General features: G+C 64.9%; 99 protein-coding genes and 1 tRNA gene (2 of these 100 cut by a window edge). 63 read left to right on the top strand and 37 right to left on the bottom strand.

Features of this window, described 5'->3' with window-relative positions:
* The 8 genes from VF617_RS04260 to VF617_RS04225 form a co-directional block, all read left to right on the top strand.
* Positions 1 to 1,987: the 3' portion of a TonB-dependent receptor gene (locus tag VF617_RS04260; protein WP_331013612.1), read on the top strand. Its footprint begins 1,817 nt before the window's first position; 1,987 of the gene's 3,804 nt are visible here — the last part of the coding sequence; its start codon lies off the left edge, out of view; it ends in the stop codon at positions 1,985 to 1,987.
* 136 nt (positions 1,988 to 2,123) lie between these two features.
* The gene (locus tag VF617_RS04255; protein ID WP_331013611.1) at positions 2,124 to 2,522 is read left to right on the top strand and encodes a DUF6491 family protein; all 399 of its coding nucleotides are present in this window, start codon (positions 2,124 to 2,126) and stop codon (positions 2,520 to 2,522) included.
* Between the two features lie 41 nt (positions 2,523 to 2,563).
* Entirely contained in the window at positions 2,564 to 3,346 is a 783-nt protein-coding gene (locus VF617_RS04250) for a hypothetical protein (protein ID WP_331013610.1), read from the top strand.
* Positions 3,346 to 4,278 carry an aldo/keto reductase gene (locus VF617_RS04245; protein WP_331013609.1) on the top strand — a complete coding sequence of 311 codons (933 nt, stop codon included), beginning with the start codon at positions 3,346 to 3,348 and terminating at the stop codon, positions 4,276 to 4,278. Before VF617_RS04250 ends, VF617_RS04245 begins: the two co-directional genes overlap by 1 nt.
* 76 nt (positions 4,279 to 4,354) lie before the next feature.
* A complete protein-coding gene (gene dapB / locus VF617_RS04240; protein WP_331013608.1) occupies positions 4,355 to 5,083 on the top strand; it encodes a 4-hydroxy-tetrahydrodipicolinate reductase in 729 nt (242 codons plus the stop codon).
* A complete protein-coding gene (gene nth / locus VF617_RS04235; protein WP_331013607.1) occupies positions 5,080 to 5,745 on the top strand; it encodes an endonuclease III in 666 nt (221 codons plus the stop codon). Before dapB ends, nth begins: the two co-directional genes overlap by 4 nt.
* A gap of 13 nt (positions 5,746 to 5,758) precedes the next feature.
* A complete protein-coding gene (locus VF617_RS04230; RefSeq protein ID WP_331013606.1) occupies positions 5,759 to 6,133 on the top strand; it encodes a hypothetical protein in 375 nt (124 codons plus the stop codon).
* Between the two features lie 57 nt (positions 6,134 to 6,190).
* A tRNA-Arg gene (locus tag VF617_RS04225) sits at positions 6,191 to 6,267 on the top strand.
* A 746-nt stretch (positions 6,268 to 7,013) separates the two neighbouring features.
* Here VF617_RS04225 and VF617_RS04220 read toward each other — a convergent pair.
* The gene (locus VF617_RS04220; RefSeq protein WP_331013605.1) at positions 7,014 to 7,991 is read right to left on the bottom strand and encodes an alpha/beta hydrolase family protein; all 978 of its coding nucleotides are present in this window, start codon (positions 7,989 to 7,991) and stop codon (positions 7,014 to 7,016) included.
* Between the two features lie 894 nt (positions 7,992 to 8,885).
* Between VF617_RS04220 and VF617_RS04215 the strand changes: the two genes are divergently transcribed.
* The 4 genes from VF617_RS04215 to VF617_RS04200 all read left to right on the top strand — a co-directional run bounded on the left by VF617_RS04215 (position 8,886) and on the right by VF617_RS04200 (position 14,899).
* The gene (locus tag VF617_RS04215; RefSeq protein WP_331013604.1) at positions 8,886 to 9,023 is read left to right on the top strand and encodes a hypothetical protein; all 138 of its coding nucleotides are present in this window, start codon (positions 8,886 to 8,888) and stop codon (positions 9,021 to 9,023) included.
* 589 nt (positions 9,024 to 9,612) lie between these two features.
* The gene (locus tag VF617_RS04210; protein WP_331013603.1) at positions 9,613 to 10,905 is read left to right on the top strand and encodes an amidohydrolase family protein; all 1,293 of its coding nucleotides are present in this window, start codon (positions 9,613 to 9,615) and stop codon (positions 10,903 to 10,905) included.
* A 723-nt stretch (positions 10,906 to 11,628) separates the two neighbouring features.
* Positions 11,629 to 13,200: a serine hydrolase gene (locus tag VF617_RS04205; protein ID WP_331013602.1), complete on the top strand. Its 1,572-nt coding sequence runs from the start codon at positions 11,629 to 11,631 to the stop codon at positions 13,198 to 13,200.
* 25 nt (positions 13,201 to 13,225) lie between these two features.
* Positions 13,226 to 14,899: a hypothetical protein gene (locus VF617_RS04200; protein ID WP_331013601.1), complete on the top strand. Its 1,674-nt coding sequence runs from the start codon at positions 13,226 to 13,228 to the stop codon at positions 14,897 to 14,899.
* Positions 14,900 to 14,941: 42 nt separating this feature from the next.
* On the opposite strand, the gene VF617_RS04195 is transcribed toward VF617_RS04200, so the two are convergent.
* Positions 14,942 to 15,973 carry a hypothetical protein gene (locus VF617_RS04195; RefSeq protein ID WP_331013600.1) on the bottom strand — a complete coding sequence of 344 codons (1,032 nt, stop codon included), beginning with the start codon at positions 15,971 to 15,973 and terminating at the stop codon, positions 14,942 to 14,944.
* A gap of 168 nt (positions 15,974 to 16,141) precedes the next feature.
* Here VF617_RS04195 and VF617_RS04190 point away from each other — a divergent pair, with 168 nt between their 5' ends.
* Positions 16,142 to 17,461 (top strand): CitMHS family transporter, encoded by a 1,320-nt coding sequence (locus tag VF617_RS04190; protein ID WP_331013599.1) that lies wholly within the window; start codon positions 16,142 to 16,144, stop codon positions 17,459 to 17,461.
* A gap of 8 nt (positions 17,462 to 17,469) precedes the next feature.
* Here the strand turns inward: VF617_RS04190 and VF617_RS04185 are convergent, their stop codons facing one another.
* Positions 17,470 to 18,561: an ABC transporter substrate-binding protein gene (locus VF617_RS04185; protein WP_331013598.1), complete on the bottom strand. Its 1,092-nt coding sequence runs from the start codon at positions 18,559 to 18,561 to the stop codon at positions 17,470 to 17,472.
* A gap of 83 nt (positions 18,562 to 18,644) precedes the next feature.
* Here VF617_RS04185 and VF617_RS04180 point away from each other — a divergent pair, with 83 nt between their 5' ends.
* From VF617_RS04180 to VF617_RS04155, 6 genes are all read left to right on the top strand, one after another.
* Complete coding sequence (locus VF617_RS04180) at positions 18,645 to 19,319, top strand: response regulator transcription factor (RefSeq protein ID WP_331013597.1); 675 nt, start codon at positions 18,645 to 18,647, stop codon at positions 19,317 to 19,319.
* On the top strand, positions 19,316 to 20,716 hold the full coding sequence (locus VF617_RS04175) for a sensor histidine kinase (protein ID WP_331013596.1): 1,401 nt from the start codon (positions 19,316 to 19,318) through the stop codon (positions 20,714 to 20,716). Before VF617_RS04180 ends, VF617_RS04175 begins: the two co-directional genes overlap by 4 nt.
* A gap of 131 nt (positions 20,717 to 20,847) precedes the next feature.
* Positions 20,848 to 21,636 carry a hypothetical protein gene (locus VF617_RS04170; protein WP_331013595.1) on the top strand — a complete coding sequence of 263 codons (789 nt, stop codon included), beginning with the start codon at positions 20,848 to 20,850 and terminating at the stop codon, positions 21,634 to 21,636.
* Positions 21,614 to 23,029, top strand: a complete 1,416-nt coding sequence (locus VF617_RS04165) for a M20/M25/M40 family metallo-hydrolase (RefSeq protein WP_331013594.1) — start codon at positions 21,614 to 21,616, stop codon at positions 23,027 to 23,029. Before VF617_RS04170 ends, VF617_RS04165 begins: the two co-directional genes overlap by 23 nt.
* Complete coding sequence (locus tag VF617_RS04160; RefSeq protein ID WP_331013593.1) at positions 23,029 to 24,147, top strand: PepSY-associated TM helix domain-containing protein; 1,119 nt, start codon at positions 23,029 to 23,031, stop codon at positions 24,145 to 24,147. The genes VF617_RS04165 and VF617_RS04160 overlap by 1 nt, the downstream gene beginning before the upstream one ends.
* Positions 24,147 to 25,178, top strand: coding sequence for an arginine N-succinyltransferase (locus tag VF617_RS04155; protein WP_331013592.1), 1,032 nt, complete (start codon positions 24,147 to 24,149; stop codon positions 25,176 to 25,178). The genes VF617_RS04160 and VF617_RS04155 overlap by 1 nt, the downstream gene beginning before the upstream one ends.
* 11 nt (positions 25,179 to 25,189) lie before the next feature.
* Here VF617_RS04155 and gcvA read toward each other — a convergent pair whose 3' ends face one another.
* Complete coding sequence (gene gcvA / locus VF617_RS04150) at positions 25,190 to 26,242, bottom strand: transcriptional regulator GcvA (RefSeq protein WP_414713947.1); 1,053 nt, start codon at positions 26,240 to 26,242, stop codon at positions 25,190 to 25,192.
* On the opposite strand from gcvA, the gene VF617_RS04145 reads away from it, so the two are divergent.
* The 4 genes from VF617_RS04145 (at position 26,228) to VF617_RS04130 (ending at position 32,556) form a co-directional block, all read left to right on the top strand.
* Positions 26,228 to 28,615, top strand: a complete 2,388-nt coding sequence (locus VF617_RS04145; RefSeq protein ID WP_331013591.1) for a TonB-dependent receptor — start codon at positions 26,228 to 26,230, stop codon at positions 28,613 to 28,615. The genes gcvA and VF617_RS04145 overlap by 15 nt on opposite strands.
* A 208-nt stretch (positions 28,616 to 28,823) precedes the next feature.
* On the top strand, positions 28,824 to 30,017 hold the full coding sequence (locus VF617_RS04140; protein ID WP_331013590.1) for an aspartate aminotransferase family protein: 1,194 nt from the start codon (positions 28,824 to 28,826) through the stop codon (positions 30,015 to 30,017).
* Positions 30,014 to 31,435: a succinylglutamate-semialdehyde dehydrogenase gene (gene astD / locus VF617_RS04135; RefSeq protein ID WP_331013717.1), complete on the top strand. Its 1,422-nt coding sequence runs from the start codon at positions 30,014 to 30,016 to the stop codon at positions 31,433 to 31,435. The genes VF617_RS04140 and astD overlap by 4 nt, the downstream gene beginning before the upstream one ends.
* Complete coding sequence (locus VF617_RS04130) at positions 31,432 to 32,556, top strand: carbohydrate porin (protein WP_331013589.1); 1,125 nt, start codon at positions 31,432 to 31,434, stop codon at positions 32,554 to 32,556. Before astD ends, VF617_RS04130 begins: the two co-directional genes overlap by 4 nt.
* Here the strand turns inward: VF617_RS04130 and VF617_RS04125 are convergent.
* The 5 genes from VF617_RS04125 to VF617_RS04105 are packed head-to-tail and all read right to left on the bottom strand — an operon-like array spanning position 32,553 to position 37,014.
* Positions 32,553 to 33,887, bottom strand: a complete 1,335-nt coding sequence (locus tag VF617_RS04125; RefSeq protein ID WP_331013588.1) for a putative porin — start codon at positions 33,885 to 33,887, stop codon at positions 32,553 to 32,555. The two genes, VF617_RS04130 and VF617_RS04125, sit on opposite strands and share 4 nt — an antisense overlap.
* Before the next feature lie 55 nt (positions 33,888 to 33,942).
* Positions 33,943 to 34,218, bottom strand: coding sequence for a hypothetical protein (locus tag VF617_RS04120; protein ID WP_331013587.1), 276 nt, complete (start codon positions 34,216 to 34,218; stop codon positions 33,943 to 33,945).
* Positions 34,218 to 34,613 carry a cupin domain-containing protein gene (locus VF617_RS04115; RefSeq protein ID WP_331013586.1) on the bottom strand — a complete coding sequence of 132 codons (396 nt, stop codon included), beginning with the start codon at positions 34,611 to 34,613 and terminating at the stop codon, positions 34,218 to 34,220. The genes VF617_RS04120 and VF617_RS04115 overlap by 1 nt, the downstream gene beginning before the upstream one ends.
* Positions 34,610 to 35,977: an aldehyde dehydrogenase family protein gene (locus VF617_RS04110; RefSeq protein WP_331013585.1), complete on the bottom strand. Its 1,368-nt coding sequence runs from the start codon at positions 35,975 to 35,977 to the stop codon at positions 34,610 to 34,612. Before VF617_RS04110 ends, VF617_RS04115 begins: the two co-directional genes overlap by 4 nt.
* Positions 35,974 to 37,014 carry an isocitrate/isopropylmalate dehydrogenase family protein gene (locus tag VF617_RS04105; protein ID WP_331013584.1) on the bottom strand — a complete coding sequence of 347 codons (1,041 nt, stop codon included), beginning with the start codon at positions 37,012 to 37,014 and terminating at the stop codon, positions 35,974 to 35,976. Before VF617_RS04105 ends, VF617_RS04110 begins: the two co-directional genes overlap by 4 nt.
* 107 nt (positions 37,015 to 37,121) lie before the next feature.
* On the opposite strand from VF617_RS04105, the gene VF617_RS04100 reads away from it, so the two are divergent.
* From VF617_RS04100 to VF617_RS04070, 8 genes are all read left to right on the top strand, one after another.
* A complete protein-coding gene (locus tag VF617_RS04100; protein ID WP_331013583.1) occupies positions 37,122 to 37,982 on the top strand; it encodes a GntR family transcriptional regulator in 861 nt (286 codons plus the stop codon).
* Between the two features lie 46 nt (positions 37,983 to 38,028).
* The gene (gene acnA, locus VF617_RS04095; RefSeq protein ID WP_331013582.1) at positions 38,029 to 40,581 is read left to right on the top strand and encodes an aconitate hydratase AcnA; all 2,553 of its coding nucleotides are present in this window, start codon (positions 38,029 to 38,031) and stop codon (positions 40,579 to 40,581) included.
* 324 nt (positions 40,582 to 40,905) lie between these two features.
* A complete protein-coding gene (locus VF617_RS04090) occupies positions 40,906 to 41,691 on the top strand; it encodes a class I SAM-dependent methyltransferase (RefSeq protein ID WP_331013581.1) in 786 nt (261 codons plus the stop codon).
* Between the two features lie 883 nt (positions 41,692 to 42,574).
* Positions 42,575 to 42,802 carry a DUF3072 domain-containing protein gene (locus VF617_RS04085; RefSeq protein WP_331013580.1) on the top strand — a complete coding sequence of 76 codons (228 nt, stop codon included), beginning with the start codon at positions 42,575 to 42,577 and terminating at the stop codon, positions 42,800 to 42,802.
* Between the two features lie 6 nt (positions 42,803 to 42,808).
* Entirely contained in the window at positions 42,809 to 43,204 is a 396-nt protein-coding gene (locus VF617_RS16495; RefSeq protein WP_414713946.1) for a GFA family protein, read from the top strand.
* A 296-nt stretch (positions 43,205 to 43,500) separates the two neighbouring features.
* On the top strand, positions 43,501 to 44,769 hold the full coding sequence (locus tag VF617_RS04080; protein WP_331013579.1) for a surface lipoprotein assembly modifier: 1,269 nt from the start codon (positions 43,501 to 43,503) through the stop codon (positions 44,767 to 44,769).
* A gap of 14 nt (positions 44,770 to 44,783) precedes the next feature.
* Positions 44,784 to 47,417 carry a hypothetical protein gene (locus VF617_RS04075; protein ID WP_331013578.1) on the top strand — a complete coding sequence of 878 codons (2,634 nt, stop codon included), beginning with the start codon at positions 44,784 to 44,786 and terminating at the stop codon, positions 47,415 to 47,417.
* A gap of 112 nt (positions 47,418 to 47,529) precedes the next feature.
* The gene (locus tag VF617_RS04070) at positions 47,530 to 48,402 is read left to right on the top strand and encodes an SH3 domain-containing protein (RefSeq protein ID WP_331013577.1); all 873 of its coding nucleotides are present in this window, start codon (positions 47,530 to 47,532) and stop codon (positions 48,400 to 48,402) included.
* Positions 48,403 to 48,461: 59 nt separating this feature from the next.
* Here VF617_RS04070 and VF617_RS04065 read toward each other — a convergent pair whose 3' ends face one another.
* Positions 48,462 to 51,365 carry a CHAT domain-containing tetratricopeptide repeat protein gene (locus VF617_RS04065; protein ID WP_331013576.1) on the bottom strand — a complete coding sequence of 968 codons (2,904 nt, stop codon included), beginning with the start codon at positions 51,363 to 51,365 and terminating at the stop codon, positions 48,462 to 48,464.
* A gap of 119 nt (positions 51,366 to 51,484) precedes the next feature.
* On the opposite strand from VF617_RS04065, the gene VF617_RS04060 reads away from it, so the two are divergent.
* From VF617_RS04060 to VF617_RS04035, 6 genes are all read left to right on the top strand, one after another.
* Complete coding sequence (locus tag VF617_RS04060; RefSeq protein WP_331013575.1) at positions 51,485 to 52,168, top strand: response regulator transcription factor; 684 nt, start codon at positions 51,485 to 51,487, stop codon at positions 52,166 to 52,168.
* A gap of 113 nt (positions 52,169 to 52,281) precedes the next feature.
* A complete protein-coding gene (locus VF617_RS04055; RefSeq protein WP_331013574.1) occupies positions 52,282 to 53,520 on the top strand; it encodes a HAMP domain-containing sensor histidine kinase in 1,239 nt (412 codons plus the stop codon).
* On the top strand, positions 53,517 to 54,068 hold the full coding sequence (locus tag VF617_RS04050) for a hypothetical protein (protein WP_331013573.1): 552 nt from the start codon (positions 53,517 to 53,519) through the stop codon (positions 54,066 to 54,068). Before VF617_RS04055 ends, VF617_RS04050 begins: the two co-directional genes overlap by 4 nt.
* Before the next feature lie 453 nt (positions 54,069 to 54,521).
* Positions 54,522 to 55,106, top strand: coding sequence for an RNA polymerase sigma factor (locus VF617_RS04045; RefSeq protein ID WP_331013572.1), 585 nt, complete (start codon positions 54,522 to 54,524; stop codon positions 55,104 to 55,106).
* Positions 55,088 to 55,366, top strand: a complete 279-nt coding sequence (locus VF617_RS04040; RefSeq protein WP_331013571.1) for a hypothetical protein — start codon at positions 55,088 to 55,090, stop codon at positions 55,364 to 55,366. The genes VF617_RS04045 and VF617_RS04040 overlap by 19 nt, the downstream gene beginning before the upstream one ends.
* 435 nt (positions 55,367 to 55,801) lie before the next feature.
* Positions 55,802 to 55,990: a hypothetical protein gene (locus VF617_RS04035; RefSeq protein WP_331013570.1), complete on the top strand. Its 189-nt coding sequence runs from the start codon at positions 55,802 to 55,804 to the stop codon at positions 55,988 to 55,990.
* A gap of 58 nt (positions 55,991 to 56,048) precedes the next feature.
* Here VF617_RS04035 and VF617_RS04030 read toward each other — a convergent pair whose 3' ends face one another.
* The gene (locus VF617_RS04030) at positions 56,049 to 57,347 is read right to left on the bottom strand and encodes a serine hydrolase domain-containing protein (RefSeq protein WP_331013569.1); all 1,299 of its coding nucleotides are present in this window, start codon (positions 57,345 to 57,347) and stop codon (positions 56,049 to 56,051) included.
* Between the two features lie 146 nt (positions 57,348 to 57,493).
* Between VF617_RS04030 and VF617_RS04025 the strand changes: the two genes are divergently transcribed.
* From VF617_RS04025 to pdeM, 3 genes are all read left to right on the top strand, one after another.
* Positions 57,494 to 58,897: a M20/M25/M40 family metallo-hydrolase gene (locus tag VF617_RS04025; RefSeq protein WP_331013568.1), complete on the top strand. Its 1,404-nt coding sequence runs from the start codon at positions 57,494 to 57,496 to the stop codon at positions 58,895 to 58,897.
* A gap of 63 nt (positions 58,898 to 58,960) precedes the next feature.
* Complete coding sequence (locus VF617_RS04020; protein ID WP_331013567.1) at positions 58,961 to 59,392, top strand: hypothetical protein; 432 nt, start codon at positions 58,961 to 58,963, stop codon at positions 59,390 to 59,392.
* Between the two features lie 31 nt (positions 59,393 to 59,423).
* Entirely contained in the window at positions 59,424 to 60,086 is a 663-nt protein-coding gene (gene pdeM, locus VF617_RS04015; RefSeq protein ID WP_331013566.1) for a ligase-associated DNA damage response endonuclease PdeM, read from the top strand.
* A 7-nt stretch (positions 60,087 to 60,093) separates the two neighbouring features.
* Here the strand turns inward: pdeM and VF617_RS04010 are convergent, their stop codons facing one another.
* The 6 genes from VF617_RS04010 to VF617_RS03985 all read right to left on the bottom strand — a co-directional run bounded on the left by VF617_RS04010 (position 60,094) and on the right by VF617_RS03985 (position 65,649).
* Positions 60,094 to 60,780 (bottom strand): head GIN domain-containing protein, encoded by a 687-nt coding sequence (locus tag VF617_RS04010; RefSeq protein ID WP_331013565.1) that lies wholly within the window; start codon positions 60,778 to 60,780, stop codon positions 60,094 to 60,096.
* A 40-nt stretch (positions 60,781 to 60,820) separates the two neighbouring features.
* A complete protein-coding gene (locus VF617_RS04005; RefSeq protein WP_331013564.1) occupies positions 60,821 to 61,543 on the bottom strand; it encodes a head GIN domain-containing protein in 723 nt (240 codons plus the stop codon).
* Positions 61,544 to 61,651: 108 nt separating this feature from the next.
* Positions 61,652 to 62,185, bottom strand: coding sequence for a CarD family transcriptional regulator (locus VF617_RS04000; protein ID WP_331013563.1), 534 nt, complete (start codon positions 62,183 to 62,185; stop codon positions 61,652 to 61,654).
* Between the two features lie 267 nt (positions 62,186 to 62,452).
* On the bottom strand, positions 62,453 to 62,791 hold the full coding sequence (fdxA, locus tag VF617_RS03995) for a ferredoxin FdxA (protein ID WP_331013562.1): 339 nt from the start codon (positions 62,789 to 62,791) through the stop codon (positions 62,453 to 62,455).
* Positions 62,792 to 62,852: 61 nt separating this feature from the next.
* The gene (locus VF617_RS03990) at positions 62,853 to 63,170 is read right to left on the bottom strand and encodes an RNA-binding S4 domain-containing protein (protein WP_331013561.1); all 318 of its coding nucleotides are present in this window, start codon (positions 63,168 to 63,170) and stop codon (positions 62,853 to 62,855) included.
* Positions 63,163 to 65,649 carry a helicase-related protein gene (locus VF617_RS03985; protein WP_331013560.1) on the bottom strand — a complete coding sequence of 829 codons (2,487 nt, stop codon included), beginning with the start codon at positions 65,647 to 65,649 and terminating at the stop codon, positions 63,163 to 63,165. The genes VF617_RS03990 and VF617_RS03985 overlap by 8 nt, the downstream gene beginning before the upstream one ends.
* Before the next feature lie 258 nt (positions 65,650 to 65,907).
* Here VF617_RS03985 and VF617_RS03980 point away from each other — a divergent pair, with 258 nt between their 5' ends.
* Positions 65,908 to 67,380, top strand: a complete 1,473-nt coding sequence (locus VF617_RS03980; RefSeq protein WP_331013716.1) for a M23 family metallopeptidase — start codon at positions 65,908 to 65,910, stop codon at positions 67,378 to 67,380.
* A gap of 145 nt (positions 67,381 to 67,525) precedes the next feature.
* Here VF617_RS03980 and VF617_RS03975 read toward each other — a convergent pair whose 3' ends face one another.
* Positions 67,526 to 68,275, bottom strand: coding sequence for a Crp/Fnr family transcriptional regulator (locus VF617_RS03975; protein WP_331013559.1), 750 nt, complete (start codon positions 68,273 to 68,275; stop codon positions 67,526 to 67,528).
* A 241-nt stretch (positions 68,276 to 68,516) separates the two neighbouring features.
* Here VF617_RS03975 and VF617_RS03970 point away from each other — a divergent pair, with 241 nt between their 5' ends.
* Positions 68,517 to 68,780 (top strand): DUF6894 family protein, encoded by a 264-nt coding sequence (locus VF617_RS03970; RefSeq protein WP_331013558.1) that lies wholly within the window; start codon positions 68,517 to 68,519, stop codon positions 68,778 to 68,780.
* 217 nt (positions 68,781 to 68,997) lie between these two features.
* Here VF617_RS03970 and VF617_RS03965 read toward each other — a convergent pair whose 3' ends face one another.
* The 5 genes from VF617_RS03965 to VF617_RS03945 form a co-directional block, all read right to left on the bottom strand.
* The gene (locus VF617_RS03965) at positions 68,998 to 70,665 is read right to left on the bottom strand and encodes an ATP-binding protein (protein ID WP_414713945.1); all 1,668 of its coding nucleotides are present in this window, start codon (positions 70,663 to 70,665) and stop codon (positions 68,998 to 69,000) included.
* 78 nt (positions 70,666 to 70,743) lie between these two features.
* Positions 70,744 to 71,466 carry a TIGR02186 family protein gene (locus VF617_RS03960; protein ID WP_331013714.1) on the bottom strand — a complete coding sequence of 241 codons (723 nt, stop codon included), beginning with the start codon at positions 71,464 to 71,466 and terminating at the stop codon, positions 70,744 to 70,746.
* Between the two features lie 35 nt (positions 71,467 to 71,501).
* Positions 71,502 to 72,416 (bottom strand): sulfite exporter TauE/SafE family protein, encoded by a 915-nt coding sequence (locus tag VF617_RS03955; RefSeq protein WP_331013557.1) that lies wholly within the window; start codon positions 72,414 to 72,416, stop codon positions 71,502 to 71,504.
* Positions 72,417 to 72,464: 48 nt separating this feature from the next.
* Positions 72,465 to 73,454, bottom strand: a complete 990-nt coding sequence (locus VF617_RS03950) for a hypothetical protein (RefSeq protein ID WP_331013713.1) — start codon at positions 73,452 to 73,454, stop codon at positions 72,465 to 72,467.
* Positions 73,455 to 73,456: 2 nt separating this feature from the next.
* Positions 73,457 to 74,848 (bottom strand): glycosyl transferase family protein, encoded by a 1,392-nt coding sequence (locus VF617_RS03945; RefSeq protein ID WP_331013556.1) that lies wholly within the window; start codon positions 74,846 to 74,848, stop codon positions 73,457 to 73,459.
* A gap of 154 nt (positions 74,849 to 75,002) precedes the next feature.
* On the opposite strand from VF617_RS03945, the gene VF617_RS03940 reads away from it, so the two are divergent.
* Both VF617_RS03940 and pbpC read left to right on the top strand, forming a co-directional pair.
* The gene (locus tag VF617_RS03940; RefSeq protein ID WP_331013555.1) at positions 75,003 to 80,756 is read left to right on the top strand and encodes an alpha-2-macroglobulin family protein; all 5,754 of its coding nucleotides are present in this window, start codon (positions 75,003 to 75,005) and stop codon (positions 80,754 to 80,756) included.
* A gap of 152 nt (positions 80,757 to 80,908) precedes the next feature.
* Complete coding sequence (pbpC, locus tag VF617_RS03935; protein ID WP_331013712.1) at positions 80,909 to 83,002, top strand: penicillin-binding protein 1C; 2,094 nt, start codon at positions 80,909 to 80,911, stop codon at positions 83,000 to 83,002.
* Between the two features lie 154 nt (positions 83,003 to 83,156).
* Here the strand turns inward: pbpC and VF617_RS03930 are convergent, their stop codons facing one another.
* Entirely contained in the window at positions 83,157 to 83,627 is a 471-nt protein-coding gene (locus VF617_RS03930) for an outer membrane protein assembly factor BamE (RefSeq protein WP_331013554.1), read from the bottom strand.
* Between the two features lie 120 nt (positions 83,628 to 83,747).
* Here VF617_RS03930 and VF617_RS03925 point away from each other — a divergent pair, with 120 nt between their 5' ends.
* Positions 83,748 to 84,260: a ubiquinol-cytochrome C chaperone family protein gene (locus VF617_RS03925; RefSeq protein ID WP_331013553.1), complete on the top strand. Its 513-nt coding sequence runs from the start codon at positions 83,748 to 83,750 to the stop codon at positions 84,258 to 84,260.
* On the top strand, positions 84,257 to 84,787 hold the full coding sequence (locus tag VF617_RS03920) for a DUF177 domain-containing protein (protein WP_331013552.1): 531 nt from the start codon (positions 84,257 to 84,259) through the stop codon (positions 84,785 to 84,787). Before VF617_RS03925 ends, VF617_RS03920 begins: the two co-directional genes overlap by 4 nt.
* A 166-nt stretch (positions 84,788 to 84,953) precedes the next feature.
* Here VF617_RS03920 and VF617_RS03915 read toward each other — a convergent pair whose 3' ends face one another.
* Positions 84,954 to 85,598 (bottom strand): TetR/AcrR family transcriptional regulator, encoded by a 645-nt coding sequence (locus tag VF617_RS03915; protein WP_331013551.1) that lies wholly within the window; start codon positions 85,596 to 85,598, stop codon positions 84,954 to 84,956.
* Between the two features lie 136 nt (positions 85,599 to 85,734).
* Between VF617_RS03915 and VF617_RS03910 the strand changes: the two genes are divergently transcribed.
* Entirely contained in the window at positions 85,735 to 88,086 is a 2,352-nt protein-coding gene (locus tag VF617_RS03910) for a TonB-dependent receptor (RefSeq protein WP_331013550.1), read from the top strand.
* 66 nt (positions 88,087 to 88,152) lie between these two features.
* A complete protein-coding gene (locus tag VF617_RS03905; RefSeq protein WP_414713944.1) occupies positions 88,153 to 89,418 on the top strand; it encodes a spinster family MFS transporter in 1,266 nt (421 codons plus the stop codon).
* A 133-nt stretch (positions 89,419 to 89,551) separates the two neighbouring features.
* On the opposite strand, the gene VF617_RS03900 is transcribed toward VF617_RS03905, so the two are convergent.
* The 9 genes from VF617_RS03900 to rpmI form a co-directional block, all read right to left on the bottom strand.
* The gene (locus VF617_RS03900) at positions 89,552 to 91,123 is read right to left on the bottom strand and encodes a peptide chain release factor 3 (RefSeq protein ID WP_331013549.1); all 1,572 of its coding nucleotides are present in this window, start codon (positions 91,121 to 91,123) and stop codon (positions 89,552 to 89,554) included.
* Positions 91,124 to 91,165: 42 nt separating this feature from the next.
* Positions 91,166 to 92,014, bottom strand: coding sequence for an MBL fold metallo-hydrolase (locus tag VF617_RS03895; protein ID WP_331013548.1), 849 nt, complete (start codon positions 92,012 to 92,014; stop codon positions 91,166 to 91,168).
* Between the two features lie 63 nt (positions 92,015 to 92,077).
* Complete coding sequence (locus VF617_RS03890; protein ID WP_331013547.1) at positions 92,078 to 92,824, bottom strand: SDR family NAD(P)-dependent oxidoreductase; 747 nt, start codon at positions 92,822 to 92,824, stop codon at positions 92,078 to 92,080.
* Between the two features lie 12 nt (positions 92,825 to 92,836).
* Positions 92,837 to 93,004, bottom strand: coding sequence for a hypothetical protein (locus VF617_RS03885; protein WP_331013710.1), 168 nt, complete (start codon positions 93,002 to 93,004; stop codon positions 92,837 to 92,839).
* A 131-nt stretch (positions 93,005 to 93,135) separates the two neighbouring features.
* Complete coding sequence (gene pheT, locus VF617_RS03880) at positions 93,136 to 95,607, bottom strand: phenylalanine--tRNA ligase subunit beta (protein WP_331013546.1); 2,472 nt, start codon at positions 95,605 to 95,607, stop codon at positions 93,136 to 93,138.
* Positions 95,604 to 96,683, bottom strand: a complete 1,080-nt coding sequence (gene pheS / locus VF617_RS03875; protein WP_331013545.1) for a phenylalanine--tRNA ligase subunit alpha — start codon at positions 96,681 to 96,683, stop codon at positions 95,604 to 95,606. Before pheS ends, pheT begins: the two co-directional genes overlap by 4 nt.
* Entirely contained in the window at positions 96,680 to 97,495 is an 816-nt protein-coding gene (locus tag VF617_RS03870) for an NYN domain-containing protein (RefSeq protein WP_331013544.1), read from the bottom strand. Before VF617_RS03870 ends, pheS begins: the two co-directional genes overlap by 4 nt.
* A gap of 112 nt (positions 97,496 to 97,607) precedes the next feature.
* The gene (gene rplT / locus VF617_RS03865) at positions 97,608 to 97,997 is read right to left on the bottom strand and encodes a 50S ribosomal protein L20 (RefSeq protein WP_331013543.1); all 390 of its coding nucleotides are present in this window, start codon (positions 97,995 to 97,997) and stop codon (positions 97,608 to 97,610) included.
* A 15-nt stretch (positions 97,998 to 98,012) separates the two neighbouring features.
* A complete protein-coding gene (gene rpmI, locus VF617_RS03860; RefSeq protein ID WP_100282718.1) occupies positions 98,013 to 98,216 on the bottom strand; it encodes a 50S ribosomal protein L35 in 204 nt (67 codons plus the stop codon).
* Positions 98,217 to 98,378: 162 nt separating this feature from the next.
* Between rpmI and VF617_RS03855 the strand changes: the two genes are divergently transcribed.
* Positions 98,379 to 100,475, top strand: a complete 2,097-nt coding sequence (locus VF617_RS03855; RefSeq protein WP_331013542.1) for an AsmA family protein — start codon at positions 98,379 to 98,381, stop codon at positions 100,473 to 100,475.
* Positions 100,476 to 100,503: 28 nt separating this feature from the next.
* On the opposite strand, the gene VF617_RS03850 is transcribed toward VF617_RS03855, so the two are convergent.
* A complete protein-coding gene (locus tag VF617_RS03850) occupies positions 100,504 to 102,960 on the bottom strand; it encodes a DUF2339 domain-containing protein (RefSeq protein WP_331013541.1) in 2,457 nt (818 codons plus the stop codon).
* Positions 102,961 to 103,039: 79 nt separating this feature from the next.
* On the opposite strand from VF617_RS03850, the gene VF617_RS03845 reads away from it, so the two are divergent.
* The gene (locus tag VF617_RS03845) at positions 103,040 to 103,717 is read left to right on the top strand and encodes a glutathione S-transferase family protein (protein WP_331013540.1); all 678 of its coding nucleotides are present in this window, start codon (positions 103,040 to 103,042) and stop codon (positions 103,715 to 103,717) included.
* A gap of 11 nt (positions 103,718 to 103,728) precedes the next feature.
* Positions 103,729 to 104,613 carry a diaminopimelate epimerase gene (dapF, locus tag VF617_RS03840; RefSeq protein WP_331013539.1) on the top strand — a complete coding sequence of 295 codons (885 nt, stop codon included), beginning with the start codon at positions 103,729 to 103,731 and terminating at the stop codon, positions 104,611 to 104,613.
* On the opposite strand, the gene VF617_RS03835 is transcribed toward dapF, so the two are convergent.
* Positions 104,606 to 105,559: a glycoside hydrolase family 43 protein gene (locus VF617_RS03835; protein ID WP_331013538.1), complete on the bottom strand. Its 954-nt coding sequence runs from the start codon at positions 105,557 to 105,559 to the stop codon at positions 104,606 to 104,608. The two genes, dapF and VF617_RS03835, sit on opposite strands and share 8 nt — an antisense overlap.
* A gap of 84 nt (positions 105,560 to 105,643) precedes the next feature.
* Between VF617_RS03835 and VF617_RS03830 the strand changes: the two genes are divergently transcribed.
* Positions 105,644 to 106,984 (top strand): glycoside hydrolase family 27 protein, encoded by a 1,341-nt coding sequence (locus tag VF617_RS03830; protein WP_331013537.1) that lies wholly within the window; start codon positions 105,644 to 105,646, stop codon positions 106,982 to 106,984.
* A gap of 103 nt (positions 106,985 to 107,087) precedes the next feature.
* On the opposite strand, the gene VF617_RS16475 is transcribed toward VF617_RS03830, so the two are convergent.
* A complete protein-coding gene (locus tag VF617_RS16475; protein ID WP_349256343.1) occupies positions 107,088 to 107,990 on the bottom strand; it encodes a DNA (cytosine-5-)-methyltransferase in 903 nt (300 codons plus the stop codon).
* Between the two features lie 189 nt (positions 107,991 to 108,179).
* On the opposite strand from VF617_RS16475, the gene VF617_RS03820 reads away from it, so the two are divergent.
* From VF617_RS03820 to VF617_RS03770, 11 genes are all read left to right on the top strand, one after another.
* Positions 108,180 to 109,181 (top strand): hypothetical protein, encoded by a 1,002-nt coding sequence (locus VF617_RS03820; protein WP_331013535.1) that lies wholly within the window; start codon positions 108,180 to 108,182, stop codon positions 109,179 to 109,181.
* Positions 109,182 to 109,189: 8 nt separating this feature from the next.
* On the top strand, positions 109,190 to 109,600 hold the full coding sequence (locus tag VF617_RS03815; RefSeq protein WP_331013534.1) for a DNA mismatch endonuclease Vsr: 411 nt from the start codon (positions 109,190 to 109,192) through the stop codon (positions 109,598 to 109,600).
* A gap of 88 nt (positions 109,601 to 109,688) precedes the next feature.
* Positions 109,689 to 109,829 carry a hypothetical protein gene (locus VF617_RS03810; protein WP_331013533.1) on the top strand — a complete coding sequence of 47 codons (141 nt, stop codon included), beginning with the start codon at positions 109,689 to 109,691 and terminating at the stop codon, positions 109,827 to 109,829.
* Between the two features lie 461 nt (positions 109,830 to 110,290).
* Entirely contained in the window at positions 110,291 to 110,428 is a 138-nt protein-coding gene (locus VF617_RS03805; RefSeq protein ID WP_331013532.1) for a hypothetical protein, read from the top strand.
* Between the two features lie 44 nt (positions 110,429 to 110,472).
* Positions 110,473 to 110,907, top strand: coding sequence for a hypothetical protein (locus VF617_RS03800; RefSeq protein WP_331013531.1), 435 nt, complete (start codon positions 110,473 to 110,475; stop codon positions 110,905 to 110,907).
* Complete coding sequence (locus VF617_RS03795) at positions 110,904 to 112,241, top strand: DNA-packaging protein (protein ID WP_414713943.1); 1,338 nt, start codon at positions 110,904 to 110,906, stop codon at positions 112,239 to 112,241. The genes VF617_RS03800 and VF617_RS03795 overlap by 4 nt, the downstream gene beginning before the upstream one ends.
* A 54-nt stretch (positions 112,242 to 112,295) precedes the next feature.
* Entirely contained in the window at positions 112,296 to 112,796 is a 501-nt protein-coding gene (locus VF617_RS03790; RefSeq protein WP_331013530.1) for a hypothetical protein, read from the top strand.
* A gap of 56 nt (positions 112,797 to 112,852) precedes the next feature.
* Positions 112,853 to 113,254 carry a BLUF domain-containing protein gene (locus tag VF617_RS03785; protein ID WP_331013529.1) on the top strand — a complete coding sequence of 134 codons (402 nt, stop codon included), beginning with the start codon at positions 112,853 to 112,855 and terminating at the stop codon, positions 113,252 to 113,254.
* 28 nt (positions 113,255 to 113,282) lie between these two features.
* Positions 113,283 to 113,954: a spermidine synthase gene (locus VF617_RS03780; protein ID WP_331013528.1), complete on the top strand. Its 672-nt coding sequence runs from the start codon at positions 113,283 to 113,285 to the stop codon at positions 113,952 to 113,954.
* A gap of 152 nt (positions 113,955 to 114,106) precedes the next feature.
* Positions 114,107 to 115,222, top strand: a complete 1,116-nt coding sequence (locus tag VF617_RS03775) for a phage portal protein (protein ID WP_331013527.1) — start codon at positions 114,107 to 114,109, stop codon at positions 115,220 to 115,222.
* 20 nt (positions 115,223 to 115,242) lie between these two features.
* On the top strand, positions 115,243 to 115,343 hold the beginning of the coding sequence (locus VF617_RS03770; protein ID WP_331013526.1) for a DUF6127 family protein. 208 nt of this gene lie beyond the right edge of the window; only the first 101 of its 309 coding nucleotides appear in the window; the start codon lies at positions 115,243 to 115,245; the stop codon falls past the right edge of the window.

Raw genomic sequence — 115,343 nt, 5'->3', positions numbered from 1 at the left:
CGGGCTGTACAGTGTTGAGCTGCCTTCCACGTACAATGACAAGGATCCGAACAACTTCGTCCAGCTTGCCAACCAGTTACCGCAGGCCGCCATAGCAGCGACGATCAACAACCCGGCGTCGCCGGCTTTTACGACCGCGCAATTGCCGCGGGTCACGCCGAATTTCAGCGTTTCCTATTCGCCGTCAATTGCCGAGACTTCCGAAAAGATCGCCCGGTTCGATGTGCGCCATAACCTGGAGGGGTTGGTCCCGTTCCTGACCCGATTCTCGGCGGGCGCCATGTATCGCCAGAACAAGATCGATCGTTGGGGTGGTGGTGGATACACCGCCAGGAGCGCCGTCGGCACCTTCCCCAACGGCACCGCCACCGTACCTTACCAAGCGCCGGTCGTCGTGCCGACGGCTAACGTCCGTGGCTCGCTGCGCGCGTGCGAGCCGACGGCGACATCGACGGTCTCGTGCAATTACGGCTTCGTTCCGGCGACCAACCTGTCCAACATCCGCTCGGGCGTCGACACGCTGACCCCGCAGCAATTACGGGACCTTATCACCTCCACGATCGACCCCAGCGATTCGGAATATTTCGGAGATCTCCCGAACCGCGGAAATCTGCCCACCGCATGGGACAGCATCCGTACCGATCTGTTGTTCGCGCAGCTCGGCGCATCGAAGTTTATGAACTTCGATTGCGTCAAGACCTGCACCGGCAGCGATGGCAAGACGTACGATCAACCGGTCTTCCGGGCCCAGGAGACGATCAAGAACACCTACTTCATGATCGATTTCGAACAGCAGCTGCCGCTCGGCCTGCGGTTCAACGGCAATGCCGGCGTTCGCGGCGTCTTCACCGACGTAAAGGGTTCGGGCCTGCTCACGCTCATTCAGATCCAGAAGAACGCTGCGTTCGATCCGGCAAATCCCAACGCCGCAGGCGGCATCAATACGGTTACTTTCGTCCAGAACGCGACATTGGATGCCAAGAGCACCGACTGGCTGCCCAGCTTCAACGGCAATCTGTGGGGGTTCAACGATTCGGTCGTGCTTCGCGTCTACGGCGGCAAGACCGTCGCGCGTCCGGCTGTGAGCAATCTGGTGCCAGCAGGCACTTGTACGATCGACCAGCGCCAGCTCGATACGCCAGGGGAAGATTTGTTCGGCTGCACCGGGCGCGTCGGCAACCCGGCCCTTAAGCCTTTCACCGCCTGGAGCTATAACGCCGCGCTCGAATGGTATCCCAACGCGGACACCCTGTTCTCGGTTGCTTATGGCAAGCTGGATGTACAGATCGGCAGCCCGATCCAGGTTACCACGAACCTTGCGTTGCTGGGCGGGACTGACCCGGCAACCGGAGCATCGCTAGCTGGCGTCACCTTCGCAGTGCCAACCTTCGATAACGGCCCCGGCTACAAGCGCGATATCATTGAGTTCAGCGCCAAGACGGCATTCACCTTCCTGCCCTGGTTCTTCAAGCATATGGGCTTCGACGCCAATTATGCGATCCTGTCCTCGGCGGTCACCTCGGGCATTCGGGATCCGGAAACCGGCACTCTCATGCCGCCGGCCAACGAGTCCAAGTACACGACCAACGCCTCACTGTGGTATGACGACGGCAAGCTGAATATGCGCGTCGCCTATCAGAAGCGCACGGAGCAGTTCTCCTGCATCACGCCGTGCTCGGGCGGCAACAACACCGATTTCAACTATCCGGGCGAGGGTTATTTCAATGTCGGCCTGGGCACCAACCAGGGATATAACCCCGGTGTTCCGCGCTACGTGGACGGGACCACGTTTATTGACGCCAAAATCTCGTACAACGTGACCAAGAACTTCCAGGTCTATGTCGAAGGCCGGAACGTCCAGCGTGAATCGTCGACTCTCTCATTCGGCGGATTTGTGCCCTACGCCGATGGTACGCCGAAGCTCATCCGCCTGTCCTATGCGGGTCGGCGCATCATGACGGGCCTTCGGGTCCAGTTCGGCAACTGATAGGGCGCGGGCCGTACCTGCAGTACGGCCCGCTGCCAGTTAACAAGGGGGAAGCCGGGGGAGCGGTGGCGCGGAGCACAGGCTCCGGGCCATGCTCGCCCGGCTTTCGTTGTTGTGACCCCATCGGGAGAGAACCGTGTTGCGCAAAACCTGTTTCCTGCTCTCCGCCTTTCTCGTCACCGCGTCCGCCGCCCCGCCGGCGGAACTGCCCGCCGCGCAGCAGCGCAGGGCATGTTTCTGGCCCTCCGCGGTCACCGGCTTCAGCCCCGCGGGCCGGGACCGTGCGCTCATCCACATTAGCGTTCGCGAAACCTGGGAGCTGGCCCTGGCATCGGGCTGCCCCGACGTGAACTGGGCGCAGGGTATCGGAATCCGCCCGCGCGCGGGCGAGCGCGTCTGCACCGGGCGGCCCGCCGAGCTGCTGGTGCCCAATGCGAGCGGGCGCGGATTTCAGCGGTGCCTGGTCCGCAGCGTCCGCAAGCTCGGCCCGGCTGAAGCCGCTGCGGCGCGGGGCCTTGCCCCGAAGCGCCCATAGGCATGTGCCGCGCCTTCGGGTAAGTCCGTAGCGTGGAAATAGTGGCCGGAGAGATGCGGAGCGGCCTGGTACGGGCCTCGCTTGCCGATGGACCTGGAAAGGTGCGCCGGTTGCTCGATACGTCCGCGCTCCGCGCAGTGGAGATTGCCCGCCCCCCGCTCGGCGCGCTTCCCTATCGCGATTTCGTCCGGGCGGTGCTGGCCAGGCAGGGCTTCAAGCTCGATTTCAACCGGCTGGAGCCGGATGCGGCGCTCGCCCTGGTTTCGGACCAGATCTTCGGACCCGGAGCGTATGTGCATGAACGGGCGGCGCTCGCCGAGGACATAGAAGCGCTCGCCGCATTGGCCGAAGGGCTGGTGGGCGCGCGGCCCTCCATTACGATCCGCACCTATTTCGCGCCGGGCGACCTGGTGTGGCATGTCGATCGCGTCAACGAAGCCGCGGCGTTCCGACTGCTCTGGCCGCTCGGCAGGCCGGCGGGAATGCAGGTGACGCCGGGGGACAATGTCGATGCCGCGGTCTTCCGCGCCTATATGCGCCGCGAGCATCCTTTGCTCTGCCAGCTCGACACGCGCGTCTTGCGGACGGGCGCGGCGGTGGAATCGCTATGGGCGCATCGTCCCGTCCAGCTCGCCGCGATGGTATCTGGGGACTTCCCGTTCCTGCGCGATCCGGCCCGCGTTTTCCAAATCGCCTCCGGCGCCGTGAGCATCCACCGCGTCCAGACGCCGTTACAAACGGGCACCTACCACCGTTCCTCCTGGGAAAACCGCCAGTCGCCCGGACTGCAGATCGTAGTCACCGCGGCGGCGGACGCGTCATGATGGAGCTGCGCCGTCTCGGCCGAACGGGCATCGAGGTATCGAAGCTTACGCTCGGCGCCGCAGCGCTGAAGGCAGCCGATGCGGACGAGGCTGCATCCATCGTCGCCCTCGCGCTGGATCGCGGGATCAATGCTATCGAAGTGGAAGCGGGGGACGAGGATCTGGCGATCCTGCTGGGCGGAATATTGCGAGAGCAGGGCGCGACCCACCGGGTGCAAGTCATTGCCCGCCTGACCTCGCTGGTTCGCTTCGATTTGCCCTCGCCGCATGTGCTCGCCGATCAGGCCTATCCCGGCTCGCACATCCGCGCCGAGACCGAGGCGCTGCTAGGGCGGCTGGGGGTCGAGCGGCTTGCGCTTCAGCAGCTCCACGCCTGGTGCCCCGAATGGCTGCACGAGGGGGACTGGCGCGAAACGCTGATAGCGTTGCGCGACGAAGGCAAGATCGCCGGGTTCGGCGTGTCGCTGTTCGACCATGATGTGGACGCGGGCCTGGAAGCCGCCGGCAGCGGCGCGATCGACTCGGTGCAGGTGATGTACCATTTGTTCGATCAGGGTGCGGCCCGGGCGCTCATGCCCCTGTGTCAGGAGCATGGAGTCGCGGTGATCGCGCGGTCACCCTTTTATTACGGGATTCTCGCGGGCCGGACCGAGCCGTTCGCGCCGGGCGACTGGCGCAGCGACTATTTCTTCGCCGATCATTTTCGCGAAACCAGCGAGCGCGTGCAACGGCTGGCGCGCGACGCCGGTGCGGCGGGGGGCGGCATCGCAGACGTGGCCCTGCGCTTCTGTTCGGCGCACCCCCCAGTGTCCACCGTGGCGGTAGGCGTGCGCACCCGCGCCCAGCTCGAGGCCAACATCGCGGCGGTGATCCAGGGCCCGATCGACCCGGAGAAGCGCGCCGCAATGGCCGGGCATGCGTGGCTGTGCTGAGGACGCGGTAAAAATCGCGGATTTCATCCGCTGCCGGTCTCTACCCTTCGCTGCCGGCCTGTGCCAAAGACCCGCCATGACCAGCATCGGCATTTATGGCAGCCTGGGCCGGATGGGCCAGGCGATCGCGGAGGCGGCGCCCGGGCTGGGCGCACGCATCGCCGGCGGGGCGGACGCGCAGGACGATCCCGCTGCCCTCGCCACGCGAGCGGACGTTCTGGTCGATTTCTCCACCCCGAAAGCGCTTGAGGCGCATCTGGCCGCGGCGTGCGCGGCACGCACGCCGATCGTGATCGGCACTACTGGGCTCAGCCGTCGGCACCATGATGCGATCGATGCGGCAGCGGCGGAAATCGCAGTGCTCCAGACGGGCAACACTTCGCTCGGCGTGGGGCTGCTCGCCGGCCTGGTGCGCGATGCGGCTGCGAGGCTGGGCAGCGACTGGGATGTCGAAATCGTCGAAATGCATCACCGGGACAAGGTCGATGCGCCGTCGGGAACCGCGCAGATGCTGGGCGAGGCGGCGGCGCAGGGCATGGGCACGACGCTTGCCGAGGCGGGCGTTTCCGGCCGTGCGGGGCTGACCGGCGCGCGCGCCTCGGGGACGATCGGCATGGCCAGCTTGCGCGGCGGCTCGGTGATCGGCGATCACAGCGTGATCTTCGCCAGCGCGGGCGAGCGGATCGAACTGGTCCACCGCGCGGACGATCGCGCGATCTTCGCGCGCGGGGCCGTGCAGGCGGCGCTCTGGCTCGCCGCCCAGAAACCCGGCCGCTACACGATGGATGCGGTGCTCCCGATTTGAAGCGCGGGGATATCATCCAGTTTTTCGCGCGGCTGGCGGAAGATAATCCGCATCCCGAAACCGAGCTCGAATATGTCAACACCTATACGCTGCTGGTCGCGGTCGTGCTCTCCGCGCAATCGACCGATGCGGGGGTGAACAAGGCGACTCGCGCATTGTTCGCCGCAGTCGATGCGCCTGCCGCAATGGTCGCGCTGGGGGAGGCTCGGCTGAAGGAGCACATCAAGACCATCGGGCTGTTTAATACCAAGGCCAAGAACGTCATCGCGCTTTCCGAAGCACTGATTCGCGATCATGATGGCGAAGTGCCCGAGGACCGCGCGGCGCTGGAAAAGCTGCCCGGGGTCGGGCGCAAGACCGCCAATGTCGTGCTCAACACCGCTTTTGGGCATGAGACCTTCGCAGTCGATACGCATATCTTCCGCGTTTCGAACCGTACGCGCCTCGCTCCCGGCAAGACGGTGCTGGCGGTTGAGGCCAAGCTCGAAAAAGCGGTGCCCCAGCCCTTCCGCCTGCACGCGCATCACTGGCTAATCCTGCATGGAAGGTATATCTGCAAGGCGCGGACTCCCGAATGCTGGCGATGCGCGGTTCGCGATCTATGCCCGTTCGAGCCAAAGACCCCCGCGCCGCGCCACCGCCAGGCCGCCGCCGCCGATTGAGAAGGAAACAGCCATGCGCCTGATCCTCGCCGCTTCCGCCTTCGTCCTTGCCGCCGCGCCAGGTCTTGCCGGCCCGGAGGGCCGGGAAACCCCGATTGCAACGCCTTCTGGCGAGCCGGTGAGCTGCGTTACGATCGGGTCGATCAAGGAAACCCGCGTGCGCGATGGCGCGACGATCGATTTCATAATGCGAAGCGGCAAGGTCTTCCGCAATGCGCTCGACGGCGGCTCGTGCCCTCAGCTCGCGTCCCAGCGGCGCTTCCTCTACAAGGCGAGCGGCAGCCAGCTTTGCTGGGTCGATCGGATCAGCGTGCTGGTCGATCCGGGGCTTAGCCGCGGCGCGAGCTGCGGGCTCGGGCAATTCCAGCCGATCACCCTGTCGCGATAACGCGCGGCACCAAAGCGCTGGCGCCCTCCGCCCGGCTTTGCTAGTCGGCCCGTGTCCGCACCCGTAGCTCAGCTGGATAGAGCGCTGCCCTCCGAAGGCAGAGGCCACAGGTTCGAATCCTGTCGGGTGCGCCAGCCATTTAAAGTTTGCGAGACAAGACGGAGAGCCTGCGCCTGCAAGCCTCAGGACGTTGTCAGCGACTATCGCCACCTCTCTCACCGGGCGATTGGCCCAGACGCCGGCGGGGAGGCACGGTGCCGCTCGGTTATGACGTCATAGAGCGCAAGCTGATCGTGAATGAAGCGGAGGCCGCCTCGGTCCTCCATATATGAAATGACTATCTCGCTGCTAGTTTTTGAGGGCTTAGGCGCGATGCGCCTCGACTGGAACATGTTGAGTAGCCAGACCTCGATGATGTCCACATCTCGGCAATCAGATGTTGACGCCCATAGTTGCCGACCGCCTACGGCCCATTTTCACTTGTGCCGACTATGAACGAACGCGGCGGATCAGAGCCTTTTTCGAGAAGCACAGTGAGCAGATATCTCGACGACGTTCGAAGCCGTCGACGCCCGCCAATTCCCGTGTCTTGTGATGGGGGTCTTTCCCAATCCTAGAGGAATTGAAGCGCCGAACGGATGTCGGATCTAGCCATGCCCGTTTGCTAACAACCTTTCGCCACTCGCGAAATTGCTTTGACAGAGCCCTCGCTGTCGAGCGTGTTAGAGCAGCAGTCCCTCGGCGCGCGGCGCGCCAGCCATGACCATTGCGCCGACGGGTACGAGCAAATATTGCGAGCCTTCACGGAACGTCCTTCCGCCTTAATTATTACCTTGGCTGTCACTCTCACCCCCCGGGCTGTCCGGAAGCTCTCGGAGTCTCAGTTGGCAAGAAATTTGCCGAGGAAGGCGAGGGCCGCCTCCTGCGCCTCGCGCCCCGGATCGCTGTCCACCTGCGCAAACAAATGCCCGCCGGGTGCCATGTCGTAGATTTTAGACTCGAAGGTCTTGCCGCGAGACCGCAATACGTCGATCAGCCGCCCAGCGTGGAGATCCACCGGGACGCTGCGGTCGCCCGTAGTGGCCTGGACCAAGATCGGGGCCTCGATCTTGTCGACGTGATTGATGGGCGACACATCGATATAGGCGGCGATGTTCTGGGCTGGTGTCTTACCATCGAAGCGCGGCTGCTTGGCCAGATCGTCGCCGCGGAAACCTGGCTTGTACGCTGTGTAGGCGACCATGTCGGCGATGCCGACGTTGCTGACCGCGGCCTTGAATAGTTTCGGGAAGCGCTCGATCGCGAGAACAGTGATCATCCCACCCTTGCTGCGGCCGTAGATGCCGATCCTGGAAGCATCGACTTCGGGGTGGCGACGGACGAGATATTCGGCTGCGGCAGCGATGTCGTCGACTTCCTTGCCCCCGAAATCGATCGCGTCGTAGTGCGCCTTCCCGTAGCCGCGGCTCCCGCGATATTCAGGGAAGATAACGACATAGCCCTTGAGCGCAGCGGCCGCGAGCAGGCCGAACATATTCTGGTCCAGATTACCGTGATAACCGCCATGGGCGACAACGAGCCCCGGGCGCTTCCCCGGGGGCGGCGTACGCGCGGCGAAGACATAGGCGGGCGTCGCGTCGCCGTCGTGGTTCGGATACAGGACCTGTCGCATTGCCACCCGATCGCCATAGACCTGGTTGAACAGCACCGCATAAAGCAACTGCTGGGTTGCATATTGCTCGTGCTGCAGCGCCTCGAGCCGAACGGAAACATCCGCCGTTTCGGTATCGATAGACGCGTCGAGCTTGACACTGGACTGCTGGGCGAGCGCTGAGGAGGACGCCAGCATCGCGACCATTACGGCAAGGTAGCGCGCGATCATATCGTTCCCCAGGAGGTTATCCGGAACCTCAGGCTAGAGTCCGGCGGCTGTCAGCATCCTGTCGCGCCTCGCCGGCCCACGGCTTCAGATATTTGTCAGGTTAGCCATCCCGAGGCGCTCAACCGTCCCGCTGCTGGCCTCGGACTCGTCGATAAAAGCCCACCATCTTGAGGAAGCGGCGGCTCACATCCGTCGGATCGTTTGGGAGGTACCGACGGTAATTGAGGCCATGCACCACACGGTGAAGCGCACTCTAAAAAAATGCGTGCGAGTAAGCGCTCTAACTCAAGTTTGAGCGGGGATAGTTCCCACCGGTTCACGCGCTTGCGCAGGGATGCACCGGTTCTATCTCCACCTCCCTGAATGCGGCGCACCCACAGAGGACTAGGAAGGCAAGGTCCTTCCTTCCTTTGAAGTCGCCTTCATTCTGGTCGGTCTCGAGATAATAGACCTTGGTCCTGGCCGCGCCAGGTCGCGCTCGGCGTGATCCGCGATCGCAGGTCCCGTCCTTGCGAGTAGCACCTGCCCGTCAGCGACACGGACTTGCATACGGAGTTATGAGGCATACGGAGTTATGAGAACGTCTCGCCGCGCGCAGTGCTTCGACATCCGCATGCTCGATGGGCTGCCCGTGGAGGTCTCGACCTCCATCCACGCCACCGCGGCGGGCGGTATGCCAGCCTGATGGTGGTGCCTAAGACAATTCCCGTCGCGCAGGACGCGGAGGAAACATGGCGCTCGCGGCGCCCAGCGCGGCGAATCTCCAACCATGCCGAACGGACGACAACCCCACCCATCGCTGCTCGTGAACATGACAGCTAGATGAAAGATTGGTCCACTAACATTGCCGGAAATCGGGAGTACGGCACCATGAAGCTATCCTCGGTGACTATCAACGTGGGCGCGGTCAGCTCGGTTTTCCGCAAGAACGAGGGACGGAGCCTCATCGGATTTTGCCGCATGGCCGATATCCGGCAGGATTGGGCTACCCAATGCCCGGCATGCTGATGGCATGCTCGGCTATGTGAGCGGCAGAGGACAGGCCACGGCGCCGCGGTCCTACAAGTCAGAAACGCGTGCGGAGAAATGAGGCGGGAAGCAAGAGCCGTCTGTTCGGTGGCCGCGTCTCGACCGACGCCAGCGAGGGTACATCAAGCGGAAGGACATCAACCTGAGTACCTGCGGAAACAACATCATAGTCAACGGGGGTAGCGCGACCAGCACGGGATCCGACCCGCAGCTCGCGGTGGGGCCATTCGAGGGGCTCATTGTCGGCGGAAACCTTGGCTACACCCAGCAGCATATGATGGCGACCTGGAGGTCAGCGAAGCACGCTCCTGACCAAGGGATCGGATCTGCAGCGCATCCGGTATGAAGTCGGATATGCTCGATATGTCACTGTTCATGTACAGAATCACCAACGACACGCCGGTCGCCGGCTCATTGCCGCGTATTGGACGGCGGATTTATACCAATCGGCCATCCCTCCCCGGACGATCGGGATCAGCGGCACGAAACGGTTGTAGAGGCGCAGGGGGCGTTCCGAGGGGGCGTTCCATTCTTTAACGCCGGCGCGCGCCGGGGAAGGAAGACGGTCATGTTCAAGCATCTTCGGCTTGCGGCTCTGCTCTGCATCGCACTGCTCCCCGGCGCCAATGCCGCTGCGCAGGTCGCGCCGCCACGCACGATCGCGCTACGGATCGGCACTGCTCTCGACGGGCGCGGAAACGTGATCCGCGATCGCGTCATCCTGGTGGTCGACGGCAAGATCAAGGCCGTCACCCGAAAGGTTCCCGCGGGCGTGCCGACCTACGACCTTCGTCGGTATACCGTGCTGCCCGGGTTGATCGATACGCACGAGCACATCTTCTACCACTTTCGTGACGGGCGCTTCGTGGACGGCCGGCTTTCAGGACTCGACGAGACGCCGGAAGAGGCGATCCTATATGCGGCCGAGAACGGGGCCGATATCCTGGCAGCCGGCTTCACCACGATCCAGAGCCCCGGCCGCGCCAAGGACGTGTGGCTGCGGCAAGCCTATGCGCGCAACGTCCTGCCGGGACCGCGGGTCCTTACCTCTGGCGAATGGCTTCGCTTCGATGATCCGGTCGGCAGTGCGCCGCCGCCCGACCGACTGCGCGCGATCGTGCGAGAACGTAAGGCGCAAGGGGCCGACTTCATAAAGATCTTCGCCTCGTCGAGCGCCCGCGACGGCAGCAAGCCATTGCTAACGCAGCCGCAGATGGACGCGCTGTGCGACGAGGCGCGCAAGCAGGGGCTGCGGACTCTGGTTCACGCCTATACGGTGTCGGTCAGGATGGCCGTTCAGGCTGGATGCACGACGATCGAGCACGGCACCGGCGGCATGACTCCGGAAGTGATCGGCATGATGGTGAAGGCGGGCACTTACTTCGATCCGAACGTCGGCTTGGTCGTGCGAAACTATGTCGAGAACCGCCAGAAATACATTGGCATCGGAAACTATACGGCCGCCTCGATGGACGCCATGGCCCGCCGTCTGGCGGAAAACGCTCCACCGCGCGAATTCATGCTCGCGCTGAAGCAGCCGGGGCTGAAGATCGTGTTCGGCACCGACGCGGTCGCCGGAGCCCATGGGCGCAATGCCGAGGAGTTCGTGTACCGCATCCAGCGCGGCGGCATGGATCCGATGCGCGCGATCGTCTCGGCCACCTCCCTCTCCGCCGAATCGCTTGGGCTAGGCGACGTGACCGGGACGCTGGCGCAGGGCTATGAAGCGGACATCATCGCACTTGCCGGCGATCCCCTGAAGGATCCCACCGCGGTGCGACGCCCCGTGTTCGTGATGAAGCACGGCCGCGTGTTCAAGTTCGATCCGGTGGAAGCGGCGGCGCTGGCCGAGAAACGATAGTGGCAGTCGAAGCGATCGCTACCTTGCCCAAGGCTAGCCGACGAGGGCGACGAGTCCGACTGTCGCGATGCGTTGCCTTTCGGTGAGTTCGCTGACGCTCTTTGCTCACTTGGCCTACTTGCTTGCAGAGCTTCGCGAAGCATAGCCGCTGGTATCATGTTCGCGTAAAGGATCGAAAGACGTCAGCGATCGGAGCACGACCCAAACTGCTATCCATCTGCCAGGCATGAATAGCTTGGCGCCGGGCTGAGAATCCCATGTCCGATAGCGGGCTACACCGTGAGCCATGTGCAGCACGCGGGCAAACGCTCGCGGGAGAATCGCTCCAGCCGGCTATCCAAGGGGCAGGCCTGACGAGATGCGCGGGGAGTGAGATGCGTTACCAATGGGATTCTCGGGGCTACTATTAGATTTCCGGAGTTTCAGACGCTTCATCAAGCAATCGGCAAAGGCGCCTGAGCGGACGGCTCGCCAGCAGTGCGTCGGGGTTGATTCAAGTGCGACTTGGGGGGGGAGAAAGGCGTGTGACGTGGCAAAGGGCTGAATCCGGATAACCTGTTATATCGAAATCACCGACAGCTACGGCGTTTGTCTGGCGGCACGGCCGTTCTCCGAAGCCTCGCTGTGCGGACCTGAGTTTAAGCGGTTGCCATTCTGCGCGACAGCATAATGAAAGCTCGCGATACCAGAACTGCAGGCGAGCATTTCTCGAGGGAGGCGCCGATGGGACCCAACGAACTCGAAGCGCAGCTTTCCCGGCGCCGATTCGGCACGCTGGCAATGGGTGGCACGGTCTACTTCTTGACAGGTGCGTGCACGGTACGTGGCGCCCCTCCCCTTGCTGCGCGGGTCGCGCCGGTAGACATCGACCGAAGCTACCGCGACGGCCTGAAGCGCAGCGCGCCAGGCGATCAGGCAGTTTCGTCCAATGCGATTCTCGCCTTTCTCGACGATGTCGCCGCCGCCGGCCTCGAACTCCACAGCTTCATGCTGATGCGCAACGACCATGTCGTCGCTGAGGGATGGTGGTGGCCGTACGCAGCCGACCGTATCCATATCACCCATTCGCTCACCAAGAGCGTGACTGCAGTAGGCGCTGGCCTCGCGATCGACGAGGGCCGCTTCGGGCTCGACGACAAGGTCGTTTCCTTCTTCCCCGAATTCGTGCCCGCCGATGCGAGCGTTAAGCTGCGGGCGATGACCGTGCGCGATCTGCTAGTAATGGAGACGGGACACTCCCAAGAGACTTCGGGATCGGTATGGCGTCCGATCAAGACGAGCTGGGTCGCCGAGTTTTTCAAGATTCCGGTTATCCACCAGCCGGGTACCTTCTTCAAATATACCAGCGCGGCCAGTTATATGCTCTCGGCCATCATCACGAAGACGACCGGACAGTCGATGGCGGAATATCTGCGCCCGCGCTTCATGGAGCCGCTTGGCATCGACAAATGGCAGTGGGACACCAGTCCCGGTGGGATCAGCCCAGGTGGCAACGGGCTGAGCTGGAACACTTCGGCGTCGCTAAAGCTCGGCGCTGTCCACGCGTCTGGCGGTTTATGGAAAGGCAAACGCGTGCTTTCCGAGAAGTGGGTGCGCGCGGCGACTAGCAAACAGAGTGAAGGCGATGCCGACGGCGCCTATGGCTATCAATGGTGGATGGGCCCGGACAACGCCTATTTCGGGCTGGGCTTGTTCAGCCAGTTCACGATAGTTTTCCCCGAACACAATGCGGTGCTTGCGCTCTTCTCGGCAATCGACGGTAGCAATAAGATCAAGCCATACATATGGAAGCATTTTCCAGCAGCGTTCTCGGGCATGGCGAATAATGAGGCCACCTTGCGTCAACGCACCGCTGGGCTTCGGCTGCTGCCTCCGCTGATCCGCTCCAGTTCGCCGCGAGCGGAGACGGTCACGGGCAAGCGCTTCACGGTCGCTTCGAACGATCAGCAGGTCGACTGGGTTTCGTTCGACTTTGCTGGCGACCGCGTCACTTACCGAATGCATGACCAGGGCGGCGAGCATGTGATTACTGCGGGCCTCGCCGAGTATCTCGAGCAGGACACGACTATGACCGGCTCTCGGCTGCACCACGAATACCGGCCGGAGAGCCAGCGTGTGGTCGCCGGCGCGCGTTGGCTTGACCCCGACACGTTTGAGATGACCTGGCAATTCGTCGAGACGGCCTTCCGCGACACTCTGGTGTGCCGCTTCAGGGACGGCGGCGTCGAGATTGACCGCAGCGTCAATCTCAATTCGGCCGAGACCAAGCTCCCGACGCTGAGCGGCGCGGCCTGAAACAGAACCGGAGAGGGACGCGGGAATGAGGGCACGGTATTTTCTTTCGCTTGCGCTGACGGTCGCGCCGTTTCAGGCCGCGCAGGCGCAGGATGGCGCGGCGGCGCGCCCGGCCGATCCTCCGGCCGAGTGCACCGCGTACGTAGGCTATGACCGCGACCGCGAGATGCGCGGCTACATCCTCGCGACTTCGGCGGGGCCCCGCACCTGCATCCCCTTTTCGAGCGTCGCAGCGCTGCCTCCAGCGGGGTATAAGGGGGACTTCTATGTTGATGAGTTCAGCGACGCGAAGCTGCGCGCGAACTGGCAAGCGTGCAAGAAGGACGAGGAATGCCGTGAGCGCGTCCAGAAGCAGATCGACGCGCGGCGTCCTCCGAACAAGGAATATCACCTCAAGGATCCGCACCACCGCTACCTTCTCGGCAAGCCTGACCATGACCGGCAGGAGGAGGCCGCAGCAACAGCCCGCCACATCGATCTCCGCTTGATTCGCCGTCCGGCATTCTTCTCTGCTGCGCCCTGGAACGAGCCCTTCGCGGCTCTGGACCCGCGTACCTTCACAGTAGAGTTTACTGCTCCCCGCGACCCGTATGAGCGGCTCCGCAAAGGCATGACGGGGTCGGTCAAGATCCGCGGCTGGTATGTTCGCGGTGAGGGGGTTGATGACGGCAAAGGCGGTCGGACGCGGTCACTGGTGATCATGACTCCGGGCGGCGGCGGGCGCATCGCGGCAATTACCCATCCCGAAGACAAACTTTATCGGATCAAGGAAGACGGCGAGACCAAGATCAACAGCTTTCCTAGCGAGCGCAGCGGGGCAACAGGCCAGCAGCTGTGGCGGGCGATCGCGCGCCGGTTCCACGATGCCGGCTTCGATGTGCTGCTTTATGATCGACGCGGCGTAGGAATTTCGAGCGGTTACAGCGATACTAATACCCTCCAGCAGGGGCGCGATCTGCTCGCGATGGTGGCTAGCCTCCGCAGCGGAGAAGGCCTGCGTGCCCTCAGCCCGTCGGGCGAGACGAGCAATGGCAAAGCAGCTGCGGCGGCGGTGCGTGGCGCCGAGTCCGATGCGGGGCTGCCCGTGGTCCTCTTCGGTAACTCGCGCGGCACGATGTCGACCGGCTGGGCCATGACAATCAACTTCGACAAGGATTGCACCTACGATCTACCGGAGATCGAATGCCGACCCGCGGTCAACGACCGCACGATCAAGGGTGCGATCGTAGTCGCCGATTTCACCAGTGGGCCCGGTTTCGTGATGGATCAGCCGAGCAAGGAGGACGAGGAACGCGGACTGGGCCGCGACCGACCCCTTTTCATCGCCGGCAATGCCGTTGAGAACAACCTGGTCTTCTTTCCCAGCTCGGCGATCCTCGCGGGCATGCACAAATGGCCGGCGGCGTTCTTTGGACGGGGACTGTGGGACTATGCCGCTTCGCTCCAGGGCACGATGGAAAGCTATCGCCGCTTGAAAGGACTGAAGGAGTTGGTCGTCGTTCGTGGACCGCACCCCTTTGAGGTCTGGCCCGCAATCGAGCAGCAGCGCGTCCAGGACCGCTTCATCGGCTTCGCCACCGCGGTGATCCGGGGCGAGAAGACGGTCAGCGGCGGCCGCCCCTGGACCAACATGAAGGAACTCGTCGCGACCAGCTCCGACGTGTGGGAAGCATCGACCAAGCCGACGCTCGTCCCCTGACGATGGCGCCGGCACGGGTGCATCCGTTCGGGCGCCGGCGAATCAGGGGCGGTAGCTCAACACCGTGAAGCTGTTGGCGTGGAACAGGGGGGCGGGCACCGTACCGTCTGCCCCGGGCGCTCCGAAGGTAGCATCCGCGGTCACCGTGAACAGTCGCCCGCTTTCCTCATCGATCGCCATCACGCGCGCCTGCGGGCGCGTCTGGACGTTGCCGAGCAGCCGATAGCGGTCAGGCCCGAGCTGCTCGATCACGGTCAGCGAAGCGTCACCGCCGTTGCTCGTCACGATGCGGTGGCGCTTCTCATCAATGGCCATGCCGTCAATGCCCTTGCCGATCGGAATCCGCGCCACCTCGGTTCCTGTCGCGGCGTCGAGCGCCAGGAAGACGGGCTTATCGCCGCGGCAGCCGATCAGCACACGGTTGGTGGAAGCCTGATACTCGACGGCCACGACTTGTTCGCATCCGACCTTCCAGCGCGCCTGCTCACCGAGAGTCCTCGAATCGAGCTTGAGCAGCAGCTTGTCGTAGCGCGCCGGTGCGAAGAGGCTGCCTTTGCCGTCGGGGGACGGGTCATCCATCTTTGGGAAGGGGAAGGTCCGGCTCTCGATCCGCTTGCCCGTCGCGGCGTCGAGCACGAACCATGACGATTGCGCCGTACGCGCGCCGACCACCGCATAGATGCGCTTTGTACTGGGGTCATAGACCACGCCGTTGAGCCCCCCATCTTCAGCGAGGTGTATGCGTTCTATTACTTCGAGCGACTTGAGGCGGAAGCTGAGCAGCGTGCCATCGGTCATGGCAACATAGCCGCGGTCATATTGGGGAAGGAGAAGCGGTCCGTTAGCGCCCGTCGAATCGGCCACTTGACCCACCATTTTGCGTGTCGCGACATCGTACACGGAAAGCCCGTCCTTGCGCCGCGCGATGAACAGCCGCGTCCCGCCGGGCTCCAGCCGGATATAGTCCCAATCGGTGTCGGTGCTGGGCACCGTGACTGCGCTTTCCAAAGTGTAAAGCGGCTCCTTGTCGGCGGCGAGCAGCGCCACGCCCGCAAGCATCAGGAATTTAAGCATCCGTCTCTCCTTCGTTGTCGGAGCAGGACTAGGAAGCGCTGCCTGTCATCCGCCTGTCGGCCGTAGAGACGACGAAATCGCCTCCGCGACAGCCGGATGACAGCCGCCGCTCATAGCAATCGAAAAGTATCGGGCCCGGTGCGACGCGACACGGGCTAAGAGGTGGGGATGATGCTGACGATTCTCGCATTCGCCATGGTGGCGACGTTCATGGCGCTGATCATGACCAAGCGCGTGACGGCGCTGATCGCACTCATCCTTGTCCCCACGCTGTTCGCGCTGGTCGGCGGATTCGGCGCGGGTTTGGGCGACATGATGCTGCAAGGGGTGCGCGATCTGGCCCCGACCGGTGTGATGCTGTTGTTCGCGATTCTCTATTTCGGACTGATGATCGACGTTGGGCTGTTCGATCCGCTGATCAAGGTGATCGTCCGGGCAGTGCATGGTGACCCGATGCGCATCGCGATGGGCACTGTGGCGCTGACGCTGATCGTCTCGCTCGATGGCGACGGGACGACGACCTATATGATCACTGTCTCGGCGCTGCTGCCACTCTACCGCCACATGAAGATGGACGTGCGGATAATGGCGTGCCTGATCATGATGTCGAGCGCAGTGATGAACGTGGTCCCTTGGGGGGGGCCGACGGTGCGCGCGGCGACTGCGCTCGGCGTCGATGCGCGCCTGCTCTTCGTCTCGCTGATCCCCGCGATGATCGCCACCGCCGCCTGGGTGCTCGTCGTCGCTTGGCTGTTCGGGCGCCGCGAGCGCAAACGGCTTGCCATGCTGCCGCCTGAGGCAGTCGACGAGGATGCGAGCGGGGAGGAAGTGATCCGCGAGCAGTTCGACGGCGACGAGTTCCGCCGCCCCAAACTGTTCTGGTTCAACCTGCTACTCACGCTTGGGTTGCTCGGGCTGCTGATCGGCGGCTCGGTGCCGCTGGTCATTCTGTTCATGGTTGCCTTCGCGATCGCGGCGGCGGTCAACTATCCCCACCTGGCGATGCAGAAGGAGCGGATCGCGGCGCATGCCGGCAACGCGCTCGCCACGGTCAGCCTGGTCTTTGCCGCAGGCATCTTCACCGGCATCCTATCGGGCACCAAGATGGTCGATGCGATGGCGGTGTCGGTCCTTGCCGCGATCCCACCCGAACTCGGCCCCTATATGGCCCCGATCACGGCGCTGGTCAGTATCCCCTTCACGGTGCTGATTTCGAACGACGCCTTCTATTTCGGCATGCTTCCGATTCTGGCCAAGACCGGCGCGGAATATGGCCTGACTCCGATCGAGATCGCGCGCGCCTCGCTTGTCGGGCAGCAGATCCACCTGCTGAGCCCGCTAGTGGCCTCGACCTATCTGCTCGTCGGCTTGTCGGGTATCGAGCTCGGCGATCATCAGCGCTTCACTTTCCGCTGGGCCTTAGGCTCGTGCTTCGTGTTCCTCCTGGTGTGCCTGCTCATTGGCATCTTCCCCTTTCGGGTGGGATGAGCGACTCCCTATTTGACCCGCGCGCCCAGCGCCGCATTCCACTGGTGGACGAACCGCCGGCGCTTGAGCTGATCGACATTGGCGATCAGTGCCGGGCTGATCCGAATCGCGCGCGCGACCGAAGCCGGCGCGCGCGCGCCGGGGCGCGTGGGCACGTCACCGCGTACCGGCGTCATGAATCGCCGCGAAAGTTCGGCCTGGCCCAGACGCGAGAGCAGAAAGTCCAGGAACAGCTTGGCCGCGTTGGGATGCCGCGCCTCCTTCGGAATCAGCGCGATCCGGGTCATCACCAAAGTGTAGTCGCTTGGCATCACTACGCCGATCGACGGATTGTGCGATTGGCGCTCGAGCGCATACGCTCCGAGCATGTTGTACGAGATGAGCAACCGCCCAGCCGCAAGCGGCCCCAGCATCTCTTCCGAAGTGGCATAGAGTGCGACGTTCGCCTGACCCATCGCGGCTATCAGCGGCAACGTATCGCGGCTGACCTGCATGTCCTGGCTTATGAAGAGATAGCCGGCGCTGGAACGCGCCGGATCGTAGGTACCGACGCGGCCGCGGTAGAAACTGCGCTTGGCTCGCAACAGGCGGGTCAAGTCGGCATGGGTGCGCGGCACGTCTGCGGCGGGCACCAATTTTCGATTATATGCGATAACGATCGGCTCTGCGGTTGTGCCCCAAGCCTGATTCTTCCAAATTGCCCAAGGTGGCAGATTGGGCTTCTCCGGAGAGGCATAGGCTTGGGCGTAGCCGTCGTTGACCAGCTTGGTCTGCAGGTCCATCGCGGCGCTCCACAGCAGGTCGGCGGTCGGCTGTTTGTCGCGCACCTGGGTGACGAAGGTGTCGAACATCCGCTGCGAAGAGAGCTCGCGATAATCGACGCGGATTCGCGGATAGCGCCGTGCGAAGGCGGCAAGCAGCCCCGCGGCCTCCCCTTTGTCGGTGCTGGAATAGATTATGAGCGTCGCCTCGCGCTCCGCCGCGCCGATGAGTTGCCGATAGGAGCTCGGATACCCCGCCGGCGGATCGGGGGAGGGCGGCGCAACACCGATCACAGCGGGAGACACGAACGCCAACAACAAGGCCTTCGCCTTCAACACGCTTGCATCCTCTCTTGGCTTCTTGTTTGGTCCGGGATGGAAGCGCCGTCAACCTGTTACCCCGCTGTCACGGACGGATCGCCATGGCTCGCATACTTTTGATCGAAGACGATGCCGCGCTTTCGCGTGGCCTGGTCGCGGCGCTGATGGCGGAGGGCTATTCAGTCGATCCGGCGTTCGATGGCCAGTCAGGTCTGGAGATGGCTCTCGACGAGCCATATGCCGTGATCACGCTCGACATCGGGCTGCCGGATATGTCGGGGTTCGACGTGCTCAAGGGGCTTCGCGCGAAAGGCTGCCATGCGCCCGTGCTGATTCTCACTGCGCGCGACGCAATCGACGACCGCGTGCGCGGGCTCGACCTTGGAGCGGACGACTACCTTCTGAAGCCATTCGAGCCCAAGGAACTCGGCGCGCGTCTGCGTGCGTTGCTGCGCAGGCCTCAGGTCGATCCTTCGCCCGTGATCCGGGTCGGTAAGCTCGAGTTCGACCGATCGCATCACAGCGCCTCGATCGCGGGGCGCTCTCTCGACCTCCGCCGCCGCGAATGGGTGGTGCTCGAAAGACTGATCTCGCGAGTGGGTCAGGTCGTATCTAAGGAGCGGCTCGCCTCCGAAGTCTTCGGCTATGACGAGGCGGTCGCTCCCAATGCGCTCGAGGTATATATCGCACGGCTCCGCAAGAAGCTTGAACCCGACGGGCCGACGATACGGACGCTGCGTGGTCTTGGCTATCTGATGGAAGAGGACGGCGATTGAGGCTCGGCCAGGCGACCTCGCTTACGCGACGGATGCTGCTGGCGATCGGCTTGCCCATGGCAGTCCTGGCGCTGGCGCTCGGCATAGGCGGGCTGCTGACTATCAACCGCGTCGTCGAAGGCGTCAACGACAGGCTACTCGGCGCCTCGTCTCGAGCGATCGCTGAGACGATCGCCCTTGAGGAGGGCGAAGTGACGCTGGATCTTCCCGCCTCGGCGCTTGGGATGCTCGAGAATGACGAGCGAGATAACGTCTATTACAGCGTCTGGGCGAGCAGTGGGCTGCTGACCGGCTATCCCGACCTCCCCCGCGTCGGTGAGCCGCCATTGGTCGATGGCGGAACCAGCTTCGGCTATGCTGACTACCGGGGCTTCCGGATCCGCATCTCCGCGGTCGCGCGCAAGGTGCCGCGAGTCGAAGGACTGGTCATCGTCCAAGTCGCCGAGACGCTCGAGGGGCGCCACGCCTTGCGTGACCGTATGCTGTTCGCGCTAGCGCTTCTCGAAGTTGCGCTACTGGCGGTGATGCTTATCCTCCTGCCGATCGCGGTGCGATGGGGACTGGTACCGCTCAATCGGGTCCTCGGGGAGATTGAGACGCGGCAACAGGCGGACTTCACGCCGCTCCCGCTCGAATACGTACCGAACGAACTGCGGGGCTTGATCGGCGCATTCAACGGGCTGCTCGGTAGGCTCGACAACGCGGTGCAGGGGATCAGGCGGTTCACCGCGGATGCGTCCCACCAGATGCGCACCCCGCTCTCGATCCTGCGCACGCATGTCGATGTGCTGCGTTCGGCGAAGCAGCCTGCGGGTCCTGCACGCCAATCGGTTGCGGATATCGACGCGGCCACGCGGCGTTTGCAGCGTCTAGTCACGCAGCTGCTCGCGCTTGCGCGCGCTGAAGGGTCACGCGAAGCCTCGCTGGCACGCCGGAAGCCAGTGGACATCGTGGAGGTCGCGCGGGGCATCGCGCTTGAGCACGCGCCGCAGGCGGTGAAAGCTGGAATCGACCTTCAGTTCGAGGCATCGGGTAAGGTGCGTGTACTGAGCCAGCCCGACCTCGCCCGCGAGCTCATCGGTAATCTCGTCGACAATGCAATTCGCTACAATCGCAAGGGCGGAAGCGTCGTCGTCATGGTTGAGGATCGTGGAGAGCATGGCGTCGTGCTGATCGAGGACAACGGCCCCGGCATCGCCTCGTGCGACCGGGCGCTGGCATTCCAGCGCTTCGGGCGACTCGACCCGGACCAGGGCCGGGTGGGCAGCGGCCTCGGGCTCGCGATCGTCCAAACGCTCGCTGAAAGTCTTGGTGCGGAGATAGATCTCCGCGACCGCGCTGACCTGCCGGGGCTGTGCGCGGAGGTGCGCTTTCCCATGGCGAAGCAGGCCTCTTGAAGCTCGGATCCACATGACAGCGCGGTGACAGGAAACCCCGCATAGGCTCCCCGCATAAACACCGCTCAGAAAGCGGGAAGCGGCAAGCGCGGCCCAGGCCCGCAGGGGCCGAAAGCCACCGAGGAGAAAATATGCGCACGGAGCGCCTGTTCAAAGTGTTCCAACTGCTGCTCGCGGCCTGCGCTCTATTCGCGCTGGCGCAAATTGGCCCGGCGCGCGCGCAAGCGGAACTCGCCGACGGCCCGACGAGCCTGATTGTAACCTATCGGACGACGCCCGAGAAGCGCGCCGCCTTCCGCGGCTATATGGCGGGCCCGTTCGCCAAAAAGCTGGCCGAGATGCGCGCCGGGGGATCGCTGGCGGCCTATCAGGTCTATTATAGCTGGTATCGCCAGCCCGACGTCTGGGACGCGATGGCGGTGTTGCACTTCTCCAGCTACGCGGCCGTGCGCGAATGGCTTGCAGTCGAGCGGACGCAGCCGGGTGGCCTAGACGCCGCGGGGCTCGCGCTAGCCGCGCCGGAGCGCACCTATTCCGCGGACCTCGCCTGGGAGAAGAGCGCCGACGCACTCGATACGGGCGAAGTCTATTACGTCATTCCCTATTCATACCGCGAGGCCGCCGAGTATCGCGATTATGTGAAGGGCTATGTCTTGCCGCAGTTCGACGGCTGGATCCGCGAAGGCGCGCTATCGGGCTACCAGCTCTACATGAACCGCTATTCGGTCGGAGAGGCGGTGTGGGATGCACTCTTCATCCAGCGATACCGCGACTTCGATGCATTCGGCCGCCGCCAGGCGGTGCTCGACAAGGTGCGCGTGGGTCTGCGGGGAAGCCAAGAGTGGCAGGCTTGGCACAAACGCAAGGGCGACATCCGCAGCGAAACGGAGAACAGCATTGCCGAATTGCTCGCTCAATAAGCGCCTTTTCGGTACGCTGCTGGCGGCGGCGGTGCTGCCGATGGGCGCGGCCGCGCAAGATGCGGGCCAGGCACGCTTCCGCTCGCTCTACCAGGAGCTGATCGAGACCGACACGTCGCTGTCCAAGGGAAGTTGTACGCTCGCGGCGGAGAGGATGAAGGCGCGGCTCGTCGCTGCGGGCTATCCGGGCAGCCAATTCCGCGTGGTCGTACCCTCCGAGTTTCCCAAGCAGGGAAATCTCGTTGGCGAGATTGGCGGAAGTGACGCCAATGCGACCGCGATCCTGCTCGTCGCTCATATCGACGTAGTCGAAGCCAAGCGGGAAGATTGGCAGCGCGACCCGTTCAAGCTGGTCGAGGAAAATGGCTATTTCTTCGCCCGCGGCGCGATCGACGACAAGGCGATGGCGGCGATCTTCGTCGACTCGCTGATCCGCTACCGCGAGGAGAAATATCGCCCGCGGCGCACGATCAAGCTGGCGCTGACCTGTGGCGAAGAGACCGATGCCGTGTTTGATGGCGTCCGCTATTTGCTCGCCACCGAGCCTGGGACGCTCAGGGCCGGCCTTGCGATCAACGAGGGCGGCAAAGGCCGGCTCGACGACCAGGGGAAGCCACGCACCTTCGGCGTGCAGGCAGGCGAGAAAATCTATCAGGACTTCACGCTGGTCACGAGCGGCCCGGGCGGGCACAGCGCGCGGCCGCACGGCAACAATCCGATCACGCGGCTTGCCGAGGGGCTCGCGCGGATCGGCCACCACCGCTTCCCCGCCATGCCGGGCGAGGTGACGCGCAGCTTCTTCGCGCGTTCGGCCCCGCTCTACCCGGGTGAAAAGGGCGAGGCGATGCACGTAGTGGGGCGGGGCGACGACGGCACCGCGCTCGAACTGCTCAGCAACGCCGATCCGGTGTGGAACGCGATGATCCGCACGACCTGCATTAACACGCAGGTGGCCGGCGGCCATGCTCCCAACGCAGTGCCTCAGCGCGCCCAGGCGACCGTCAATTGCCGTCTTCTGCCGGGCACCAACGTCGAGGCAGTGCAGAAGGCGCTGGTCGAGGTCGTGGCCGATCCGGCGATCGAAGTCGTCCTTGCCGATGCGCCGGGTCCGGTCTCGCCGCCACCGCCGATCGGCCCCGAGATCATGAAGCCCATCGAGAAGCTGGTCGCCGAGATGTGGCCCGGCGTGCCGGTAATTCCGCAGCTCAGCACCGGCGCTACCGATGGGCGCTTCCTGATGGCGGCGGGTATTCCCACCTATGGGGTCTCGGGAATCTTCGTCGATCCCGACGGCAACGGCACCCACGGACTCGACGAGCGGGTGCGGGTCAAGTCGCTCTATGACGCGCGCATTTTTCTCCACCGTCTCGTCAAGGCCTACGCGAGCAAGTGATGAGCCAGCTCAAACCCAAACTCCTCAAGTTGCATCGCTGGTTCGGCCTGGCGCTCGGCGTGCTGTTGCTCGTCCAAGGGCTGACGGGCGCGTCGCTCGTGTTCCGCGACGAGATCGAACGCTTGATCCATCCGGCGATGGTCGTGGCGCCGCTCCCCCAACGCGTTCCGGTACAAGCGATGCTCGACGCGGTCGAATCCGCAAATCCGAATTTCTCGGTAAGCCGCGCCGAATTCCCGGAATGGAACGACGGCGCCGTGCTGTTCAAGATGATAGCGGCGGACGGGACCCGGCGGCTGGCCGCGGTCGATCCCTATCGCGGCACGATCGTGCGCGAGGGCACCATGTTCGCCTGGCCGGGGGAATGGCTGTTCCACGTCCATGACAGCCTGCTCGCCGGACCGGTCGGCGAGACGCTGGTCGGGGTCGAGGGGCTGGGGCTCCTGTTCATGGCGATCACGGGGCCGATCATCTGGTGGCCGGGCCGCAAGCGGATCAAGCAGGGGCTCAAGGTGACGCTCGACAAGGGTGCCGACCGGCGCTGGCGTACGCTCCACCGGGCGGGCGGTGCGATGGCCGCGATGCTGCTTGTCGTTTCGGCGCTGACCGGCGTGCTGATGGTGTGGAAGGCTGAATTCCGCCAGGTGCTGCGCATTGCCGGGCCAGTGACCGACAAGCCCACGCCGAAAGTGCAGGTGATTCCCGGCGCGACAATGGTGCCGCTCGACGCATTGATCGCGCAGGCGCAGGCGGAATTAGGCGCGGCCCCGCTTCGCCAACTGCGCTTTTCGAGCGGCGGGCGCGTGGCCGCGGTCTATCTCGACAGCGACTTCACGGTCCGTGCCGACGGGTTCAAGCAAGCCTATTACAATCGCTACAATGGTGCCGGCCTCGGTCACTATGTCGCGGGCAGGCTTCCTGTGGGAACCGAGATCGTCGATTGGCTGATCACGATCCACACAGGCGCGTTTGGCGGCTTGCCGAGCCGCCTGTTGTTCCTGCTTGGCGGGCTTTCCCTCGCGGCGCTCTCCGCGAGCGGGCTGTGGCTCTGGTACTCGCGCACGTCGCGCCGCCGCAAGCCGCGTGCGATGGCCCGGCCGACGGTGGAGGGCGCCTGATGCGCGTCGTCCGCCCCATCGAAACGCGCGATATTCCCGCTCTGCTCGACCTTGCCGAGAACCTCGGCCCGGGCATGACGACGCTGCCTGCGGACGGCGCCGCGCTCGCGGGAAAGGTTGAGCGCTCGGTAGCGAGCTTCAGCGGAGCAATCGCGCGCGCCGATGCAAATTACATGCTGGTGCTCGAGGACGAGGACGGCGCGCTGCTCGGCACCTCGGCACTCTATTCGCACGTAGGATCTCCCTACGGCTTCTTCTCTTACAAACGCATCCGGCTCGTCCAGCGAAGCCAGGCAGTCGGTGCAAGCTGCGATGTCGAGATGCTGACGCTCGCTAACGACTATACCGGCACTACCGAAGTCGGCACGCTTGCCGTGCGACCGGACGCGAAGGGCACCGGTGCAGGGCGGTTGCTCGCCCGTGCGCGCTACATGCTGGTCGCGGTGCGGCCCGACCTGTTCGCGCCGCTGCTCATCGGCGAGATGCGCGGCTGGCAGGATGAAAACGGGCGCAACCCTTTCTGGGATGCGGTCGGCGCACGCTTCTTCAATATGGACTTCGCGACCGCGGACAAGCTGAGCGCCATGCGCGGCGCTGACTTTATCGCCGAGATGCTACCCAAGCATCCGATCTATATCGACTTGCTCCCCGACAGCGCGCGGGACGTGATCGGCAAGCCGCACCCGGCCAGCGCGCCCGCCATGCGGATGCTGTGCGCCGAAGGGTTTCGATACGAAGGCTATGTCGACGTGTTCGACGTGGGACCTCAGGTTCATTGCGAACGCGACCAGATCGCAACCGTCCGCCGTTCGCGCGAAGGCATGCCTGTGCCGCTCTCGCCCAATGCCGCGCCGGGCGCCGGCGAGCATTTGGTCTGCACCGGAGATCTGTCGCGCTTCCGCGTTACGCTCGCCCCCGCCCGGTCGAGCGGCGGCGACATTGCGATTGGCGACGAGGTTGCCCGTGCGCTCGGTGCGGAGCGCGGTGAGGCGTTGCGTTCGTCGCCGGCTAGGCTGGAGCTTGCGGCATGACCGCGCGCGGCTCAGCGCTGCTCTGCCGCCTCGGCGAGAAGCCACTGGCGCAACCGCGCGAAACGCGGGCGCGTGAGCTGCTCGGCCGGATATACGAGGTAATAGGCTGCTTCACCTACGACCGTCTGATCGAATGGGCAGACGAGCGCGCCGGACTCGAGTTCGGGCTCGATCATGAAGCTGGGCAACAGCGCAACTCCCGCCCCGGAAACGGCGGCCTGGGCAAGCATCAAAAAGTGCTCGAAGGTCGGACCCGCGATGATCGTGCCGGTGGTCACTCCCATGTGATAAAGCCAGTCGCGCCATGCCTCGCGACGTTCGGCCTGGGCCAGCAGGGGGAAGCGCGTCAGATCCTCCGGAACCCTGACCGGATGCTCTTCCATAAGGCGGGGGGCGAGGACAGGAATTGCCCGCTCTCGGAACAGCAGGTCGTGCTCGGCGCCTGGCCATGTCGGCAAGCCGAAGTGAATAGCGGCGTCGAAGCCTTCCTCAGCAAAATCGAACTCATGGCTCCGTGCGGCGAACTCGATGACGAGCTCGGGTATGTCGCGCGTCAATTGGCCAAGACGAGGCGCAAGCCAGCGCATTCCGAAGGTCGGAAGTGTCGCGATGCGCAACGCGGTTTCGGCCGGCTCCGACAAAGCGCGCGCGGTCGCCACGCGAATGGCGGACAAGGCAGGTCCGATCGCGTCCGCATAGGCGCGCCCATCCTCGCTCAGCTGCACCCGACGACCGTTGCGATCGAAAAGACGCGTCTGGAGCCAATCCTCGAGCGCCGCGACCTGCCGGCTGACGGCACCTTGAGTGAGCCCGATCTCCGCAGCCGCCTTGGAGAAGCTACCATGTCGCGCCGCCGCACTGAAGCTGTGCAGCGCGGCCATCGGCGGCAGCAAGCGACGGGCGTGCTCGTTCATGAGCAATGCGCATATAGGCATGAGGATTATTCGCAAGTCGGTTCGCCGCATCCGTGCGATGTCAGAAAGTTTTGCGCGAAGGGGCGCAACACACCCCCAGCGCCGCAAGGTTTGGGATAAAGGGAGGGAAATCAGATGAAGATCATGCATAAGTCGATCCTGCTGGCTGGGGCAGCGTTCATCGCTACGACATCTTCGGCGGCCTGGGCGCAGCAAGCGCCTCCAACGCCTGTCGAAGCGGAGGCTCAGGATGATTCGGAACTCGCGGAGATCGTCGTCACGGGCGACCGGAAGGGTACGGAAGTCGTACAGGTCGGCAGTTTTCGAGGCGCGACCCAACTCGACACACCCCTGACCATCAGCGTCATCCCGCGCGACCTCATCGACACGCAACAGGCGTCGCAGATGTCCGACGTCCTTCGCAATTCACCCGGCGTGACGCTCTCGCAGACATCGCCGACAGTGTATTCCAACGTCGCCATACGCGGAATTCTTACGGAAAACCGTACCAACTACCGCATGGATGGCTTCCTGCCGGTGGTCAATCTGATCGACATGGCGATCGAAGACAAGGAGCGCGTCGAGGCGCTCAAAGGCGCTTCGGCCATCTACTTCGGATTCTCCCCACCTTCGGGTATCATCAATATGGTGATGAAGCGTCCGACGCAGGACTGGATGCTTTCGGCTAGGGCATTCGGCAACAGCCATGGCCGCGTTGGCGGCCACATCGACGTCGGCAACACACACGGGATTTTCGGATACCGAATCAACGCAGTCTATGATGAGCCGGATTCGGGCATCAATTTCACGCACGGAAAGCGGACCGTTCTTGCGGGCGCCTTCGACATCAAGCCCACCGATAACCTGACGATTCAGATCAACGCGGAGCACCTGTTCAAGAAGTTGAACGAGCCCGGCGTCTGGCGGCTTTTGCTGCCTACAACGGCAGCACCCGGGACCCGGGCCAACCTGCTGCCTACCCAAAGGAACCCGAACCCGGTGATTCCACTTCCGCCGCTGCTTGATCCGAATACCAATTTTGGCCCGGATTGGGCCGAGAACAGGGCTGACGAAACGAATGCGATGGTGAAAGCGATCTACAAGATCGGTGCCAATTTCGAAATTACGGCCGCTGCCGGTTTCTCCAACCTTCGCCGGGACCGGCATTTCAACACGCTGGACTGGACCCAGTTCAACACGAATCCGCTGCGGGGAGGCGTGGGCGAGAACATCCTCACCCAGCTGAGCACCCAGATCGCGTCGCGCGTTCAGAACAAGAATTATCGGCTCGAAGCGGCTGGTGCGTTCGATACCGGACCATTGCGGCACGAACTGCTCGTCGGCGTTGCCTATCTTGACCGGAAAAATATCGGGTCGAACCCGACGTCGATCAACATCACCTGCATCTACAACAACACCACCGGTGCCCTCGTGGGCACGATCCTTCCGAGCGTTGGAACCTCATTCCTGGGTCAGACAGCACCCACTGGAACGACGGCGTCGTCGTGCACGCAGAATCCGCTCAACCCGCATTCAATTCCAGAGCCGCAAATCGACATGGTGCCCAATGACTTCGCTCTGGCGACGTTCAAGGATCTCGGCATCTACGCATTCGATCGGATCAAGATCGGTGACTGGCTGCAAGTCCTCGGCGGCATACGCTACACCAACTACCGACAAACCACCGATTCAAGGGTGCTCAATACAGTCACCGGCGTAATCACGAATGCGGCTCAAGTTAAATACACGGCCAAGCCTTTCACGTTCTCCGGTGGCGTGATTATCAAGCCGATCCGCGCGATCAGCATCTACGGTACCTATCTCGAAGGGATCGAGCCGGCTCCGACTCCGGGAAACCAAGCGGTCAATCTGAACGACTCGTTCCCGCCCGCAGAATCAACGCAATTTGAACTCGGCTTCAAGTGGCAAATTCAGCGTGGCCTGTTGTTCCAATCTGCCGCCTTCACGATCGATCGCCCATTCTACCTGTTGAACGCGCAGAATATATTCGGCCGCGACGGGAGTTCCCGCTATCGGGGCATCGAACTCAGCCTGAACGGCTCAATCACGCCGGAACTCTCGATCTATTCCAGCGCGCTATTCCTCGACGCGAAGCAAACGTCGGGAGCGGCGACGGTCGTAAGCACCATCCTATCACCAGATGGCTCATTCTTCATTACGCCATCGACCATTGGCAACCGGATCGAGAATACTGCAAAACTCACAGCAAACATGACGTTGAACTATGAGTTCAGGGGCGCGCTGGACGGATTGAGCGTAAGTGGTGGTGCCTTCCATACCGGGAACCAGCCGATAAATCCGCTCAACAGCAACTTCATCAAGGCCGTGACTACATTTGATGCAGGTGCTGGATATGTCTTTAACAGAGATACTGTTCCGATCACCCTCAGGGTGAACATCGAGAATATCGGCAATAAGAAGTATTTTATTTCGACTGGCTCGAACGTGGTCGCTCAGGCACCGCCTTCGACCATCAAGTTTTCTGTGGGCGTCGATTTCTAATCGCTTAGGTCTCGGGTACGGCCGGGGAGGTATGCTGGACAGCATCAGCCCTGGCCGAACTCCGGTCTGACGGGGGCAGCGCTTGCCCCGGTTTGTGATAAATTGGAATGTAGGGCCACCAATAACTCCTAAATTTCGCAAATATCGCGCTTTGAGCTGATCAAATGGAATGTAGGGGTGTCCTTCGACAGGTAAATTGGAGGATAGGATGAACAGCTCACTAATGAGTGTTTATGCGCGCGCGCCGCTCGCCTTCGAACGGGGTGACGGCGTGTGGCTTCACCCCTCTGACGGTGGGCCACCGTATCTCGACTGTGTCGCCGGGGTAGCGTCGAACGCACTCGGCCATTGCCACCCGGTGCTGGTAGAGGCGCTGGCGGCGCAGGCACGGAAACTGTGGCACGTCTCGAACATGTTCGAGGTGCCGGAGCAGAACGCGCTAGCCGCGCGGCTCACCGGCGCATGCTTCGCAGACACGGTTTTCTTCACCAATTCCGGCACGGAAGCTGTCGAGTGCGCGATCAAGGTCGCGAGGCGTTATCATGCTGCCAAGGGCGCGCCTGAACGCCAAACTGTCATCGGATTTTCCGGGGCCTTCCATGGGCGTACCTATGGTGCGCTCAACGCCGCGGGCAATGCTGCGCATCTCGAAGGCTTTGGCGAGCGCATGCCGGGCTTCGTTCAGCTTGCGATCGACAATTGGCAGGAGGCTGCAAAAGCGATCGCCGATCCCCGCACTGCAGCTGTGATGATTGAGCCGGTCCAAGGCGAAGGCGGCGCGCGCGTAATGCTCGAACCGTTCCTTCGCAAGCTTCGCCAGGCATGCAGTTTGCGAGGCGTGCTGCTCATCCACGACGAAGTACAAAGCGGCATGGGGCGCACCGGCAAGCTGTTTGCCCATCAATGGCATGAAGATGTCGCACCAGACATCATGGCCGTCGCCAAGGCGTTGGGCTCGGGTTTCCCTGTCGGCGCATGCCTCGCTACCCATGCGGCCGCGAGCGGGATGGCGTCGGGTAGTCATGGGTCCACCTTTGGCGGGAATCCGCTCGGCATGGCCGTAGCCATCGCGGCGTTCGACGAGATCGCCAATCCGGAAACAATGGCGCACGTCTCCGCGGTAGCTGCCGAGCTTCGCGAGGGGCTCAAGGAACTCGCCCAGGCCTATCCGGAGGTCATCGCTGAAATCCGGGGCAAGGGTCTGCTGATCGGCGTGCGGATGGTCCCCGAGAACCGCGCGTTCATCGCCGCGGCCCGTGCGCAGAGGCTGTTGGTCGCGGCCGGGGGGGACAATTGCATCCGGCTGCTCCCGCCGCTCACGCTCACCTTCGCCGAAGCCGATGCAGTGCTCGAGCGGATGGAGCGGGCTTGCCGCGCCATGCCGACGGCGGCAGCGGCATGAGCGACACCGTTCTCCAGTCGCGCGATCCCTCGAGCGGCGAACTTGTCTGGGAAGGGGAGGCCGCAACTCCGCACCAGTGCGCCGAGGCGGTGGCGGCAGCGCGCGCTGCGCTTCCTGGATGGTCGAGTCGCGGCGCCGAAGAACGGACCGCGATCCTGCGCGGCTATGCCGCACTGCTCGGCGAGCGGCGCGAGGCGTTGGCGAGCGCGATCGCGCGGGAGACGGGCAAGCCATTATGGGAGTCGCGCACCGAAGTCACCGCAATGATCGGCAAGGTGGAGCTGTCGGTGGCAGCCATGGCAGAGCGCAGCGGATCGCGGGTTCGCGCTACGCCCTATGGCGAGGAGGCGCTGCGCCACCATCCGCACGGTGTGGTCGCGGTGCTCGGGCCGTACAACTTTCCCGGGCATCTCCCCAACGGCCATATCGTCCCGGCGCTGCTCGCCGGGAATACGGTCGTTTTCAAGCCATCGGAGGAGGCGCCGCTGGTCGGCAGCCTGATGGCTGCGGCGCTTACCGATGCAGGCGTGCCCAAAGGCGTATTCGCGCTGCTCCAGGGCGGGCGCGCGACGGGGGCGGCGCTGGTTGCCCAGGATATCGACGGCCTGCTCTTCACCGGGTCGGCAGCGGCCGGGATGCATTTCCGCCGCCTTTTCGCCGAGCGGCCCGCAGTGATGCTCGCGCTCGAGCTCGGCGGCAACAATCCGCTGATCGCGTGGGATGGCGAGCCCACCGCGATCTCCTCGATCGTCGCGCCGTCGGCCTTTATCACCACTGGCCAGCGCTGCTCGTGCGCGCGGCGGCTGATCGTGCCTAAAGGCCCGCGCGGCGATGCGATTGTCGAGGCCGTAGCGGAGGCTGCGGGCCGGCTCGTGATAGGTGCCTGGGACGCGGACCCGCAGCCCTTCATGGGTCCGCTGATCTCCGCAGCCGCCGCCGAACGCGCGGCAACTCAGGTGGCACGGATCGAGGCGCTTGGCGCATGGACGATCCGCGCGTTTCAAGGTGTGGAGGGACGTTCGGCGGCATTCGTCCGCCCCGCGATCCTGGACGTCACGGAGATCGAAGCGCCCGATGAGGAGATTTTCGCGCCGGTGCTTCAGGTGCGCCGGGTAGTCGATTTCGATGCGGCGATTGCGGCGGCCAATGCGACCCGCTTCGGTCTGTCCGCCGGGCTCGTCAGCGAAGACGACGCACTATGGAAAACGTTCCGCACCCGTATCCGCGCTGGGGTGGTCAACCGCAACCGGCCGACCACCGGCGCATCCTCGGCGATGCCGTTCGGCGGCGTCGGCGAGTCGGGCAATCACCGCCCCAGCGCCTTCTACGCCACCGACTATTGCGCCTATCCCGTCGCGACACTTGAGGCGCCGCGCGTGCTCGATCAGTCGGGCGACTTCTCGGGCCTGCGCGGTTGAAGCGGTGGCACCTGCTCGCGGCCTGCGCCGTGCTATTGCCGTTGCCGGCCGCTGCGCAAGAAGCAGTCGAGGCGGTCGAGATCGGCGCGACCTACATCACCGATGTGCTAAGCGTGGTAGATGGCGGGGCCCGGCGCGGCACGATGCTGCTCGGTCGCGCCGATGTGACGATCGAAGTGAAGGGCGAAGCGGTCGGGCTGCCCGGCGTGGAATTCTTCGTCGACGTTCTCGCGGTGCAGAAGTCCGGCTTTTCGGACCGTTTTGTTGGCGACGGACAGGTGGTCAGCAACGTCGAGGCCGACAGCGCCGTCCGCCCCATCGAAGCATGGCTGGCGGTGCCGTTCGGCGGCGGCGTCACTGCCAAGGCCGGACTGATCGACCTCAACACCGAGTTCGATGTCCAATCGGTCGGCGCGATGTTCCTCAATAGCTCGCACGGCATCGGCCCGGATTTCTCGCAGAGCGGCGTCAACGGACCTTCGATCTTCCCGGCTGCGGCGAGTGCGGCGATGCTGCGATTGGAGCGGGATGGGTGGAAAGCGCGGCTGGGCGCATTCGACGGCATAGCCGGAAGCCGCGCCAACCCACGCCGGGCGGCGCTCCGCGTCCCCGGCACCACCGGCGCGCTGATCGTCGGCGAGGTTGATCGCACGCTGGGTCGCGCCAAGTTGCAACTCGGCGCGTGGCGTTACACCGCCCGGTTCGACTCTGTCGACGCGACGCGGTCGGGCAAGCGCCCGAGCCACGGCGCTTATGCGCTGGCCGAAGCCACGCTCCTCGCGCGAGGCGAAAGCAAGCTCGACTTCTGGTTCCGCGTCGGGGCGGCGAGTGCGGACGCCAACCCGATCGGCCTTTATCTGGGCGGCGGCGTGGCCTGGGGGCATGACCGTGCGCGGCTGGGGCTGGCCATTGCGCATGCGCGGCTCGGAGAGCCCGCGCTGCGCGGCACGTCCTCCGACCGCGCCGAGACGGCGATCGAACTCACCTATTCGCACAGATTGGCGCCGGGCGTCATCGTCCAGCCGGACCTTCAATATGTGATCAATCCCGGTTGGGAACCCACGCGCCGCGACGCGCTGGTCGCGGGTGTGCGTTTCCGCTTCGCATGGCCTCGCGACTAAAAGCTGTACACCAGATTGAGCCGCAGCCGGTTCGCCCACGCGCCCGCCGCGATCGGCCCCACGTAGAGTGGGTTCTTGAGCCGGTAGTGGTAATAGGTCGCAGTGAGCAGGATGTGCGGCGCTGGGACATAATCAAGCGCGCCGGTGTGCTGGACATAGTTGGTGGCGAGGTCGGTATTGTCGTGTGAGAAGGCCGCGAACACCGCATCGACGCCCATCTCCGCATAGCCATATTGCACGCGCCAGTCGCCTGGCTGCGATGCGCGGCCTATAAAGATGTCCGCGCCGAAGCCGTGATCGTCGGCAACCGCGGCGCCGTAATTATGGACATAGTCGCCGACGATTCGCACCGGCAGGTCGGCGCCCAATCCCGCGTAAGTGATGCTGCCGACGACATCGAGAAGATTAAAGTCGGAACGGTAGCGGCCCGAGGGCGTCAGCAGGTTCGAGCGGAAGTCGCCGGCATCGGCACCGGCGAGCGCGGGCAACGTATAGTCGTAATAGCTCGCGGCGAACTCGGCCAGCCACTGCGGCGCCAGCTTGCCGGAGAAAACCAGCTGTCCGCCGGTCATCGTGCTGTCCCGCGCAGCCGGAGCCTCGTCGATCAGGAAGTGCAGCGCCCGCGCGCTCGCCTTGAAGCTGGAGCCTAGCGGCTGAGTGACGATCGCGGCGAGGCCTTGAGGGTTTACGTCGCCATCCCACACGAGATCGGTGCGCACGAATGGATTGTCGAACTTGCCTCCATAGAGGTCGAGCGCGCCGAGATGTACGCGGGCGTAGAGCTGGTCGAGCCCGACGACCAGATCGTCGTCGAACTGGGTGAGAGTGATGTCGGCGCTGTTGGGGTCATCGGGGTCACCGGTGACGAGCCGCGCGCCCACGCTGAAGGTCTGGTCGAAGCTATAGATTGCCTTGAGTCGGCCGCGCACTACCCCACGGCCCCGATCACGGCGATTGTCGCCGAAATTCTGCTCGTAGCGGACGCGCACGTCGCCCGAGAATTGAAGCGGGTTCGTCTTTGGCGCCGTTGCCGCCATCTGCACCGGGGCGGAGGCTGATGTCTTCGCCGGCGGCTGCGTAGCGGCGGCGAGCGGCGCGCCGGGGACAGGAGGGGAGATCTGGTCAAGTCGGGCGCGCAACTCGGCGATCTGGGCTGCGGTGTCGGCGCGGACGGTCGCGATCCGCGCCTCGCTGTCGCTCTCGATCATGGCGATCCGGGCACGGATCTCCTCAACGGTCGGCGCCTGCTGCGCCTGCGCCTCGCCCGCTACAGCGAGCATGGCCAGCGCGAGGCCGATGCCCAGGGCATTGCGAGCTACCCGACACGCCATTTCATCTCTCCCCAGGGTTTCCGGAATGATAGGCCGCTAAACTGTCAAATCACTGTCACGCCATGCTCGACCTCGGCGCGTCCGCGAAGCAGTCGGCGACGAGGCGCCGCCATTCGGCAAAGTCCGGGGTCCGGCGAAACGCCTCGTGCGCCGCGACGCTGTCCCATTCGACAAGCAGCCAGTAGCGTTCCGGGAACTTCCTGCGAGCGTAGCAGCTCCATCGCGCTGCATCCGGCTGCGCGCCGGAACAGCGGGCGCGCGGCGGCCGCGCCGGCTTCGAACGCGCTGGCGGTGCCGGGCGGAGGTCAATGCGGGCGATTTCGCGCACCATCAATGCTCCTCGTCGATCCGCGTGGTGACGCCTGTTACTACGATCGTCCGGGTGGCGTCGATCGACGCATAGGTCCAGAAGATCACAAGCGGTTCACTGCCATCGAGATTGGTGAAACAGTGCGCCGCTTCGGGTGGGATCCAGCTCGTGATCCCCGGCCCGACCGGATGATCCGCGCCATCGATATGCGCCAAGCCCCTGCCTGACAATACGACCACGCTCTCCTCGCAATTATGCGTGTGGAGCGGCACCGCGGCGCCCGGCGGGATGCGCGTCACGCCGTTGAGCATGAATTGCGATCCACGACCCGCAGTCACCAGCGGAGTCGTCACTATGCCGTTGCCTCGCAGGATCGACGGCAGGGCATCGGGAACGAGGATCTGGCCCGCGCTCATGCGGCCTCTGCGACGTGGATCGCCTTCATGTTGGTGAACTCCTTCATGCCATGCTCACCCAATTCGCGGCCATAGCCCGATCGCTTGATTCCGCCGAAGGGCACGCGGGGATCCGAGGCGACGACGGCATTGACGAACACCGCGCCGGCATCGATGCGGCGCGCCAACGCGAGACCGCGTCCAGGGTCGGCAGTCCAAATCGACGCGCCAAGTCCGAAGGCGGTGCGGTTGGCGAGTTCAATCGCCTCCTCGGCGTCCGCGGCGCGGATGATCGCGGCCGCCGGACCGAAGGTCTCCTCGTCGAACGCCGCCATGCCCGGAGTGACACGATCGAGCAGCGTTGGCGGATAGAAGAAGCCCGGGCCCTCGGGCAGCACGCCGCCCGCCACCAGCCGGGCGCCCGCGGCGACGCTACTCTCGACCTGGCCGTGCAGCGCGGCGCGCAGATTTGCGCGGGCGAGCGGCCCGAGCGTGGTCGCAGGATCAAGCGGGTCGCCTGATCGGAGTGCGGCGGCGCGCACGGCGAACCGCTCGACGAACCCATCGGCGATACTCGACTCGACGATGAAGCGTTTGGCGTTGACGCAGCTCTGACCGGCATTGGTGAAGCGCGCGGTCACGGCCATCGCCGCAGCGCGGTCCAGATCGGCGTCGGCAAGCACGACGAAGGGATCCGATCCGCCGAGCTCCAACACCTGCTTCTTGAGGGCGGCGCCAGCCTCCGCCGCGACGATCGCACCGACTTGAGTCGATCCGGTGAGCGTGACTGCGGCGACGCGCGGATCGCGGATCAATCCCGCCACGTCGCCAGGCTCGACGAAGAGATTCGTGAACAGGCCCGGCGGAAAGCCCCCCGCAGCGATAAGCCCTTCGAGAGCCAATGCCGATTGCGGCACGTTGGCAGCGTGCTTGAGGATCGCGCCGTTGCCTGCGGCAAGAGCAGGTGCGGCGAAGCGGATCACCTGCCACAGCGGGTAATTCCAGGGCATGATCGCGAGCACCACACCGAGTGGCTCGTAAGCGAGCATTGTCCCCGCGACGGCCTCGATCGGCGCATCGGCAAGCATTCCCGGGGCGGCATCGGCATAATAGTCGCAATTGCGCGCGCATTTCTCGACCTCGGCGAGCGCCTCCACGATCGGCTTGCCCATCTCGGCCGTGACGAGCGCAGCGAGCGCCAGCTTCTCCGTGCGGAGAAGTTCGGCCAAGCGGCGAAGCAGAGCACTGCGCTCGGTTACGGGCCGCCAGCGCCAATCGGCCTGGGCGCGCGCCGCCCCGACCAGGCGCGCCTCGACTTCGTCCGGCATGTGCGCATCGAAGCTCGCAAGCTGCTCGCCCGTCGCCGGATTGAGGCTCGTGATCACTGGAGCGCCTCCACCACCGCATCGGCGAACGCTTTGGTGCCCAGCGTGCCGCCCAGATCGCGCGTGCGCTTCGCCGGGTTGTCGAGCGTCGCCTCTACTGCCGCCTCGATCCGCCGCGCGTGGCCGGAGAGCGCCGTGTCGCCGCGCCGCCCGAGCCAGTCGAGCAGCATTGCCGCCGACAAAATGAGCGAGGTCGGATTTGCGACGCCCTGACCGGCGATGTCTGGTGCGGATCCATGCTGCGCCTGGGCGACGCAGATCGTCTCGCCCGCGTTGATCGACCCGGCTAACCCCAGGCCTCCGCTCAATTCCGACGCTTCGTCGGAGAGGATGTCCCCAAACATGTTGGTCGTGACGATCACGTCGAACCGCTCCGGATCGCGGATCATCAGCGCTGCGGCAGCGTCCACGATCACTTCGTCCAGCGTCACGTCGGGATATGCCTCCGCCACCTTGCGCACCTCGCGCAGGAAAAGCCCGTCGGTCAGTTTGAGCACATTCGCCTTGTGCACCGCCGTCACTTTACGTCGGCGCTCACGCGCGATCTCGAAGGCGGCGCGGGCGATCCGGCGCACCGCGGGGCCCGTGATCTTGCGGATCGAGAAGGCGCTGTCCGGATCGGGCATGAACTCGCCCGGGCCGATGTGCATGCTGCGGTCGGCGTAGAAACCTTCGGTGTTCTCGCGGACGATTACCAGGTCCATCGGCTTGCGCAGCACGCTGAGATGGGAGCGCGAGCGACAGGGACGAACATTGGCGTACAGTTCGAATCGTGTACGCAACTGCGCAGAGGGGTTGGGCTGGCCTTTGGGGTATTCGTAGTGGGACACGGGGCCGAGGATAACGCCATCGGCCGCAGGGACCGCGCCGAGCACCCCGTCGGGAAGCGTGCTGCCCTGCTCGGCAAGGCTCTTCAGGCCGATGTCCATCAGATCGAAGCCGATCGTATTACCCGCCGCCGCGCGGAGAACGTCAAGCGTCGCCTCGGTGATCTCCGGGCCGATGCCGTCGCCGGGAAGGACGAGAATGCGCGTCATGCTTCGAATTCCTAACTGCGTGCGCCACGCATGCTACAGCCACGCTGTCACTGTGCTGACATGCCGGCCTATTTGCATTTTGTTCGAACATGGATAGCACTTCCCGAATGATCGAGCGCCTCACAGACCGTATCGCGCGCGAGATCGTGGGGCACATCCGCGCGCAACGGCTTGGCGAGGGCGATCGTCTCCGCGCGCAGGAACTGGCCGACCGGTTCCGTGTCTCACGCGCTCCGGTCACCGCCGCGCTGCGGGCGCTCGAAGCAGAGGGCGTCGTGTGTGCGGTGCCCAATCGCGGCTTTTTCGTTGGAGCGGGTGCGAGCGAAGCGCGGATCGAGCCGATCGACGAGGATCCGCTCTACGGCGCGATTGTCGAGGCGCGCCTAGCCGGGAGCCTCGCCGAGCGTGCAAGCGAGAACGAGATGATGCGCCGCTTTGGCGTTGCCCGCGGCCGGCTCCAGCGCACGCTCGCCCAGATTGCCAAGGAGGGATGGGTAGAGCGGCTGCCGGGCCATGGCTGGCAATTCCGCGCGGCCCTCGCCACCGCTGTGTCCTATGCCCAGGCTTATGCCTTCCGCGCAACGATCGAGACGGAGGCGCTGCGGCAGCCTGGATACCAGGTCGTACCCGTCGAAATGGAGCGGCTGCGGGGCGAACAGACGATGTTGCTCCGGGGGGCCATGTTCACCCTGCCCAGGGCGCGGTTGTTCGAGATCAATGCCGCCTATCACGAAACGCTGGTGGGCTGGTCGAACAACGGGTTCTTCCTGGATGCTCTGCGCCGCGTTAATCGCCTGCGCCGCCTGATCGAGTTCCGCGCGACGGGCGACCGCAGCCGGCTCGAGCAGCAATGCCGCGAGCATCTCGCTCTGCTCGACCTGGTGGAGCGGGGGGACATGGCACTCGCTGCCGATTTCCTGCGCGGCCATATCGGCCATGCCCTTGCACTGAAAGTCACCGAAACATAATTGCATTTTGCATTGACAAAATGCGTAACCGAGTGAAGCAGGCGGCATGGCCATATGCTCGACCTTCATGAAGTTCGGCGGCAAACAACTCCGCATCGCCGACCTGCCGGCACGTCTTGGAACCCGGCTCGCGGCCATGCCGATGATCCACCGGCTGATCGTCGAGAACGTCCTGCGCACCGGCGATTCGGCCGCCCACGCCGCCCTCGATGCCTGGCTCGACGGGGACGATACCGGGGTCGAGTTGCTCTTCCACCCCGGCCGCATCATGATGCACGACACGACCTGTGTGCCGGCGCTGGTCGATCTAGCCGCCGCGCGCGACGCGTTGGCGGAGGCGGGGGGCGACCCCCGCCAGCTCGATCCGGTACTGCAAGTCGATGTCTCTATCGACCACTCGATCGCTGTCGATCATTTCGCCGCACCCGACGCTGCGCAACGCAACATGGCGATCGAGCGTACGCGCAACGCCGAGCGGCTGCGACTGATGAAATGGGCGACGGGCGCCTTCGAGAACCTGACCGTGCACCCGCCCGGTACCGGAATCATGCACACTCTCAACCTGGAGCGACTGGCACAAATCGTCACCACGGAGACCCGGGATGGCCAGATCTGGGCCGTTCCCGACACGCTGATCGGCACGGACAGTCACACGCCGATGGTCAATGGCATCGGCGTGCTCGGCTGGGGCGTCGGCGGACTTGAGGCGGAGGCGGCAATGCTCGGCGAGCCATTAGTGCTGCGCGTGCCCGATATAGTGGGCGTGCGGCTGCACGGAGCGCTGGGAACCGACATCCTCGCCACGGATCTAGCGCTCGCCGTCACCCAGCGCCTGCGCGCGCACGGTGTAACCGGGCGCTACGTCGAATTTTTCGGGCCTGGCGTCGCGACGCTGAGCGCCGGCACCCGCGCCGTCGTCGCGAACATGGCACCCGAATATGGGGCTAACACGGGCTATTTCCCGATCGATCGCCACACGCTCGACTATCTCGCCGCGACCGGCCGCGCACCCGACCAGGTCGCGCTTGTGGAGGCCTATGCGAACCGGCAAGGATTATGGTTCGAGCCAGCGACAGAACCCGTCTATGCCGATGTCATCGGGATCGATCTGAGCCGAATAGAACCCGGCCTCGCGGGGCCCGCTCGGCCGCACGACCTCCACTCGATACGCGCGACGAGCGGCCTGGTCCCTGGCGCCGCTCCGGTGGCCATCGCTGCGATCACAAGTTGCACCAACACCAGCGATCCCCGGCTGCTCGTGGCGGCGGGGCTCCTCGCGCGCAATGCCGTTCGAGCCGGGCTATCGACGCCGGCCTGGGTGAAGACCAGCCTCGCGCCCGGCTCACCCGCCGCCGAAGCGCTGCTCCGGCGCGCGGGGCTGATGGATCCGCTCGAGGCGCTGGGTTTTGGCGTGGTGGGCATCGGCTGCACGACGTGCATCGGCAACTCGGGCCCGTTGCTGCTCGTGATGGCGCAAGCGGTTCGTGACGGAATCGAGCCTGTCGCGGTGCTCTCGGGCAACCGGAATTTCCCCGGCCGCGTCCATCCCGACATTGGGTCGAGCTTCCTCGTTTCACCGCCAATGGTGGTAGCCTTTGCGCTTGCCGGCGACACCTGGCGCGATATTGCCAACGATCCGATCGGCACCGCGCCCGACGGTACTCATGTCATGCTGGCCGCGATTTGGCCCGATTCGGCAGAGATCGAAGCGGTCCTCGCCGGCGCGCGCGATCCTGCCGATGTCCAGGCCAGCTATGCGGCGGCGGAGGCGAACCCCGAATGGCGCGCGCTCGATGCGCCGAAGGGGCTACGCTTTCCATGGAACCCCGCTTCGACCTATCTGCGTCCGCCGCCCTTCGTCTGGCCGGCCACCACCGGACCGCTGCGGCCCGGCGCACAGGCGAGGCCGCTGCTCGTCCTGGGTGATGACATCACGACCGACCATATCTCCCCCGCCGGTGCCATTCCGCGCGACTCGGAGACCGGCCGCTACCTAATCGAGCGCGGCGAGGCCGCACACGACCTCAACGTCTATGCCGCGCGTCGCGGCAATTGGGAGGCGATGGTCCGCGGACTGTTCACCAATCCCTCGGTTGTGAACCACCTCGACCCCGCGCTCACCCCCGGCTGGACAATTCATGCCCCCGACGGCGCGCGGATGCCGCTGTGGGAAGCCGCGCAGGCCTATGCCGCTACGCAGACCCCGCTCGTGATCGTCGCCGGCGACCGCTACGGCGCCGGATCTTCGCGCGACTGGGCGGCGAAGGGCGTCTGGCTGCTGGGCGTCCGTGCGGTGCTCGCATCCAGCTTCGAGCGAATTCACCGCAGCAATCTGATCAACATGGCGGTGCTGCCGCTAGTGATCGAACGTGGCGAGGCGCTGGCGCTCCGTGGCATCTCGGCCGAGGCGAGTTTCGAAATCGACGGGACCGACCTGTCGCCCGGGTGTGAGGTGCGGGTAATATTGCGTGCTCGCGGCGAAGTGCGGCATGTCGCCGCGCGGCTTGCGGTCGATACCAGCGCCGAATGCCATGTGCTATGCGAGGGCGGCCTGCTTCCGCGCCTGCTCCGTCGTCTCTCTCCCAAGGAAGCCGCATGAACGGCTGGTTCGTGGCCCTGCTCGTTCTGACTGCATCTGCGAGAAGGCCTCAAGGGCAGTGAGCATCACGATGATGCCCCCCTTCATGTCCGCCACAGCGAGCCCGCGCACGAAGGTTGGAGCTGCCCGAATTCATCCGCGACCAGGCGAGCGTCCGCTCCAGCATCGCCGGCCGGGCGGAATCGATCCAGGCGAGGGCCTCGGCTTCGTCGCGAGTCAGGGAAATCGTTTGCATGACGCCACTTGGCTGGCGGTCGCTGTCACAGGCTGTCGTGACAGGGGGGCGACAGGTCGCAGGCGCACAAGCACGGAAGGAGGATAGGGGTGAGCTTGTCATTGGATCGTCGGGTGGGAAGCGCGGCCTTCGGCGAAGACGTCGCGGGTTATGCCGCCGGGCGGCTCGACTATCCGGAGGCCCTTTTCGAAGTTCTTGGCCAACGCGCAGGGCTGGCTGCTGGCACAAGGGTTCTGGAGATCGGCCCCGGAACGGGGCAGGCGAGCCGCAGGTTGCTCGATGCGTCCATTGGGCGACTGGTGGCCGTAGAGCCTGATCCCGCGCTGGCGGAGCATCTTCGCGGCTGGAACGAGCCGAGACTTGAAGTGCGGTGCGCCGGCTTCGGACCGGAGATCGCGGGAGACGCTAGCTTCGATCTCGTCGTGGCGGCGACGTCGTTCCACTGGCTCGAAAGCGATCCCGCGCTGGTTCAGGTCATGCGTCTGCTCAAACCAGGCGGCAGCTTCGCCATGTGGTGGAATGTCTTCCACGAGCCGGGCGAGGATCCCCTGTTCGACGCGCTGTTTGAAGGACTGCCGCGGCCCCCCTCGCTTCTGAACGGATGGCATTATTCCCTCGATGCGGGGGCGCGCTGCAGAGATCTCGCCGGGGCGGGGTTCGTTGATGTCGAGCATGTCCTGCTCAGCCGGCGCATTGAAATGACGCCGGCGTCGCTTCGCGCGCTCTATTCGACCTTCTCGGCGATCCGCCAGCTCGCCCCCGCGGTCCGCGCCGAGCGCCTCGACCGAATCGAGCAGGCGGCATCGCGGCGGCTCGGCGAGCGCTTTGTCCGAACTTTCAGGACGCCTCTCTATCTTGGCCGCGCGCGCGGCTGAGACCCGTCAAGCGATTGCGGTCAGAACGTGGCGAGCGTCCACGTTGCGAACGCACAGCACCACCTAGACCTTTCGGCCTCGATAGCGTCGGTCTGACCTGTAGGGGCAGCCCCAGCTGCGCCTTCGACCATCCAGTGCTCTCGGCACTGCGGCGCATCGCCGCGCCGAGCGCGAACCATGCCCTGGCGCCAGGACGGCCCGGCCCCGTCGCCAAAGCGCTCGCCCGCGCGGCTCGCTGGTCGGCCTAGTAACCGGTGAGATGTCCTTCCGCTTGCCCGGGCCACCTATTTCGACGCCAATGTCACGGTGCAGTTGCTTACCAGCATCCAGGGCTTCCTGCCGGTCGACAACATCGCCGACAAGGACCCGGCGCAGATGGCGTATGGCCCCAGCACCGGATCCGCCTCGCTCAGCGTGAATCCACTGCTCTATGACGTGATTGGCCGCACGCTCGCGTCGGTTTCCGCTTCAAGCTGTAATGGCGTAAGCTTCCGCATTCCACCCAAACCGAGGGCTGGATGCTGCGGCCTAACTCCAAGAAGGCCAACGGCGGAAAGGCCATTAGTCCCCCGCGTTGGCCCCCTGCCGTTGCCGTCTAGGAATGTATGCCAAATTGACCGAGCGTTGAGCGCAAGGCGTTCAAGTTAGAGGATCGGCACGGTCGCGCCATAGCGCACCGCGGCGTCGATGCCGTAAGGAGCATCGGTCGGCTGCTAAACACCATTAGCAGACGTTCAGCCGGCGCTTACGCAAGGACGGCTTTCGTGATTGGCCGGGAGCCGTAACGACTGCAAATGGGTGCCATGCCGACAGTCCAGCTCGCTGCTGGAACCTCGTGCTCACCTCCTCGTTTCAGAACGAACCACGAACATAGGAGGCTGATGTGACTGAGCCGGTCGATAACCCGAAGCTTGATGAGCACCCCGGATCGAACACCGAAAAGGACCCCGAGAACTGGGTGTCGGGGGATGACCCAATGACGGGCGCGCAGGCGTCGTACCTTACGACTCTAAGCGAACAGGCTGGCGAGGAGCCGCCCGCCGAAACCCTGTCGAAGGCGGAGGCGTCCCAGCGCATCGACGCCCTCAAATCCCATCTCGGACTCGCCTGAGCTTTGATGGTCGAGCGAAGCGGCGGATGCCTATGCGGTCGCGTAAATGTCAAGGCGGTGGGCGAGCCTTACCGAGTGGGCGTCTGCCATTGTCTCGACTGCCGAAAACACCCCGGCGCGCTATTCTTCGCCGCTGCAATCTTTCCCGACACCGCCGTCAAAATCCTGGGTACCACTCGCCACTACAAAGGGCGCCATTTCTGTCCCGGCTGCGGTTCATCCGTTTTCTCCCGACATGAGGATGAGATCGAAGTTCATCTAGGAACGTTTGACGCGCCCGACCAGCTAGCACCGACCTATGAGAATTGGACGGTTCGGCGCGAGGCCTGGCTGCCTCCGTTTGATCTCACTCACTCATATCATCATGACCGCGAGAGCACTGGCCGCCACGACGCAGAATAACCGCATCAGCAAAACGCGGCCGATTGCGGGATAGGCAACGCTCATGACGAATGGCTGCATTTCGCGCGCAGGGGACCTTAATCCTGTCACCGGCCGCGCAGCCGGTAGCGCGCGAGTGTAGACTGTGGGCTGTGGTTACAAATCCGAGTAACAGAGTTTGTAATCTAGCTCTCCCCCCTTGTCATTTGAAACGATCCGCCAGTGCGCGCCACTAGCGGGGCTAATCGAATAAGGGGAATATCATGCCGCAAAGGGCGGGACGCACGTTCAGTGGAGCGCTTTTAATCGGCATGTCCATGTCGGTTTCCATTCCCGCCGCCGCTCAAGCGCCTGCGGCTGGCGCGCCTGCTGGGCAATCCCAAGGCGACGCGGAGCAAACATATCAATCGCTGAAGCCGCAGGAGCCGGCGCGCGCCGGCGAGCCCGCGTTCGACTACGCGCTGGGGGTAGCGGCGGCCGATACGGGCCGTTTCGGCGAGGCGCTTATCACGCTCCAGCGGGTTTTGGCGATCGAGCCGAAGAATGCACTCGCCCGCGCCGAACTCGCTCGCGCCTATGCATTGATGGGCGACGTCGACACCGCACGCGCCGAATTCGACACTGTCGTCGGCGATCCCAGCGTTCCAGATCCGGTCCGCCAGCGCTTCACTCGGTTGATTCGCGGCTTCGACCGGCAGATCGCAGGCGGCACCGACGAACTGAGCGGCTTCGTCGATGTCGAAGGCGGCTGGGACAGCAACATCAATGCCGCGACCGACGAGACGTCGATCATTCTCCCAGTGTTCGCCTTCCTAGGTCCTGCGGCCCTCAATGGCGCTGCCGTCGAACGCGGCGAGCCTTTCGCGCAGATTCAAGGCGGTGTCTCGGCATCCACTGCACTCGGTCGGCAGACACGGCTGTTCGGATCGGTGCTGGGAAGCTGGCGTGACAATCTCGAATCGAGTTTCGTCGATCAGGGGTCGCTCGTTGGCTCGGCCGGGGTGGCGCATACGCTCGGCAATCGAGACGTCGTGTCGATTGCCGCGCAGGCCCAGGAATTCCTGCTCGACGGCAACGGCTACCGCACCAGCCTTGGCGCCATCGCGCGCTACACGATGCGGATGACGGGCAACTCCGCGCTTTCCTTCAGCGGCGAGTATTTTCGCCAGAATTACGACAGTAACCCGCTTGCCGATGCTAATCGCTACGGGGTCAGCATCGCCTATTCGGGTCGCGAGATATATGCCGGGATCGGCGCTGGTCGCGAGCAGACCGTGCGCGCTCCCTTCGACCATCTGGGCAACACATTCATCAGCGCGCAGGCCGGCGGCGAGTTCGCGGTGACGGACAAGCTTTCGGTTATCGGTGGCGTCGGGATCGAATATCGCGACCATGACGGCGCCGATCCCTTCTTCCTCGCCGAGCGCAAGGACACTCGGATCGATGCGAGCCTGGGCATCCGCGTCCTGCTCACTGAGCATGTGAGTCTGCGCCCGCGCGTCACCTACAGCCGCAACGAGAGCAATCTCGCGCTTTACGATTATAACCGCTGGACCGCTTCGGCGGGCCTCCGGTTCGAATTCTGACGGGAGCCCGACCCATGAAAACGCTTTCCAAGATCGCAATGCTTGCGGCGACCAGCGCGATTGCGCTCCAGCCTGTGCCGGTGCTGGCAGACGACATCCTGATTTTCTCCACGGCGGGCGGTCCCAAGAGCGGCCCGATCCCCGCGGGCGAACAACAGATCGGCGCCGGGCTGGTCCAGCTGCGGCTGAATGACGGCTCGACTGTGAGCATCATGGGGCCGGCCAGGTTCGAGATGGTGGGCGGCCAGCTCGCAGTGCGCAGCGGATCCTTCACCGTACTCTCGGCGCCCGGCAGCAGCACCTCGATCATGGCGGGCAATGGCGTACTGCTCCAATTCTTCCAGAACAGCACAGGCAATTTCCAGGTTGATGCCGGCGGCGGCGTCCGCGGCTTCGCTGGCGCAGGCCAGGTAAGCGTCTCGAGCGGCGGTAGCGCCCCGCGCGCCTTCTCCTCGGGCATGGCCCTCAGTGCCAACGGTGGCGGGACCAGCCAAATTGTCAGCGCGGGCGCCCAGCCCAGCCCCAGCCTGACCCAGTTGGTCAGCCAGCAGACTCAATCGGCCGGCCAGTATCTGAGCAATCCCGGCCTCACCAATCCCGCGATGCAGGGATTCGCCGGCCTTCCCCTGGGGCAGAACCCCTCGCCCGCGGCGCTCCAGAATGCGGGCAATCCCACCCAGGCGCTCAATCTGCTCGGAACGATTCCCAGCCTCAGCTCGGTCGCGGGCGTGCTCGCCAAGCTCGTGAGCTATAACGGGACCGGGCCGTTGCCGCTCACCGACGCCGAGATCCAGGCACTGATCCGCTCGCTCCAGACCTATGGCTTCCCACCCGGCGTGGACGCGACCCTCGGCGCGCAGATTACCCAATGGCTGCGTACCGCGGGCTATGCGGTCGGCACCATCCCGGTGAACCAGGCGCCGACTCCGACGCCCACCCCGACACCAACTCCGACTCCGACGCCGACGCCGACGCCGACGCCGACGCCAACGCCTACTCCGACTCCGACTCCGACGCCGACGCCGACACCCACTCCGACTCCGACACCAACTCCCACACCGACCCCGACACCCACCCCAACACCAACACCGACGCCGACTCCAACCCCGACGCCGACATCTTATGTCCCCAACGGCGTTCGTCCGCCGGCGAGCAACAAGAAGCAGACCGTCGCTTACGCGATCCTCACCGAGACGAGCGCCTCACGGGGCGACGCGTCACCGGTCTACGATGCCGATGGCAAGTTCGTCGGCTGGGACACCAATTACGGTGACGGCACCAGCTTCCGTCACGGGTTCGGCGGACGAACCGAAGTGGATGCGGGCGGCGACAAGGGTGTGATCGGCTGGTCGCGGCTAGTCGGCGGGACCAAGGTGCTCGGCTTTGCCCGCGGTCCGGAAAGTGGAGACCATTTCGTTTGGGGAGTGCCCGCGACCAGCCTGCCGACCGGCGGGACCGCACTATTCCAGCTGATCGGATCGACCAAGCCGACGATACGTGACGACAGCATCGCCGCAGGAACCTTCACCGGGCAGCTATCGATCTCCTTCTCGAGCTCGCGCATGGGCATCGATGCGCTGGTTTCGATCGGCGGCGCCAACATCCCGATCGTCTCGGAGGGTGGGCTCATCACGCCATCGCTGAGCGTCAACAGCGGTACGATCAACCTCACCAATGGCGGTCCCGCGTGCACCATCGGCGGGTGCCGTTTCATCTATAACGGTTTTCTCGCCGGCACGGGCGCCACGCACTACGGTATCGCCTACACGATCCGCGACAATGCCTCGACGACCACGAAGTTCATCGATGGCGTCGCGGTGTTCGGCAATCCGGGACCCGTACCGAGCACCGGCGGCAATTTCTCCACCGCTTATCGTGGCGTGACCGTAGCGAGCGGGTTCGCTCAGCCGACCACGACCTATCCGGGCCTGTCCGATATCGGACTGCTTCGCGAAGTAGGAAGTGAGCCGGTTACGGATGGCTTTGGGATCAGGCCGAACAACGCCCTCACCAGCGCGGGAGCCTTCACACCCGCTTTGACCGAAGTCCGCGTAAATATGGGTGTGGGCCAATCGAACCGGGGGATCGGAACCGCCAAGAACCTCGACACGGGCGGCCTGGGCAATTCGATCGGCTGGACGCGCTGGACCGAGGGGACGCTCACCCAGCTGGGAACACCCGGCCGTACCCTGACCGGGTCGAGCTCGATCCACATGGTTTATGGCGGCAACCCCAGCGGGACCTTGCCCACCGGCAAGGCGAGCTACGCGCTGGCGGGCGGCACACGCCCGACCCGCGCCGATGGGCTGGGCACCCCGGGCACCGTCAAGGGCGAGCTGACGGTGGATTTCGCCACCAGGAAGGTCGGCTGGGACATGCTGATCGCCATCGCAGACGATAAGTTCAACTTCGTAAGCGCGGGCGGCCTCGCCAATCCGTCGATTGACCTAACTCTATCTTCGGGAAGCACGATCTTTGGTGGCCAGGGCACGGTCCACTCCGAACTGGGCCGCTGTGGTGGATGCACCGGACGTGCGGACGGCTTCGTTTCGGGACCCGGCGGAGGCTTTGTAGGCATGGCCTATAATATCGGGACTTTCGATTATGGCGGGGTTCACGGCGTCGCGGTCTTTGACAAACTTCCCTAACCGACTCCATCACAAAATTAACAGCGCTTGTAACTGGAGCCGTGTCCCGCGCGGCTCCAGTTTGCGTGCCAGCAGACAAGAGCCTGCTTCATCGAAACGAGGGGAAATCGCGATGAACAAGCATGATCTTTTGAAGGCCGCGTCGGCCTTCGTTCTCACGAGCTTCATCGGGGCACCCGCCGCCGCGAAGGACAAGGACGCCCCGCTCGCCAAATGCGAAAGCTCGGCGGGCACGATCGCTATCACCGACGGCGACCAGCAGGGCTGGAACCAATTCAAGCTCGGCAGCCCCCGCAGCATGCTGGGTACGCTGATCGAGCAGTCGGGCTGCTTCACGCTCCACAATCCGGCGAGCGGCCAGCCCGCGGACTTCCTGATGAGCGCGATCGCGGGCTCGAAGGAAGAAGTCGATCAGTCGATGAACATGGCGAAAGGCGCGCTGACCGAGGGACTCGTCCGCTCGGGTGCAGCCGGTCAACTGTTGACCAAGGTGCCGATGGGCGGCGCTTTGCTGCGCGCTTTCGGCGGCTTCGGCGGCAAGAAAAAGACCATCCTTGCGGGCCTTCGCATCATGAGCCCTTCGACCGGCCAGACCTTGATTTCGGGTAGCGGCGAAACGCGCAAATCGTTCGTCAAGATCATGGATGCTTCCGACTGGTCGGGCGCCACCGGCAATATGGGTGGCTATGCGTCTTCCTCCGATGGCAAGATGCTCACCGGAGCCTTTATCGAAGCATATAACGGACTCGTCGAGCAACGAGGTGTCCTCGCTGCCGCCAAGCCCGCGCCCGCCGCATCCGCCGGTTATACCGTTGCGGTGGATACAAAGCTCTGGGCCTCACCCGCGGCGGCCGGCAATCCGCTGCGCGCGCTGCGAGCAGCCACCACACTCACCCCCACCGGTGCGCCGCGTCAGGGCCTCTTCGTCGAAGTCACCGACGGCTACGGCACCAAGGGGTGGGTATCGGTAGAAGACCTGCGCTGATTCGACCCTGCGCAGGGATTTGAAGGGGCGTCGTCCGCGCGAGCGAGCGACGCCCTTTCCTATCGGCCTACGAAAACGAAAGGCGCCCAGTTGATCGGATGCTCCGCATCGCTGAACGGCCTTTTGTCGATCATGCGCAGAATTGCCTGGCGGAGCGCCTGTGCGGGATCGATGCCGCGTCCATAGCCCCGGACCGTCTCCACGGACAGATAGGCGGCGGCATCGTCGCGGACCGCCCAGTGCGACGCGAGCAGGTTTCGTCCCCCTGCATAGAGGAAGGCGCGCGCAAGCCCGGCGAGACCGCTATCGTCGGGGCTTCCGCCCGCGGCGGTGTTGCAGGCCGACAGGATGATCCAGTCGGCTGTGGTTCGCAGCCGCATGATCTCGCTCACCGTGAGCAGCCCGTCATCGCTGCCCTCGGGCGTCATGACGAGTGCGGGCTCATCGAGCCCGTCGAGATCGCCGGCGGTCAGACCGTGCGTGGCAAAGGCGAGTACGTCTGCGCGGCCGAGATCAGCCGAGCGGATTGCGCTTTCGGTCGCGCCGCTTCCCGTAAGGATGAATTGCTCGGGCGCCGCAAGCGCCCGCCCGAATGCACGCAGCTCGGGCTCGGTCGCGGGCAAAGCGGGCAGCTCGCGGACCTTCTTCGCCATGTTGGCCGAGCGGAATGCATTTGCGGAACCCGGCGCGGAAAGCTGCGGCGCCCCGACGGCGAAGAAGCTGCGCACTTTCTGCCCGCCGCCTGAGGACCGGGCCGCCGCAATGCTAGCGATCGACGGGAGGGTGACCAGCGCATGATCACGGATCAGCCAGCGTGCGCTCCGCATCGACGGCTTGGCCTGAGGTGGCGCGAGCGTGGCGAAGGGCAACGCCGCAAGGCTGGCATTCGCGGCCACAAGCAAGCGCGGCTTGCGCGAGATCGCCGTCCGGATGGACTGGGGAAGCAGCATTGCGTGCAGCTGCGACGAAGCGTCGAAATCGAAGCTGGTGCCGGCAGCTTGAGCCTCGGGCGTGAGTCCGGCCCGGAGTCTGTGCACCAGCATCCCGATTTCCTGCGCGCCAGCAGGCGAGGCTGCCATCGCAACACCTTCGCGAGTGACCGCGAACAATCCGGTGATCGAATCGCCCACCGACGTCACGAGCAACGCTTCGTCGGTGCCGAGCGCCGCCTGGACTGCCTCAAGCGTGAGCGGTGCGGAGTCCTCGGTTGCGATCAGTTGCGGCGCGCGCGCCTTCAGCGCTGCGGTACGCTGTTCGAGCCGCGCCGACGCCATCCTGCGTTCGGCGGCGACCGCTTCGATGGTCGCAGTGTCGGCTCCCCTTCCGGCCATCCGAAGCTGGCGATCGAGCAGGATTTCTAATTCCATCGCCGCATCTTGGCGATCGCGGATCAATGCGGCGATTTGCGGATCGCCGGCCGCCGATCGCGCCGCAGCCTCCTGCACTGCGCGTCCCGCTGAGCTTTCGAGCATCCGCTGCGCCAGCATGAAGGCGGCGCGCTGGTCGCCGGCGTTGAGCGCCGCGTCGAGCGCCCAGCCATAGCCGGAGCGGATCTCGATCTCGCGTCCCGAGCGCCGCGTGCCGACGGCGCTCAGCTGCCGCAGCCGCGCGTCAAGCAGTTTTGTGGCGGCGAGCGCGCGCGTCAGCCCGCCTGTCTTATCGCCACTGCGCGCTTCGATCGCACCCAGCCGGGCTTCGCCCACGATGGTGGCGATGTCCTCGGGCGGGAAGGTGGATCGGCGCAGAGTCTGGGCTTCGGTCTGGGCCGCCCTTGCGGCTTCGACGTCGCCGAGCTTGAGCGCGAGTACGGCCATACGGTCGCCTCCGCCGATCCGGTCGCGGTGGAATGGGGGGAGCTTGCGCGCGCGGATCGCGGCGACGTCGCGTAGTATCGTCATCGCCTGATTTCGCTGCCCCGCCGCGGCAAGCGCGCCGGCATGCGTCTCGCGCGCACTGAGCGTGCGATCCGCCTCCGGGCCCAGGTCCTTCGTCAATATCTCGGTCGCCGACTGGGCCATCCCTATCGCTTCGTCGGTTTTGCGTTGCGCCGTCAGCGTCTGGGCCAGGGTCGCCATGTAATTCACGACTTGCTGGCTTTGCCCGAAGCGCGCCACGGCGATGTCCACCGCGGATCGCGCAACGGCCTCAGCTTCACCAGGCCGGCCAAGCGCAATAAGGATTCGAGCGAGGGTGTTGAGATTGGCGGCCAGGAAGGGGTGCCCTTTGGGCATGAATCCTTCCAGAGTTGTCTGCGTCGCTCGGGCTTCCTCGATGGCTTCTTCCAGCCGACCGGTCTGGAGCAGATAAGTCGGCAAATTCGCGAAGCGCACCGCGGAGTTGACCGGGATCTTTTCGTGCCGGCGATCCTCCGCATTCGCCTTGCGAACCAGCTCGATCGCCTTGTCGTAATTGCCGAATTCGAATTCGGCGTTAGCATAGTTCGAATAGGCCGCCGCGACATTGCTGTTGGGCTGGCCACCGCTGGAGGCGATCCGCCATTCAAGCACCTGCGCCGCCAGCTTGCGGGCACGATCGTGCTCGCTGAGTGTCATCATGATCACGACCTGGGCGTTGGCCAGTTCCATCCGACGGTCGCGATATTTGGCGCCGCCTGCCTCCAGAAGCGGGGCCAGCCGATCAGCACGCGCCAGCGCACCTTTGATGTCCCCCTGCAGATAATCGGCGGTGACCAATTCGCCTTCGAGCCAGGCCAGTTCGGGGTGCCCAAGGGGATAGAGCGTCGCGCCATAGGCCAGAACGGCCTCCCACGCTTTGCGATACGCTGCCGGATCAGCGCCTTCATCGAGGTCGTCCGCAGCCTTGCGCATCTGCTCAAGGCGGGCTTCGTCCGCGGCCGAAGGCGCTTTTACGGCCTTTTGCTGCGCGGTTGCCGATGGAGCGGCCAGGCCAATCAACAGGCCGCACGCAGCCACCGCACCTAAAAAAACGCCGCGATTCTGCATGCCCCGCCCCCCGCTTTCATGATTCTAGCCGATAGCCGCCAAATCGCAAGGATGCGCAGCAACGCACCTAACAAGCTTTTTCACTCCGCGTCTGGACAGCTCTGTTGTAGCTTTGCACGATGACAGGCCTGAATATCCTCTACGTCGAAGACGACGCGAGACTCGCGGAGGATGTCGCACAGTTGATGGCGGCGGAGGGCCACCGCCTGTCCTGGACTGCCAGTGGGGAGGACGGCCTCAAGCGCGCGGGCGCGCAGGCGTTCGACGTGGTGATCCTCGATCGCATGCTGCCGGACCTGTCCGGGATCGATATTGTCCAGCGCTTGCGAGCTGCCGGCATTGCTTCCCCGGTGCTCATGCTTTCCGCGCTTGGCCGCCCGGAGAACAGGACCGCCGGGCTCGACGCGGGCGTTGACGACTATATGGCCAAGCCGTTCGAGCCGTCCGAGCTTGTGGCGCGCATCCGCGCCCTGCACCGCCGTGCGGCGGGCCAGGCGCATAGCGCGGTGATCCTCTTCGGCGATCTGGAATGCCACGTGAAGGCTCGCACCGCCCACCGGCAGGGACGCCACATTCCGCTGAGCCCCAAGGAGTTCGCGCTGTTTCGCTATTTCATGGACAATGCTGGCGAAGTCGTGACTCGCGAAATGCTGTTGCGACACGTCTGGAACCTCTCTTTTGACCCGCAGACCAACGTGATCGACGTCAATGTCGGACGGCTGCGGCGCAAGCTCGAGGACGGCTTCAACGCGCCGGTGCTCGAGACGATCTGGGGAACGGGTTATCGGCTGGTGGCGGCTTGAGCGTTAAGGAGACAAAGCCCCGTCGAATATCCGTCGTCGCCCGAACTGCGTTTGCGGTGGGAGCGTTCGCCGTACTGGCTATCTCTCTGCTCTACGCCATCACTGTTAGGGTAGTGCGCAGCGAATCCGACGCGGCCCTTCAGCGAAGCGTCGATGTCGATATCGCCGCGTTCGCGGACATCTATGCCACGGGAGGACGGTCGGAGCTCGCGGCCCGCGTGCAGGACCGGCTCGCGATGCGGGCAGACGGCACCGATCAGGCCCATTATCTGGTTTCCGACGCTACGGGCGCCAAGCTCGCGGGCGACATCGGACATTGGCCGCTGCTATCGGCGGAAAACAGCCAGGCAGCGTTCGTCACGTTGGCGGACGGCACACAGGTTTTTGCGCGCGCCACGCAGTTGGATACGGGCCTTCGAATAGTCGCTGCGCGTGAGTATGCAGTGCGCAGCGAGTTGCTCCGCCGCATCGGCGCGGCGTTTCTTATCACCGGCATTGCGGTCGTTCTGGCGGCGCTTGGTTCGGCCTGGTTGGTGGCCTCCCGACTACGCGTGCGGATAGCCAGCATGAACTCCGCACTGGACAACTTCGAGCAGGGAGATCTTCAGGGCCGCGTGCCCGGTGACGACCAGGCCGACGAGCTGGGCGAACTTGCGCTACATGCAAACCAGCTGCTCGATCGCCTGGCCGCGGTCCTTCAAGCGCAACGGGAGATCACCGACCAGGTCGCCCATGAGATCCGCACGCCATTGGTGCATCTCGACACGCGTTTACTGCATCTCATCGAGGGAGCAGTCGATCCCGCACTCGTCTCCGCCTTGGGCTCCGCGCGCAATGAGGCGCGCGGCATCGGCGAGTTGCTGGATTCGCTGCTCGACATCGCATCCAGCGAGGGGAGGCGTGGAGACAGGAGCGGTTTTGCCGCAGTGGACCTGTCGGAAGTCGGAGAGAGTCTCGCCGATCTTTACGCGGATAGCGCAACCGATCTCGGTCTCGATTTCAGCACTGCGATCAGCCCCGGCATCAGCTTCACCGGAGACAGGATGCAGCTCGCCCGAGCGATCTCGAACCTTTTGGACAATGCCTTCAAATATGCGGGACCGGGTGCGCAAGTCCGCTTGGCGATCGAGCCAGGACCGCGGATCATCGTGCGCGACAATGGGGAGGGCATCCCGGAAGGGATGCGCGCGCGCATCTTCGAGCGGTTTCAGCGCGGGCATGGGAGCAAAGGCGGGCACGGACTCGGCCTTGCCCTCGTCCGCGCGATAGCTCGCCAGCATGGTCTGGAGGTGCATTGCAGGGATGCAAATCCCGGTGCCGAGTTCGTCATTGAGCCAGAGGTCGCGATATGAAACATCTGTTGTTGATCCCTCTTTTCACGCTGCCTGCCGCACAGGCGCAGCAAGACCCTGTCGATGCGGTGGCCCACGCCTTGGCGCGGGGCTTTGCGGGCGAGCAATCAGGGGACGCAAAGGCGATGCTGGCGGCGGCTGGCGTCTTGCAATCCCGCGGTGCGAAGCCCGCTGCGGGAGAAGCCGACATAAGTGTGCAGTGGCAAACCCAGGCCCGCAGGCGCGGCGCGAAATTTCGCCCCGCCGCTCCTTACCGGGGCCGGGCGATGGGTCCGGCATATCGCCGAGGAGTTCTGGCGGCGGGCGAGTCGCTCAGCACCGAGCAAGTATTCCTGGCCGGTCAAAAAGCGTCGGTAACGCTGGTGCCGCAACCGTCGCGTCATCTCACAATCAGGATTCTCACGCCCGACCGGAAGAACCTGTGCGAACTCACGGCCACGGCGCCACGCGCGGCGTGCAACTGGTTGCCGATGTTTACGACCCGCGTCAGGATCCAGGTCACCAACGGAAGCAAGCAGCCAGCCCATTATTTTCTCGTCAGCAACTAAGCCAGAGGGCGTCGAGACATATTCGGCTTGGTAGGGCGTTTGCATAGGTAAGCCTGTAGATTGGGTCGTTCGGAACGAACTTATTCCACGCTAACCTGCGGGGAGATCGCTGGGCATGGCAGCCTGCAGCGTCGGCTAGATCCTGAAAAGGCGCCAGTTAAAGCGAGCGAAGGGCAGCTTTGGGGATCAGCACGTCGATCCCGGAAAGACCGACATTGGGCGCATATGAGCCAGGCAGCTTACGTTGAACCTGCCTGGCGGATCGCGGGCCTTGCCCCGCCTTTCGGCTTTTGGGAATCGCGGCACATCGATTGGCAGCACGACGATCGCGCATACATTGGAAAGCAGCCACTCGCCCTTTCTGTCGCAACAGGATGCCTTGTCGAAGATTCTCGTCGACATCTCCGTGCAGTCCCTCGCGAACCAGCGCGGGAGCGCAATAGGTATCGATAAATGAGCACGGACGGACTCGAGGATCGTCTGACGGCGCTCAGGCCACGTCTTCATCGCTACTGCGCCCGCATGACCGGATCGACGGTCGATGGCGAAGATGTATTGCAGGATACCCTTGTAAAGGCGCTTAGCGCACGGGCCGAAGGCGCCAAAGTGGACAATCTTGAGGGCTGGGTGTTTCGCATCGCCCACAATACGAGCCTCGACCTACTTCGCCGCGGGTCGCGGAATACGGTCGTTCCGCTCACCGAGGGCTTCGAGGGAGCGCTCATGCCGGAGACGGATATCGTCGCAGTAAGCTTTCAGACGTTTCTGCGGCTGCCCGAACTTCAGCGCTGCGCGGTGATCCTCAAGGATGTGCTAGGCCATTCGGTCGATGAGATCGCGAGTATCGCCGAGTGTACGCCCGCAGCCGCTAAATCGGCGCTTCAACGCGGCCGCGTGGCGCTGCGCCAACTCGCGCAATTGCCTGCGGACACACGGCTTCCGCTAATGTCCCATGCGGCTAGGCGGAAGATGGCAGCCTTTGTCTGTTCCGCACGGGCGACTTCGAGGCGATCCGCGCGATGCTCGCCGACGATGTGAAGCTTGAACTGGTGAACCGGCTCAAATGGGAGGGCCGCGAGAAGATCATCCCCTATTTCACGCGCTATGCCGAAGAGACCAAATGGCGCTTCGCTTTAGGTGGGGTCGAGGGTCGTCCGGCCATGCTGGTTTTCGAAAGCGGCACGATGGAAAAGCCAGCGTATTTCGTGCTCGTCGAATGGTGTGCTGGCCAAATCTCAGCGATCCGCGATTTCCTGTTTGCCCCTATGCTCTCGAAGCGGTCGAGTGGGTGCAATTGAGATAGCCCAGCCCAAACTTTTCGCTTCCCTAGAGCAGACAGGTGTCTAGCTCGCCACCGGCAGCATTCGGAGTGACACTTTCGTCGCATGAACGAACGGCGGCTATCGGGCCACGCGAGGCTCGGGCGAAATGGCCGTAGTTGGGCGCATAGCGGACACCTCTTCCAAGCCCGGAATACTGTGCTACCCAACGGTGTACCACACCGGCTTTAGAAACCTTTCAATTCCACGTTAGACGACTTGGATGCGCTGCTCACTTTCCTGTCGGGTGCGCTACGGTCAGCATTGATCCTTCACGAGCCTCATTGCGCTCGCCGCTGAGACGAAGCGCCCAGAAACGTCGATGAACCGAGAAGCGCGCCTAACCTGCGCCAGTACTGCCCTCCGTGTTCCCTGACATAAACTTGTAAAATCAACTCGTTAGGGACGATAGACATGAGCACGCACTTCGATAGCTATTACTATCATCGCGCAGAGGCGGAGCTGGACCAGGCGCAACGCTCGGAGCATCCGGCGGCGGTGCGAGCGCATTACACGCTTGCGGGATATTATCTCGATCGCTTCTACGGCACCCAAGACGAAGGCATCAGCGCGAGTCTCGTGCCTGATAGGGGCGAGTGCTGACTTGCTTGATCCAGCCGAGGGCAATCGCGGGCATTGCGGGCCCGTCGGCAGGACCCTCTCAGTTTAGCGCCTGGTAGATCAGGGCCCGGAGCTTCCCGTGATCGTCGATGTCCCCGCCGGGGAGGAGCTGGGTCATATAGACGACGGTGAGCTTCTCCCGAGGATCGACCCAATAGACGCTGTGATAGGCGCCGCCCCAGCCGAACTCGCCCTCCGAGCCCGGCTCGCCGGCCTTGCCCACATCGGTGCGAACACTGAAGCCGAGCCCGAAGCCCATTCCAGCATTATAGGCGATGTCGCCGAGATGGTTGCTCACCATCAGCTCCACCGTCTTTCGCCCCAGATACCGTCGGCCGCCCAGTTCGCCGCCCCGGCGCAGCATCTCGAGGAAGCGGCTATAGTCCGAAGCGGTGGACAGCAGGCCGGCGCCGCCGGAAAAGGCCGTGCGCGGGCCGTCCAGATAATGGCCCTGTCCGAAAAACCCTCCGCCCTGCCAGCCTGCCGCGTCGGCCGCGCGGCGGATGCCGCCGGCTTCCGCGGAATAAACAACGGCAAGGCGATTCGCCTTCTCGCGCGGGGCATAGAAAAAGGTGTCTTTCATGCCCAGCGGGCGGAACAGCCGCTCGTCGAGAAAGGCCGCCAGTGTCTGTCCGCTGAGCTTCTCCACAAGCACGCCCAGAATGTCGGTATTGTAGCCGTAGACGTATTTTTCTCCTGGCTGCGCCGCCATGGGTAACGACGCCATGCGGGCGACGAAGGTGGATACGGGTTCGCTGCGGTCGGCGAAGTACCAGCCGAACAGGCCAGCCTCCCGCCACGCTTTTTCCGCCGGGCCCGCGCCGTATGAAATGCCCGCGCTATGGGTAAGCAGGTCGCGGATCGTGATCGCTCGCTTGGCGGGGACTATATCGTAACCGCCGTCCGGCTTGGCCACGGCGACATTGGTCTTGAGCCACTCGGGCAAATGCTTGCCGACAGGGTCGTTGAGCAGCAGCTTGCCTTCTTCCAGCAGCATCATCACCGCGACGCTTGTCAGCGCCTTGGTTTGGGAGGCTATGCGGAAGATCGTGTCTTCCCGCATGGGATCGCGTGCTTCCTTGTCGCGCCACCCGAACGCCATGGAATATACGTCCCGCCCGTCCTGCTGGATCTGCACTACCGCGCCCGCGATCCGCCCTTGATCGACATAGCGTTGCATCGCCTGGCTTAGCCGAGCCAGGCGTTCGGCGGAGATCCCAGTCATGGACCGCGAAGGCGGGTTCCCGGCTGAGGCTTGCGCATGCGCGGCCCCGGCGAAGCTTGCGAGCGTGGACGTGGCGAAGAGCCCCGCCGCAATCAGACGGACAATAGGCTTCATCTGCATTCTCCCGCTGCCAACGCCTCTGACTAGCACGCCAGCTGCGATTGAAGGAGGGGCGTTTTGAGCGGTGCTTTGGAACAGCTCCAGGCGAAGAGGCAGGCACGCCACTTGCCGTGCTCTGTGCGCGGGCCTAGCTCGCTGGGATGACCGATACCCAGACCCCGCTCGATTATGCGGACGCCCATATCGACGACAGCATCGAGCGCCTGTTCGCGCTGATGCGCATTCCATCGATTTCGACTGACCCGACCTATGCCGATGCGTGCGCACGCGCCGCTGAGGTTCTGGCCTACGAATTGACCACGCTCGGTTTCGACGCGCGCGTCGCGCAGACGCCGGGGCATCCGATGGTGGTGGCGCATCACGACGGGCCAGAAGGCAAGCGCGGGCCTCATGCGCTGTTCTACGGGCATTACGACGTCCAGCCGGTCGATCCTCTGGAGCTGTGGAAGCGCGATCCGTTCGATCCGGCGATCGAGACGCGGGAGGACGGCGCGCGGCAGATCGTTGGCCGCGGGGCTTCGGACGACAAGGGGCAATTGCGCACCTTCGTCGAGGCATGCCGCGCCTGGAAGGAAACAGCGGGGCGGCTGCCATGCAAGGTGACGATCTTGTTCGAAGGCGAAGAGGAATCGGGCTCAACCAGCCTTGAGCCCTTCCTCCACGAACATGCCGCGGAACTGAAGGCTGATTTCGCGCTGATCTGCGACACGCTGATGTGGGACACCGAGACTCCCGGACTGACCATCGGCCTCCGCGGCATGGCGGGCGGGCAAGTGACTGTGCGCGGCCCCAAGCGCGACTTGCATTCGGGGCTCTATGGCGGACCGGCGCGCAACCCGATCCAGTTGCTGAGCGGGATACTCGCCGAGCTCAAGGACACCGATGGGCGCGTCACGCTTGCGGGCTTCTATGACGGTGTTCCCGAGATCAGCGAGACCGTGCGCGCGAGCTGGGACGCCCTGGGGTTCGACGACGGTGAATTTCTGGCGGAAATTGGCCTCAGCGTGCCGGCGGGCGAGGCGGGGTATGATGTGCTCGAACAGGTCTGGGCGCGCCCGACCGCCGAAATCAACGGCATATGGGGCGGCTATACCGGCGAAGGCTTCAAGACCGTGATACCGGCCGAAGCTCATGCCAAGATCAGCTTCCGGCTGGTTGGAACGCAGGATCCTGGCCAGGTCTGGGCGGCATTCGAGGAACATGTTCGCTCGCGGCTTCCGGCAGACTGCTCCGCCGAGTTCGAGAGCCGCGGGCCGGGCAGCCCCGCAGTCAGCGTCGCGAGCGACAGCGCACCGCTCACGGCAACGCGCAAGGCGCTCGATGCGGAATGGGGCAAGTCCGCGCTGATCGGTTGCGGGGGCGGCATCCCCGTGGTCACTTCGATCGCGCAGATATTGGAGATGGACACGGTGATGGTCGGCTTCGCGCTGGCGGACGACAATATCCATTCGCCCAACGAGAAATACGATCTCAAAAGCTTCCACAAGGGTATCCGCTCCTGGGTGCGGATACTCGCCGAGGTCGGGGCAATGGCCAAGGCCTGAAGGCTGGAGCGCGCGCGCCCGATGCGCTATGTCCCGCGCATGGGGCGGGGGCTTTCATGTTTGATGTTGGGCGCGCTGCTGCTGGCGGCGGCGGCATGCGAACCCGCGCCCCCTGCGCCAGTCGCCAATCAGATCGCCGCCATCGATGGCGCCGATCCCGCGCCGCCCGCGCCTGCCGTGACCTCGGCAGCAATTGCCGGCGCGCCGATGGCGCAGTGGCTGGTCGGCGCATGGTCCTATGACACGAGCTGCGCGACCGATTTCATCCTGCGCTACAATGCCGACGGCACCCTGCAGAATGGCGAGGATTCGGGACGCTGGGTGCTCGACGGCGATATTGTCTCGGAGACGATCTCCGAGCGGTTCGAAATGGGCAGCGACGCGCCGGTGAAGCTCGACCCGCCCGAGAAGCGGACCTATTCGCTGGAGCGGATCGACGCGGGCAAGGGCAGCCTGACCTTCAAAGGCAAGAAAATCCCGATCCAGCGCTGTTGACGCGCGCGCCATCGCGCACGATAGCGGGCGCATGGTTCCCCTTTCGTTCGCCGGGCATGATTTCAGGGCTTTAGCCGAAGGCGCGCTCTATTGGCCTGCGCGGCGCGCGCTGCTCGTCGCCGATCTGCATTTCGAGAAAGCGAGCTGGTTCGCGTTGCGCGGGCAGATGCTGCCGCCTTATGATTCGATCGCGACGCTGAGCGAAGTCACTGCGCTGGTCGATCGCACCGATGCCCGGGAGCTCTGGTGTCTGGGGGACAGTTTTCACGATTCGGCGGGTTGCGAGCGGCTGCCCGAGCGTGCGCGCGCGATGCTGACCGGGCTGACGGCCCGGCTCGACTGGCATTGGATCACCGGCAATCACGATAGCCTGCTGGTCGATCATTGCGGCGGCCGAATCGAGGAAGAGGCAGTGGTGGATGGTCTGGTTCTGCGCCACGAAGCGGATCCGCGCGATGCGCGGCCGGAGCTGTCGGGGCATTTCCATCCCAAGCTGCGACTGCGGCTACGGGGGCGGCAGGTCGCCCGGAGGTGCTTCGTTGCGACCGAGACCAAGCTGATATTGCCGGCATTCGGATCGCTGACCGGTGGGCTGGACGCGCATCACCCCGAAATCGTTCGCGCAGTCGGCCATAATGCCCAGGCGCTAGTCGCGCTGGAAGATCGGCTTCTGCGCTTCCCGATAGCGGCCTGAGCGGCTCTCAGCGGTCTCCGCACGCGACGGGACCGGCTCCGGAGACGCGGCATTTGGGATTGCCGAGCACGGCAACCGCGCCGACGCCAAGCGCGCTGACCTGCGCTGTGTAACGTACACGCATCGTCAAATTGCCTGAGCTCTCCGCGATCAGCACCGCGTCGCCCGCGGTCAGTCCCTCGGCGGCGACCGAGCCCGCGCCATAGGAACGCACCCGCGCGCGGGCCGTGGCGCCCGCCAGCGTGACCTCGCCGGTGCCGGTGAGGGTGACATTGAGATCGTCGGCGCGGATCGCCGACACCTGGATCGCGCCCGCGCCGTTGAGCCCCAGATCGACGCGCCCGCCGCGCATCTCCGCGACCTTGACGCTCGCGCCGCCATTCACCGTCAGCGTGCGAAGCAAGGGTACATAGACCGTGATCGTCACGGCTTCGGGCGCCTCGATCGCGCGCAATTTCCAGGCCACGGTCCCCATGTTGACCACCAGGGTCGATCCATCGACGCGGATCGCAATATGGTCGAGCGCCTTGGCATCGCCGGACGCAACGGCGCGGGGCGAGCCGGGGAGCACTTCGACGCGGAACGGCCCATCCACTCGCAGCCGATCGAATCCAGTGACCATGAAGCGCTTCTCGCTCGCGGGTGCGGCTGCGGAGACCAGTGTCAGAAGGGGCGCGAGGGTCAGCCAGTGCATGGCGCACACTCGCACCCGATTCTGCGGGAAGGCAAGCGGCTTACGAGCAGCGCGCCTCGCCCGAGCCGACCGAACTCACCGAGCATTTCGCGCCCCCGATCAGCTCGACATCGCCCGAGCCCACGATCGATACCGAAGCGCTGCCCTTGACCAGGCCATGCATGTTGCCCGACCCCGCCACCGAGATTTCCGCGCTGTTGGCGGTCAAGCCGCCCGCATTGATGTCGCCCGAACCTGCGATCGAGGCCGCGAGCTTTTCGGTGGTTCCCGTTGCATTGAGATCCCCCGAGCCCGCTACCGACAGCGTCGAGGTCCCCCCGCGAAGCTCGCCGATGATGAGATTGCCCGAGCCCGAGACCGCTGCGGACACATCGCCTTCGGCGCGCTCCACGGTGAGCTCGCCCGATCCGCCCAGGCTTGCCGAGGAGAGCTTGGGCATCACGACGTGGACCTTTGCGCCGCGATCGTGGCCGAACCACTGCCCCTTATGATCCTTGCGGCCGATGCGAAGCGTGCCGTTGATGACCTGGATTTCGAGCTGGTCGAGCGTCTTGGGATCGCCCTCTGCAGTGACGGAGAATGCGCTGCCCATCTTCACATCGACATCGTCCGAGCCGCGCAGCTCGACCCCGGTGAAGCCGGCGGCGGCATAGGTTCGCGTCACGCCCGGCCCGCTGGCGGGGATGCTGGCGCCCTCCTTCTCCCATTTGGACTGGCAGGCGCCGGCGGCCAGGGGCAGCAGGGCGATCATCAACAGGCGCATTTCATCCTCCCATTATGTGTGTTGCATGTACAATACACTATTTTGCAGGGAAAGAAAAGGGCGGCGAGTTTCCCCGCCGCCCCTGTTTCTCGGCCGAGGTCCGCCCGGTCAGGCTGGAACCTTGTCCTTGTTCCAGACGGCCGCGGCGATCTTGAGGATTTCGACGATCTTCACCAGCGCTGCCGGCTCGTCGATCTGCTCCATCGCGGCGAGTTCACGCGCGAGGCGCGAGGCGGCCGCCTCGAAGATCTGCCGCTCGGAATAGCTCTGCTCGGGCTGGTCCTCGGCGCGGAACAGGTCGCGGACCACTTCGGCGATCGAAACGAGGTCGCCCGAATTGATCTTGGCCTCATATTCCTGCGCGCGGCGCGACCACATGGTGCGCTTGACGCGGGGCTTGCCCTTCAGCGTCTCGAGCGCCTCGCGGAGCGTCTTGTCGCTCGATAATTTGCGCATGCCGACGCTTTCCGCCTTGTTGGTCGGAACGCGCAGCGTCATCTTTTCCTTTTCGAAGCGGAGCACGTACAGCTCGAGCTGCATCCCCGCGATTTCCTGTTTCTGAAGTTCGATCACACGGCCAACGCCGTGCTTGGGGTAAACGACATAATCGCCGACATCGAAGGACAGCGCCTTGGCAGCCATGTGCGTGCAACCTTTCCGTGAATGAACCGCCCCGACGATTGCGGCGTCAACCCGAGCGAGAGTGGCCGGGCTGGCGTTCGAGGCAAAAAGTGCTTCTCCAGGCAAAGGCATATTCGCCTTCGTCCTGATCCATTTAACACAGCCGCAATAAAATTACCACACCCGCGTCACTGCGCAGCTGCGGAAAATTACGGTTTTCCGCAGCTTTTTTGAAGTACCCGGCCAGCGGGAGTGGATTTTTCGAATTTCGGGTCTGCGCGACTCACGTCAGCTACCGGTGCCGGGATCCGCGGAGAAATACTTCTCGAACTTCCCCTCTTCGCCCTTATGCTCGTCGGCATCGGCGGGGGCGTCGCCCTTCTGAGTGACGTTGGGCCATTCTTCCGAATAGGTCTTGTTGAGTTCGAGCCATTTTTCGAGGCCGTTCTCGGTGTCGGGCAGGATCGCTTCGGCGGGGCATTCGGGCTCGCAGACGCCGCAATCGATGCACTCGCTCGGATTGATGACGAGCATGTTCTCGCCTTCATAGAAGCAATCGACCGGGCAGACCTCGACGCAGTCCATATACTTGCACTTGATGCAGGCGTCGGTGACGACATAGGTCATGGCAAGCTGGCCCCTTGGAACGTGCGGTCGGCCCTCCTGCTATGCCCCAAGATTCGCCTCGTCAATCGGGGGTCGCTTCCTGCGAGACGTTCGCAGCCGGCGGGCCCGGCGCAGTCGTCAAATCCTGGTAGCAGGTCCTGGCCTCGACGGGCGGCCCGCGGCGGCGGGGCAGCGCCTCGATGCGGATCACGCGGACCTGGCCGTAGAGCGGAAAGGCGAGCACCGATCCCACGCGCACCGGCGAAGACGAGCGCTCGATCCGGCGGCCGTCGAGGCGCAGCGTGCCCTTTTCGGCGATCGCCTGTGCGGCGCTGCGGGTCTTGGCGAGCCGGACGTGCCACAGGAAGCGGTCCACGCGCATCGTTTCGCCCTCAGCCATGGCGAAGCACCCCCAGGGCAGCGAATGCATTGTCGGCGGGTGGCGGCTTGGGCGCGGGCGCAGGGGTCAGGCCCTGCCAGATCCACCGCTGCGGCTGGCCTGACCCGGAGTCCCTTGGCGCACGCGCGGTGCGGAAGCCCAACTGCGCCATCAGCCGCGCGAGCGTCTCGGGCTTGAGACCCATCGAAGTGGCAAGTGCGGGATCGGGGGCAAAGGGCTTGCGGCCCTGGCGCGCTTCGTGCGCGGCGCGGGCGATGCGCTCGACCAGGTCCATGCGCACCGCCTGGGCGCCCAGCGGCCGGAAGCCGTAAGCGAGATCGGCGCCCGGCGCACTGCGCGGGAGGACGGTGGCCCCTTCGCCAGGGGCGTCCGCCAATCCCATGAGCTCGCGCCGCCAGCGCGCCGCTAGGGGTTTGAGCAGGGCGGGTGCGAACAAGTCGAGCGTGCCGATCGTGACGCCGAGCTTGCGGAGCGCCTTGCGTGCGTCAGGATCGAGCGCATCGACAAGCCGGGCGGCGGCGCGGCGGGGGAGCAGGCCGCCGGCGTCGAGCAATGCGCCGGCCAGCGCGCGGAGGGGAGCGCCCGCATTTGCATCGTGCGTCACGGCGTCGAGCCTGGCCAAGACGGCGAGGTGCTTCTCGATCCGAGTGGCGAACCAGGTGTCGAGGCGCGTTTTCACTGCGATCCGCGAGGGTGGATCCAATACGCCCAACGCCCGATCGAGGACGAGCTTTGGCCGGGCGAGGTTAGGGCCCGCGCTCACTTCCGCTACGGGCACGCCTGCCCAGATCACCCGCCCCGTAACGAAGGAAAGCGCCGCGTCTTCGGCCTCGGCCAGCGCGCTTCCGCGCTTGCGCAACTCGCCCGCCAGCCTTTTCTCCGCCGCCGCGAGCAGCATCCGCTTGTCCGCCGCGCGCGCGTCCGGATCGACCTTGAAGCGAAAGCCTTCCAGCGAACCCAGCACATGCTCCTCGACACTTACCTCGCCCTCGGGGCCGATGGTCACCGGAAGGTTGGAGGCATCCGCGCCGATCTGGCGGAGCAGAACCGTGGTGCGCTTGTCGACGAAGCGCTGGGTCAGGCTGGCGTGGAGCGCGTCGGAGAGCTTCTCCTCGATCACGCGGGTGCGCTCGGCCCAGTGGAAGGGGTCTTCGAGCCAATCGGCGCGGTGCGCGATATAGGCCCAGCTGCGCGCCGCCGCGATCCGCCCGGCCAGCGTCTCGACATCGCCGCCCACATTGTCGAGCCGCTGGATCTCGTCGGCGAACCACTGGTGCGGGACATGGCCCTGTCTCTCCGACAAATGCCCGAACAGCCGCCCGACGAAGCGCGCATGCGGATCGACTCCGAGCTTGCGGAAATCGGGTACGCCGCAAGCCGCCCACAGCCGCGCGACCTGGCCTGGCGAACGCACCCGATCGCGCACCCATTGCTCGTCCGCCAGCCGCTTCAGCACCGCGAGATCGACTGCCTGGGGGGCGGCGCGCAGGACTTCGTGCTCGGGCCTGGCCTCCAGGCTGGCGATCAGATCGTCCACGCTCGCGAAATCGGGCTCGCCCTCGCGCCAATAGAGCTTTTCGAGCGGGCGCACCCGGTGCGCTTCGATGTTGAGGATCTCGTCCGCGGTGAATGCCCCAGGGCCCTCCTCGTGGAGCGCTCCGAAGGTCCCGTCGCGCTGGTGCCGCCCCGCGCGCCCGGCGATCTGCGCCATCTCCGCCACGGTCAGACGGCGCTGGCGGCGTCCGTCGAACTTGGTGAGCCCGGCGAATGCGACATGCGCCACATCCATGTTGAGCCCCATGCCGATCGCGTCGGTGGCGACGAGATAATCGACTTCGCCTGCCTGAAACATCGCGACCTGGGCGTTGCGGGTGCGGGGGCTGAGCGCGCCCATCACCACCGCCGCCCCGCCGCGCAGCCGCCGCAGCGCCTCGGCCACCGCATAGACTTCCTCGGCGCTGAACGCGACGATCGCGCTCCGCCGGGGCAGCCGGGACAGCTTCTTCGCGCCGGCATAGCTCAGCGTCGAAAAGCGCGGCCGGCCGATGATCTCGGCTTCGGGAACAAGCGCGCGCAGCATTGGCTTGAGCGAGTCCGATCCCAGGATCATCGTCTCGGCAAAGCCCCGCGCGCGCAGCAGCCGATCGGTGAAGACATGTCCACGCTCCGGGTCGGCGCCGAGCTGCGCTTCGTCGAGCCCGACGAACGCGAATTCGCGGTCGAGCGGCATCGACTCTGCGGTGCACAGAAACCACTTGGCATTGGGCGGCAGGATCTTCTCCTCGCCCGTGATCAGCGCGACTCGCTCCGCACCCTTGATCGCGACGACGCGGTCATAAACCTCGCGCGCCAGCAGCCGCAGCGGAAAGCCGATCATGCCGCTCGCATGGCCACACATCCGCTCCACGGCGAGATGCGTCTTCCCGGTATTGGTAGGGCCGAGCACGGCAGTGATTGGGGAACGTGCGAACTGGCTCATCGCCACGATAGATCGTCGCGAACCGCGCGAATCGCAACCTCCCCGTGGCCTCTCTCCCGCGTTAACCACATTGGATTTGTTGCCGAAGTTCGTGAAAGCATCCCTTCATCTCCGGTGGCGCACAACTCGTCGCACTTGGGACACTCGGACGGGCTGCTTAATTTGACTTTAAGGCCTCGCCTCCACAGTGATCGTACCCGGAGCCGGGGGATACGGCATCATTTTGCGGTCCGTTTTGGGGGGCTTTGCGCCTTGTTCGTGCTTGGTGACGACAGCAGCGGGATGACAGGCGGCGCCGGTGCGCGCGCGCAGAGCCCCGCGCCCCAGGTGTTCAACGCCAAGTTCCGCCGCCGCTTTTCCGATTTCGACGTGATGCCCGATCTTGGATCGCGCATCGGCACGCTCACCTGGTTTCGCGGCGCCGCCACCTGCATCGGCCTGTGCACGCTCACTTTGCTGCTCGCACCCGGCCTCGAAAATCCCATTTACGGCACCGTCCCCGCCAAGCTCACCGGAGCCGAATGGGACGCGGCCCGCGCGCAATCGATCCGCCCGCTGGGCATGGGCGCGACCACGGGCTACCGCGTCGCCGCGTCGAAGCTCGTCGCGCCGTTGACCGACACGCCCGAACGTCCCGTAATCAATCTCGATGCCAAGCTGGCTTCGGGCGACGCATTGCTGGGGGTGCTCCAGCGCTCGGGCGTCGGCAAGGGCGACGCCAGCGCGGTCGGCGCGCTGATCACCAAGGCCGTGGCGTTGGGCGAAATCCAACCCGGCACGATGCTCGACATGACCTTGGGCCGCCGCATCGACAAGTCGCAGCCGCGCCCGCTGGAAAAGCTCGCGTTGCGCGCGCGGTTCGATCTCAAGCTCGAAGTCGCGCGATCGGGCGGCGGCCTCAGCCTCAAGCAGATCCCGATTGCGATCGATCGCACCCCGCTGCGCATCCAGGGGATGATCGGCGGCAGCCTCTATCGCTCGGCGCGCGCCGCCGGTGCGCCCGCCAAGGCTGTGGAAGCCTATATCAAGACGCTCGCCAGCCGCGTGCCGGTCTCGCGGCTCGGCTCGGGCTGCAAGTTCGACATCATCATCGGCCAGGCCCGCGCCGAGACCGGCGAGGTCCAGCTCGGCAACCTCATGTTTGCGGGCGTCAGCGGTTGCTCGAACACCGTCCAGATGCTGCCCTGGGAAACCGGCGGCAAGACCGAATGGTTCGATAGCGCCGGCAAGGGCAGCACGACCGGCACGATGGGCATGCCCGCCAATGGCCGCTTCTCCTCGGGATTCGGCATGCGCCGCCACCCGATTCTCGGTTATGCCCGGATGCACAAGGGAATCGATATCGCCGCGGCATGGGGCGCGCCGGTATTCGCGGCGGCTGACGGCGTGGTCCAGGTTGCCGGGCGCAGTTCGGGCTATGGCAATCTCATCCGGATCAGCCATGGCGGCGGCAATGGCAGCGGCTACGGCCATCTCAGCCGCATTTACGTGCGCTCCGGCCAGCAAGTCCGCAAGGGCCAGCAGATCGGCGCGGTAGGCAACACCGGCATGTCGACCGGGCCGCATCTGCACTACGAATGGTATCGGGGCGGCGTGGCGGTCAATCCGCGCTCGATTTCCTTCAGCACGACCAAGCAGCTGACCGGCGGCGCGCTCGGCGAATTCCGCGCGAAGCTCGGGGCGATGCTCGCGGTTCCAGTGGGGCATGGCGCGAGCAGGGACGAGGACTAAGTTTTCTCAAATAGCTGACTAAGGCCGTTCTTTGCGAAGCAGGGTCCGGGGCGAGCCGGTCTCGCCTGGCGATCCTGTCTGCGGACCTGACGGCGAACGGCGTGAAAGCGGTCGCTAACCGATAGTCACAACCCCTGCGATAGCGTCAGGCCTTTTCGCCCGATCGCTGCGGCTCAAGGTGCAGGTAGCGCTGGTTGAAGTCCCCGGCGCTCCGCAGCGCCGACCAATTCGGAAAGCCTACACTGCGCTTGGTTCGCGAGATCAGGCCTTCCCTTTCCAACGTCTTCAGTGTGCGGTTCACGTGTACCGGGGTCAGCCCCACTGCGTCGCCGAGTTGCTCCTGTGTCATCGGCAGCTCATAGCCATATTCTTCTGCCAGCCCCTCCGCATCGAGGCGCACACCAAGCTCGCAGAGCAAATGAGCGACTCGTGTTCTTGCGTCGCGACGGCCCACGTTCAAAACCCACTCCCGAAACACCGAGGCCTCGACAAGGATTTTGACTAATATCGCATGAGCGATGGAGGTGTTTGAGCGCGTCAGCTGCTGGACATCGGTTCGTGGAATATAGGCTACATCACCACGCGTGAGCATTTGAACGTTGTGATCCGACACGTCGAGGAACAGATTTTGAAAATCGAGCGCATCGCCGGGAATATGCAGGGAAACGATTTGGCGGGTGCCGTCCCCCGTCAGCTTATGCCGATAGGCGAAACCGGACATCAAGACAGCGCAGTTTACGACCGGCTCCGCTTCGCGAACCAGATATGTCCCTGCTTCAAGCGTCCGGACAAAGGTCGGAAGCGCTAGTATCGCCGCGCAATCCTCGCCGCTCAACTCCGATCGCAATTGGAGATTCCGCACCAGTAGCGCGAGGGGTTCTTCTTTTATACGCATTTTATAATCCCGCTAGAGAGGGGCGGGAGCGCGAATAATCTCTCAGCCGTCAAAACCCAATATAGTCATTCGACGATTGTTTTCCCTAACACGCGACGATTATTTTGTCTTAATAAATGTTCTGTTGACCAATTTGACTTGGATTAATCTTAGAGAGGTGATATGCTGTCTGCATCGTCGCATATCCAGGATGCGACGGCTGAGAGACGCACGTGCTCCCCCCTTATGCAGGAGCACCATTATGGCGCAGTATTTTCTGCACCTCCGCGATCACGTGGACGAAGTTCTCGATCCAGATGGCTTGGACTTCGAAGACATGGATGCTTTGAGAAGTGCCGTCGTGGCATGTGCTCGCGACGTGATATGCGGCGACTTGCGGAATGGACTTATCGATCTTCGCTATCGTATCGACGCGGAGAATGCGCAGGGTCAGATTGTGTATTCGCTGCCGTTTAGCGCCGCTTTCAGCATCATCCCTGAACACCCTCCCGCAAATGATTTGTGATGCACGGCCGCAACTGGGTCGGTAGGGCGCCCCGCGAGGCGCTGCTGTCCTACATCCGCTGAATCTGCCACGTTCGAGTCATGCTTGCGGCATTGCCTTTCGACACCATCATTGTCTGCGCAACAATGCTCCTCGTCTGGGAAACGACGTTCACGATTCGCGGGAAAAGTGCGAAGCTAAGCCGCCATTCCCCTACATTAAGCGAGCGCCGAAGCCTTTACTTCCCCTGTGCGCGCCAGCGCCGAATCGTACGCTCGAGGATCTGGTCATCGCCGCCGGATTCGCGCCACAGTTCTGAGAAGAGCGGGTCCTCGGATGCCGGGCGCTTCGATTCCTCGAGATTGTCGAAGAGCAGGCGGATCGGCGTCGATACGCCCTCTCCCACCGCGATGCATTCGCGGTTGCGCAGCGCCGGGATCGAATCGAGGAATCCGCGCGCGCCTTCGGGCATGGCGGCGCGCACGAATGCCTGGTCGCGCTCGTTGTTCAATCGCATCGACAGGATCGTGCCGCATTGCGAGAGCACGCCTTCGGCAAGGTCGGAGGGGCGCTGCGTGATCAGTCCCAGCGAAACGCCGTATTTGCGGCCTTCCTTGGCGATCCGGCTGAGGATGCGGCCAACCGACGATCCGTCGGCGTTGCGGTCGTTGGGCACATAGCGATGTGCTTCCTCGCAAACGAGGAGCACGGGGCGCTTGGCCTCGCCGCGCGACCAGATCGCGAAATCGAAAACCATGCGGGAAAGGACCGCCACGACCACCGATGTGATTTCGGACGGCACACCCGAAACGTCGATGATCGAGATCGGCTTGCCCTCGCCGGGCATGCGGAAGATCCGCGCGATGAACTGCTGCATCGTGTCCGCGACCAGCATGCCGGAAAACATGAAGGCATAGCGTGGATCGGCCTTGATCTCGTCGATCTTGGAACGAAGCCGCAGATAGGGGGCAGTGTCCGTCGCCTTGTCCATCTTGCCCATTTCGATCTGGATGATCTGGGTCAGGTCGGAAAGGAGGTAGGGGATCGGCGCATCCACGGTGAGCTTGCCGATCTCGGCGGCAAGCCGGTTCTTCGATTTGGCCATGAGCAGGCATTTGGCGAAGATATCGGCATCCACCTGGCGGTCCGATCCCTGGGTGGTGAGGAACACTTCGCAATGTTCCTCGAAATTCATCAGCCAATAGGGCATCGCCAGGTTCGACACGTCGTACAGCGCGCCGGTGTTCTTGAACGCGCTGGCATATTCGCCGTGGGGATCGATCATCACGATATGGCCCTGCGGCGCGATCTCGCAGATCCGGTGCAGGATCAGCGCGGCGGCGGTCGATTTGCCGGTGCCGGTCGAGCCCAGCAGCGCGAAATGCTTGCCGAGCATCGCATCGATATAGAGCGCCGCGCGGATGTCCTTGGTCGGATAGACATGGCCGATCTCGATATGCGCGCGATCGTCGGCCGCGTAGATTTGCTTGAGGTCCGCGGTCGATACCGGAAACACCAGGCAGCCCGGCGTCGGGTAGCGCGTCACGCCGCGGCGGAATTTGTAGAGCTTGCCGGTCAGCCGCTCCTCGTCGCCTTCGCCGAGAAAATCGATCTGGGCCGCGATATGGTCGCCATCCAGCTTGAGCGCGCGGACATTGGCGATCAGCCATGTGCTGCCGACGCGCATCTTGACCTGGGCGCCGACCTGGCCGGAATTCGCGATCGCCACATCCGTGTCGCCGGCAAGCGCCGCGACCGATTGGGCGTCAAGCATCACCTGGCTGGAAGAACCCGCGATTTCGACCACCACGCCGATCGGCTGCAGCTGCGCGCGCGCCGGCATTGCAGCATCCGATGAGAGAGGCGCCGCGCTGTCGAAACCGCGCGCGCCATACTGGCCGTCCATCGGATGCTCCCCGTTGTGGGGAGCCTTTGTGCCGACCGGAGGTAAAGATACGGTGTGCTTCCAACGGGGCGGCCCCCTTCAAAAGCGCCGCCAGATCGCACCGGCGCTCCAGCCGAACAGGATGGACAGCGCCACCGCCGCCAGGCCGTAAAGCCAGGAATGCCGCTCGGCGCTGGTGGCTACGAACCGCTCGAAGCCCGATTTGCGGATATCGATCGGGCGTACCGCCGCCGCCAGCACGCGGCCGTCGCGGATCAGGAAGGTCTCCGCCGTGAAGCGGCCGACGGGCACGCGAGCCGGGATATTGAGCCGGGCCCGGTAAAGCACGCCGTCGGTGATTTCCACGGCATTGGGGGCTTCGTAATAGAGCCCGGTGCGGGTCTTGAGATCGACCAGCCCCTTGTCGAAACGGGCCTGCACTTGCGGTATCGCGCCGGAAGCGGGCGACAATTGCAGACTGTCGACACCGAGTTCGTAGATCGCGCGGGTGCGCTCGTCCACGAGCTGAGCGATCGGGCGCGAGGAAGCGACTGCGAAGAAGCTGGGGGCCGAGCGATAGCGCATCCGCTCCGCATTGACCCAGATGCCCGCCACTTTCTCCTTCTCGCGAACCAATACCGATTGCGTCGGCCCCTTGACGACCACGACTATATCGGCGGGTTTCTCCCCATCGGCGGGCACGCGGCCACCGGGATAAAGGATGGCGCCGAACAGCAGAAGGTCCGCGCCGGTGAACGAATAGGCGATCTCGATATCGCGCTGCGACACGTCGGGAACGAGCACCGGCTTGGCCTGCCCCATGAGGAGCGGGGCAAACAGGATCGGGGCAAGGCGCTTCACGAGAGCTCGACCGTGTATATCTCGTCGGGCCGCCAGGCGAGGCCGAGCAACATGCGCAGCGCGACCGCGAGGACGATCACCGCGAGCAGCAGTCGCAGATATTCGGGCTTCGCCTTTTGCGCGAGCCTGGCGCCGATCTGCGCGCCAACGACCGAGCCGAGCAGCAGCAGCGCCGCGAGCACGATATCGACTGCCTTGGTGGTGGTGGCGTGGACCATCGTCGCCGCCGCAGTGACGAACAGGATCTGGAACAGTGAGGTCCCCACCACGACCTGCGCCCCCATGCCCAGCAGATAGAGCATCGCCGGCACCAGGATGAAGCCCCCGCCGATGCCGAGCAGCACGGTCAGGATCCCCGTGACGAAGCCGAGGAGCAGCGGAGCGAGTGGCGAGATATAGAGGCCCGAACGATAGAAGCGCCACCTGAGCGGGAGCATCGCCACCAGCGGGTGGTGCCGCCGCCGCCGCGGCTTGGCCGGCGCGCGTCCGCGGGTCACGCGAATCGCCCCCACCGATTCATGAAACATCAGCCCGCCGATCGAGCCGAGCATCAGCACATAAAGGATCGCGATCACTGTATCGATCAGGCCGCTTGCGCGGAGCAGGGTAAACAGCGCGGCGCCCGCTAGACTTCCGATCACGCCCCCCGCCACGAGCACCCACCCCATATGCACATCGACACCGTCGCGCCGGAAATGCGCGAATACTCCAGATACGCTGGCCCCAGTCACCTGGCTCGCCGCGGATGCGGCGGCTACCGTGGGCGGAATGCCGTAGAAGATCAGCAAGGGCGTGGTTAGAAACCCGCCGCCCACGCCGAACATCCCGGAAAGCAGGCCCACGCCGAGCCCGAGCCCGACGATGACAAGGGCGTTGACCGAGAGATTGGCGATGGGAAGGTAGAGATCCATTGTCCCCAGGCGATACCGCGTTTGGGCTTAGGTGCAAAAGGTGAGGGCCTAGAAATCGCCGCCAAGGGTTAGCGCCGCGCCTGATCCGGGGCGGGCGCGGCCGGCGATGCGCTGACGCCAGTCCAGCGAAAGGCGGAGGAGGCCAAGGGCGAGGGTGGTGGAAGGTCCGATGTCGAGCCGCTGCGCGCCGCGCTGCGCGGCGGCCCAGGCGCCCAGGCCGATCGACAGGCGCGCACGGCGTTCGATAATCGGATGCGTAAACCGCGCCGCGCCATCCGCATAAGGCTCGATCCGATGGCGGGTGATCGCCCCCGCTTGGCCGTAGCTTTCGAGCCGGAATCCTCTCAGCTCGGTATCGAGGCCGCCGACTACGCCCAGGCCCGTGCCGCCCGGCGTTCCGTCGAGCCCTACGCGCTGTTCGGCCAGGATACGCAAAGGCGCTCTGGTCGGCTGCCATTCTACTCCGATGGCCGCCTCACGTCCCTTCCCCGCGAGGGGCGAGGTGACTCGGACGAAGGCGGCTATCCGGTGGCGCGGTGACAGCTGATAAGCGAGCCGCACCCCCGCCTGCCCGCCCCCGATCTGCCCGCCGGGTGCAGTGCTGGTTCCGCGTCCGCCGCGCGCGACGAACCATCCGCCGGCCGACCATCGGTCGGGCCTTGATGCGATCGGGTCGGGGGCGGCCGCGGGCGGCAGGACGCCAGGCTCTGGCGGCGGCAAAAATCGCGGCGGGCTCGCGAGGTGAAAGGTCAGAGGTACGGCCGGAGCACGCAATGTCTCGAGTGCCGAGGCCATCCGTGCCGCCGCTGGCACGAATGGGCGCTTGCGTCCTGCGGCGCCAACCGGCGGGGCGGCTATACCTGGTCGGGAAGATATCATTGCCGGCCCAGCGGGGGCGGCATTCGCGGTGGCAGGTGGAAGCCCTAGCGCCTTGATCGCCTCGGGCAAGGAGCCGGTCTCTGGCCACAGCAGCACGACTCGCGCGCCGACCCAGCCGATGCCCACCAGAGCGAGAAACCGCAGCGGCCGGCCGCGCATACTCAAGCCGTCACCCGTTCGACATCATCGGGAAACTGGTGAGCGGTCTTGTCCCAGCGGGGTGCCGCGCCGGCCAGGATCTTCAAATATAACAACAGTGCACGGCGCGCGGCGAACAACGCGATCAGATTGCCGACCAGCACCCGAGGCAGCGACCACAAAGCTTCGCGCACCCCATAACCCCGCCACACGAACAGCGCACGCATCGACAAGCGCCAGACCAGCAACGCGGCATTCGTCAAGAGCAGTTCCACGATCAGTGGCGGGAGGCCGGGCGGCCTGCTTCCCACGAAAAGATGGGACCCAAGCGATGTGCCCCACATCGCGAACGCTGCATAAGCTATGGCGAGCACCGGGATCGCCAGCGTGGCGCGCCGGTCACGCATTCGCATCCAGTGATCCCCGATTGCCTCGATGCGGCCCCAGCCGGTGCGGTCCCATCCGATGAGCGCGATCCCCGTAAGCCAGCGCGCCTTTTGCCGTATTGCCGCGTTCAGCGTGTCGGGGAAATAGGCGCGCACCGCGACCGGACGTCCGCCGGGGCGCTCGGGCACGCGGACCAGCGCGGTTTCGCCGCCGAGTGCGGCGACAGTGAGCCCGAGCTCATAATCTTCGGTGAGCGAGGTCGCGTCGAACGGGCCATCCCCGCGCATATCAGCGATCCGTCCGAGCATGTCTCGCCGCACCGCGCAGCCGACGCCGGCGAGCGGCATTCCGGCGCCCAATGCCTGGCGAACGACCAGCGATTTTCCGTGAGCCTCGGCGAATTCGTCGCAATAATGCCCGGCGACCAGGCGGGAGCGCGGATGCGGCAGGGGCATCACTGGAAGCTGGATGGCAGAGTAGCGCTGCAGCCACTGTGCGTAGATTCGCAGTTCAAGCGGATGGACCACATCCTCCGCGTCGTGCAGCGCTACCGCGACTACCGCACTCGCTTGCGCCGCTTCATCTAGCAGCATGGCGTGCCATAAATTGTTCAGGCAATCGGCCTTGGTCGTCGGTCCCGGCGCCCCGCCGATCACCAGACGCACGCGGCAATCGGCGGCCGCTACATCGCGCACCGCAGCGATCGTGGCGGGATCGTTGGGATAGGCACCGACATAGAGGACATAATCGGTGTGATCGAAGCGGGCGAGCGCCGTGCGCAACATATCGCCGATCACGGCGGATTCATCCCAGGCGGGGATGAACACAGCGATCCGACCCGGCGGCGGAGCGGCCAGAGGGCAGGGCGCGGCGCTGGAAGGGTGCACCCACGCGCAGAGTCTCCGGCCGAAATAGATCAGATCGACAAGCAGATCGTCGATCCCGCCGACAAGGAACCAGATCGCCGCGAACAAGGTCGCTTCGTGCGCAGCCGCGTCGATCCCGGCGATCAGAGTCGCTCCGTCCACCCCATTCCCCCGATTCGGAGTGGACCGCATTCGTAACGAATTGGCAACGCCCAAAAAAGGATGCGTCGGCACGGGTGCCCAATAAGGTTAATTCCCCGCTGGACTCGTTTCGCTCGCGCACTAGGGTGTCAGCGCTGCCAAAGGGGAGGTTGCCATGAAGCTCGTTGCTCGGCTCGGGATATTGGCGCTGGTCGCGGCACCGCTGGGAGCGATCGCAGCATTTGGCGACAACAGCCCGCAAGTCGAGATGGCGACGCCCGGTATCGGCGACGGCGCGATCGAGCGCTTCACCGCGCGGTTCAACACTGCGATGGTTCCCTTGGGCGATCCGCGCGCGACCTCTCCCTTCACCGTCGAGTGTCCGGTCGGCGGCGAGGGACGCTGGGTCGATCAGCAGACCTTCGTTCATGAATTTGCCAGCCCGCTCCCGGGCGGAGTGACGTGCAAGTTCAAGCTGCGCGACAAGCTCAAGAGCCTGGGCGGCTATGGAGTGACGGGGCAGCACGAGTTCACCGTCGACAGCGGTGGGCCGATCGCGCGCGAAGTGCTCCCCAGCCGCTATGGCAGCGAGATCGAGGAGGATCAGGTCTTTCTCATAGCCGCGAACCTGGCGCCCGATCGCGCTTCGGTGGCTGCAAATGCCTATTGCTCGGTCGACGGAGTCGGCGAGAAGATCCCGGTCGATGTGATGCCGGACGACATCGCGCCCAAGCTGCTCGCTGATCTCGGCACCGACCGCTGGGAAGTGCAAAGCTTCCTGACCAATTCCGGACTGCCCGGAGCGCTTCCCGCCAAAGCCGAGGACCGCGCTGCGGCGCTGGCGAGCGTAGTGGCGGTCAAGTGCCGCCGTCCGCTGCCGCCCGGCCGCGACATGGCGCTGGTATGGGGCAAGGACGTCAAGAGCGCTTCTGGGCGCATTGCCGGAGCCGACCAGCGCTTTGATTTCACAGTGCGCAAGCCGTTCGCGGCGCGCTTTGAATGCTCGCGCGTCAATCCGCAGGCTGGGTGCAACCCGGTCAAGGACGCGTGGGTGCGTTTCTCGGCGGCGATTCCGCGGGCGCAGGCCGAAGCAGTGCGGATCACCTTGCCGGACGGGAAACAACTGACGCCGATGTTCGCGGACGACGACAAGAACAAGGCACATGTCGCCGATCTCAAGTTCAAGGCGCCGCTCCCCGCCGCACTTACGGCGAAGCTCAGCCTGCCCGCCGATGTCGCCGACGAGAGCGGGCGGAAGCTTTCCAATGCGGAGCGCTTTCCGCTCGACGTTAAATTTGATGCCCCCCCGCCGCTGGTGAAGTTCGCGGCGGACTTCGGCATCCTGGAGGCAAAGGAAGGCGGCGTGCTGCCGGTGACCGTGCGCAATGTCGAGGCCGAGCTGGGCGGCAACCGCATGGATGTGGGTGGACAGAGCCTGAAGGTCGCGGGCGGCGACGGCGAGATCGCCAAATGGCTCCGCGCGCTCGGCGACGCCGCGGAGACCAAATCGGACGAGATCAAGAAGGGCGGCGAGACCACCTATGTCAACCAGACCGGGGCGAAGCCGCTGCTGACGCCGGCCACCGGCAAGCCGTTCAAGGTTGGCCTGCCAGGCAAGGGCAAGGAATTCGAAGTCGTCGGGATTCCGTTGGAGAAGCCCGGATTCTATATCGTCGAACTCGCCTCGCCGCAGCTCGGCGCGGCTTTGCTAGGCCGCAATGCGCCGCGTTATGTGGCGGCGGGCGCGCTGGTCACCAATATGAGCGTCCATTTCAAATGGGGCCGCGAGCAATCGCTCGTATGGGTCACGGCGCTCGATACGGGCATGGGAGTCAGCGCCGACATCCAGGTCACGGACAGCTGCACCGGGCAACTTCTCGCCAAGGGCAAGAGCGACGCTTCGGGGCGCCTCAGCGTGCCCGCAGGCCTGCCCAAGCCCGAAACCTCTGCGAGCTGCGAGAATGGCAACAGCGCGCCGCTGATGATCTCCGCGCGCAGCGGCGACGATTTCAGCTTCACGCTCACCGAATGGGGCCAGGGCATCCGGCCCTATGATTTCGACCTCAGCTATGGCTGGAACGATCCCGAGGACGTGTTCCACACCGTGTTCGACCGGGCACTCGTCCGCCAGGGCGAGACGATCCACATGAAGCATATCGTGCGCAAGCCGATCGCTTCGGGCTTCGGGACCTCTCCGGCCTTCACGGGAACCCTACGCCTGTCGCATCGCGGATCGGACACCAAATACGACCTGCCCTTGTCGATCGACGCGAACGGCGTCGGAGAAACCGAGTGGACCGCACCCGGGGGCGCCAAGATGGGCGACTATGACATCCAGGTGCTGCTCAAGAAGGACGGCGAGGACAAGACCGTCTGGACGCAGCAATCGTTCAAGATCGACGAATACAAGCTGCCGACGATGCGCGCGACGGTGAACGGGCCCAAGGAGGCCGCGGTACGGCCCACATCGCTCCCGCTCGACCTGTTCGTCGGCTATCTCTCCGGCGGGGGCGCGGCGAACCTGCCGGTCGAGATGCGGATCGGCTATTACGATACCAACGGCGTGCCCGACGGCTATGAAGGCTATACCTTTGGCGGACGCCCGATGGCCGAGGGGGTCAAGCCGATGGACGGCGAAGGCGAGGACGAGACCGTCCAGCTCCCGCCAACCCAGACGCTGCCCGTGACATTGGGCGCGGATGGCGCGGCGCGCACTAGTATCGAAGTGCCCCAGACGCTGGACCAGCTTACGTCGATGGCAATCGAGATGGATTACCAGGACGCCAACGGCCAGATCCTGACCGCATCGCGGCGCATCCCGATCTACACTTCGGGCGTGCAACTGGGCGTCAAGACCGATGGCTGGCTGATGAAGCAGGACGATCTGCGCCTGCGCTTCGTGGCGCTCGATACTCAGGGCAAGCCGCTTGCCAACCAGTCGGTCTCCGTCGAGCTCTACAGCCGCCAGATCCTCACCGCTCGGCGGCGGCTGATCGGCGGCTTTTATGCATATGACAATCAGATGAAGACGACGCGGCTTGGCGCGACTTGCTCGGCGACGACCGATGCCCAGGGGCTGGCGACTTGCCAGCTGAATCCGGGAGTTTCGGGCGAAGTATACGCAGTCGCGACGACCAAGGACGGCGCCGGCAATGTCGCGCGCGCGACGCAATCGGTGTGGCTGGTCGGCGACGAGGATTGGTGGTTCGGCGGCGACAATGGCGACCGCATGGACGTCATCCCCGAGAAGCAGCAATATAAGGCGGGCGAGACCGCCAAATTCCAGGTCCGCATGCCCTTCCGCGACGCGACCGCGCTGGTAACGGTCGAGCGCGAAGGGGTGCTTTCGAGCTTCGTCGTCGGGCTTACGGGCAAGGATCCGGTAATCGAAGTGCCGATGCCCGCGTCCTATGCGCCCGACATATATGTATCGGTGATGGCGGTGCGTGGCCGCGTGTCGGGCTGGAGCAATTGGGGCTCGGGGATGGCGCGCGACTGGGGCGTGCCTTTCTTCTCGAAGGATGGCGGCGCGCCGACCGCGACGGTCGATCTCGCCAAGCCCGCCTACCGGCTCGGCATCGCCAAGGTGAAGGTGGGCTGGGAAGGCCATAAGCTCGACGTGACGGTGAAGGCCGACAAGCCGAGCTATGGCGCGCGCGCCACTGCGGCGGTGGACGTGACGGTGAAGACATCGGACGGGAAGCCTGCCGCAACTGCCGATGTCGCCTTTGCCGCGGTCGACGAAGCCTTGCTCCAGCTCGCGCCCAATGAAAGCTGGGATGTGCTCACTGCGATGATGGGCGATCGCCCGATCTCGGTGCTCACTTCCACGGCGCAGACGCAGGTCGTCGGCAAGCGGCATTACGGCAAGAAGGCCGTGGAGGCCGGCGGCGGTGGCGGTGGCGACTTGTCCGGCCTCAACCGCGAGAATTTCCAGCCGGTACTCTTGTGGAAAGGCAAGGTCGCGCTCGATGCCGATGGGCATGCCCGTGTCGATGTGCCGCTCAACGATGCGCTGACTGCGTTCAAGCTCGTCGCGATCGCAACCGACGGGACGAATCTGTTCGGCACGGGATCGGCAAGCGTGCGGACCGCGCAGGACCTGTCGATCTATGCCGGCGTGCCGCAGCTCGTGCGCACCGGCGACCAGTTCGGCGCGATCTTCACGCTGCGCAACGGATCCGACAAGCCGATGAAAGTGACGGCCAATGTTGAGCTGAGCCCACGCGTGGCGACGGGCAAGGCATTGACGGTCGAGATTCCCGCCGGCGGCGCTGCGCCGATCGTGTGGAACCTGACTGCGCCGCCCGCGGAAGGGAGGCTGACCTGGACGGTCTCGGCGCGCACCGAAGACGGCAAGGCGACCGACAAGGTGACGACCGTGCAGGACGTCGTCCCCGCCGTTCCGGTCGAGACCTGGGCCGCCAGCCTCGCGCGCGTCGGCGCGGGAACGAGCTTCTCGATCGCGCCGCCCGCGGGCGCCCTGCCCGGCTTCGGGATGGTCGAAGTGAGCCTTGCCGACACGCTCGCGCCCCCGCTTCAGGGCGTGCGGGATTACATGTCCGGCTATCCCTATGGCTGCCTCGAGCAGCGCACGTCGCGCGCGATCGCGCTGGGCGATACGGGGATGTGGAACCTGATATCGGGCGAGCTGCCGGCTTATCTGGATGACGATGGGTTGCTGCGTTACTTCCCGGGCGACTGGCCGGGATCGGAGGCGCTGACGGCCTATATGCTTTCGATCACTTCAGAAGCCGGGCTCCCGCTTCCCGAAGCGCCGCGCGCCAAGATGGTGGAGGCGCTCAAGCGCGTCCTGGACGGCAAGCTGCGCCATGAGGATTATGGCGATGTGAGGCTCCAGCGCCTGGCGGCGTTCACTGCGCTTGCCCGTGCAGGGGCGGCGACCGCCAACATGGTGGGCCAGGTGGGGATGGGCGTGGCCGAAATGCCAACCTCGAGCCTGGCCGATTATGCCGCCGCGCTCGGCAAGGTTCCGGGGCTCGCCAATGGCCAGCAGCTCCGGCTGGATGCCGAAAAGACGCTGCGCACGCGCCTCAGCTATGAAGGCACTCGCATCGACATCGCCGACAAGGGCAAGATGCCCTGGTGGCTGATGGCATCGGACGACGAAGCGGCGATCAAGGCGCTGCTCGCCACGCTCGGCCGCCCCGGCTGGAACGACGATACCGCAAAGATGATGGTCGGGCTGGCGATGCGCCAGCAGCGCGGCCATTGGGATACGACGCCCGCCAATGCCTGGGGCTCGGTGGCGGCGCGCAGGTTCATGGCGGCCTATCCGGCGGAAGCGATCGCCGGGATCACTACGGCGAGCCTGGGCGGATCGAGCGTGAGCCGTAGCTGGCCGCTCGCCGAGCCGCAGCGGCTGTTCAGCCTGCCGCTGCCCGCACAGACCACTCCACTGATCCTGGCCCAGAGCGGCGGCGCGGGGCCCTGGGCCTTTGTGCGCGTGAAGGCGGCCGTGCCGCTCACCCAACCTTTGATGGCGGGATATAAGGCGACGAAGAAGGTCGAGGCCGTCAAGCAGGCGACGCCGAATGCCTGGACGCGCGGCGACGTGGTCAAGGTGACGATCAGCGTGGAGGCATCAGCCGAGCGCAACTGGGTGGTGGTCAACGATCCGGTGCCGGCAGGCGCTACGATCGTCGGCAATCTGGGCGGGCAGTCCGAAATGCTCGCGGCACAGGCCGCAACCGGCGATGGCGTGTCGCCGAGCTATACCGAGCGCGGGCGCGATTCGTGGCGGGCTTATTATGGCTGGGTGCCGCGCGGCACCTTCACCGTATCCTATGTGATGCGGCTCGACGCCGCAGGGCGCTTCGGCCTGCCGGCGACGCGAATCGAGGCGATGTACTCGCCCGAGATCCGCGCGCAAATCCCCAACCAGCCGATGGTGGTCGCGCAAAGGTGAACTGGACGGAATTGGGCGAACGGTTCCCGCGCATATCGCGGGCCGTCCGCTGGATCGACGACACCCCCGAACGGCTGCACGGCTGGGTATCGCGGCTGCGCGCAAGCTATCGCGAGAATGGCTGGCGCGGTGTCTTCACTCCGCGCCGGATCGTGATCGCCGGCGGATCCACGCTGCTGGCCCTCTTCGTCACGCTATGGTGGGTGACGCTGCCGCCGGCGCTTCCCGATTATGCCGCGGTGCGCGGAGCGTGGAAGCCTTCCGAAGCGTGGCTTTATGATCGGCACGGCAGGCTGATCGATTCGGCGCGCGTCGATTATCAGGCGCGGCGGCTGGGCTGGACCAGGCTGGAAGAAGTCTCGCCTGTCGCGCGCGAAGTGATCCTCGCGGCGGAGGACCGGCGCTTTCGGTCGCACGGGGGTATCGACTGGCGGGCGACTGCCGGCTCACTGCGCGCGCGCATGGCGGGCCAGCGCGCTCGGGGCGCCTCGACCTTGTCGATGCAGGTGGCCGCCTATCTCGCGCCCGAGCTCTCCGCGCCGGGCAATCGCGGGCTGATCGACAAGCTTCGCCAGATGCGCGCCGGCTCTGCGCTCGACGGGCGCTGGAGCAAGGATCAGATCCTAGAGGCGTATCTGAACCTGGCGGGGTTTCGCGGTGAAGCGCAGGGGATCGCGGCCGCGGCTCTCGGCCTGTTCGGCAAGACTCCGGCGGCGCTGAGCCGGGACGATGCGCTGCTGCTGGCAGCCCTGCTCCCCGATCCGCGCGCCGGGGCGACGAAGGTAGCGGCACGGGCCTGTGCGCTCAGCCGCGACATGGAGTGCAGCCGCTTCGCCGGGGCGGCTGCCTCAATGCTGGGTCCTGCGCGCAGCCTTGCGCTTGATCCGGGTCTCGCGCCGCACCTCTCCGCCGCCCTGCTCACCCAGCCGGGGGCGCGGATCAGAACTACGCTGGACCTCAACATTCAGCGCGCCGCGATCGCCGCATTGAAGCGGCAGCTCCAGGGGCTAGGCGGCACACGCGCGCGGGACGGGGCGGTGGTGGTGGTGGATAATGCCAGCGGCGATGTGCTTGCCTATGTCGGCGGGATCGGCGGGGAATCGACTGCTCCCGCAGTGGATGGCGCTGCGGCGTATCGCCAGGCCGGATCGACGCTCAAGCCGTTCCTCTACGCGCTGGGAATCGAGAAAGGCTATCTCACGGCCGCCTCCATCCTGGACGACTCGCCGGTCCAGCTCGACACGGCCTCGGGGCTCTACGTGCCCCAGAATTACGACAAGGCCTTCAAGGGGCCGGTCTCGGCGCGGATCGCCCTTGCCGGATCGCTGAACGTGCCCGCGGTGCGCACGCTGCTGCTGACCGGAGTCGATCCGTTTCGCGACAGGCTGTGGGACACCGGCTATCGCGGTCTGGTCGAGGACGGGCAATATTACGGCTATTCGCTCGCTTTGGGATCGGCCGAAGTGACCTTGATCGAGCAGGTCGCCGCCTATCGCAGCCTGGCGACCGGCGGGCGCTGGAGCCCCTTGGGGATGGTCTCGACCGGCAAGCGCGAGACTCCGCGCCGCATCGCCACGCCGCAAGCTGCGTGGATCGTAGCCGACATGCTCGCCGATCCCAATGCGCGCGCGGGAACTTTCGGGATCGATTCGGCGCTGCGGCTGCCGTTCTGGGCGGCCGCCAAGACGGGCACTTCCAAGGCGATGCGCGATAATTGGTGCATCGGCTTTTCGGACCGCTTCACGGTGGGGGTGTGGGTCGGCAATCTCGAAGGCGATCCGATGCGCGCCGTTTCGGGCACCAGTGGCGCGGCGCCGGTCTGGCGCGACTTGATGATGGCGTTGCATCAGGACGCGCCGGGCAAGGCTCCTCCGCGCCCTGCCGGAATCGAGCAGCGCGACATTTCCTTCGATCAGGGCATCGAGCAGCCGCGCCGCGAATATTTTATCGCCGGAACGGGGCTCACTCGAGTGGCCATGGCGCCGGCTGCATCGCGTCGGCCCCGTATCGTCAATCCGGTCGCGGGCAGCGTCTATGCGCTTGATCCGGATATCCCGCGCGACAATCAGCGGCTCGCGGTATCGGTGACGGGGGAGGTCCTCGGACATCGGCTGATGCTTGACAATGAGGAGTTGGGATCCGCCGATTCGCGCCCCCTGATCCTGGCGCCGCGGGGCCAGCATCGGCTTCGCCTGATCGACCTGGGGGGGCGGATCGTGGATCAGGTGCGCTTCACGATTCGCTGACGGACCGAAACGAGCGGCGGGGCGTTATCTCGCGCGGTTCCTTTTACCCCTTCAGGAACCGTGCTCACGGGCACCGGCCGCGTCGGGCGTATCACGGCGCGGCCGAACGGGGTGTGGGGCTTCCCTGAGCTGAACCGCCAGCAATCAATAGCGCTTATTGCCCGCTGCCGCCGCCAGGCGCGGCGCCGGGCGCCCCGACGGTGCCGATATTGCCGAACAGATCCTCGAAGAAGCCGCGCTTGCGGCCGAGCGTCGGAGTCTTCTTGCCATAGGGATCGATCGAGGCGATCAGTTCGGTGCCGGTGCGATCGACCGAGGCGACATTGCCCTTCGCGTCGAAGCGCACGCGCAGCGTCTGCTGCTCGCGGGCGCGGGGGCTGGTAAAGCCGAAATTGCTGCTGTCGCGCGAGATATAATACCACTCGCCTTCGTTGAACTGGCTGGTCAGGGTCGGGCGCCCCAGCGTCTGGAGGACCGATTCGCGATTATCGACGCCCGGCTGAATCGCATCGACCAGTTCCTTATCGACGACATAGCCCTGATGCGTGCGCACCGGGGTGCAGGCGGAAGTGCCGAGAGCGGCTGCCAGCAAGGCGGCGGCAAGCGCACGGGCGGGAATCGGCATAACTTCTCCAAGGACGAGGCAGGCGGACGCGCATTGCATCGCGCGGCCGTAGCCTCAATATGCTTCAAAATGCGGCCAAACAAGGTCGCAGCCCCTTTTGCGACGGACAGTGAAGGCATCATGCGACTTTTCCAGCGCCTCTTCGGCACGCCCGAACGCTGCACCGCGCCCCAATTGTACGAGGCGGTCGTGGCGCGCGGCCGAGAGCCGCACTGGTATGAAGCAGGCGCAGTGCCCGACACGATCGACGGGCGCTTCGACATGATCGCGGCGGTGCTGGCGATGGTGATGCTGCGGCTGGAGGGAGACCCCGAGGGCGTTCCGCAAAGCACGAAGCTTGCCGAATGCTTCATCGAAGACATGGACGGCCAGCTTCGCGAAATCGGGATCGGAGACATCGTCGTCGGCAAGCATCTGGGGCGGATGATGGGGATGCTGGGCGGGCGGCTGGGCGCCTATCGCGACGGGCTTGCGGCGGGATCGATCCGCGACGCGCTGGTGCGCAACGTCTATCGCGGCGCGGCGCCCGATGAGGCGGCGTTGGGGCATGTCGAGCGCGCGCTACTGGAATTGCGCGAGCGCTGGGACAATGCACCGACCGGCGTTTTCCTGGCCGGGGAGCTGCCCGCATGATCCCGCCCGAATTCTCGCGCCAGCATCGGCTGGACCAGATCGGGGCCGGAGAGAATCGCGTCTCGGTGAGAGCTGAGCCGCAGGAATGCGCCGCGTTGGCAAAACGCTTCGGCTTGGTGGCGATCGAATCGCTAAGCGCCGATTATGCTATTCGCCGCGATGCGACCGGGGTGGTCGCGCACGGCCATTTATCGGCGCGAGTGATGCAGAGTTGCTCGGTGACCGAGGACCGCCTCCCGGCGACCGTTGAGGAGGATTTCGCCCTCCGCTTCCTGCCCGAACCCGATTCCGAAGAGCTAGAAGAGGCCGAGCTTAGCGAAGACGAGTGCGACACCGTATTTTTCAGCGGCAGCGCGATCGATCTGGGCGAGGCCGCGGCCGAGACGCTGTTGCTGTCGCTCGATCCTTTCCCGCGAAGCCCGCGCGCGGCGGCGGTGCTCAAGGCCGCAGGGGTGGTCGGCGAGGACGAAGTGGCGCCGCTGGGCGCACTCGCGGGGCTCAAGGATTTGCTCGGCAAGAAGAGCTGAGGCGCGGAAGGTTGCCAAAGGGTACGCCAAGGAACGGCTTCGCACGGCGCGAATGTTCCCAATGTTCGCACTGGCCATGGGCATTACGGACCGGCGATTTCAAAGAGCGGTCGGTACTGCCGACCGGCCTAGCCAAGCAGGCGAAATCCTACATTGCAAGCCCTAGCTATTGCCCGGTCCCGATCCCGCGCGCGAGCATCGAGGCGATGGCGTCGGCGATCACTTCGGGGTCTTCATTGTCTTCCCAGACGCTGTAGCGCAGGCCCAGGAACACGTTCATCCCCATCAGCGCCCAGGCGTGCACTTCCGAAATGTCGCCCCGGATCTCACCGCGCGCCGCTGCGGCCTGAAGGCGCGCATGGATGCGCTCGGCGGTGGTGGCGTAATGCATGCGGAAGCTTTCGGGATCGACGAATTCGGCTTCGTCGATGATCCGGTAAATCTCCTTGTGCGCCCGGGCGAACTTGATGAAGTGGAGCAGGCCCGCGCGCTCGGCTTCGATCTGCCCCTGGGCGGCGCGGATCGCGGGACCGACATGCTCCTTGACCTGCTCGGACATGTCGCGGACGAGCGCGCGGAACACCGCGTCCTTCGAATCGAAATAGGTGTAGAAGCTGCCGAGCGCGACGCCGGCGCGGCGCGTGATCCCGCTGATCGAGCCCTCGTGGAAGCCCTTTTCCCCGAACTCCTCGGCCGCCGCGTCGAGAATAGCGCGGAGCGTACGCCGTCCGCGCGCCGTCCGCGGTTCCTTGCCGGCGCTGGCGGCATCCGCCCCGAAGGGCGTGTCAGCCGAAGGGGATGTGGCCGTCATGCCACGCCCGCTTGCCATTCGTACTCCTCCCCCAACATTCCCAAGTTGAAACCCGGTTCATGTTTCAGTATAGCGTCGGGCAACCGCATACAACCCGTCTTGAAGAACGGGTTCGCCACTTGGGGAGGAATACAAAATGTCACGCATCAATCCGTCTGTTCGCGCCGCGCTGTTCGCTGGCGCCGCTTTCGCCGCGCTCACTGCCGCGCCCGCTTTCGCACAGGACACCAATAGCGCCACCGCTGTCCAGACCACCGAATCCGAAGATACCTCGGTCGCCGAGGACGGCAGCATCATCGTCACGGCGCGCCGCCGCGAGGAAAGCCTGCTCGATGTGCCCATCGCCGTCACCGCGATCAGCGGTGCGCAACTCGAAGCTTCGGGCGCGATCGACATCACCGATGTCGCCCAGTCAACGCCCAACGTGACGATGGAAGTGTCACGCGGCACCAATTCGACTCTGTCGGCCTTCATTCGCGGCGTGGGCCAGCAGGACCCGGTCGCCGGCTTCGAAGCCGGCGTGGGCATCTATCTGGACGACGTGTATCTCAATCGCCCCCAGGCGGCGGTGCTCGATATCTATGACGTCGAGCGCATCGAAATCCTGCGCGGGCCGCAGGGCACGCTCTATGGCCGCAATACGATCGGCGGCGCAGTCAAATACGTGACGCGCCGGATCGGCGGCGACCCCGCGATGAAGGTGCGGGGCGCATATGGCAGCTACAATCAGGCCGACCTGGTGATCAGCGCCTCGGCCCCGCTAGGCGACAGCGGCTTCAAGGTGGGCGGCGCATTCGCGCGCCTTTCGCGCGGCGGCTTCGGCAAGAACCTGACGACGGGTCTGGACAATTACAACAAGGACATCTGGGCCGGCCGCGCCACGGTCGAGTTCGAGCCGAGCAATGAAGCCTATTTCCGCGTCTCGGGCGATTATACCAAGGACAAGAGCAACACGCGCGGCGGGCATCGGCTGATCCCGGGAATCGCCAGCGGCACTCCCGTGCTGGCCAATGTATTCGACTCGCGCGGCAATCTGCTCGATCCGCTCCAGGACGTTGAATCCTACGGCGTAACCGGCTTTTTCGAGCTAAAGCCCAGCGATTGGCTGACTTTCCGCTCGATCACCGGCTATCGCAAGGACGACAGCGCCACGCCGATCGATTTCGATGCGCTCAATGCGGTGCAGGTCGATGTGCCGGCATTCTACAACAACAAGCAGTTCAGCCAGGAAGCGCAGCTGCTGATCGACACCGGAGGCTTTTCGGGCCTTCTCGGCATCTATTACCTCGATGCCGAGGCGCGGACGGTGTTCGACGTGCGTCTGCCCGGCGGCGTGACAGCGCAGACGCTGGGGAATGTCTCCACGGATACGGTCGCGTTGTTCGGCGACTTCACCTATGACTTCAGCGAGATGTTCAGCATCTCGGCGGGCGGCCGCTACACCTGGGATCGCCGCGACGCGAAGGTGCTTCGCCGCACGTATCTGGGCGGCGGTTCGCCGATCTTCGGGGGTATCGGCACGCTCTTCGCCACGACTTCGGATTTTACCGGCAAGGCCGATTTCGCCAAGTTCACGCCGCGCGCTTCGGTGAGCTTCAAGCCCGCTTCGAACCACACGCTTTATGCAAGCTGGTCGCAGGGCTTCAAGGGCGGCGGCTTCGATCCGCGCGGCCAGACCAGCGCATGCCGAACCCCGGCGGGCGGGGCATGCAACGCGCAGCAGGTCTATGACTTCCTCGCCTTCGATCCCGAGAGCGTGACGAGCTACGAAATCGGCTACAAGGCTTCGGTCCTCGACCGCCGCCTGACCTTCGCGCTGGCCGCCTTCCAATCGGACTATACCGACGTGCAGGTGCCCGGCTCGATCGGCACCACCGTGGGCGGCGCCCAGACCTTTATCGGCATCACCACCAACGCAGGAAAGGCGCGTATCAAGGGCGTGGAGTTCGAAGGCAATGCGGTGCTCGCCCGCGATCTGGGCGCGACCGGCGGCTCGCTCAACCTCGGCTGGTCGCTCGGCTATATGGATGCGAAATATCTGAGCTTCATCGATGCGCGCGGGCTCGACGTCGCCAATCGCCGCAAGATTCAGAACACCCCGGATTGGACCGCGAGCAGCACGCTCGGCTATACCACCCCAATCGGCGAAGGCTCGCTCACGGTGAGCGGAACCGTATCGTATCGCGGTGCGTCGCAGCAATTCGAACTGCGCACGCCGATGCTCGACCAGCCGAGCTACACCCTGTTCGACGCGAATCTGGTGTGGGACATCAACGAGAATTTCTCGCTGGGCGTGCATGGCCGCAATCTGGGCAACAAGCGCTACATCGTCGCGGGCTATAACTTCCTCTCCCAGAACCCGGACACCGGCGATTTCCTCCGCAATGCCGGCGGCGCCTATATCCCGACGCTGGGCACCGAGGGCGTGCTGACCGCTTATTACGGCAACCCGCGCCAGATTTTCGGCACCGCTACGATCAAGTTCTAATCGGCCCTCCCTATCCACCACTTGGAGCCGGGCGTCGCCATCGACGCCCGGCTCCTTCCTTTCAGGATGCCGCCAGTGACGCCAGCAGAGACCGAAACGCCCGCCACCCCCGCCTATCGCGGAGTCGTGCTGGCGATGCTGCTGCTCGTCTACACCTTCAACTTCGTCGATCGGCAGATCCTCAGCATCCTGGCGCCCGGCATCATGACCGAGCTGCACTTGACCAAGGGCCAGATGGGGCTGCTGGGCGGGATCGCTTTCGCGTCGGTCTATTCGACCCTGGCCATCCCCTTGTCGCTGCTTGCCGACCGCACCAGCCGGACCTGGGTGATTACCGGCAGCCTGGCGGTGTGGAGCGGGTTCACGGCGCTGTGCGGACTGGCGGGAAGCTTTGGCCAGCTGTTCCTCTTCCGGCTCGGCGTAGGCGTGGGCGAGGCGGGGGGCGTTGCGCCGTCCTATGCCGTGATCGCCGATTACTTCCCTGCAAAGTCGCGGGCACGGGCGCTCGCGATCTATTCGCTTGGCATACCGCTCGGCTCGGCCGCGGGCGTGATGCTTGGGGGGCACATCGCCAAGGCAGTGGATTGGCGGACGGCCTTCATCACGGTCGGCTTGCTCGGCGTGGCGATCGCGCCGATCTTTCGGCTGATCGTTCGCGAAGCCCCGCGCGAGCGGAGTTCGGGCGGAACCGGCGTGAGTGCGGTCTTTGTGATCCTCGCGCGCAAGAAGAGCTTCTGGCTGCTGGCCTTCGGCGCTTCGGCCAGTTCGATGCTCGGCTATGGCCTGGCCTTCTGGCTGCCGACGCTGATGAAGGAGAGCTTCGGGCTCGATCCCGCCGAAACCGGCAATTTCTATGGCGCGATCCTGCTGCTGGGCGGGGTTGCCGGCGTGCTTGCAGGGGGCTTTATCGGCGACCGGCTCGGCGCGCGCGACAAGGCGGCCTATGGGCGCCTGCCCGCAATCGCGTTCGTGCTCGCGGTGCCGCTGTTCGCGGGGGGCATCCTGTCCGGCACGGTCACCGCGGCGTTCCTGTTCTTCGTGGTGCCGCAGGCGCTCGCCTATATCTGGCTGGGGCCGGTGATCTCGGCGGTCCAGCACTTGGTCCCCGCGCCGATGCGCGCCACGGCCTCGGCCTGCTTCCTGCTGATCAACAACCTTATCGGGCTCGGCGTGGGCATCTTCGTGCTCGGCGGGCTTGCCGATGTGCTGGAGCCGAGCTTCGGCGGAGAGGCGCTGCGCTATGCGATGCTATTCAGCCTCGTCTGCTATCTGGGCGCGGCGCTGCTGATGTGGCTGGCGGCCAAGCCGCTGCGCGAGGAATGGGTGGAGTAGGTAGTATGCCGACTCGGGCGATTCCTGAATCCCCAGGACGACGCAAGGCATAAGCGAGGCATATCCCGAGGGGTCGGACTTTGCGGGTAACCGGCAGGCCGGATGCGGCGGAAGCGTCCGGCCTGTTTCCTTATTACCGCTCGCGCGTGGCGGCGAACCGGACCTTCGGATAGCGATCGGTGATATAGCCGACTTCCCAGGCCGATTTGGCCATGAAGACCGGGTTATCGTCGCGGTCCCTCGCCATGGCGCCGCGGTTGAGCTCCATGAACGCCCTGAGATCGGCGGGGTCCTCGGCGGATATCCAGCGCGCGGTTTCGAACGGCGCCATCTCGAGCCCAGCTGCGACCTTGTATTCGGCATCGAGACGGCTGAGCAGCACTTCCAACTGGAGCTGGCCGACCACGCCGATGATCCAATTCGATCCGATATCTGGATAGAAGACCTGAGTGACGCCTTCCTCGGCCATGTCGTCCAGCGCCTTGCGGAGCTGCTTGGTCTTGGTTGGGTCCTTGAGCTGGACACGGCGGAGGATTTCGGGGGCGAAATTGGGCAGGCCGGTGAAGCGGACATCGGCCTTTTCGCTGAGCGTGTCGCCGACGCGCAGCACGCCGTGGTTAGGGATGCCGATGATGTCGCCGGGAAACGCTTCGTCGGCAAGCTCACGCTCGCGCGCGAAGAACAGGATCGGCGAGTGGATCGCGATCGGCTTGCCGTGCCCGGTGGGGATCAGCTTCATGCCGCGCTTGAAGGTGCCCGAGACCAGCCGCATGAATGCGATGCGGTCGCGGTGGTTGGGGTCCATGTTTGCCTGGACCTTGAATACGAAGCCGGTGACTTCATCGCGGGAAGGATCGACCGGAGCGGGCTCGGCGGGCTGGGGGCGCGGCGAGGGCGCGAAACCGGCTATCGCATCGATCAGCGTGTCGACGCTGAATTCCTTGAGCGCCGAGCCGAAATAGACCGGGGTGAGATCGCCATTGCGATAGGCTTCCGCGTCGAATTCGGGATAGCCGGCCATTGCCAGTTCGGCATCCTCGCGCAGCTTGGCGACGCCATCGGCCGAGAGAATCATATCGAGCTTCGGGTCATCCAGCCCGGTGGTTTTTTCGACCTTTCCGTTGAATTCGCGGCTGCCCCCTTCGGGCAGCAACAGCCGGTTCCCGACCAGATCGTAAATGCCTTCGAACTCGCCGCCCATCCCGACCGGCCAGTTCATCGGCGTCACGTCGAGCGCCAGCATGTCGGCGATCTCGTCGAGCGTCTCGAACACCGAACGGCCTTCGCGATCGACCTTGTTGACGAAGGTGATGATCGGAACGCTGCGCAGCCGGCAGACTTCGAACAGCTTGCGCGTCTGCGGCTCGATGCCCTTGGCTGCATCGATCACCATTACAGCCGAATCGACCGCGGTCAGCGTGCGATAGGTGTCTTCCGAAAAGTCCTCATGGCCCGGCGTGTCGAGCAGGTTGAAGGTCAATCCCTGGCGCTCGAACGTCATGACCGAGGACGTGACCGAGATGCCGCGCTGCTGCTCGATCTTCATCCAGTCGGATCGGGCGCGGCGCGCCTGGCCCCGCGCCTTCACTTCGCCGGCCAAGTGTATCGCGCCGCCGAACAGCAGCAGCTTCTCGGTCAGCGTGGTCTTGCCCGCGTCGGGATGCGAGATGATCGCGAAGGTGCGGCGGTCGTTGGCAATCGGCATCGCGCGCCTCTAGCCGCTCAAACGGCCAGCGTCACCTGCCGGCTATAATGGCTGACCGGCGGCACAGCGTTCGAACTCGACCGGATCGTGCGCGCAAACGATCTGCACTTCACCCGGCCGGTCGAGCGACAAGGCGCGCAGCCGCTGCTGGTTGAGCAGCCGATCGCGCCGCGACACTTCCATCATCGTCTGATAGCCGCGCAGCCCTGGCGTGCAGTGACGTTTCGCCCGGCGCATCTCGCCGCGATAGAAATAGGCGTCGCCCGCATGGAGCAGCCAGCGCTCGCCGGTGTCGATCGCCACGCCCGCATGGCCCCATGTATGCCCCGGCAACGGGACGAGCAGGATTTCGGGCGGCAGCCCCTCGAGGCCGCGCACCGCATCGAAGCCGAACCACGGCTCGCCCGTGCCGGCATAGCGACGCCAGCCCTGCACATCGTTGAGCTGCGACGGCCGATAGCGATTGCGAGGCACGAAGCCCGATCGGGGTCCCGTCGCCGCGGCGAATTCCTTCTCCATGACGTGGACCAGCGCGTTGGGGAAATCCTCGAGCCCGCCGGCGTGGTCGAAATCGAGGTGGGTCAGCACGATATGCCGCACGTCGAGCGGATCGAGCCCGAGCGCTTCGATCTGGCGGAACGCCGTCTCTTCCTCGCGCAGCCGAATGTTCAGCAGTCCGCGCATGAAGCGCGTGATCCGCGCAGGGTCGCGATGGGGGTGATCCACGTCGCGCAGGCCATAGCCGGTATCGATCAGCACAAGGCCGTGCGCGTCGGTTTCGATCAGCAGGCAATGGCAGACCAGATGGCCCAGCGGCCCCATGCTCCGCCCGTCGAACAGCGCCCCGCCAAACGGGCAATCGGTGCCACAATTGAGATGATGGACGCGCATCGGCTTTTCCCTTCATTCCGGCGAACGAAGGAAAAGCTTTGCGGTTCAGCGATCTAACAATGGTTAGGGAGTTTCCCGATGCACGGCGAAGCCCTGCCAGCTCTGATTGACCGGCATCAGCTCCAGGCTGTTGATGTTGAGGTGCGGGGGCAGCGTGGCGACCCAGAGCAGGGTATCCGCGATATCCTCGGCAGTCATCGGATCGACGCCGCCATAGAGCTTGTCCGATGCTTCCTGGCTGCCGGTGCGCACCAGAGTGAATTCGGTCTCCGCCATTCCAGGCTCGATCGAAGTGACGCGGACTCCGGCGCCGTGGAGATCGGCGCGCAGATCGAGGCTGAACTGGCGGACGAACGCCTTGGTGGCCGCGTATACGTTGCCGCCGGGATAGGGATAGGTCGCCGCAACCGATGAGAGATTGATGATCGCGCCCTTGCGCTCGACGATCTGGGGAAGGAGCTTGTGAGTCATCGAGACCAGCGCGCTGACATTGGTGTCGATCATCGTCATCCAATTGGACAGGCTCGCCTTGTGCGCGGGTTCGAGGCCGAGGGCCAGGCCGGCATTGTTGATGAGCAGATCGATGTCGCGGAACGCGGGGGGCAGGGCATCGAGCGAGGCATCGCGCGCGGCTTCGTCGCGGACATCGAATTCGGCGCCATGGAAGCGCTCGCCGAGTTCCGCGGCAAGCCTGGCGAGACGATCGGCACGCCGGCCCGTGCCGACAACATGCCAGCCGGCATCGACGAAGGCGCGCGCAGTCGCTTCGCCAATTCCTGCGGTCGCGCCGGTGATGAGTGCGGTGGGCATGATTTTTTCCTTTCAATCCTCCCCCGGAGGGGGAGGGGGACCGCCAAAGGCGGTGGAGGGGTAGTCGCCGCAGGCGGTGCCGACAATATGAATGACGACGGCTTCAAAGTCGCCCAGCACCTCTTGTGCCCGAATACGTAGAACCTTCACCCCACGCGCCGCGAGCCACGCGTCCCGGATGGCATCCCGCTGCGGGCGATCTCCTCGTTCATGTGCTTCGCCATTAACTCGACCACCAGCCGTTGGGCGGCGCAGAAGAAATCGAGGATTGTGGCGACTACCCCTCCCCCTCCCCCTCCGGGGAGGATTACTTACCCCCTCAGCGTCGCACCAAGCTTGCTCGCGGCCGCAACGACCTTGTCGGCCAGCGCCTTGATCTCTTCGTCGGTGAAGCTCTTTTCATTGGGCTGGAGCGCCACTTCCACCGCGAGCGACTTGTGGCCCTCGGGCACGCCGTGGCCGGTGAACAAGTCGAACAGGCGGGCGTCGGTGATCGCGGCCTTGTCGGCACCCTTGACCGCGCGGACCAAGTCGGCGGCAGCGAGGGCATGGGGCACGAGGAAGGCGAAATCCCGGGTTACGCCCTGGAGCGCAGGGGGTGCATAGGCCGCGCGCATGAAGCCGGTGCTGCCCTTTTTCAGGGGAAGCGCGTCGAGATAGAGTTCGACCGCGGCTACATCCCCGTCGAGGTCAAATGCCCTGAGGACGCTGGGATGCACCATCCCAAAGGCGGCGAGCACGGTCTTGGGACCGAGCCGCAGGGTAGCGGATTGGCCGGGGTGATAGACTTGTCCCGCCTCCCCCATGACCTGCAGGTTCGCGACGGGAGCGCCGGCGGCTTCGAGCAAGGCGAGGGCTTCGGCCTTGGCGTCGAACGCGCCGAAGCCCTGCGCCTTGCCGGCTTGCCAGCCACGGGAAGTGCGGGCTCCGGCAAGGACGATTCCGAGGGTGAGGCGTTCCTGGTCGACAAGGTAGCGGCGGCCGAGTTCGAAGACGCGCACCGACTGCGCGCCCCGCTTCAGATTGCGTTCGGCGGCGGCAAGCAGGCCGGGCAACAGCGAGGGCCGCATGACCTTCATGTCCTCGCTGATCGGGTTGGCGAGGGTCCAGGCGCCGCCGCCGAAGGGTGCGGCTTCCGCTTCGGAGATGAAGCTCCAGGTTACTGCCTCGTGAAGTCCGCGAGCGGCGGCGGTGCGGCGAAGCTTGCGTTCGAGTTTCTGCTCGATGGTTGCGGTCGGCCGAGCGACGCCTGGGACGCGGGGGAGTGGCACTGACGGAACGTTGTCGACCCCGGCGATGCGGATGACTTCCTCGACCAGATCCGGCGCGCCATCCACGTCACGGCGCCAGCTTGGGACGCGCACGTTCCAGCCGTCAACCACGAAGCCGAGGCGTTCGAGGATCGCTTTCTGCTCGTCCTCGGGCACGGCGAGGCCACCGAGCGTTTCGGCGAGCGTCGGATCGTAGGCGACGATCTTGTTCGGGACCGGAGCCGCGCCCGAGCGAGTGACTTCGCTCGCGGCGCCGCCGCAGATCTGCGTGATCATCCGCGCCGCGATGGCGATGCCGTCATCGAGGAACGCGGGATCGACGCCGCGCTCAAAGCGGGTGCGGGCATCGCTGGCAAGCATCAGTTTCTGGCCGGTGCGGGCGATGTGCTCGGGATCGAAATAGGCGCATTCGATCAGCACGTCGGTGGTGCCGTCCGAGCAGCCCGAATGCTCGCCGCCCATGATGCCGCCGATATCGTGCACGGCCTCGTCGTCGGCGATGACGGTCATTGCCGAAGTAAGCGCATAGGTCTTGCCGTTGAGCGCAAGAACCTGTTCGCCGTTTCTTGCCTTGCGCGCGACCAGCGGGCCCTTGAGCCTGGCGCGGTCATAGACGTGCAAGGGACGGCCGAGATCGATCATCACGTAATTGGTGATGTCGACCAGCGCGGAGATGGGCTTCTGGCCGATCGCGGCGAGACGCTTGCGCATCCATTCTGGCGCTTCGCCATTGGTGACGCCGCTGACTGACTGGCCGAAGAATGCGGGGCAGCCTTCGGGGTCCTGGGTGGCGATATCGGGGCCGGGGCCATTGGTGGCTACGCTCAAATCCGCTCGTGCTGAGCTTGTCGAAGCACTGCCGTCCGCGTGCGATGCGCTTGCGGCGAGGGACCCTTCGACAGGCTCAGGGTGAGCGGAGGTGGGGGCTGACGGAACCGCCAAGGGCTTGAGCGTGCCGAGGCCGGCGGCGGCGAGATCGCGGGCGATGCCGCGGACGCCCATGCAATCCTGGCGGTTAGGCGTGATCGATACGTCGATCACGGGATCGTTCAGGCCGGCATAATCGGGGAATGGCGCGCCGACCGGGGCATCGGCGGGAAGCTCGATGATGCCCTCATGGTCTTCGCCAAGCTCCAGCTCGCGGGTCGAGCACATCATGCCGTTCGATTCGACTCCGCGCACTGCCGCGACCTTGAGCTGCATGCCGTTGGCGGGGACGATCGCGCCGGGAAGGCCGAGCACCCCGACCAGGCCCGCGCGAGCATTAGGCGCGCCGCAGACGATAGTGAGCGGATCGCCCTCACCCGTGTCGACTGTGAGCACCTGCAATTTGTCAGCCTGCGGATGGCGCTCCGCGGTCAGGACCCTGGCGACGCGGAAGCCGGCGAGCTTTTCGCCCGGATTCTCGACGCCTTCGACTTCGAGGCCGACGCGAGTCAGCGCCTCGACGACGGTGTCGAGTTCGGCGCTGGTTTCGAGATGCTCCTTGAGCCAGCCCAGCGTGAACTTCATGCGCCGACTCCCCCGCTCAAAGTGGGCACGTCGAGCGCGGAGAAGCCGTAGTGCTTGAGCCAGCGCAAATCGCCGTCGAAAAAGGCGCGCAGATCGTCCATTCCGTATTTGAGCATCGCGAGACGATCGATCCCGCAGCCGAAGGCGAAGCCCTGCCACTTGTCGGGATCATAGCCGCCGGCTTCTATCACCTTGCGGTGGACCATGCCGGAGCCGAGCACTTCCATCCAGCCTTCGGAACCGCCGATCACGCGCTTGCCGTTTACGACCGAGAAGCCGACATCGACTTCGGCCGATGGCTCGGTGAAGGGGAAGTAGCTGGGGCGCAGGCGGAGCACGATGTCGTCGCGTTCGAAGAATGCCTTGAGGAAGGTCTCGAGTGTCCACTTCAGGTGGCCCAGGGTAATTCCCTTGTCGATCACGAGCCCTTCGACCTGGTGGAACATCGGGGTGTGGGTGGCATCCGAGTCCGAGCGATAGGTGCGGCCGGGCGCAATGATGCGGATGGGCTTCTCGCCGCCCGCGGCCTTCATCGCGCGGATCTGCACCGGGCTGGTATGCGTGCGCAGCACCATCGGCTGCTCGTGCTCGCCGGCGAGATAGAAAGTGTCGTGCATCGCCCGCGCGGGGTGCGTCTCCGGGATGTTGAGTGCCGTGAAATTGTGCCAATCGTCCTCGATCTCGGGGCCGGTTGCGACCGCGAACCCGAGATCGGCGAAGATCTCCGCGAGTTCGTCCATCACCTGGCTCACCGGGTGGACGGTGCCGGGGGCCAGCGCATCGACCGGAAGCGTCATGTCGAGCGTTTCGCTGGCGAGGCGCGCGTCCATCGCGAGCCGCTCCAGGGTGGATTTGCGGGCAGCGAGCGCCTCCGTGACCGCTTCACGCAAGCCGTGAATTCGCGGACCGGTTTCTTGTCGTTCCTCCGGGCTCATGCCGCCCAGCGTCTTGAGCAGGCCAGTGACCGCGCCCTGCTTGCCAAGCGCATGGATTCGGATCGCCTCCACGGCCTCAAGGCCGCTCGCGGCTTCGATCGAGCCGAGCAGATCCTGGCGGAGATGGTCAAGGTCGGTCATAGATTGCTCTCCGCCCGTCCACGCAATGCGCCCAGAGCATCTATCCTGAATTGCTTCCGCTCCTGGTCCGTCAAGGCACGGCCCAATCTTGCCTTCGCAAGGCCCAGGATGGGCCGATCGAAATCGGAGGGAAGCTGATTTCGATTGTCGGCGGCAAATTTGCAGATGTCCCCCGCTTCCTGTGGGGAGAGCGCTGCAATCTGCTGCCGAATAATCGAGGTAAGAGGATCGTCGCCCGATCCTTCGCCATTGGGATCAGTTTGCAGGGCCTCTTGAACGGATAGCCACGGTGAAACTTTCGTCTTTCCCCATTCGCGAACAGTGTCCGCTTCTGCAAGCAGATCAGGGGACTGGGAGCCGCGCGATGGCTCGATACCAAGTAAATGGACGCGAATTCCGAAACTCTGAGCGACCTGGACACCGACGCGGAGGTCTTCATCGCCGGCAAGAATCAGGGCGTCTGAGATCGCGCGGCCCCGTGCCAACTCGATTAGGTCGGTCACTATCAGTGAATCGACACCTTTTTGCTCCCCGCGGCTATTCACCGTACCGAAGCGACATTTGACGTTTGGGGTGTCGGCGAGCGCTCGCTGCTCGACGGTCGGCGCGCCCCCGCGTGTGAGGCCATCGTACCAGTAGACGCGAAGAAGCCGACCATCGGGCTCCAAGATTCTTGCCTCTTCCAAGAGGTCTGAAATCATTGCAGGGACGTTCAGACGAACCGATACCCTTGGCTTTTTGCGCCCCGCGATAAGTGCGGAGCCTTGCGCATAAAGGTATCCGGCATCAACGAAGACTGCGATTTGGAGCACGGAAATTCTCCGGATACGAAAAAGGGCCCCCGCAGGGGCCCTTAAATAAATACCCCGGGGTGAACCCCGAAGCAGGTAGCTGACATAGGCGAAATAGTCGCCTATGTCAAGATCAGGCGGCCTGGGGCAGAGCCGCCCCTTCGACGCCGCTCAGGGCATGCTTCGCCTGCGCGATGATGGCGGTAAACGCTTCACCTTCGTGCATCGCGATGTCGGCCAGAACTTTCCGGTCGAGTTCCACGCCGGCGAGCTTGAGCCCGTGCATGAACTGCGAATAGGTCAGGCCCTCGGCGCGGACGCCGGCGTTGATGCGCTGGATCCACAGGCCGCGGAACGTGCGCTTCTTAACCTTGCGGTCGCGATACGCATATTGGCCGGCCTTTTCGACGGCCTGGCGCGCGATGCGGATCGTGTTCTTGCGACGGCCGCGATAGCCCTTCGCCTGTTCGAGGATATTCTTGTGCTTGGCGCGGGTGGTTACACCCCGTTTGACGCGTGCCATGGTTCCGGGCCTCCCTTACTTCAAGCCGTACGGAGCCCAGCCGACCACGCGTGCGGTGTCGGCATGAGCGAGCACGGAGGTGCCGCGGTTCTGGCGGATATATTTGGCATTGTGGCTGATCAGGCGGTGGCGCTTGCCGGCGAAGCCGTGCTTGATCTTGCCCGTCGCGGTGAATTTGAAGCGCTTCTTCACACCGCTCTTGGTCTTGAGCTTGGGCATTTTCGTCTCCTTATGCTCTCGAACATGCGAACAGCCGCGGCAGCCCTTGATGGCCGGGCGTGTTCCTAGACGTTTCGAGGAAAGGCGGGCGCATAGCGAGAGTGGCGCTGCAATGCAACCTGAGTCGGGAACCCTGAGGCACTTACGAGGCTTATCCCCCTAATGGCAGAAGAGATCGCAACGGCAAAACCCATACGCACGCTTGGCACGCCGCTGGCCTCTACGATCGCGGTACTCACCACGATCCTGGGGCTGATCGTGCTTGCCTGGACAATCCTGTTCGTCACCAAGGGGCGCTTCCTGAAAGGGCCGTTCGAGCGGATGGTTGCGTCACAGACGCAGCGCGAAGTGAAGGTCGCGGGCGATTTCCAGCTCTATTTCGCACCGTTCAACGTCAAGTTCGTCGCCGAAGGGATGCGCATCTCGAATCCACAATGGGCGGGTCGGGGCGATTTCTTCCGGGCGAAAAAGGTCGATTCCCGGATTTCGACCTGGAGCCTGATCACGGGAAATCGGCGGATCAACTGGCTGGGGCTGGAGGACGGCCATCTGGACTTGCAATGGGACAAGGCCGGCAAGCGCAACAGCTGGACCTTCAACGAGGAGAAGGGCGAGCCGCTCGAGCTGCCGCTGATCCGTCGCGCCCTCGTTCAGGGGACGATGATCCGTTACCTGGATCCGCGGATGCGGATAGAGGCGGGCATCCGCGTTCACACGGTCGAGGCGAAGGACACGCAGTTCGCGAGCTCGATCGGTTTCGACGGCACAGGGACGGTGCGGGGCACGCGCTTCGTGATGAATGGCGCGCTGTTGACTCCCAATGCGACCGTTTCCGGTGGCAAGAACGAGCTCAAGCTCCATGCCGAGGCGGTGCGCACCCAGATCGACTTGTCGGGTACCTTGCCCGGCGCGACCGAAATCGAGGGCGCGGACCTCCATTTGGATATGCGCGGGCAGAATCTCGCTGATGCCTTTTCGCTGATCGGCGTCGCGGTGCCCGACACTCGCCTCTATCGTTTCCGCTCAGAGCTTACGAAGGCCGGAAACGAATGGCGCCTGACGCGGCTGAGGGGCCGATTCGGTGACAGCGATCTGGCCGGCAAGGTGACCGTGGCTATGACGCAGCCCCGGCTGATGCTTACCGCCGATCTGGCGACTCGCATGCTCGACATCGTCGATGCCGGGCCGTTTATCGGATATAGTCCGCAAGCCTCGGCAGCGGGTGCGGTGGTGACGCGCGCGGCGGGGGCGCCACGCATCCTGCCCGATGCGCCGCTGCGGGTGGAGGCGCTGAGAAATTTCGACGCCAAGGTGAACTGGACGGTGCGCAGCGTCCGCGCCGAGCGCCTGCCAATCTCGAACCTCAAATTGGGCCTGACGCTCGACGACCGGCTGCTCAAGCTAAGTCCGCTCAATTTCAGCCTGGCGCGGGGCACGGTGAATTCGGACATCCGCATCAATGCGCGCCGCCAGCCGGTGTTCACCGAATACGATATCCGGCTTTCGCCGACGCCGATGGGCGTGTTGCTCGCGGGCTTCGGCGTGGAGGAATCGGGGACGACGGGCACCTTGAAGGCCCGCGTCGAGCTGACCGGCACCGGCAACAGCGTCCGTGATTCGCTCGCCAGCTCGAACGGGCGCATCGCCATAATCCTGCCCAAAGGGGCATTCTGGACGCGCAACGTGCAGCTCGCCGAGCTCGATGTGGGCACCTTCGTCCAGAAAATGTTCGAGAAGAAGCTGAAAGAGCCGGTGCAGATCAATTGCGGGCTGATCGGGTTTACCGTGCGGGGCGGGATCGCGGCGGCGGATCCGATCCTGATAGATACGGAAAAGAGCGTGATGACCGCGCGCGGCGGCTTCAGCTTCAAGAACGAGACGATCGACCTGGCCTTCCGGGCGGACAGCAAGAAATTCAGCCTGTTCGCAGGGCAGTCGCCGGTTGCGATCAACGGCTTTTTCGCCGCGCCTGGCATCAACCCGATCTCGGGTGAATTGCTGGCGCGCGCCGGGGTTGGCCTAGGGCTGGGACTAGTCGCCAGCCCGCTCGCAGCGGTGATTGCCTTTGTCGATGTCGGCGACGCGAAAGCGGCGGATTGCGGACCGGTGCTCTCCGGCGCTTCGGCGCGATCGCAGCGCGACGAAAAGGGCCGCCCGCGCAACGATGTAGGGCGCGGGACGACCGCCAAATCCGAAAGCGGCAAGCAATCGGGGGACGAGAAGAAGAAACAGCGCAAGAAGTTTCTGGGGATTTTCTGAGGACCGCGCTGCGGTGGCCGTCAGTTAGTTAAACCGCCGACTTTCCCAGGAAGCGGTTATACGCCCAGCCTATCCCGATCAGCGCGGTGCCCAGCCCGAGGAACGAGAGGATGCGGAGCAGTCCGTCGAGCGCGGCGGCGTCGATCAGGAATACCTTGAAGGTGACCAGGGTGAGCAGAGCCAGGCCCGCCACGCGCAGATCGTGCTTCGCGGCGGTGATGCCGCGCCACAGCCAGAAGAGCGAGACACCGAGCAGGGCTGCCGAATAGCCGGTGTTCTCCGCGGTGCCCATGGGGCCGGTGAGGACCGCCCCGTGCGCTGCCTGGCGGACCGTAACGACGACTGCGGCCAGCGTCAGGGCGGCGGCGATGGCGCGCGTCGCGCGACTGGCGGGCAAGGTCCAGAACCAGAAGGCCACCAGCGCGGCATGGAGCGTGGCGGCGTTGAGCAACGGGAACCCGCCGACCGATTGCGGCTCGATCGCGGGATTGAGCAGCAGCAGATCGAACCAGGCGAAGCGGGCGAGGCCGAGCGTTACCAGCGATGTGGCAAGCAACGGCAAGCTGCCCCGGCGCAGCAGCAGCCAGCCGGCGGCGAGGCAGGATTGGGTGAGCAAGGCGCGCTCGAAAAAGCCCAGTTCGACGAAGCGGGGCAAGGTGGCGATCGCGAGCGGCTGCTTGGCGAGCGCATAGAGCAAAAGGAGCGCCGTTACCGCCGCGACTGCGCCGACGAAGCGGCGGACGCGGCCATAATGGCGCGGATCGACGAGGAGCATCACCGCAACGCCCGTTGGCAAAGCGAGCGCGCGAAGCAGTTCCGCAATTTCGGGGAGCAGGCGATAGGGAAGGCGTTCGTCGATGAGCGAGGCGAGGACCAGATTGGCGAATTGCGCCAGCGGCCACAATGCCGCGACCAAGGCGGCCATGAAGGGATAAGCGGGAAGCTCGAACAACTTGGGCGCGCGCGCATGCCTTGCCCAGGCGGCAAGCCCGGCCATGACCAGCGCGAGTGGGATTGCCAGCCATTCCACCGCCACGAACTGCGCCATGCCGAGTGCGGCCAGCAATGCCGTGAGCGCGGTGGCGGCAGTGAGAGAGGGGCCGCCATCGGTGGAACGAAGCCGCCAAGCGAGGCTGGCCATCGCGCCGGCGGCCGCGAGCTCGAGCAGGCCCCAGTTCCAGTCGGCGAGCAGCGAAGGGGCAGTTGCGTGCGCCGCCAGCAGCGGCCCTGTGGTTCCGAGCATCGCCACCGCCGCCCAGCCGCGCGAGCGGCCGGCCAGCAGATGCCCGGGGATCGCGAAGAGCAGAGCCGCGATGGCCGCCGCCAATGGCGTAGCGCGGGCCTCGGGCTGGAGAAACGCGAGGCATTCGAGGAGCAGGACCAGGCCCGCCGAAGCGATCGCGGCTGGCAGATAGAGCGAATCGCGCCAGGCGAGGAACAAAGTGGCCGCGGCCAGCACCAAATAGAAGCTCCAGGCCAGCGCGCCGAAATCGAGCGCAGGCGCCAGCGCCACGAGCTGGATGAACCCTGCTATCAGCGGAGCGAGGCGGAGCCATGGGCTTCGCAGGCCCGTTGCCGGCAAGGATGCGCTCGATCCTGCGGCGAGCAGCATGGTGAAGGCGCCGATGGCCGCGAGGTCACCCGCCTGTCCGGCCTGTGCGAGGATCAGGAAATTGATCCAGCCGAACCCGGCAATGCTGGCGGCAAGCGCAAGCCAGCCCCAGCCGCGGCGGACCGCGAGGCCGAAAAGGGCTGCGACGAGCAAGGCGAGATAGACCAATAACGGCCCTGTCCCGATCGCGTCGAACCCCGCGAGCAATGGAGCCATGAAGCCCCCGAGCAACGCCATCACCGCAGTGGGCGGGCCGTGGCGAAGCGACAGGGCCAAAGCGAGGCCGGTGACCAGCAGGACTGCGAGGAAAGCGGGGGCAGGCGCGATCAGATGATAGAGCGCCGCGGCCAGATACAGCGTCGCATAAAGGCTCGCGACGCCGGCCCCGGCGAGCACCTGTGCGATGCGCGGATCGTCGCTGGTGGCGGGCAGGCGGCGCGCGACTTCGCTGGCGGCGATCAGCGCCACTGCGAAGAGCGCGGCGAGGATGGTGCGCGCGGCGGGGCCGAGCAGGCCGTTATCGATCGAGAAGCGCACGAGGAAGAAGCCGGCGAGGACGAGCGCCGCGCCGCCGATCCAGATGGGCAGGCGGCCGCCGATCAGCGCTTCGAGGCTGAAGCGCGGCTCTGACGGGATTGGCGGTTCGGGAGCAGGCTTGGGTTCGGGTGTTTCTACTCGGGCAGCGGGAGGCGGGGCGGCGAGGGGGGGCGCGGGGGTTTTGGGCTGCGGAGCGGGAGTTCGGATCAATCGCAGCTCGATCCCGGCCAGCAGCGATTCGACTCTCCGCAGCTCTTGCTCCAGAAAGTTCACGCGCCGCAGGATGAAGGCAAAAGCCGCAGCGACGCCGAGCGCGAGAAGGATCGTCCATCCCATCGCGCCCGTCCATCGCACAGCCGCGCGGCCCTGTCGCGCACCTAGGGCAGTTTTTTGAGCAAAAGGGGGGAGGTGCCAAGTGATTGTTTTCGGATCGACTTTGTCTCCATACGTGCGGAAATGCATGGTCTTTGGCGCGGAGAAGGGGCTTGAGCTGGAGCTGCGCGCAGCAGGACTCGGCAAGGGCGGGCCCGAATTCGAGGCGGCAAGCCCGTTCGGCAAGATGCCGGGCTTCAAGGACGGCGACTTCCTGATTTCCGATTCGACGGCGATCGTCACTTATCTGGAGGCCCGGCATCCCGAGCCCGATCTGATTCCAGCCGAGCCCCGCGCCCGCGCCCGGACGATCTGGTATGACGAATTGGCGGATACTTTGATGATGGCGGCGGGGTCTGCGATTTTCGGCAACCGGTTTGTGCGGCCGCGGGTGCTGAAGCAGGAATGCGATCACAACGCCGCGGACCATGCCGAGCGCGAACTGCTGCCGCCGATCCTTGCCTATCTGGAGAAAATGATCCCCGAGAGCGGATTTCTGGTGGAGGACCGCATCACCCTGGCCGACATCGCCGTCGCGAGCCCGCTCGCCACCTTGGGCTGTATCGGCGTGACCGTGGACCGTTCGCTATATCCCAAGACCGCCGCCTGGGCGCTGGCGATGCACCAACGGCCGAGCTTCGCCGCGATACTCGCCAGGGATCATGCCGTGGTGGAAGCAATGGGCGGGCCGATCGTTGGAAATGGCGGCAAGAAGAGCTAGGCGGATAGGCGATGCGGATCGCCTTCACCAAATGCCACGGATCGGGGAATGATTTCTCGCTTGTCGATGCCCGTGCGATTCAGCTGAGCGATGCGGAATGGGCGGCGGCGGCGCGCATGCTTGCCGATCGTGACGGCCCGGTCGGGGGTGACGGGATTCTCCTTTTAATACAAGGGGATAGAGAGAATCAATTCGGGATGCGGATGTTCAATTCGGATGGTTCGGAGGCGGAGACTTGCCTGAACGGACTGCGCTGCGTCGCGCGGGCAGGATTCGAGGCGCTGGGGATCGACTCAGCGCGCGTGAAATTGCGGACCAGCAGCGCCGAGGTGGCGAAGGCGGAGGCGCTGGCGGAGGGCGTTTATACGGTGCGGACGCGCGTGGGCCCGGCGGGGCGCGACATCGGGCTGGCCGGCCCGCTTTCCGAACTGCCGAGCGGGCGCGAATTCACCGCGGTCTCGATGCCGAACCCCCATCTGGTGAGCTTTGTCGACCAGGTGGACGAAGAGGAGCTGGTGGCGCTGGGCCGCTGGTGCGAAGCCGCGCCGGCATTGCTGCCCGCGCGGGCGAATGTCTCGTTTGTCGAAATGCGCGGCCCAGACTTGTTCGTGCGCACGTTCGAGCGCGGCGTGGGGCTGACCAATGCATGCGGCAGCGCGATGGCGGCTTCGGTATTCGCGGCGGGGCTGACCGGGCGGCTGCCCTGGGAGCGCGAGACAAGGGTCTTCAACAAGGGCGGGCTGGTGCGGGGGAGCGCGGGCGCGGACGGCATGGTGACGATCCTCGGCAATGCGACCTTCGAATATGACGGCGCGATCGAAACGGATGGCTCAGGCCTCGAAGTGACGAAGCGGCGGCCGCACGAGATTACCGTATGGGAAGCTGCGATCAGCTAAGCCCGGCAATCAGCTCCAAAGGGGCGCGGACGATCGTGCCGTGGCGCGCGCCGGCGGGGACCGAGATCAGCGGCGTGGCGTCCTCCCAGATTTTCAGATCGCGCGAGCGCGCCGCCCCCCATTTTCCCTCGCGATATTCGTCGTAAAACACGTAGGTCCACTCGCCGATCGTGATCCCCGCTGGCCCCTCTACCCAATCGGGAGTGAAGGGGAGCGACAGGCCAGTGAACGGCCCGGTGGGCGATGCCGCGCGGGCGATCCGCAGGTGCTTTTTCGGCGGATTCACCGTCTCGTCCTTGACGATCAGGTGCAGGCCCAGCCCGGGACGATCGATGAAAGTCGCGTCGATGACGCTGAAGCCCGGATCCCAGAACAGCCTGGGCTCCGAGATCTCCACGAAATCGCGCGTCGTCACATGCCAGAGGCGGTGATTATAGCCGCTCTCGGACGCGCCCGCGGTCTCCGCGAAGCGGCCGGTGACGGTGCTCGACCAGAAGATCACGAAGTGGCGCGCGCGCGCATCCCAGATCATCTCGGGCGCCCATACGTTGCGCGTGCCGGGCACCGACGCCATCACTGGGATCGCCCGTTGCGGCGACCAGTGCAGCAGATCGTGGCTGGTGGCGTGGCCGAGCGTCACGCCTTCCCAGGCGGTGGTCCACAGCAGATGCCAGGGATCGCCGGGGGCGGGACCCTTTATCAGGAATGGATCGCGCATCAGCTTGCTCTCGCCGACTTGCGGCTTGAGGACGATCTCGCCGCCCTTGACGGGCGAGAAGCGCAGGCCACCCATGCTCATGGCGAGGCGCAGGCCGGGGCTGATATCCTTGCCGCCGGCGAAATAGCTGAGGATGTAGCCGGTGCTGCTACCCGCGGCGCGCGGCGCACAGGCCCCGGCGAAGGCGGCGACCCCCAAAGCGGCAATGGCGTCCCGGCGTGTCAGCATGACCGTCTCTCCCGATCTCTGTCAGCTTGTGCCGACTATCCAGGCGATTAATAGTATAAATAGTCGCAGTGAGGGAGAGGGATGATGAGGGTGCAACGCCGGACACTGCTGGGGATAAGCGCGGCGCTGCCGATTGCGGGCATGACAGGGGCCGTGCCGGTGGCGGCCAAGGGGCCGATCCTCGCGGAAAGGCCGCCGATGGGCTGGAACAGCTTCAATAGCTTCGCAACCAATATCGTCGAGGCGGAAGCGCTGGAGACGGCGGCGATCATGGCGCGCGAACTGCTGCCCTTTGGCTACGACACCTTCACGATCGACCATCAATGGTATGAGCCCAAGGCGATTGGCTATGACGTGCGGCCCAAGGGCAATCCGACGCTCGACGCTCATGGCAGGCTGATCCCCGCCCCTGCCCGCTTTCCATCGAGCGCGGGCAGCGGCAGCTTCAAGCCGCTGGCGGATGCGATCCACAAGCTTGGGCTGCGCTTCGGGCTGCACCTGATGCGCGGCATCCCGCGGCTGGCGGTGGAGCGGAACCTGCCGATCCTGGGCACCCGGCTGCGCGCGCGGGACATTGCCGACACCAGCAGCATCTGCAGCTGGAACCAGGATATGTATGGCGTGGATATGCGGCGGCCGGGCGCGCAGGCTTATTATGACGGCGTGTTCGCGCTGTTTGCCGAATGGGGAGTCGACTTCGTCAAGATGGACGACATGAGCCGGCCTTATGACGCGCACGCGGCGGAGATCGAGGCGGCGGCGCTGGCGATCCGGCGGAGCGGACGGCCGATGGTGCTGAGCCTGTCGCCGGGCGAGACGCCGGTGATCCGCGCGGAGCATGTGCGCAAGCATGCCCAGATGTGGCGGATCAGCGACGATTTCTGGGACGAATGGCCGCTGCTAGAGGCGCAGTTCGTCCGTTTCGAAAACTGGAATCCGCATCGCCGGCCCGGCGGCTGGCCAGATGGCGACATGCTGCCGCTGGGCCGGCTGCGGCTGGGCGCGCGTGACACGCGCTTCACCCCCGACGAGCAGCGCACGCTGATGACGCTGTGGGCGATCACCCGATCGCCGCTGATCATGGGCGGCGATTTGCGGAGGCTGGACGCGGCGACGCTGGCGCTGCTGACCAACCGCGAAGTGATCGCAGTCAACCAGGCGAGCAGCGGCAACCAGCCGCATTTCGTCGAGGATTATACGCGGGTGTGGTCTGCACGTGCGCCGGGCGGTGGGCGCTATGTGGCGCTGTTCAACACCGGCAAGGGTGCGCGGGACGTGGGGGTGGAGCTATCGGTGCTGGGGCTGGCGGGGCGGGCGCGGGTGCGGGTGCGGGATTTGTGGGTGGGGGCGGATGATGGCGTGGCGACCGGGCGGCTGGTGCGGAGCCTGCCTTCGCATGGGGCGGGGTTGTATTGGGTGGGGTGAGGCGGGGGATTCCAAAGTTAGCAACCGGGTTGCTCCCCTTGTGCGCGCACTGCGCGGACGCTTATTCCACGGCAGCGTTTGCGAACGCTGCCGCCGCCGTCAATTAGGCGCGAAGGCTGTGACGAAGGGTATCGCGATCCTGCCGTTGCATCACTTCCTGAAGGCGGCGACCTACCCATTCCGCAACTGGCGGCGTTACCGCATTGCCTACAGCGTGATAGCGAAGGCTGTCGATCCGATCCGATTGCTTCGCATCGAACCCGTTCGGCTTCGTCCAGTCATCGGGAAAGCCTTGCACCCGCTCAACTTCATTCGGCGTGAAGCGGCGCACGCGCCCTTCAGGATACCAAACGTAATTTCGCGACCAATCCGTTCCCGTATGCCGAGCGGATTCGGCATAGATGCAATGGGCGACGCTCTTTACGAGGGGTCCTTTGCCAGTATCTCCAAGGATTGTCTGAAAGATGGAGGAAGGTTTCTCCCCATCCGATCGACCCTTCTTAGAATTCCAGTCGCCGCATTCTGGCTCAAAAAGTACTTCTCCTGCACTTCCTGCGTCTCGATGCATGGCAACAATGTAGACTCGACGGCGCTGTTGGGGGACTCCGAAGTCTTTACTGTTAAGCACACGCCACGCGACGCCATACCCGAGTTCGTCCAGCGCCTTGAGTACGATGGCGAAGTCGCGTCCTCCGTGGCTAGAGAGAAGGCCGTGCACGTTTTCGAGGATAATTGCTCTTGGAAGACGTCCTCCAACGAGTCGCATAAAGTCGTGAAAGAGGCCAGATTGGTTCCCTCGAAGCCCAGATCGCGGCCCCATTCGAGCAAGCGAGAGGTCTTGGCAGGGGAATCCTGCCGCCCAGATATCAGCTTCAGGGATATCTGCGTCATCTAACTTCCTAATATCAGAATCTAGTGGGAGTTCAGGCCAATGCTGCCGTAAGATATCACGGCAAAACGGCTTAACCTCGCATTGGAACCTCACCTCGAAGCCAGCTCGTTCCAAGCCGAGGTCAAGGCCACCAATGCCTGAAAAGAACGAGGCGACGGTGTAGGACAGAACTCGAACCCCTAGAACGAAATGCGAACACTTGCGTAAACAGCACCCCGCACCGTGTCAACGCGGGGCCAGAACGAGAATCGCATATTCCGAAGCCCGCTGCTAGCTTGAATTCGAAGATGGAGAGGTCGAACGATGGAGAGTATTTCGGTCCGGTGGCGACCGTCGGGCGGACGCGGCGAGTTCGAATACGTCCCTGCGGACAGCCTCGCGGACCGGGAAATCAACGTGCTGTTCGAGGCGTTGAACCTCACCATCCCGGCTGAAGTGCGTGGCGTGAATGTGCAGCCGCAGGGCAAGCCGCGCTTGCGCAAGTTTGACAAGAACAACCGTAAGAAGCTTCACCTGCCGCAGCTCGTGATGGCGGTCGCGCGGCTCCCCGAACCTCGGCGCGAAGATCACCACACACCGCTTGTATTCCCTCTCGAAAACAAGTCGTTCGTGATGGATGCGATGGACTTTGACGTTATCGATGATGACGGCATCACCGTGACGCTTGCCCCTTTGCGCGTTTCTATTCTCCACACGGACTTCAAGGTTGATCTACAGGATCGCTTTGCCGCAATCGCCGCCGATATTGCGGAAGCGGACAAGGTGGCGAGCAACTATCCGGAGATCGCTGCCGCAATCGCTACTCATGCGCACCAGATCATGGCCGGCGTGAACAGTAGTGAAATTCGCAAGGCGGCGGATGCCTACATCGCAGTGCAGGCGGAGCATTTCGGCATGACGAATGCCGGATCGGCAACAAACCTTATCCACTTCGAAAGCTTGCCCGCAACGGACCTAGAGGAAGAAATCACCGGCAAAGAGGGCCGGATTCTCACTCGCGTTCATGCCTACAAGGAGCGGGACCGTAAGTTCGCGGCCCGTGCCAAAAAGTACTACAAAACGAAGAACGGCGGTAAGCTTTGGTGTATCGCGTGCGACCTGAAGCCGGAAACGCTGTATGATGATCGGGGCGAACGATGCATCGAAGCGCATCATAAGATTCCGATTGAGGAACTTCAACCGGATAGCATCGTGCATGTGGACGATATGGCGATGGTCTGTGCTAGCTGCCATCGCGTGATCCACAGTCAGAAGCCATGCCTTACTATTGAAGAGGTTCGTGCGCTTAGGTTTCTAGCTGCGTAAGGTGTTCGATGGACTCGATATCGCCCGAACGGCGTTCGGCGAACATGCGGCAGATCAAAAGCCGCGACACAAAGCCGGAAATGGTAGTGCGCAGGACCGCCCATCGGCTCGGCTATCGCTATCGCCTCCATAGGAAGGACCTACCGGGGAAGCCCGACCTGGTGTTCCCGGGACGGTCGAAGATCATTTTCGTGCACGGATGCTTCTGGCATCAGCATGCCGAAGACCATTGCCGTCATGGGCGGCCGCCCAGATCGAATCTTGGCTATTGGAGGCCGAAGCTGGCGCGGAATGTCGCGAGGGATGCCGATGCGACCAAACGTCTAGCCGAACTCGGCTGGTGCGTTCTCACTTTATGGGAATGTGAAGTACGTGATGATGCCGAGCTAGCGCAAAAGCTTCGCGAATTCCTCGACTAATAAATGACGGGTGCGGGAACAAGCAGGGAACATAAAACTGTGACGCACGTTAACCGGGCGTTGGCTCCTGACCAGCGGGAGAAGATCGATGCCTGACAAGAAAACTTCGCCCAAGGCCGCCAAGGCCGCTTCGAAAACGCTGAGCGATGGCCGCACCGCCAAGGATTCCAAGACGGCGGCGGGATCGGCGCTGAGCCAGAAGGAAGGCTCCAAAAAGAAGAAGAAGTGATGCGCCGCGGCAAAGCAGTTGCTGGGACGTCCATGCCCCCGGCATGGACTGCCGAGTGCGGGGCACTGGCGCCAGCAACTCGTCGGTCGTGGTTCCACCACGCCGGCCGGCATTCGGCTGGTCCTCGCCAGAAGCTGCGCGTTATTCTCGGGCCTCATGATAACCAAATAGGCACAAAACACTTGACATTGTTACGCTGATCAGGTACCACTTAGGCACGCTGAAGAATTGCGAGTCGGAAACGGCGCCGCGGCAAAGCCGCGTCGGTCGTGGCGATGCCACGCCGGCCGGCATTCGGCTGGTCCGTGCCTAGCGGCGCTAGGCTTGGGCCTCATGCGAAGAATTGCGAGTCGGGGCCGGGGGCCGCGACTACGACAGCATCAAAATCACAACAGACGGGACGGGACGCGCCGCGGCAAAGCAGTTGCTGGAACGCCCATGCCCCCGGCATGGACTGCCGAGTGCGGGGCACTCGGCACCAGCAACTCGTCGTCGTGGCGTGGGTCACGCCGGCCGGCATTCGGCTGGTCCTTGTCCAGCGCTGGGCGCTGGCCTCGGGCCTCATGCGTGCGCCGGCCCTTTCGCATTTGGGGGAGTGACGGATTTGGCGAAGCGGAGCGGGGAAGCGAAGGATAAGGGGCCGGTGCGGTCGACGCCGGGGTATCAATGGACCGAGGCAAAGCGCGAGGCGTTTCTGGTGCTGCTGGCGCAGAGTTGCAACGTCGCGGCGTCGTGCCGGGCGGTGGGGATGCAGACGCCTTCGCTTTACCGGCTGCGGCGGCTCGACGCGGGGTTTGCGGCCGAGTGGCGCACCGCGCTGCTCGCCGGATATGACCGGCTGGAGGAGCAATTGCTGCGGATCGCCGGCGGCGCGACCGAGGGAGGCGCGGGCGATGCGCCGGCGTTCGATCCCGAACTGGCGATGCGCATGCTCGACCGGCACCGGCGCGCCCGGGAGAAGGATCAAGGCGGACGCGGCGGGCCGCTGACGCGGGCGACGCGGGCAGAAGCCGAGGCGGCGCTGCATGCCAAGCTCGACATATTGGCGCGCCGGCGCACGCGAAAGGCGAAGGCATGATGCGGCGGCGGCCGGGAAGCGCGCTCAAGCGGCTGGCGCGCGAACCGCGCAGCGTGCGCGTGCGCCTCGTACGGCAGATGCCGGCGGGGCATTTGCGTACGCTCAACGAGTGGTGGGAATTCTGGGCGCATGAAGGGCAATTATGGCCCAAGGGCGATTGGCGGATCTGGCTGATCCAGGCGGGGCGCGGCTTTGGCAAGACCCGCGCGGGCGCCGAATGGGTGAGCCGGATCGCGCGCGAGCGGCCCAAGGCGCGGATCGCGCTGGTCGGGGCGAATTTCGACGAGGCGCGGCGCGTGATGGTGGAGGGGCCGGCCGGGCTGCTGGCCATGGCGCGCGACGGCGAGCGCCCGCGCTGGCTGAAGAAGGCGGGCGAACTGCATTTTGACTCGGGCGCGATCGCCACGGTCTTTTCGGCGGAAGCGCCCGACGGATTGCGCGGGCCCGAGCATGATGCGGCCTGGTGCGACGAATTGGGCAAATGGCGTGGAGGCCCGCTGGCGCGCGGCGAGCTGGCCTGGGACAATCTGATGATGGGGCTGCGCAGCGGGCGGGCCCAAGTGGTGGTGACGACGACGCCGCGCACGACACAGCTCATGCAGCGGGTGAAGGCGATGCAAGGCGTGCGCGAGACACGCGGGCGGACGCTCGATAATCCGCATCTTCCGGCGAGTTTCATCGACGCGATGGTGGCCGAATATGGCGGGACGCGCAAAGGACGGCAGGAGCTGGACGGCGAGCTGCTCGACGATATCGTCGGCGCGCTGTGGAGCCGGGAGCTGATCGAGGCGCGGCGCGTGAAGGCCGCGCCGGAGCTGGTGCGCGTGGTGATCGGCGTCGATCCGCCGGGGGGAAGCGCGACGCCGGGCGGTGGGGACGCCTGCGGAATCGTCGCGGTGGGTCTGGGGCGCGACGGGCATGGCTATGTGATCGAGGATGCGAGCGTGCACGGCGCTTCGCCCGAGGGCTGGGCGCGCGCGGTGGCGGCTTGCGCCGCGCGCCACGGGGCCGATCGCGTGGTGGCCGAAAAAAACCAGGGCGGTTCGATGGTGGAGAGCGTGCTGCGCGCGGCGGAGGCCGGGCTGCCCGTCAGGCTGGTGCATGCCAGCCGGGGGAAGAGCGCGCGGGCCGAGCCGGTGGCGATGCTCTATGAAGCGGGCAAAGCCTGGCATGCGGGCATTTTCCCCGAGCTGGAGGACGAGCTTTGCGGGCTGCAGGCGGGCGGCGGCTATGAAGGACCGGGGCGCTCGCCGGACCGCGCGGACGCATGCGTGTGGGCGCTGACCGAGCTGATGCTGTCGCGGCGCGGGCGGGCGGCGGTGAGAAGTCTTTGATGAGGTTGCCGCACCAGCGGGCTGGTGCGTCCCAAACCAGATAGGAGAAGGACGATGCTGAAATGGCCTTTGGCCGTGCGCGCCGATGCGCGCCACGGCCTGGCGGCGCTGTGCGCGTTGCTGGGCGGCGGATTGCTGACCATGATGGGGATGATGACGAGCAGCTGCGCCGGGCTGGGCGCGAGCCAGGTGCTGAGCGCGGGCTATGCCGCCGCGCTGGCGACGCAGGACCGCAACGCCGACGGCGCGCTCGACCGCGGCGAAGTGGCCGGAATGGTCGAGCGCGCCTTCCCTCCCGAGCGGCGGACGGGGCAGGGCTGGACGACGCTCAGGGCCTGGCTGATCGCAGGCTATATGGAGCAGGACCGCGACGGCGACGGGCGGCTGACGCTGGGCGAATTGCTCAAAGGCGGATCGCGGGCCTGCGCCGACCTGAACGGCGACGGGATGCTCTCCGAAATCGAAGTCGCGGCGAGCATCGGGCGGTGCCCCACCGGGATGCTGCCCGCCCCCGAGCCCGAGATGGCGCGGAGCAATGCGGCGGGGGAATATTGATCCGCGCCCGCGGGCGCTCTAGCCTGTCGCCCAATCGCCGCAGGGACGAGGGCCAAGTGCGTCAGCTTCTATATATCAGTTCCAGCACGCTTCCCGGCAACGCGGCGGATATCGAAGGGATATTGGCGCAATCGCGGCACCATAATGCGATCGAGGGGATCACCGGACTGCTGTGGTCCGACGGCAAGCATTTTCTCCAGGTGCTGGAGGGGACCAGCGAAAGCGTTGGCGAGACGTTCGGCCGGATCCTGTCGGACCACCGCCACAGCGCGATCGTCGTGCTGCACGACCGGCAAATCGCGGATCGCGAGTTCGGAAGCTGGGCAATGGTGCACCGGAATGCGAGCGATCCGCCCGACGCGCATGACGCCCGGGCGCGGCGCATGCTGAAGAATGCATCCGAGCCGCTGCGCGATACCTTCCTGGCGCTGGTGGCGGGCGGAGAGATCACGCGATGAGCGGCGCCCCAGCCCATGGCGCGCGAAAGTGACGCCACGCGAACTGATCGATACGGCCCGAGTGCCAGGCGGCGACGAGGAGCTGCGGCTGTTTCGCCGCGGCAAGGATTTCATGATCGTGCTCGACCGCAACGAGCTGATGAACAGCCGGATGAGCGGTTCGGAGGAAGCGCTGGCGGAGATGACGCTGGAACGGCTTGCCGGCGATGCGCCGCGCGTGCTGATCGGTGGATACGGCATGGGCTTCACGCTGCGGGCGGCACTGGCCCGCACCGGGGCGGACGCAGTGCTGGTCGTGGTCGAGCTGGTGCCCAAGATCGTGGAGTGGGCGCGCGGACCGATGGCGGAGCTTACGGCAGAGTGCCTGGACGATCCGCGGGTGCGGCTGATGGAAGGCGATGTCGCGGCGTCCATCGGCGCGGCGCGCGAGGAATATGACGCGATCCTGCTCGACGTGGACAATGGCCCGGACGGGCTGACGCGGCTGGCCAACGATCGGCTCTATACGATGACGGGGCTGGGCACCGCGCTGCGCGCGCTCAAGCCCGGCGGCGTGCTGGCGGTGTGGTCGGCGGGGCCGGACCAGCGCTTTTCACGGCGGATGCGCGACGCGGGGTTCGAGGTGGAGGAAGTCGCGGTGCGGGCGCGCTCGAACGGCAAGGGGCCCCGGCACGTGATCTGGTTCGGGCGCAAGCTTTAGGGATCGAGCTCCCCTCCCTGGAAGGGAGGGGTCGGGGGTGAGTCTCGTCTCGGCGTACCGCATCCTCCGGTTGGCTGGCACCGTATCGCGTGCATCGACCCACCCCCAGCCCCTCCTTCCAGGGAGGGGCGTAGAAGTTTTGGGAGATCAGCATGAAATGGTTCGGACGAAAGTCCGCGCGCGCCAATGGCATTTGGGGCGTGCGGCTGCCGCTGGCGCGCGCCGGCATGGCGACGGCGGGCGACTGGCCGCAAAGCTATGAGGCGCAGGTGCGCGAGGCTTATTGCCGCAATCCGGTGGCGCAGCGCGCGGTGAGGCTGGTGGCGGAGGGCGTAAGCGGGGCGCCGCTGTCGGCATCCGATCCGGCGCTGGCGGCGCTGGTGACCGCGCGATCGGGCGGGCAGGTTTTGATCGAGACGGTGGCGGCGCATCTGCTGCTGCACGGCAATGCCTATGTCGAATTGCTGTGCGACGATGCCGGGCGCGTGACCGAATTGTTCGCGCTGCGGCCCGAGCGCGTGACCGTGGAGCCGGACGCCAATGGCTGGCCGGTGGCGTATCGATACCGGGTTCGCGGGCATGTTTCGCGGCTGGCTTCGGAGGATGGCGCTGGGCGAGCGGCGGTCGCGCATATCCGCGCCTTCAATCCGCTCGACGATCATTACGGGCTCGGCTGCCTGGGGGCGGCGGCGGGCGCGGTGGCGGTGCACAATGCGGCGGCCAGATGGAACAAGGCGCTGCTCGACAATGCGGCGCGGCCGAGCGGGGCGCTGATCTATGACACGGGCGACGGCGCGGCGCTTTCGGGCGAGCAATTCGAGCGACTGAAGCGCGAAATGGAAGCGGGCTTCCAGGGCGCGGGCAATGCGGGGCGGCCGATGCTGCTGGAGGGCGGGCTGAAATGGCAGGCGATGAGCCTCTCGCCCGCGGACATGGATTTCGTGGGGCTGAAGGCGGCGGCGGCGCGCGAAATCGCGCTCGCATTCGGCGTGCCGCCGATGCTGATGGGGCTGCCCGGAGACAATAGCTACGCCAATTACCGCGAGGCCAACCGGGCGCTCTGGCGGCTCGCGATATTGCCGCTGGCGGAGAATATCCTGGGCGGGCTGCGCCAGGCGCTCGCGCCCTGGTTTCCGGACGCGAGCCTGGCGATCGACGTGGATCGGGTAACTGCGCTGGCCGAGGACCGCGAGAGGCTTTGGCGACAGGTCAGCGGGGCGGATTTCCTGACGCCCGAAGAGAAGCGAGAGATGGTGGGACTTTCTTGATTGGCCGCCAGGAGGACAAAATGAGCGAGGAAATGGTGCTGGCGCAGATGATGGGGCAGGCCGAGCAAGCGGGCGCGGACCTCACGACGCTGCGCGCGATCGCTGAGGAAGCGGGCGAACT

The sequence above is a fragment of the Sphingomonas sp. genome (assembly GCF_036388215.1).
GTDB lineage: Bacteria > Pseudomonadota > Alphaproteobacteria > Sphingomonadales > Sphingomonadaceae > Sphingomonas.
This window is presented reverse-complemented; position numbering and strand designations above follow the sequence as displayed.

Coding starts and splice junctions, on each gene's coding strand:
- dapF (WP_331013539.1), top strand. CDS start 103,729: ATGCGGATCGCCTTCACCAAATGCCACGGATCGGGGAATGATTTCTCG.
- VF617_RS04100 (WP_331013583.1), top strand. CDS start 37,122: ATGATCGAGCGCCTCACAGACCGTATCGCGCGCGAGATCGTGGGGCAC.
- VF617_RS04065 (WP_331013576.1), bottom strand. CDS start 51,365: ATGCAGAATCGCGGCGTTTTTTTAGGTGCGGTGGCTGCGTGCGGCCTG.
- VF617_RS03815 (WP_331013534.1), top strand. CDS start 109,190: ATGGACTCGATATCGCCCGAACGGCGTTCGGCGAACATGCGGCAGATC.
- VF617_RS04025 (WP_331013568.1), top strand. CDS start 57,494: ATGACCGATACCCAGACCCCGCTCGATTATGCGGACGCCCATATCGAC.
- VF617_RS04035 (WP_331013570.1), top strand. CDS start 55,802: ATGAGCACGCACTTCGATAGCTATTACTATCATCGCGCAGAGGCGGAG.
- VF617_RS03795 (WP_414713943.1), top strand. CDS start 110,904: ATGATGCGGCGGCGGCCGGGAAGCGCGCTCAAGCGGCTGGCGCGCGAA.
- VF617_RS03975 (WP_331013559.1), bottom strand. CDS start 68,275: ATGCGTATAAAAGAAGAACCCCTCGCGCTACTGGTGCGGAATCTCCAA.
- VF617_RS04070 (WP_331013577.1), top strand. CDS start 47,530: ATGAACAAGCATGATCTTTTGAAGGCCGCGTCGGCCTTCGTTCTCACG.
- dapB (WP_331013608.1), top strand. CDS start 4,355: ATGACCAGCATCGGCATTTATGGCAGCCTGGGCCGGATGGGCCAGGCG.
- VF617_RS04115 (WP_331013586.1), bottom strand. CDS start 34,613: ATGAGCGCGGGCCAGATCCTCGTTCCCGATGCCCTGCCGTCGATCCTG.
- VF617_RS03835 (WP_331013538.1), bottom strand. CDS start 105,559: ATGCTGACACGCCGGGACGCCATTGCCGCTTTGGGGGTCGCCGCCTTC.
- VF617_RS04180 (WP_331013597.1), top strand. CDS start 18,645: ATGGCTCGCATACTTTTGATCGAAGACGATGCCGCGCTTTCGCGTGGC.
- VF617_RS04005 (WP_331013564.1), bottom strand. CDS start 61,543: ATGCGCCTGTTGATGATCGCCCTGCTGCCCCTGGCCGCCGGCGCCTGC.
- VF617_RS03965 (WP_414713945.1), bottom strand. CDS start 70,665: ATGGACGGCCAGTATGGCGCGCGCGGTTTCGACAGCGCGGCGCCTCTC.
- VF617_RS04220 (WP_331013605.1), bottom strand. CDS start 7,991: ATGGTCGCGATGCTGGCGTCCTCCTCAGCGCTCGCCCAGCAGTCCAGT.
- VF617_RS04000 (WP_331013563.1), bottom strand. CDS start 62,185: ATGGCTGCCAAGGCGCTGTCCTTCGATGTCGGCGATTATGTCGTTTAC.
- VF617_RS03830 (WP_331013537.1), top strand. CDS start 105,644: ATGAGGGTGCAACGCCGGACACTGCTGGGGATAAGCGCGGCGCTGCCG.
- VF617_RS04020 (WP_331013567.1), top strand. CDS start 58,961: ATGTTGGGCGCGCTGCTGCTGGCGGCGGCGGCATGCGAACCCGCGCCC.
- VF617_RS03820 (WP_331013535.1), top strand. CDS start 108,180: ATGGAGAGTATTTCGGTCCGGTGGCGACCGTCGGGCGGACGCGGCGAG.
- VF617_RS04030 (WP_331013569.1), bottom strand. CDS start 57,347: ATGAAGCCTATTGTCCGTCTGATTGCGGCGGGGCTCTTCGCCACGTCC.
- VF617_RS04045 (WP_331013572.1), top strand. CDS start 54,522: ATGAGCACGGACGGACTCGAGGATCGTCTGACGGCGCTCAGGCCACGT.
- VF617_RS04140 (WP_331013590.1), top strand. CDS start 28,824: ATGAACAGCTCACTAATGAGTGTTTATGCGCGCGCGCCGCTCGCCTTC.
- VF617_RS04210 (WP_331013603.1), top strand. CDS start 9,613: ATGTTCAAGCATCTTCGGCTTGCGGCTCTGCTCTGCATCGCACTGCTC.
- VF617_RS04160 (WP_331013593.1), top strand. CDS start 23,029: ATGAGCCAGCTCAAACCCAAACTCCTCAAGTTGCATCGCTGGTTCGGC.
- VF617_RS04105 (WP_331013584.1), bottom strand. CDS start 37,014: ATGACGCGCATTCTCGTCCTTCCCGGCGACGGCATCGGCCCGGAGATC.
- acnA (WP_331013582.1), top strand. CDS start 38,029: ATGGCCATATGCTCGACCTTCATGAAGTTCGGCGGCAAACAACTCCGC.
- VF617_RS04120 (WP_331013587.1), bottom strand. CDS start 34,218: ATGGTGCGCGAAATCGCCCGCATTGACCTCCGCCCGGCACCGCCAGCG.
- VF617_RS03810 (WP_331013533.1), top strand. CDS start 109,689: ATGCCTGACAAGAAAACTTCGCCCAAGGCCGCCAAGGCCGCTTCGAAA.
- VF617_RS03910 (WP_331013550.1), top strand. CDS start 85,735: ATGTCACGCATCAATCCGTCTGTTCGCGCCGCGCTGTTCGCTGGCGCC.
- rpmI (WP_100282718.1), bottom strand. CDS start 98,216: ATGCCCAAGCTCAAGACCAAGAGCGGTGTGAAGAAGCGCTTCAAATTC.
- VF617_RS03950 (WP_331013713.1), bottom strand. CDS start 73,454: ATGCGCGGCCGGCCGCTGCGGTTTCTCGCTCTGGTGGGCATCGGCTGG.
- VF617_RS03955 (WP_331013557.1), bottom strand. CDS start 72,416: ATGGATCTCTACCTTCCCATCGCCAATCTCTCGGTCAACGCCCTTGTC.
- VF617_RS03985 (WP_331013560.1), bottom strand. CDS start 65,649: ATGAGCCAGTTCGCACGTTCCCCAATCACTGCCGTGCTCGGCCCTACC.
- VF617_RS03900 (WP_331013549.1), bottom strand. CDS start 91,123: ATGCCGATTGCCAACGACCGCCGCACCTTCGCGATCATCTCGCATCCC.
- VF617_RS04205 (WP_331013602.1), top strand. CDS start 11,629: ATGGGACCCAACGAACTCGAAGCGCAGCTTTCCCGGCGCCGATTCGGC.
- VF617_RS03790 (WP_331013530.1), top strand. CDS start 112,296: ATGCTGAAATGGCCTTTGGCCGTGCGCGCCGATGCGCGCCACGGCCTG.
- VF617_RS04050 (WP_331013573.1), top strand. CDS start 53,517: ATGAAACATCTGTTGTTGATCCCTCTTTTCACGCTGCCTGCCGCACAG.
- VF617_RS03775 (WP_331013527.1), top strand. CDS start 114,107: ATGAAATGGTTCGGACGAAAGTCCGCGCGCGCCAATGGCATTTGGGGC.
- astD (WP_331013717.1), top strand. CDS start 30,014: ATGAGCGACACCGTTCTCCAGTCGCGCGATCCCTCGAGCGGCGAACTT.
- VF617_RS04195 (WP_331013600.1), bottom strand. CDS start 15,973: ATGCTTAAATTCCTGATGCTTGCGGGCGTGGCGCTGCTCGCCGCCGAC.
- VF617_RS04245 (WP_331013609.1), top strand. CDS start 3,346: ATGGAGCTGCGCCGTCTCGGCCGAACGGGCATCGAGGTATCGAAGCTT.
- VF617_RS04200 (WP_331013601.1), top strand. CDS start 13,226: ATGAGGGCACGGTATTTTCTTTCGCTTGCGCTGACGGTCGCGCCGTTT.
- pheT (WP_331013546.1), bottom strand. CDS start 95,607: ATGAAGTTCACGCTGGGCTGGCTCAAGGAGCATCTCGAAACCAGCGCC.
- VF617_RS04125 (WP_331013588.1), bottom strand. CDS start 33,887: ATGGCGTGTCGGGTAGCTCGCAATGCCCTGGGCATCGGCCTCGCGCTG.
- VF617_RS04230 (WP_331013606.1), top strand. CDS start 5,759: ATGCGCCTGATCCTCGCCGCTTCCGCCTTCGTCCTTGCCGCCGCGCCA.
- pheS (WP_331013545.1), bottom strand. CDS start 96,683: ATGACCGACCTTGACCATCTCCGCCAGGATCTGCTCGGCTCGATCGAA.
- VF617_RS03905 (WP_414713944.1), top strand. CDS start 88,153: ATGCCGCCAGTGACGCCAGCAGAGACCGAAACGCCCGCCACCCCCGCC.
- VF617_RS03920 (WP_331013552.1), top strand. CDS start 84,257: ATGATCCCGCCCGAATTCTCGCGCCAGCATCGGCTGGACCAGATCGGG.
- VF617_RS03890 (WP_331013547.1), bottom strand. CDS start 92,824: ATGCCCACCGCACTCATCACCGGCGCGACCGCAGGAATTGGCGAAGCG.
- VF617_RS03895 (WP_331013548.1), bottom strand. CDS start 92,014: ATGCGCGTCCATCATCTCAATTGTGGCACCGATTGCCCGTTTGGCGGG.
- VF617_RS04170 (WP_331013595.1), top strand. CDS start 20,848: ATGCGCACGGAGCGCCTGTTCAAAGTGTTCCAACTGCTGCTCGCGGCC.
- fdxA (WP_331013562.1), bottom strand. CDS start 62,791: ATGACCTATGTCGTCACCGACGCCTGCATCAAGTGCAAGTATATGGAC.
- gcvA (WP_414713947.1), bottom strand. CDS start 26,242: ATGCATGATCTTCATCTGATTTCCCTCCCTTTATCCCAAACCTTGCGG.
- VF617_RS03850 (WP_331013541.1), bottom strand. CDS start 102,960: ATGGGATGGACGATCCTTCTCGCGCTCGGCGTCGCTGCGGCTTTTGCC.
- VF617_RS04080 (WP_331013579.1), top strand. CDS start 43,501: ATGTCGGTTTCCATTCCCGCCGCCGCTCAAGCGCCTGCGGCTGGCGCG.
- VF617_RS04010 (WP_331013565.1), bottom strand. CDS start 60,780: ATGCACTGGCTGACCCTCGCGCCCCTTCTGACACTGGTCTCCGCAGCC.
- VF617_RS16495 (WP_414713946.1), top strand. CDS start 42,809: ATGGTCGAGCGAAGCGGCGGATGCCTATGCGGTCGCGTAAATGTCAAG.
- VF617_RS03930 (WP_331013554.1), bottom strand. CDS start 83,627: ATGCCGATTCCCGCCCGTGCGCTTGCCGCCGCCTTGCTGGCAGCCGCT.
- VF617_RS04190 (WP_331013599.1), top strand. CDS start 16,142: ATGATGCTGACGATTCTCGCATTCGCCATGGTGGCGACGTTCATGGCG.
- VF617_RS03915 (WP_331013551.1), bottom strand. CDS start 85,598: ATGACGGCCACATCCCCTTCGGCTGACACGCCCTTCGGGGCGGATGCC.
- VF617_RS03940 (WP_331013555.1), top strand. CDS start 75,003: ATGAAGCTCGTTGCTCGGCTCGGGATATTGGCGCTGGTCGCGGCACCG.
- VF617_RS04215 (WP_331013604.1), top strand. CDS start 8,886: ATGAAGCTATCCTCGGTGACTATCAACGTGGGCGCGGTCAGCTCGGTT.
- VF617_RS04075 (WP_331013578.1), top strand. CDS start 44,784: ATGAAAACGCTTTCCAAGATCGCAATGCTTGCGGCGACCAGCGCGATT.
- VF617_RS04145 (WP_331013591.1), top strand. CDS start 26,228: ATGAAGATCATGCATAAGTCGATCCTGCTGGCTGGGGCAGCGTTCATC.
- VF617_RS03855 (WP_331013542.1), top strand. CDS start 98,379: ATGGCAGAAGAGATCGCAACGGCAAAACCCATACGCACGCTTGGCACG.
- VF617_RS03970 (WP_331013558.1), top strand. CDS start 68,517: ATGGCGCAGTATTTTCTGCACCTCCGCGATCACGTGGACGAAGTTCTC.
- pdeM (WP_331013566.1), top strand. CDS start 59,424: ATGGTTCCCCTTTCGTTCGCCGGGCATGATTTCAGGGCTTTAGCCGAA.
- VF617_RS04155 (WP_331013592.1), top strand. CDS start 24,147: ATGCGCGTCGTCCGCCCCATCGAAACGCGCGATATTCCCGCTCTGCTC.
- VF617_RS03990 (WP_331013561.1), bottom strand. CDS start 63,170: ATGGCTGAGGGCGAAACGATGCGCGTGGACCGCTTCCTGTGGCACGTC.
- VF617_RS04060 (WP_331013575.1), top strand. CDS start 51,485: ATGACAGGCCTGAATATCCTCTACGTCGAAGACGACGCGAGACTCGCG.
- rplT (WP_331013543.1), bottom strand. CDS start 97,997: ATGGCACGCGTCAAACGGGGTGTAACCACCCGCGCCAAGCACAAGAAT.
- VF617_RS04040 (WP_331013571.1), top strand. CDS start 55,088: ATGCTCGCCGACGATGTGAAGCTTGAACTGGTGAACCGGCTCAAATGG.
- VF617_RS03925 (WP_331013553.1), top strand. CDS start 83,748: ATGCGACTTTTCCAGCGCCTCTTCGGCACGCCCGAACGCTGCACCGCG.
- VF617_RS03960 (WP_331013714.1), bottom strand. CDS start 71,466: ATGGGGCAGGCCAAGCCGGTGCTCGTTCCCGACGTGTCGCAGCGCGAT.